Source organism: Pseudarthrobacter sp. CCNWLW207 (assembly GCF_037203945.1).
Classification (GTDB): domain Bacteria; phylum Actinomycetota; class Actinomycetes; order Actinomycetales; family Micrococcaceae; genus Arthrobacter.
Genome location: NZ_JBBCBS010000002.1, coordinates 396410 through 509230, shown reverse-complemented (window position 1 = coordinate 509230; position 112821 = coordinate 396410). Strand labels below are relative to the sequence as shown.

109 protein-coding genes and 1 tRNA gene (2 of these 110 only partly in view) are annotated in these 112821 nt (G+C 65.2%); 39 read left to right on the top strand and 71 right to left on the bottom strand.

The genetic code is table 11. The features are described from left to right. The 4 genes from V9L17_RS05430 to V9L17_RS05415 all read right to left on the bottom strand — a co-directional run. Nucleotides 1–347 carry the 5' portion of a GNAT family N-acetyltransferase gene (locus V9L17_RS05430; protein ID WP_337350740.1) on the bottom strand. It extends 232 nt beyond the left edge of the window, so the window shows 347 of its 579 coding nt (coding positions 1–347); its start codon is at nucleotides 345–347; its stop codon lies off the left edge, out of view. Continuing rightward, nucleotides 344–1726, bottom strand: coding sequence for a lysine N(6)-hydroxylase/L-ornithine N(5)-oxygenase family protein (locus tag V9L17_RS05425; RefSeq protein ID WP_337350739.1), 1383 nt, complete (start codon nucleotides 1724–1726; stop codon nucleotides 344–346). The genes V9L17_RS05430 and V9L17_RS05425 overlap by 4 nt, the downstream gene beginning before the upstream one ends. Next, on the bottom strand, nucleotides 1723–3354 hold the full coding sequence (locus tag V9L17_RS05420; protein ID WP_337350778.1) for a pyridoxal phosphate-dependent decarboxylase family protein: 1632 nt from the start codon (nucleotides 3352–3354) through the stop codon (nucleotides 1723–1725). The genes V9L17_RS05425 and V9L17_RS05420 overlap by 4 nt, the downstream gene beginning before the upstream one ends. Nucleotides 3355–3581: 227 nt before the next feature. Further along, on the bottom strand, nucleotides 3582–4121 hold the full coding sequence (locus tag V9L17_RS05415) for a hypothetical protein (protein ID WP_337350738.1): 540 nt from the start codon (nucleotides 4119–4121) through the stop codon (nucleotides 3582–3584). A 175-nt stretch (nucleotides 4122–4296) separates the two neighbouring features. Here V9L17_RS05415 and V9L17_RS05410 point away from each other — a divergent pair, with 175 nt between their 5' ends. Next, the gene (locus tag V9L17_RS05410) at nucleotides 4297–5049 is read left to right on the top strand and encodes a GAF and ANTAR domain-containing protein (protein WP_337350737.1); all 753 of its coding nucleotides are present in this window, start codon (nucleotides 4297–4299) and stop codon (nucleotides 5047–5049) included. Nucleotides 5050–5107: 58 nt separating this feature from the next. Here V9L17_RS05410 and V9L17_RS05405 read toward each other — a convergent pair whose 3' ends face one another. The 7 genes from V9L17_RS05405 to V9L17_RS05375 all read right to left on the bottom strand — a co-directional run bounded on the left by V9L17_RS05405 (nucleotide 5108) and on the right by V9L17_RS05375 (nucleotide 12326). Further along, complete coding sequence (locus tag V9L17_RS05405) at nucleotides 5108–5440, bottom strand: GNAT family N-acetyltransferase (RefSeq protein WP_337350736.1); 333 nt, start codon at nucleotides 5438–5440, stop codon at nucleotides 5108–5110. Next, entirely contained in the window at nucleotides 5437–6858 is a 1422-nt protein-coding gene (locus tag V9L17_RS05400) for an acyltransferase family protein (protein WP_443198004.1), read from the bottom strand. Before V9L17_RS05400 ends, V9L17_RS05405 begins: the two co-directional genes overlap by 4 nt. Nucleotides 6859–6946: 88 nt before the next feature. Then, nucleotides 6947–7351, bottom strand: coding sequence for a DUF1304 domain-containing protein (locus tag V9L17_RS05395; RefSeq protein ID WP_337350735.1), 405 nt, complete (start codon nucleotides 7349–7351; stop codon nucleotides 6947–6949). Nucleotides 7352–7409: 58 nt separating this feature from the next. Beyond that, nucleotides 7410–8261, bottom strand: a complete 852-nt coding sequence (locus V9L17_RS05390; RefSeq protein WP_337350734.1) for a class II fructose-bisphosphate aldolase — start codon at nucleotides 8259–8261, stop codon at nucleotides 7410–7412. Beyond that, nucleotides 8261–9727: a GntP family transporter gene (locus V9L17_RS05385; RefSeq protein WP_337345556.1), complete on the bottom strand. Its 1467-nt coding sequence runs from the start codon at nucleotides 9725–9727 to the stop codon at nucleotides 8261–8263. The genes V9L17_RS05390 and V9L17_RS05385 overlap by 1 nt, the downstream gene beginning before the upstream one ends. A 158-nt stretch (nucleotides 9728–9885) precedes the next feature. Then, nucleotides 9886–10785 (bottom strand): NAD(P)-dependent oxidoreductase, encoded by a 900-nt coding sequence (locus V9L17_RS05380; protein WP_337350733.1) that lies wholly within the window; start codon nucleotides 10783–10785, stop codon nucleotides 9886–9888. A gap of 56 nt (nucleotides 10786–10841) precedes the next feature. Then, nucleotides 10842–12326 (bottom strand): four-carbon acid sugar kinase family protein, encoded by a 1485-nt coding sequence (locus V9L17_RS05375; protein ID WP_337350732.1) that lies wholly within the window; start codon nucleotides 12324–12326, stop codon nucleotides 10842–10844. A 149-nt stretch (nucleotides 12327–12475) separates the two neighbouring features. On the opposite strand from V9L17_RS05375, the gene V9L17_RS05370 reads away from it, so the two are divergent. Then, a complete protein-coding gene (locus tag V9L17_RS05370) occupies nucleotides 12476–13186 on the top strand; it encodes a FadR/GntR family transcriptional regulator (protein ID WP_337350731.1) in 711 nt (236 codons plus the stop codon). 24 nt (nucleotides 13187–13210) lie between these two features. Here the strand turns inward: V9L17_RS05370 and V9L17_RS05365 are convergent, their stop codons facing one another. The 3 genes from V9L17_RS05365 to V9L17_RS05355 are packed head-to-tail and all read right to left on the bottom strand — an operon-like array spanning nucleotide 13211 to nucleotide 16742. Continuing rightward, nucleotides 13211–14230, bottom strand: a complete 1020-nt coding sequence (locus tag V9L17_RS05365) for a LacI family DNA-binding transcriptional regulator (RefSeq protein WP_337350730.1) — start codon at nucleotides 14228–14230, stop codon at nucleotides 13211–13213. Between the two features lie 17 nt (nucleotides 14231–14247). Next, on the bottom strand, nucleotides 14248–15828 hold the full coding sequence (locus tag V9L17_RS05360) for a glycoside hydrolase family 43 protein (protein ID WP_337350729.1): 1581 nt from the start codon (nucleotides 15826–15828) through the stop codon (nucleotides 14248–14250). Further along, nucleotides 15825–16742, bottom strand: a complete 918-nt coding sequence (locus tag V9L17_RS05355; protein ID WP_337350728.1) for a PmoA family protein — start codon at nucleotides 16740–16742, stop codon at nucleotides 15825–15827. The genes V9L17_RS05360 and V9L17_RS05355 overlap by 4 nt, the downstream gene beginning before the upstream one ends. A 307-nt stretch (nucleotides 16743–17049) precedes the next feature. Between V9L17_RS05355 and V9L17_RS05350 the strand changes: the two genes are divergently transcribed. From V9L17_RS05350 to V9L17_RS05325, 6 genes are all read left to right on the top strand, one after another. Then, complete coding sequence (locus V9L17_RS05350) at nucleotides 17050–18357, top strand: ABC transporter substrate-binding protein (protein ID WP_337345549.1); 1308 nt, start codon at nucleotides 17050–17052, stop codon at nucleotides 18355–18357. Nucleotides 18358–18404: 47 nt separating this feature from the next. Next, complete coding sequence (locus V9L17_RS05345) at nucleotides 18405–19358, top strand: carbohydrate ABC transporter permease (protein ID WP_337345548.1); 954 nt, start codon at nucleotides 18405–18407, stop codon at nucleotides 19356–19358. Between the two features lie 10 nt (nucleotides 19359–19368). Beyond that, entirely contained in the window at nucleotides 19369–20265 is an 897-nt protein-coding gene (locus tag V9L17_RS05340) for a carbohydrate ABC transporter permease (RefSeq protein ID WP_337345547.1), read from the top strand. A 95-nt stretch (nucleotides 20266–20360) separates the two neighbouring features. Then, complete coding sequence (locus tag V9L17_RS05335; RefSeq protein ID WP_337350727.1) at nucleotides 20361–22382, top strand: pectinesterase family protein; 2022 nt, start codon at nucleotides 20361–20363, stop codon at nucleotides 22380–22382. Next, entirely contained in the window at nucleotides 22351–23856 is a 1506-nt protein-coding gene (locus V9L17_RS05330; RefSeq protein ID WP_337350726.1) for a pectate lyase family protein, read from the top strand. The genes V9L17_RS05335 and V9L17_RS05330 overlap by 32 nt, the downstream gene beginning before the upstream one ends. An 83-nt stretch (nucleotides 23857–23939) precedes the next feature. Beyond that, nucleotides 23940–24152, top strand: coding sequence for a dodecin (locus V9L17_RS05325; RefSeq protein WP_066287620.1), 213 nt, complete (start codon nucleotides 23940–23942; stop codon nucleotides 24150–24152). An 85-nt stretch (nucleotides 24153–24237) separates the two neighbouring features. Here V9L17_RS05325 and V9L17_RS05320 read toward each other — a convergent pair whose 3' ends face one another. Together V9L17_RS05320 and V9L17_RS05315 are read right to left on the bottom strand one after the other, a co-directional pair. Next, complete coding sequence (locus tag V9L17_RS05320) at nucleotides 24238–24456, bottom strand: hypothetical protein (RefSeq protein WP_337345544.1); 219 nt, start codon at nucleotides 24454–24456, stop codon at nucleotides 24238–24240. A 139-nt stretch (nucleotides 24457–24595) separates the two neighbouring features. Beyond that, nucleotides 24596–25525: a helix-turn-helix domain-containing protein gene (locus V9L17_RS05315; protein ID WP_337345543.1), complete on the bottom strand. Its 930-nt coding sequence runs from the start codon at nucleotides 25523–25525 to the stop codon at nucleotides 24596–24598. A 183-nt stretch (nucleotides 25526–25708) separates the two neighbouring features. Between V9L17_RS05315 and V9L17_RS05310 the strand changes: the two genes are divergently transcribed. The 6 genes from V9L17_RS05310 (at nucleotide 25709) to V9L17_RS05285 (ending at nucleotide 30550) form a co-directional block, all read left to right on the top strand. Beyond that, nucleotides 25709–26530, top strand: a complete 822-nt coding sequence (locus V9L17_RS05310; protein WP_337350725.1) for an aldo/keto reductase — start codon at nucleotides 25709–25711, stop codon at nucleotides 26528–26530. A 26-nt stretch (nucleotides 26531–26556) separates the two neighbouring features. After that, entirely contained in the window at nucleotides 26557–27528 is a 972-nt protein-coding gene (locus tag V9L17_RS05305; protein ID WP_337350724.1) for an aldo/keto reductase, read from the top strand. Next, nucleotides 27522–28553, top strand: a complete 1032-nt coding sequence (locus tag V9L17_RS05300; protein ID WP_337350723.1) for an NAD-dependent epimerase/dehydratase family protein — start codon at nucleotides 27522–27524, stop codon at nucleotides 28551–28553. Before V9L17_RS05305 ends, V9L17_RS05300 begins: the two co-directional genes overlap by 7 nt. A 173-nt stretch (nucleotides 28554–28726) precedes the next feature. Beyond that, nucleotides 28727–29560: an aldo/keto reductase gene (locus V9L17_RS05295; protein WP_337345539.1), complete on the top strand. Its 834-nt coding sequence runs from the start codon at nucleotides 28727–28729 to the stop codon at nucleotides 29558–29560. 133 nt (nucleotides 29561–29693) lie between these two features. After that, entirely contained in the window at nucleotides 29694–29960 is a 267-nt protein-coding gene (locus tag V9L17_RS05290; RefSeq protein WP_337345538.1) for a GlsB/YeaQ/YmgE family stress response membrane protein, read from the top strand. A 110-nt stretch (nucleotides 29961–30070) separates the two neighbouring features. Then, a complete protein-coding gene (locus V9L17_RS05285) occupies nucleotides 30071–30550 on the top strand; it encodes a hypothetical protein (RefSeq protein ID WP_337350722.1) in 480 nt (159 codons plus the stop codon). 152 nt (nucleotides 30551–30702) lie between these two features. Here the strand turns inward: V9L17_RS05285 and V9L17_RS05280 are convergent, their stop codons facing one another. After that, the gene (locus V9L17_RS05280; protein WP_337350721.1) at nucleotides 30703–31350 is read right to left on the bottom strand and encodes a DM13 domain-containing protein; all 648 of its coding nucleotides are present in this window, start codon (nucleotides 31348–31350) and stop codon (nucleotides 30703–30705) included. A gap of 91 nt (nucleotides 31351–31441) precedes the next feature. Between V9L17_RS05280 and V9L17_RS05275 the strand changes: the two genes are divergently transcribed. Next, on the top strand, nucleotides 31442–31651 hold the full coding sequence (locus tag V9L17_RS05275) for a hypothetical protein (RefSeq protein ID WP_337350720.1): 210 nt from the start codon (nucleotides 31442–31444) through the stop codon (nucleotides 31649–31651). Nucleotides 31652–31912: 261 nt separating this feature from the next. Here V9L17_RS05275 and V9L17_RS05270 read toward each other — a convergent pair whose 3' ends face one another. After that, nucleotides 31913–32761 carry a putative protein N(5)-glutamine methyltransferase gene (locus V9L17_RS05270; RefSeq protein WP_337350719.1) on the bottom strand — a complete coding sequence of 283 codons (849 nt, stop codon included), beginning with the start codon at nucleotides 32759–32761 and terminating at the stop codon, nucleotides 31913–31915. Between the two features lie 195 nt (nucleotides 32762–32956). Here V9L17_RS05270 and V9L17_RS05265 point away from each other — a divergent pair, with 195 nt between their 5' ends. Next, nucleotides 32957–34003, top strand: a complete 1047-nt coding sequence (locus tag V9L17_RS05265) for a lactonase family protein (protein ID WP_337350718.1) — start codon at nucleotides 32957–32959, stop codon at nucleotides 34001–34003. Between the two features lie 285 nt (nucleotides 34004–34288). Continuing rightward, on the top strand, nucleotides 34289–37279 hold the full coding sequence (locus V9L17_RS05260) for an alpha-amylase family glycosyl hydrolase (RefSeq protein ID WP_443198009.1): 2991 nt from the start codon (nucleotides 34289–34291) through the stop codon (nucleotides 37277–37279). A 29-nt stretch (nucleotides 37280–37308) separates the two neighbouring features. On the opposite strand, the gene V9L17_RS05255 is transcribed toward V9L17_RS05260, so the two are convergent. Both V9L17_RS05255 and malQ read right to left on the bottom strand, forming a co-directional pair. Then, entirely contained in the window at nucleotides 37309–38217 is a 909-nt protein-coding gene (locus V9L17_RS05255; protein WP_337350716.1) for an SDR family oxidoreductase, read from the bottom strand. After that, complete coding sequence (gene malQ / locus V9L17_RS05250; protein WP_337350715.1) at nucleotides 38214–40472, bottom strand: 4-alpha-glucanotransferase; 2259 nt, start codon at nucleotides 40470–40472, stop codon at nucleotides 38214–38216. The genes V9L17_RS05255 and malQ overlap by 4 nt, the downstream gene beginning before the upstream one ends. Before the next feature lie 231 nt (nucleotides 40473–40703). Here malQ and V9L17_RS05245 point away from each other — a divergent pair, with 231 nt between their 5' ends. Next, nucleotides 40704–43352, top strand: coding sequence for a GH32 C-terminal domain-containing protein (locus V9L17_RS05245; protein ID WP_337350714.1), 2649 nt, complete (start codon nucleotides 40704–40706; stop codon nucleotides 43350–43352). Nucleotides 43353–43473: 121 nt separating this feature from the next. Here the strand turns inward: V9L17_RS05245 and V9L17_RS05240 are convergent, their stop codons facing one another. Further along, complete coding sequence (locus tag V9L17_RS05240; protein WP_337345530.1) at nucleotides 43474–43767, bottom strand: putative quinol monooxygenase; 294 nt, start codon at nucleotides 43765–43767, stop codon at nucleotides 43474–43476. A gap of 59 nt (nucleotides 43768–43826) precedes the next feature. Next, on the bottom strand, nucleotides 43827–44828 hold the full coding sequence (locus tag V9L17_RS05235) for a LacI family DNA-binding transcriptional regulator (RefSeq protein ID WP_337350776.1): 1002 nt from the start codon (nucleotides 44826–44828) through the stop codon (nucleotides 43827–43829). A gap of 164 nt (nucleotides 44829–44992) precedes the next feature. On the opposite strand from V9L17_RS05235, the gene V9L17_RS05230 reads away from it, so the two are divergent. The 5 genes from V9L17_RS05230 (at nucleotide 44993) to V9L17_RS05210 (ending at nucleotide 49356) form a co-directional block, all read left to right on the top strand. Further along, nucleotides 44993–46105 (top strand): substrate-binding domain-containing protein, encoded by a 1113-nt coding sequence (locus V9L17_RS05230; protein ID WP_337350713.1) that lies wholly within the window; start codon nucleotides 44993–44995, stop codon nucleotides 46103–46105. Between the two features lie 27 nt (nucleotides 46106–46132). Next, nucleotides 46133–47182 (top strand): ABC transporter permease, encoded by a 1050-nt coding sequence (locus tag V9L17_RS05225; RefSeq protein ID WP_337345528.1) that lies wholly within the window; start codon nucleotides 46133–46135, stop codon nucleotides 47180–47182. Beyond that, nucleotides 47179–47973: an ATP-binding cassette domain-containing protein gene (locus V9L17_RS05220; protein WP_337345527.1), complete on the top strand. Its 795-nt coding sequence runs from the start codon at nucleotides 47179–47181 to the stop codon at nucleotides 47971–47973. The genes V9L17_RS05225 and V9L17_RS05220 overlap by 4 nt, the downstream gene beginning before the upstream one ends. A 108-nt stretch (nucleotides 47974–48081) precedes the next feature. Continuing rightward, the gene (locus tag V9L17_RS05215) at nucleotides 48082–49080 is read left to right on the top strand and encodes a carbohydrate kinase family protein (protein WP_337350712.1); all 999 of its coding nucleotides are present in this window, start codon (nucleotides 48082–48084) and stop codon (nucleotides 49078–49080) included. A gap of 60 nt (nucleotides 49081–49140) precedes the next feature. Further along, the gene (locus tag V9L17_RS05210) at nucleotides 49141–49356 is read left to right on the top strand and encodes a transcriptional regulator (RefSeq protein WP_104174334.1); all 216 of its coding nucleotides are present in this window, start codon (nucleotides 49141–49143) and stop codon (nucleotides 49354–49356) included. Nucleotides 49357–49399: 43 nt separating this feature from the next. Here the strand turns inward: V9L17_RS05210 and V9L17_RS05205 are convergent, their stop codons facing one another. Continuing rightward, complete coding sequence (locus V9L17_RS05205) at nucleotides 49400–49564, bottom strand: hypothetical protein (RefSeq protein WP_337350711.1); 165 nt, start codon at nucleotides 49562–49564, stop codon at nucleotides 49400–49402. A gap of 76 nt (nucleotides 49565–49640) precedes the next feature. Continuing rightward, complete coding sequence (locus tag V9L17_RS05200) at nucleotides 49641–50393, bottom strand: GAF and ANTAR domain-containing protein (RefSeq protein WP_337345524.1); 753 nt, start codon at nucleotides 50391–50393, stop codon at nucleotides 49641–49643. 175 nt (nucleotides 50394–50568) lie between these two features. Here V9L17_RS05200 and V9L17_RS05195 point away from each other — a divergent pair, with 175 nt between their 5' ends. Beyond that, nucleotides 50569–51111, top strand: coding sequence for a MepB family protein (locus V9L17_RS05195; RefSeq protein WP_337350710.1), 543 nt, complete (start codon nucleotides 50569–50571; stop codon nucleotides 51109–51111). Continuing rightward, nucleotides 51095–51559, top strand: coding sequence for a transferase (locus tag V9L17_RS05190; RefSeq protein WP_337345522.1), 465 nt, complete (start codon nucleotides 51095–51097; stop codon nucleotides 51557–51559). The genes V9L17_RS05195 and V9L17_RS05190 overlap by 17 nt, the downstream gene beginning before the upstream one ends. A gap of 69 nt (nucleotides 51560–51628) precedes the next feature. On the opposite strand, the gene V9L17_RS05185 is transcribed toward V9L17_RS05190, so the two are convergent. The 16 genes from V9L17_RS05185 to arfA all read right to left on the bottom strand — a co-directional run bounded on the left by V9L17_RS05185 (nucleotide 51629) and on the right by arfA (nucleotide 65450). Continuing rightward, on the bottom strand, nucleotides 51629–51988 hold the full coding sequence (locus V9L17_RS05185) for a DUF1801 domain-containing protein (protein ID WP_337350709.1): 360 nt from the start codon (nucleotides 51986–51988) through the stop codon (nucleotides 51629–51631). A gap of 111 nt (nucleotides 51989–52099) precedes the next feature. Beyond that, nucleotides 52100–53068 (bottom strand): serine hydrolase domain-containing protein, encoded by a 969-nt coding sequence (locus V9L17_RS05180; protein ID WP_337350708.1) that lies wholly within the window; start codon nucleotides 53066–53068, stop codon nucleotides 52100–52102. A 10-nt stretch (nucleotides 53069–53078) separates the two neighbouring features. Continuing rightward, complete coding sequence (locus V9L17_RS05175) at nucleotides 53079–54131, bottom strand: HoxN/HupN/NixA family nickel/cobalt transporter (protein WP_337350707.1); 1053 nt, start codon at nucleotides 54129–54131, stop codon at nucleotides 53079–53081. After that, the gene (locus V9L17_RS05170; RefSeq protein WP_443198008.1) at nucleotides 54131–54961 is read right to left on the bottom strand and encodes an urease accessory protein UreD; all 831 of its coding nucleotides are present in this window, start codon (nucleotides 54959–54961) and stop codon (nucleotides 54131–54133) included. The genes V9L17_RS05175 and V9L17_RS05170 overlap by 1 nt, the downstream gene beginning before the upstream one ends. 146 nt (nucleotides 54962–55107) lie before the next feature. Further along, nucleotides 55108–55725 carry an urease accessory protein UreG gene (gene ureG / locus V9L17_RS05165; RefSeq protein WP_337350705.1) on the bottom strand — a complete coding sequence of 206 codons (618 nt, stop codon included), beginning with the start codon at nucleotides 55723–55725 and terminating at the stop codon, nucleotides 55108–55110. Nucleotides 55726–55737: 12 nt separating this feature from the next. Beyond that, entirely contained in the window at nucleotides 55738–56403 is a 666-nt protein-coding gene (locus tag V9L17_RS05160; RefSeq protein WP_337350704.1) for an urease accessory protein UreF, read from the bottom strand. A 147-nt stretch (nucleotides 56404–56550) separates the two neighbouring features. Further along, nucleotides 56551–57036 (bottom strand): urease accessory protein UreE, encoded by a 486-nt coding sequence (gene ureE / locus V9L17_RS05155; protein WP_337345516.1) that lies wholly within the window; start codon nucleotides 57034–57036, stop codon nucleotides 56551–56553. 23 nt (nucleotides 57037–57059) lie between these two features. Continuing rightward, nucleotides 57060–58790, bottom strand: a complete 1731-nt coding sequence (ureC, locus tag V9L17_RS05150) for an urease subunit alpha (protein ID WP_337345515.1) — start codon at nucleotides 58788–58790, stop codon at nucleotides 57060–57062. Continuing rightward, nucleotides 58787–59116 (bottom strand): urease subunit beta, encoded by a 330-nt coding sequence (locus tag V9L17_RS05145; RefSeq protein WP_337350703.1) that lies wholly within the window; start codon nucleotides 59114–59116, stop codon nucleotides 58787–58789. The genes ureC and V9L17_RS05145 overlap by 4 nt, the downstream gene beginning before the upstream one ends. An 11-nt stretch (nucleotides 59117–59127) precedes the next feature. Next, the gene (locus tag V9L17_RS05140; RefSeq protein WP_337345513.1) at nucleotides 59128–59430 is read right to left on the bottom strand and encodes an urease subunit gamma; all 303 of its coding nucleotides are present in this window, start codon (nucleotides 59428–59430) and stop codon (nucleotides 59128–59130) included. A gap of 126 nt (nucleotides 59431–59556) precedes the next feature. After that, complete coding sequence (locus V9L17_RS05135) at nucleotides 59557–60972, bottom strand: MFS transporter (RefSeq protein ID WP_337350702.1); 1416 nt, start codon at nucleotides 60970–60972, stop codon at nucleotides 59557–59559. A gap of 90 nt (nucleotides 60973–61062) precedes the next feature. Next, nucleotides 61063–61614 carry a cysteine hydrolase family protein gene (locus tag V9L17_RS05130; protein ID WP_337350701.1) on the bottom strand — a complete coding sequence of 184 codons (552 nt, stop codon included), beginning with the start codon at nucleotides 61612–61614 and terminating at the stop codon, nucleotides 61063–61065. Nucleotides 61615–61673: 59 nt separating this feature from the next. After that, on the bottom strand, nucleotides 61674–62111 hold the full coding sequence (locus V9L17_RS05125; RefSeq protein ID WP_337350700.1) for an SRPBCC family protein: 438 nt from the start codon (nucleotides 62109–62111) through the stop codon (nucleotides 61674–61676). 59 nt (nucleotides 62112–62170) lie between these two features. Beyond that, a complete protein-coding gene (locus V9L17_RS05120; RefSeq protein ID WP_337350699.1) occupies nucleotides 62171–63175 on the bottom strand; it encodes a LacI family DNA-binding transcriptional regulator in 1005 nt (334 codons plus the stop codon). A 113-nt stretch (nucleotides 63176–63288) separates the two neighbouring features. After that, a complete protein-coding gene (locus tag V9L17_RS05115; RefSeq protein ID WP_337350698.1) occupies nucleotides 63289–63864 on the bottom strand; it encodes an HhH-GPD-type base excision DNA repair protein in 576 nt (191 codons plus the stop codon). Between the two features lie 59 nt (nucleotides 63865–63923). Further along, a complete protein-coding gene (arfA, locus tag V9L17_RS05110; RefSeq protein WP_337350697.1) occupies nucleotides 63924–65450 on the bottom strand; it encodes an arabinosylfuranosidase ArfA in 1527 nt (508 codons plus the stop codon). A gap of 463 nt (nucleotides 65451–65913) precedes the next feature. On the opposite strand from arfA, the gene V9L17_RS05105 reads away from it, so the two are divergent. After that, entirely contained in the window at nucleotides 65914–66711 is a 798-nt protein-coding gene (locus V9L17_RS05105; protein ID WP_337350696.1) for a GAF and ANTAR domain-containing protein, read from the top strand. A gap of 97 nt (nucleotides 66712–66808) precedes the next feature. Here the strand turns inward: V9L17_RS05105 and araA are convergent, their stop codons facing one another. The 5 genes from araA to V9L17_RS05080 form a co-directional block, all read right to left on the bottom strand. Further along, nucleotides 66809–68329: an L-arabinose isomerase gene (gene araA / locus V9L17_RS05100; protein WP_337350695.1), complete on the bottom strand. Its 1521-nt coding sequence runs from the start codon at nucleotides 68327–68329 to the stop codon at nucleotides 66809–66811. 42 nt (nucleotides 68330–68371) lie between these two features. Continuing rightward, nucleotides 68372–69076 (bottom strand): L-ribulose-5-phosphate 4-epimerase, encoded by a 705-nt coding sequence (locus V9L17_RS05095; RefSeq protein WP_337350694.1) that lies wholly within the window; start codon nucleotides 69074–69076, stop codon nucleotides 68372–68374. Further along, nucleotides 69073–70815, bottom strand: coding sequence for a ribulokinase (gene araB / locus V9L17_RS05090; RefSeq protein WP_337350693.1), 1743 nt, complete (start codon nucleotides 70813–70815; stop codon nucleotides 69073–69075). Before araB ends, V9L17_RS05095 begins: the two co-directional genes overlap by 4 nt. Before the next feature lie 110 nt (nucleotides 70816–70925). Further along, entirely contained in the window at nucleotides 70926–71948 is a 1023-nt protein-coding gene (locus tag V9L17_RS05085; RefSeq protein WP_337350692.1) for a LacI family DNA-binding transcriptional regulator, read from the bottom strand. 215 nt (nucleotides 71949–72163) lie between these two features. Then, nucleotides 72164–72236, bottom strand: a tRNA-Lys gene (locus tag V9L17_RS05080). 224 nt (nucleotides 72237–72460) lie between these two features. Here V9L17_RS05080 and V9L17_RS05075 point away from each other — a divergent pair. The 3 genes from V9L17_RS05075 (at nucleotide 72461) to V9L17_RS05065 (ending at nucleotide 75023) form a co-directional block, all read left to right on the top strand. Further along, entirely contained in the window at nucleotides 72461–73120 is a 660-nt protein-coding gene (locus tag V9L17_RS05075) for a hypothetical protein (protein ID WP_337345501.1), read from the top strand. Between the two features lie 267 nt (nucleotides 73121–73387). Then, nucleotides 73388–74005, top strand: coding sequence for a DUF47 domain-containing protein (locus V9L17_RS05070; RefSeq protein WP_337345500.1), 618 nt, complete (start codon nucleotides 73388–73390; stop codon nucleotides 74003–74005). A gap of 1 nt (nucleotide 74006) precedes the next feature. Further along, a complete protein-coding gene (locus V9L17_RS05065; protein ID WP_337350691.1) occupies nucleotides 74007–75023 on the top strand; it encodes an inorganic phosphate transporter in 1017 nt (338 codons plus the stop codon). A gap of 191 nt (nucleotides 75024–75214) precedes the next feature. On the opposite strand, the gene pstB is transcribed toward V9L17_RS05065, so the two are convergent. From pstB to pstS, 4 genes are all read right to left on the bottom strand, one after another. Beyond that, nucleotides 75215–75994 carry a phosphate ABC transporter ATP-binding protein PstB gene (gene pstB / locus V9L17_RS05060; protein ID WP_337345498.1) on the bottom strand — a complete coding sequence of 260 codons (780 nt, stop codon included), beginning with the start codon at nucleotides 75992–75994 and terminating at the stop codon, nucleotides 75215–75217. A gap of 43 nt (nucleotides 75995–76037) precedes the next feature. Next, nucleotides 76038–77147 carry a phosphate ABC transporter permease PstA gene (gene pstA, locus V9L17_RS05055; RefSeq protein ID WP_337350690.1) on the bottom strand — a complete coding sequence of 370 codons (1110 nt, stop codon included), beginning with the start codon at nucleotides 77145–77147 and terminating at the stop codon, nucleotides 76038–76040. Beyond that, entirely contained in the window at nucleotides 77148–78080 is a 933-nt protein-coding gene (gene pstC, locus V9L17_RS05050) for a phosphate ABC transporter permease subunit PstC (protein WP_337350689.1), read from the bottom strand. 111 nt (nucleotides 78081–78191) lie between these two features. Beyond that, nucleotides 78192–79310 carry a phosphate ABC transporter substrate-binding protein PstS gene (pstS, locus tag V9L17_RS05045; protein WP_337350688.1) on the bottom strand — a complete coding sequence of 373 codons (1119 nt, stop codon included), beginning with the start codon at nucleotides 79308–79310 and terminating at the stop codon, nucleotides 78192–78194. Between the two features lie 233 nt (nucleotides 79311–79543). Here pstS and V9L17_RS05040 point away from each other — a divergent pair, with 233 nt between their 5' ends. Next, nucleotides 79544–80671 carry an FUSC family protein gene (locus V9L17_RS05040; protein ID WP_337345494.1) on the top strand — a complete coding sequence of 376 codons (1128 nt, stop codon included), beginning with the start codon at nucleotides 79544–79546 and terminating at the stop codon, nucleotides 80669–80671. On the opposite strand, the gene V9L17_RS05035 is transcribed toward V9L17_RS05040, so the two are convergent. From V9L17_RS05035 to V9L17_RS05010, 6 genes are read right to left on the bottom strand one after another with little or no spacing between them, the layout of a single operon-like run. Next, on the bottom strand, nucleotides 80668–81672 hold the full coding sequence (locus tag V9L17_RS05035; RefSeq protein ID WP_337350687.1) for a Gfo/Idh/MocA family protein: 1005 nt from the start codon (nucleotides 81670–81672) through the stop codon (nucleotides 80668–80670). The genes V9L17_RS05040 and V9L17_RS05035 overlap by 4 nt on opposite strands. Then, on the bottom strand, nucleotides 81656–82675 hold the full coding sequence (locus V9L17_RS05030) for a LacI family DNA-binding transcriptional regulator (RefSeq protein ID WP_337345492.1): 1020 nt from the start codon (nucleotides 82673–82675) through the stop codon (nucleotides 81656–81658). Before V9L17_RS05030 ends, V9L17_RS05035 begins: the two co-directional genes overlap by 17 nt. A 46-nt stretch (nucleotides 82676–82721) precedes the next feature. Continuing rightward, nucleotides 82722–84164, bottom strand: a complete 1443-nt coding sequence (locus V9L17_RS05025) for a GH1 family beta-glucosidase (RefSeq protein WP_337350686.1) — start codon at nucleotides 84162–84164, stop codon at nucleotides 82722–82724. Further along, complete coding sequence (locus V9L17_RS05020) at nucleotides 84164–85087, bottom strand: carbohydrate ABC transporter permease (protein WP_443198007.1); 924 nt, start codon at nucleotides 85085–85087, stop codon at nucleotides 84164–84166. The genes V9L17_RS05025 and V9L17_RS05020 overlap by 1 nt, the downstream gene beginning before the upstream one ends. A 5-nt stretch (nucleotides 85088–85092) precedes the next feature. Next, nucleotides 85093–86115, bottom strand: a complete 1023-nt coding sequence (locus tag V9L17_RS05015; RefSeq protein WP_337350684.1) for a carbohydrate ABC transporter permease — start codon at nucleotides 86113–86115, stop codon at nucleotides 85093–85095. A gap of 52 nt (nucleotides 86116–86167) precedes the next feature. Then, entirely contained in the window at nucleotides 86168–87427 is a 1260-nt protein-coding gene (locus V9L17_RS05010; RefSeq protein ID WP_376044548.1) for an ABC transporter substrate-binding protein, read from the bottom strand. Nucleotides 87428–87670: 243 nt separating this feature from the next. Between V9L17_RS05010 and radA the strand changes: the two genes are divergently transcribed. Beyond that, entirely contained in the window at nucleotides 87671–89044 is a 1374-nt protein-coding gene (gene radA, locus V9L17_RS05005) for a DNA repair protein RadA (RefSeq protein ID WP_337345487.1), read from the top strand. A 102-nt stretch (nucleotides 89045–89146) separates the two neighbouring features. After that, nucleotides 89147–90865, top strand: a complete 1719-nt coding sequence (locus V9L17_RS05000; RefSeq protein ID WP_337350683.1) for a sensor histidine kinase — start codon at nucleotides 89147–89149, stop codon at nucleotides 90863–90865. Here the strand turns inward: V9L17_RS05000 and V9L17_RS04995 are convergent. Then, complete coding sequence (locus V9L17_RS04995; RefSeq protein WP_337350682.1) at nucleotides 90852–92081, bottom strand: beta-ketoacyl-[acyl-carrier-protein] synthase family protein; 1230 nt, start codon at nucleotides 92079–92081, stop codon at nucleotides 90852–90854. The genes V9L17_RS05000 and V9L17_RS04995 overlap by 14 nt on opposite strands. 107 nt (nucleotides 92082–92188) lie before the next feature. After that, the gene (locus tag V9L17_RS04990) at nucleotides 92189–93802 is read right to left on the bottom strand and encodes a peptide chain release factor 3 (protein WP_337345484.1); all 1614 of its coding nucleotides are present in this window, start codon (nucleotides 93800–93802) and stop codon (nucleotides 92189–92191) included. Nucleotides 93803–94042: 240 nt separating this feature from the next. Here V9L17_RS04990 and V9L17_RS04985 point away from each other — a divergent pair, with 240 nt between their 5' ends. Beyond that, nucleotides 94043–94276, top strand: coding sequence for a hypothetical protein (locus V9L17_RS04985; RefSeq protein WP_337350681.1), 234 nt, complete (start codon nucleotides 94043–94045; stop codon nucleotides 94274–94276). A 1-nt stretch (nucleotide 94277) separates the two neighbouring features. Here the strand turns inward: V9L17_RS04985 and V9L17_RS04980 are convergent, their stop codons facing one another. Continuing rightward, nucleotides 94278–94751 carry a cupin domain-containing protein gene (locus V9L17_RS04980; protein ID WP_337350680.1) on the bottom strand — a complete coding sequence of 158 codons (474 nt, stop codon included), beginning with the start codon at nucleotides 94749–94751 and terminating at the stop codon, nucleotides 94278–94280. Between V9L17_RS04980 and V9L17_RS04975 the strand changes: the two genes are divergently transcribed. Together V9L17_RS04975 and disA are read left to right on the top strand one after the other, a co-directional pair. Further along, on the top strand, nucleotides 94716–95306 hold the full coding sequence (locus V9L17_RS04975; RefSeq protein WP_337350679.1) for a TOPRIM nucleotidyl transferase/hydrolase domain-containing protein: 591 nt from the start codon (nucleotides 94716–94718) through the stop codon (nucleotides 95304–95306). The two genes, V9L17_RS04980 and V9L17_RS04975, sit on opposite strands and share 36 nt — an antisense overlap. Before the next feature lie 254 nt (nucleotides 95307–95560). Further along, the gene (gene disA / locus V9L17_RS04970) at nucleotides 95561–96637 is read left to right on the top strand and encodes a DNA integrity scanning diadenylate cyclase DisA (RefSeq protein WP_337345480.1); all 1077 of its coding nucleotides are present in this window, start codon (nucleotides 95561–95563) and stop codon (nucleotides 96635–96637) included. A gap of 82 nt (nucleotides 96638–96719) precedes the next feature. Here the strand turns inward: disA and V9L17_RS04965 are convergent, their stop codons facing one another. After that, nucleotides 96720–97382: a hypothetical protein gene (locus tag V9L17_RS04965; RefSeq protein WP_337350678.1), complete on the bottom strand. Its 663-nt coding sequence runs from the start codon at nucleotides 97380–97382 to the stop codon at nucleotides 96720–96722. Nucleotides 97383–97588: 206 nt separating this feature from the next. Here V9L17_RS04965 and V9L17_RS04960 point away from each other — a divergent pair, with 206 nt between their 5' ends. The 4 genes from V9L17_RS04960 (at nucleotide 97589) to V9L17_RS04945 (ending at nucleotide 100017) form a co-directional block, all read left to right on the top strand. Further along, nucleotides 97589–98545, top strand: coding sequence for an A/G-specific adenine glycosylase (locus tag V9L17_RS04960; protein WP_337350677.1), 957 nt, complete (start codon nucleotides 97589–97591; stop codon nucleotides 98543–98545). Nucleotides 98546–98621: 76 nt separating this feature from the next. Beyond that, nucleotides 98622–99053: a DUF3592 domain-containing protein gene (locus tag V9L17_RS04955; protein WP_337350676.1), complete on the top strand. Its 432-nt coding sequence runs from the start codon at nucleotides 98622–98624 to the stop codon at nucleotides 99051–99053. Nucleotides 99054–99056: 3 nt separating this feature from the next. Continuing rightward, nucleotides 99057–99488 (top strand): DUF3592 domain-containing protein, encoded by a 432-nt coding sequence (locus tag V9L17_RS04950; RefSeq protein WP_337350675.1) that lies wholly within the window; start codon nucleotides 99057–99059, stop codon nucleotides 99486–99488. 37 nt (nucleotides 99489–99525) lie between these two features. Continuing rightward, on the top strand, nucleotides 99526–100017 hold the full coding sequence (locus V9L17_RS04945) for a hypothetical protein (protein ID WP_337350674.1): 492 nt from the start codon (nucleotides 99526–99528) through the stop codon (nucleotides 100015–100017). A 16-nt stretch (nucleotides 100018–100033) separates the two neighbouring features. Here the strand turns inward: V9L17_RS04945 and V9L17_RS04940 are convergent, their stop codons facing one another. The 12 genes from V9L17_RS04940 to lysS form a co-directional block, all read right to left on the bottom strand. Continuing rightward, nucleotides 100034–100312 (bottom strand): hypothetical protein, encoded by a 279-nt coding sequence (locus tag V9L17_RS04940; protein ID WP_337345475.1) that lies wholly within the window; start codon nucleotides 100310–100312, stop codon nucleotides 100034–100036. Between the two features lie 92 nt (nucleotides 100313–100404). Beyond that, nucleotides 100405–100590, bottom strand: a complete 186-nt coding sequence (locus V9L17_RS04935) for a hypothetical protein (RefSeq protein WP_337350673.1) — start codon at nucleotides 100588–100590, stop codon at nucleotides 100405–100407. A 66-nt stretch (nucleotides 100591–100656) separates the two neighbouring features. Further along, entirely contained in the window at nucleotides 100657–101355 is a 699-nt protein-coding gene (gene dhaM / locus V9L17_RS04930; RefSeq protein ID WP_337350672.1) for a dihydroxyacetone kinase phosphoryl donor subunit DhaM, read from the bottom strand. Beyond that, nucleotides 101352–101984, bottom strand: a complete 633-nt coding sequence (gene dhaL / locus V9L17_RS04925; protein WP_337345472.1) for a dihydroxyacetone kinase subunit DhaL — start codon at nucleotides 101982–101984, stop codon at nucleotides 101352–101354. The genes dhaM and dhaL overlap by 4 nt, the downstream gene beginning before the upstream one ends. Nucleotides 101985–101986: 2 nt before the next feature. Continuing rightward, nucleotides 101987–102988: a dihydroxyacetone kinase subunit DhaK gene (dhaK, locus tag V9L17_RS04920; RefSeq protein WP_337345471.1), complete on the bottom strand. Its 1002-nt coding sequence runs from the start codon at nucleotides 102986–102988 to the stop codon at nucleotides 101987–101989. 334 nt (nucleotides 102989–103322) lie between these two features. Then, the gene (locus V9L17_RS04915; protein WP_337350671.1) at nucleotides 103323–104744 is read right to left on the bottom strand and encodes an FAD-binding oxidoreductase; all 1422 of its coding nucleotides are present in this window, start codon (nucleotides 104742–104744) and stop codon (nucleotides 103323–103325) included. Between the two features lie 119 nt (nucleotides 104745–104863). Then, nucleotides 104864–105373 carry an amino-acid N-acetyltransferase gene (locus tag V9L17_RS04910; protein ID WP_337350670.1) on the bottom strand — a complete coding sequence of 170 codons (510 nt, stop codon included), beginning with the start codon at nucleotides 105371–105373 and terminating at the stop codon, nucleotides 104864–104866. 307 nt (nucleotides 105374–105680) lie between these two features. Then, complete coding sequence (locus V9L17_RS04905; RefSeq protein WP_337350669.1) at nucleotides 105681–107813, bottom strand: S9 family peptidase; 2133 nt, start codon at nucleotides 107811–107813, stop codon at nucleotides 105681–105683. Between the two features lie 170 nt (nucleotides 107814–107983). Then, entirely contained in the window at nucleotides 107984–110476 is a 2493-nt protein-coding gene (locus V9L17_RS04900; RefSeq protein ID WP_337345467.1) for an ATP-dependent Clp protease ATP-binding subunit, read from the bottom strand. A 356-nt stretch (nucleotides 110477–110832) separates the two neighbouring features. After that, nucleotides 110833–111162: a histone-like nucleoid-structuring protein Lsr2 gene (locus tag V9L17_RS04895; protein ID WP_337345466.1), complete on the bottom strand. Its 330-nt coding sequence runs from the start codon at nucleotides 111160–111162 to the stop codon at nucleotides 110833–110835. Between the two features lie 134 nt (nucleotides 111163–111296). Further along, the gene (locus V9L17_RS04890) at nucleotides 111297–111476 is read right to left on the bottom strand and encodes a hypothetical protein (protein ID WP_337345465.1); all 180 of its coding nucleotides are present in this window, start codon (nucleotides 111474–111476) and stop codon (nucleotides 111297–111299) included. Nucleotides 111477–111478: 2 nt separating this feature from the next. Then, a protein-coding gene (gene lysS / locus V9L17_RS04885; protein WP_337345464.1) for a lysine--tRNA ligase crosses the window boundary here: on the bottom strand, nucleotides 111479–112821 show its 3' portion. The gene runs 184 nt beyond the window's last position; 1343 of the gene's 1527 nt are visible here — the last part of the coding sequence; the start codon falls outside the window, past its right edge; the stop codon is at nucleotides 111479–111481.

Below are 112821 nucleotides of genomic sequence, written 5' to 3'. Positions count from 1 at the left end.
CGGTCCAGGACGGCGTCCATCACGGAGGCGGTATACCCCGGTGTGGGACCTCCCGACGGCGGCGCCACCAGTAGGTGCATGCCGATGTCGCCCTCCTGGACGGCATAGGCGGCGGCCAGGGGCGAGGACGACGGACGGTACTCCTCCATCAGGAACGCGGGAACACCGCCGTCGAGCCCCAGCAAGGCGTGGTGGTGCCCGCTGGACTGAATCTTCGAGTACTCCTCCACAACGCCCTCGACTGTGGAGGACAGCATCCCCCAGAACGATGCGTAGGGCTGGGTAACCCAGCTGTGCAGGAGGGGTGCATCGGCGACGGCGTCAACGCAGCGGAACGTGAATCTCATGCGGACACCCCTGCTCTGCCTGTTGCGGGCACGTCGGCCGGTTCGGGCAGGCTAGCCGGGGCGCCGAACTGCTGGAAAGCGATGCTGCGCTCCACCGGGTAGACCTCGCGGCCCGTCATTTCGCGCAGGATGCACGAGTTTCGGTAGGCGGCCATGCCCAGGTCCGGGGTAACAAAGCCGTGCGTGTGCAGCTCGGCATTTTGGACAAAGATTTCGCTGGGTTCGACGCCGGTGCTGTAGTTGCGTGCCACGGCGAACCGGCCGGCGGAGTCACGGGCGATCCGGTCCTGGATGCCGGAAAGGAAGCCCGGCTCCCTGTAGGTGTAGCCGGTGGCCAGGACCACGGCCTCGCTGTCCAACACGTACTCGGCGCCCTGTTCCTCGTGCCTGAGGTGCAACGTGTGGGCGCCGGCGGCCGGATCCCAAGCCGCACCCGTCAGCGATGAATGAGTCAGTAGCTGTGTGTCCACCATCCCGGAAAGGCTCTTGGTGTAGAGGAGGTCGTAGATGGCGTCGATCAGCTCGGAGTTGATGCCCTTGTACAGGTTCTTCTGGCTCTTGATGAGGCCGTCGCGCTGGCCCTGCGACAATCCGTGGAAATAATCCACATACTCCGGCGAAGTCATTTCCAGCGTGAGCTTGGTGTACTCCAGCGGGAAAAACCGCCCGGACCGGGTGACCCAGTTCAGCTGGTAGCCGTGGACATCGATCTCCTGCAGGAGCTCGTAGTAGATTTCCGCGGCGCTCTGGCCACTGCCCACGATGGTGATGCTGCGCCTGGCCTGCAGTTCACTCTTCCTCAACAGGTAGTCGGCGTTGTGGAGGACAAGTCCCCCGCCTTCCCTGGCCGCGGCTGAAACTATTCCGTCACAGGACGCCGGTACGTACGGCGAGGTGCCCGTGCCGAGCACCAGCCGCCGCGCCAGCAGCACCTCAGGCCCATCCGGACCTTGCACCGAAAGCCTGTACACGCCGCCGTCGTACGTTATATCCAGCACAGTCGTGCTAAAACGCACGGACCGCAGCTGGCCGGCCACCCACTGGCAGTACTGGTTGTACTCGGCGCGCAGAGGATAGAAGTTCTCGCGAATGTAGAACCGGTAAAGCCGCCCGGTCTGTTTGAGGAAGTTCAGGAAAGTATACGGCGAAGTGGGATCGGCCAGCGTTACCAGGTCCGCCATGAACGGCACCTGCAGGTGGGCCGGCTCCAGCATCATCCCCGGGTGCCAGTCGAAGGACTCGCGCTGTTCCAGGAAGACGCCGTCCAGCCCGTCCACCGGTTCGCTGAGGGCGGCGAGGCCAAGGTTGAAAGGTCCGACGCCGATGCCGGCGAAGTCGTAGATGCGCGGGTCAGTACGCGGGTTGTCAAGGGCGCTCATGCGGAAGCTCCCGCAGTGCTGGTGTTGGTGGCAGCGTTGGCCAACAGCTGCGCGCCCGTGCGGCGAAGCAGTTCGACGATCTCGCAGATATCCCCCAGGGTGGCCTCCGCGTTGAGGAGCGTGAACTTCAGGTAGTGCCTGCCGCCCACCTTGGTGCCGGCCACTACGGCCTGCCCTGAGGCGAAGACTGCCGCGCGAATGGCCGGATTGAGGGCATCAGCAGCATCCTCGGAGAGCCGCTCCCCTCCGACAGCACCAGCACCAGCGGGAGCGCCCGCGGGAGCGCCCGCCACCAGCGGCCGGTACCGGAAGACCAGCGTGCTGAGCTGCGGGTTGGCGGCGAGCTCAAAGTCGTCGTCGGCCGCCAAGACGGAGCCGACCCGGGCGGCGAGGTCGATCGCTTCGTCAAACAGGGCGCCGATCGCGTCCGCGCCCATGATGCGCAGGGTCAGCCAGAGCTTGAGCGCGTCAAACCGGCGCGTGGTCTGGATGCTCTTGTCCACCTGGTTGGGGATCTCGGCCAGGGCCGCGCTTTCCGGGTTCAGGTAGTCCGCGTAGTAGGTGACGTGCTGCAGCATGGTGCGGTCCCGGACGAGCAGGGCGCTGGAGCTGACCGGCTGGAAGAACGTCTTGTGGAAGTCCACGGTGACGGAATCGGCCAGGCGCGTCCCGTCCAGCAGGTGGCGGTAGCGGTTCGAGACCATCAGCCCGCCGCCATAGGCAGCATCAACGTGGAACCAGGCCCCGTAGGCGCGGGCCAGCGCGGCGAGTTCTGCGAGCGGATCCACGGCACCGAAATCAGTGGTCCCGGCGGTGGCCACTACCGCCATCGGCACCAGCCCGGCGTCGTGCGCTTCCGCCATGGCCTCGGCGAGGGCGGCGGGGTCCATCTTGTGGTCCGCGGCGCATGCGACGGAAGTGACGGCGTCGAACCCCAGGCCCAGCATCGACGCTGACTTCTGGATGCTGAAATGGCTGTCGGCAGACGTGAAAATACGCAGCTTCTCCAGTAGCGCGGGCAGCCGGAGCCCGGTGTTGGCCGGCTCCTGGCGCAGGCCGGCAACGGCGTGGTTGCGGGCGATCAGCAGGGCCTGCAGGTTGGACTGGCTGCCGCCGGAGGTAAACACGCCGTCGGCAGCAGCCCCCAGCTGCAGCCGCTCGGCCGTCCAGTCGATGAGCCTGCGCTCGATCATCGTGGCGCCAGCGCTCTGGTCCCAGGTGTCCATCGAGGAGTTCACCGCGGAAAGGATGGCTTCGCCTACTAGCGCCGGGATCACCACGGGACAGTTCAGGTGGGCAGCGTACTTGGCATCGTGGAAGTAGATGGCGTCCCGGAGGTAAACGGACTCCAGCTCCTCCAGGGCGGCGGCAGTGTCCGGGAGCGGCCGGTCCAGGTCGACGGCGCCGATGCGCGCTTCCATTTCGGCAGGTCCGACGCCGGTGAACGGCCGTGTGGTGCGGTCCAGTTTGGTGGCAACGGCATTGACACCCTGCAGTACCTGCGCCACGTAGCGCGTGGAGTTCCGCTTGTTGAACAGATGGTTGGTGGCAGCGAGGGCAAGCTCCACGCGGGAGCCGAAATCCTGTCCGGGCAGGGCGTGGCTCACCTGGTTCTCGTCCACGTACATCTCATCAACACGGGGCAGCAGCGGCACGGTGGTCATCCTTAAGTCGACGTTGGGGGTCTTTAGCAAGGTAAGCCTTACTTAGGCATGCCTTTTCGTCAAACTTTTGTGACCTATTTATCGAAACCGCACCAATCCAGGGACTTTCAGGATCCGGAGTGCGTCATTGACTGGCGGACCTTGGCCAACAGGGGCAAAATACTCCCCGCTCGAACTGGCGGGCACCTTGCTCAGAGGTGGACGTGAAGGGCCTTGCCTGCACGTTCGCGCGTGGAACGCTTGGCCGAGGCGGCGCGGGAGGGGCGCACCGGATGGGCGGGGTCCGTGGGCTGGTTGGGATGCTCCACCATGGCCGCCTTGGCGGCGTCACGCCGGGCCGCAGCGCTGTCGGCTGCGGAGTGGATGGGGCACACCGGCAGGTAGACCGGCTCCAGGAGTGTCAGGCGGAAGTCATCGGCCTCCTCGAGCGCCGCAGCCGCGGCGAGCCCCATCGCGTGATGAATGGCCGCATGCTGCCCTGACTTATGCGAGCCCGGACTGGCGATGTGGCGAAGGTGCGCCAGGACACCGGCATCCAGGTGGATGGCATGCCGCAGGTCCAGGGCTATCTCGGGGGCGGAAGCCAGGCGCTGCGCCCGGAGGAGCAGGTGAAGCAGTGCCGGAAAATTACTCTGTGTCAGGCAGCCGCCAACATCTACGCTGATGTTTCCCGGGTCCACATCAACGTGGACAACAATTCGAAGCTTGTGATGGGACAGTTTGTGGCTCATGGCGGTCTCCGCATAGGTGCCGGGGGCCGGCTGCATGGCCCACCATCGACTCTACAAAGATGTCGCGCAGGTCACAATATTGCGCCTCCCCATTACGGTGCGTCGGGTGGACAAGCCGTAGCCAACGCCCCAATAGCGTCGGTTCTTTAGTGCCGGACGGGGCCTAAACTGGACTATGGACCCATCAGCGCTGAAAGCGCTCCGTCACGGCGACGACGCCGTGGTGGAACAGCTCCAGAACATCGTCATCGACAGCAGGGACGTGAACGAATTCCTGCACGAACTGTGCGACTACGCGGCCCGCGCCATTTCGGAGTCCATGGAGCTTCCGGTGGTGTGCGCCGTGACGCTGAGCAGGCGGCACCGGACCACCACGGCTGCCTGGAGCGACCCTCGGGCCAAGGTGATGGACGAAATCCAGCACAACCATGGCGCCGGACCATGCCTCCATGCCATGAACGCCGGCATCACGGTCCTTGTCCCTGACACCCGGCATGACAAGCGCTGGCCGGAGTATGGCCAGGCCATCGCGCAGCTTGGCCAGCTCAGTGTGCTCGCCGTTCCGTTGACTCTGGACGGTGATTCCAAGGCTGCCCTGAATATTTTCGCCCCTGACGTGAACGCGTTCGGCTCAGCCGCCATCGAAGATGCCGAGCTCTTTGCCGCCCATGCCCAGAGCTCGCTCCGGCTTGCTGTCCGGGTTGCCGCCGGCCAACAGCTGGCGGCGGATCTCAGGGCGGCCATGGAGTCCCGGACGGCAATCGACCTCGCGGCCGGAATCATCATGGGACAGAACCGCTGTTCCCAGGAGGAGGCGATGGCCATTCTGGTCAGGGCTTCCAGCAGCCGCAACCAGAAGCTCCGCACCATAGCCGAGCAGTTGGTGGCGGCAGTCGCCCATGAGGCTCCGGTCACGCATTTCCACTAAGCGCAGGATCGGTCGGGCGCAAACTCAAGTACGCGCCGTGCCACCTGACGTCCCGTGGCTAAGCGTCCTCGGGCCAGTCGATGTATTGTTCGTAACCCTCATGCTGGCGGAGATAGCCGGCGATGAACGGGCAATGCGGGATGATCCGTTTGCCGGAGGCCACCACGTCATCCAGTGCGAAATGCGCCAGCACTTTGCCAAGCCCCTGGCCTTTGAACTCCTCTGCGGTCTCCGTGTGTGTGAAGTCAATGTGCCCTGGCCGGTCCCGGAAAAAGGACTGCACAGCTACCTTCCCGCCGACCCGCAGCTCATAGCAGTGGTGGGCGTCGTTCCGTGCAAGCGAAACGTCGGGGCTGAATTCGTCCTCGGTGGAAATCATGTTCTCCGTCATGGTTCGACACTGGCACTACTTGGCCCTGCTGGCAATGGCCCGCCCGGCTGCCCGCCGGACAACCCTCCGGACGACCCGTCGGACAATCCGTCCGACAACCCATCGGACAATCCGTCCGACAATCCGCCACGCTCCGCCGCACCGGCGGGCACCCGTTCCGGCATCCTGCCGAGCAGCAGCACGGCGAGCGCGAAGCACGCCGCTCCCCCGCCGAGGAGGCCCAGCGTGAGGCCGTTGAACGCGGCGTCGGCCACCGGAATGAAGACCACGACGGCGGCCGTCACCACCGCTGCGGCGGGCCGGCCGCGGGTGTGGACAGACGCCGTCGGACGTTCCTCAAGGCGGCCGAAGGCGCCCATGACCGGAAGCAGCAGGGTAACGACGCCCAGGAGTACCAGCGGCCGCGCCCACCACCACGCGGCGGTCCCCGCAGCCGGCTTGGGGAAGTCGGTAAGCAGGAGCAGGCCCGACATGGCCACAAGAAGGGGCAGGTGCCAGAGGTAGACGGTCATGGACCGGCGCCCGGCAACAGACACCAGGGCACGCACCCAGCGAACCCCTGCCACCCAGTGGAGCCCGGGACGGACCATCTCAAGGAAGGCAGCCTGGGCTACGCCCAGCAGGAGCAGGCAAAGGTTGGGTGGATTGAGGTTCACCAGCATGTTTCCGGAATAAAGCCCCAGTCCAGTGAGGACCCCCAGCACCAGGTTGGCCGCAACGATCAGGCCCACCAGGGAGGAACGGGACAGCTTGGCGAAGTGGCCGTCCGCCATCAGGAAGCCCAACTGCTGCACGGCGCACCACAGGAACACCAAGTTGGCATATGCCAGCGAAGGCAGGACGCCGCGGAAGCAATCAACCGCCACCACCAGGGCCGTCAGGCCAACCAGCGTCAGCCACGGCGCCCGGTCATGGAAGCGGGCCAGCAGGGGAATGTTCAGCTGTGCAGCCAGATAGGCGGCCAGGAACCACAGCGGCATGCCCGCGCCGGCGGTCATCAACTGGATCACCTGGGGGTCCACACCCAGGAGCAGTGCCGCCCAAAGCCCCAGGAACATGCAGGCCAACAACGCGGTCGCCGGCCGGACCAGGCGGAGCAGGCGGGACTGGGCGAACTCGAAGCCGGTGCCGCCCCGGGCCTTGAGCCGCCGCCAGGACTGCAGGCCGGTGGTCCCGCCCGTGACGAAGAACAGCGGCATCACCATGAAGATCCAGATGACGGGCACGAACCAGGTCTGCTCCCCGAGGGTGTTCTCGGTGGTGACGGTGCCGTCGCGGTGCAGGACCGGGCTGACCATCATGCAGTGGCCCACGACCACCAGGGCCAGGCAGAAGAAGCGGACGAGGTCGATGCCGAGGTCGCGCGTGTTCGCGGGCTCGTGTTGCGGGGATGCCCCCTGCTCCTTCACACCACTCACGTCCGGTCCTGAAACTCCCGAAGTTGCTACTACCTACATTCTGCGCCTGTATGGGTGGCTTGGCGGCTGATCGGCGCCTGGCGGCGCGTCAGGAAACCACGGCCAGCAGTCCCAGTACGACGGCGAGCAGCGGAGTGGCGCCCTGTATGGCGGCGGCACGGAGGTACTTTCTCCCGCTCAAGGCGAGCACCACGGCGGCCAGCAGCATGGATCCGCAGCAGCTGAAGACCAGGGTCCACCCCACTATGGACGGCGCCGACCCCTCGGCAGCGAAGGCTGCGCAGCCGATGCCGATGAACGCGCCGATGGCCAGGAACAGGTTATAGAAACCCTGGTTGTACGCGAGCGGCCTGGTGGTCTCGGCGTCCGCCTGGGACGCAAGCCCGAAGCGCTTCCAGGTGGCCGGTTTGGTCCAGGTGAAGGATTCCATGGTGAAGATGTAGACGTGCAGGGCTGCGGCGATGAACGCAAAAAGGAGGGAGGCCAGGATCATGGCATGATCCTAGCCTCCCGTTCCCTCAAAAGACGGCTGGAGCGCCCCGCAGGAACTCTCAGCGGCTGAGCATGCCCAGCGCCGACGTCGCGAACTCCCTGGCGGAGGAGTTCCAGTGGCCCAGCAGGCCCTGCAGGTTCTCGCCGTCGGCACGGTGCACCGGCAGCTGCTCCTGGAGCGTGGCCAGCACGCCGGTCCGGAGTTCGGTGTTGAAGTTCACCTTGCCCACGTTCATTGCGGCGGCCTTCACCAGCTCCCCTGCCGGAATGCCGGAGGCGCCGTGGAGCACCAGCGGGATGTGTGTCCGCACGGCGATGCCCTGGAGGACGTCCCAGCGCAGCTGCGGCTCGCCCTTGTACTTGCCATGGACGTTGCCCACGGCGACGGCCAGCAGTTGCGCGCCGGTCCGGGCCACAAAGTCCTCCACCTGGGCGGAGTCCGTCAGGCCAGCCACAGCCACGCCCGCTTCGTCCGCGCCGAAGGCCCGGTCCTCGTCGCCGGCCAGGCCACCGAGTTCGGCTTCGAGCACGACGTCGGCACCCACCAATGCGCGTGCCGCCCGGACCAGCGCAATGTTGTCCTCGTACGGAAGGGAGGAGCCGTCCGCGAGGACCGAATCCGCCCCCGCGGCGACGGCGTCGGCCATCACCGACAGGTCCGAGGCGTGGTCCAGTTGGACCGCCACCGGAACGGACGCACCATCAGCCAGGCCGCGGAGCGCGGTGATCAGGCGCAGGCCGTTGGACGTGCCCGCGGTCTTGGGGGCCACCAGCAGGATGACCCCGTGGCCCGCGTCTTCGGCCGCGCCCACAACAGCCAGGGCGGTAGTGAAGTCGTAGCAGGTGAACGCGGGAACAGCCGATCGCCGCTGCAGGGCGGAGGTGACCAGAAGGTCGAGTCGGGTGCGCATTAGACGCCCAGGCCTCCCACCAGGATCCAGGCCACGAAGGTCAGGAGGAAGCCTGCCAGGCCCAGGATGGTGGTGAGCACGGTCCAGGTCCGCAGGCCGTCGGAAACGGTGAGTCCGTAGTAACGCACTACGGTCCAGAAGCCGGCATCGGTCACGTGGGACAGGCCGAGCGAGCCGAAGCCGATGGCGATCACGATGACGGCGATCTGCGCCGGGGAGTAGCCGCCTTCCATCACGGCGGAGGTCAGCAGGCCGGTGGTGGTGACGATGGCGACGGTCGCCGAACCCTGGGCTGCGCGCAGGGCGAGGGAGATGACAAAGCCGAGCACGATGACCGGCAGGCCCAGGTGGTCAAGGGTCTGGGACAGCGCGGCGCCGATTCCGGAAGTGCGGAGGACTTCGCCGAAGACGCCGCCGGCGGCGACAACCATCAGGATGGAGGCGATGGGAGGCAGCGCGCCTTCGAAGATTTCGCCGGTCTCCTTCAGCGACCAGTTGCGGCGGACAGCCAGCAGGAAGAAGGACAGCGCAACAGCCACCAGGAGGGCGAAGAACGGGTTGCCGATGAAGGCCGCGAGGCCGTACCAGGAGTTGTCTTTGGGGATGGTGAGGGTACCCATGGTGCCGATCAGGATCTGCACGATCGGCGCGGCGATGAGGAAGATGATCAGGGCCGGGCGCGGCGGGGCGATGGCTGCGGCGCCGGGGCCATCGTGGCCAACCTTCACGAGGGAATCGGAACCGAACTCGTCCACCTGGGCTTTGACCGAAGGCAGCAGCTCGTAGTCCTTGCGGTTCATGATGCTGGCAACCCAGTAGGACAGGAAGCCGAGCGGGATGCAGATCAGCAGCGAGATGAGGGTAATGAGCCCGATGTCGGCCCCGAAGACACCGGCACCGGCGACGATGCCCGGGTGCGGAGGTACGGCCACATGGATGGCCAGCATGATGCCGGCCATCGGCAGGCCGAACTTGACGGGGTGGACGTTGGCGATCTTGGCGAAGGCGTAGACGATGGGGACCAGCACGATGATGCCCACCTCGAAGAACACGGGAATGGCCACCAGGAAGCCGACGGCGGTGAGGGCCACCGCCACACGCTTGGCACCCAGCTTCTCGGTGAAGTGCGAAGCCAGGGACTGGACACCGCCGGAGACCTCGATCATCCGGCCCAGGACCGCGCCGAGGGCGATCAGCAGGGCCACCTTGCCCATGGTGCCGCCCACGCCATTGGCCACAACGGTGAAGACGTCCTTGAGCGGGATCTGTGCGGCCACGGCCACCAGGATGCTCACGGTCAGCAGCGCCACGAAGGCCTGGATTTTGAAGCGGATGATCATCACGAGCAGGATGGCGATGCCAACGGCGGCGATGGTGAGGAGCAGCGGGGTGCCAAGCTCTACTGCCGGTTTGATAGCTGGGGCGTCAGCCGCCCGCAGTATCAGGGGGTTCATCAGGTGGTTCATGACGGTGTCTCCTTTGACGAGCCAGTCTTCCAGAAGACGGGCGATCAGGCGCTAATTATTTCTGTCGGGGGAACGCTGGGAGGTTCGACGACGGCGGAGGGGGGACCGCCGTCGTCGGGCTTGAGGGGAGGTACTTTGGCGGTTGTGAAGTTGGGTGCCTAGGCGGTGCGCTTGGTGGGCGCAACAACCTTGATGACGGCGGAGTCGTCGGAAGCGGCGAGGCCCTGGGCCTGGCCGAGAAGGTAGAGCTGTTCGGCAGCGGCGGCGACCGGCGCAGCCAGGCCGGCGGCGCGGGTGGCCTTGCCCACGATGCCCATGTCCTTGACGAAGATGTCCAGGCGGGACAGGACCTCGGCGCCTTCCTCGGTGTAGGCCTCCAGGATCCGGGGGCCGCGGTTGGAGAGCATAAAGGAACCTGCGGCGCCGGCTTCAAGGGCGGCGAGGGTCTTGGCCTGGTCCAGGCCGAGGGCGTCGGCGAGGGCCATGGCCTCCGCGGCGGCAGCGATGTGGACGCCGCAGAGGAGCTGGTTGACGGTCTTAAGGGCCTGTCCATCGCCGGGCTTGTCGCCCACCACGGTCAGGGTTGAGGCCAGGAGTTCCAAGGCCGGGGCGGCTTTTTCGCGGGCTTCCGGGGACGCGCCAACAACGATCAGCAGGTCGCCTTCGCCGGCACGCTTAGGGCCGCCGGACAGCGGTGCGTCCACCAGTTCCACACCGTATTCGGCCAGCTGCGCGACGGTGGCCGGGATGGCCTCGGTGCCGACGGTGCTGCCCAGGATCACGACGGCGCCCGGCTCCAACACCGAGGCCACACCGTTCTCGCCGAAGAGGACGTCATTGAGTTGTTCACCGTTGCGGACGGCCAGGAGCACGGCGTCGGCGCCCTTGGCAGCTTCGCGGGCGGTGGCGAATGTAGCGATGCCTGCTTCTTCGGCGAGCTTCAGGCGGGGTTCGGCGATGTCGAAGCCGTGGACGGTCAGCTGGGACGCGAGGCGCGTGGCCATGGGCAGTCCCATGGCTCCGAGGCCCAGGACGGTGACGGTGTAGTTGCTGGTCATGGTGTTCTCCGTTGAATGTGTGCGGTATCGGTGGAGCCGGCGGGCGTAAGCGGGGACTAGAAAGTGTTGCTGAGTTTGCGGGTGACGTCGGCGAGGGACTGGTCATCGCCCACGTTGCCGGCGAAGACGATGTACGGGATGCCCTTGGCGGGCCCATCCACCGGCTCCCAGAGGGAGACGATGCCCGGCAGCATGGGTCCGCGGACAATGGCGTGGCGGATTTCCAGGCCGTGGGCGGCAACGTCGGAGGACGTGATGCCGCCCTTGGCGATGACGAACCGCGGCGGGAAGGTCTTCAGGGTCCGGTTCACCACCGCGACGACGGCGGAAGACACCGTGCGTGCGATCCGGAGGCTTTCGGCCGGGCTGTCGGTTTTGATCAGCAGCCGGCTGGTGTGGACGATGACGTCGCCGGTGCGGAGTCCGTCCACGACTGCGTCCACCGTCTGGTCCAGGTAGGCGTCCGCGGCTGTTTCGGTTTCGGCGGCCAGCAGTTTCTCGACGTCGATCTCGAAGATGTGCGCGGCGCTGTGCTGCTCGGTGAGAGCCTTCAGCTGCCGGGTGGTGACCCCCACGTGGGAGCCAACAACGATCAGTCCGCCGGCGAGGGACGGGGTGTTGCCGGCGTAGGCTTCGGCGCCACTGAGCTCGGCGCGGATTTCCTGGCCGATCCGGGCACGGCCAAACGGCGGGCCGACGCGGTAAAGCAGCTTCTTGCCCCGCCGTTCGGCTTCGTCCAGGCCCAGGGACAGGGCGCGGAGGTCGTTTTCGGTAACAATGTCCGCCACGATCGGGGTGGAGTTGGTGGCGGGTTCAATGGCATCCGCGATGGCGTTCGCAGTGGCCCGCGGATCGGTGGAGGCGCGGATGATGTTCAGGTCCAGGACAATGACGGAATCTGCCGCAAAGCGTCCCTGCGACTTCTCCTCCACATACTTGGACATGTCCGAGTTGGCGAAGCCGAAAGTGGCATCCCTGGCAAATTCGGTCTCGGCTACCGGCGTGAGCTTGCCGGCGTCCTCCCCGGTGCCGCGCATGTAATGCACGCCGCCGATGGTCACGCGTCCGGCGTCGGGGAAGGCCGGGACGAGCACCACTCCGTCGGTGGCTTCTCCGCTGACCTTGGCCACGGTAGCGGCGATGACATCGGGTTCCAGCGGGTAGTGGCCGCGGAGGGTGGAGTCACTGCGGCTCACGAACCCTAGGCGGAGGCCGGAATCGTCCGACCCGGCGGCGGCGAGGGCATTGCGGACCACTTCCTCGTTCCGGGCTGCCGCTTCGGCTGGGTCCAGGCTGCGGGTATTGGTGAGGACGTAGACAGCGGCCTTGGCCTGTCCAAAGGCCCATACGAAGTCTTCGATTTCCCAGCGGGTCAGGACGGGCAGATCCGCAACCGACTGGGTCCCGGTGGGGTCGTCGTCGAGCACCACCAGCATGCGTGGAGATTCGGCGCTGGACGCAGCCACGGCGTCAGCCACCAGTGCTGCAGGGATCCGGACTTCGGCCGGATAGGCGGCCAGGACTTCTGCTTCAAGCGTCATGCTGCACTCCATTGTGGGTGAAATCGGTGGTGAGATAGATATTTGTAAGATGTCTGACATCTAACATTTAGGAATAGTGTGACACAGCACATTGGAGACGCGCAAGTAGACTTGTCAGACATATTTGCCACGGCCGAGCAGGGGAAAACATGGCACGGAAATCACTGGTGGACGTCGTAGCCGACGAGCTTCTGGACCGCATCATTGCAGGCGAGTTCCCACCTGGATCCAGCGTGCCCGGGGAGCTTGAACTTAGCGCCAAACACGAAGTCAGCCGGATGACCGTCCGCGAGGCCATGAAGACCCTCGAGGCCCAGCGGATCCTTAGCGTTGAGCGGGGCCGTGGGACGTTTGTGAACCCGCTGAACCGATGGGCTTCCCTGGAGGCAGTATTACGGGCGGCGTCGGAGGGCAAGAACGAGGCCGACGCGTCGGTCCAGCTCATCGAGCTCCGCAGGATGCTGGAGACGGGGGCCTGCGAGCTCGCTGCAGGCAGGATCGGCGATGCCGATATCCAGGCGCTTTACGGATGCGTGGCCGCCATGCGGGCAGCCAACCAGGCCAACGACCTCCCCGCGTTTGTCGAGGCGGACCTGGCGTTCCATGACCTGATACTGCACGCCTCCGAGAACGTTTTCGTGGCAGTGCTCTTCGAACCGTTGCACCGGGTCCTGGCGAAGCGTCGGGCCGAAACGTCTGCAGTGCCGGAGATCCAGGTCCACGCGATCGCCCACCACCAGAACATTGCAGAAGCCTTGGAGTCCCGGGACGCCTCCCGTGCCCGCCAAGCCATGGACGACCACATGCAGCAGACCCTCGATGACCTCAAGAACCTCGTGCTGGGCGCGCCCAGGGCTTAGAGATTAGGGAGTTTTGACGCTTGGCTATTTCGCCCGTGGCGCGGCAGTGGTGCCACGAACCACCAGTTCTGTAGCAACTTCCAGCGCAACCGGAGCCGCCGGCCCCTGCTGCTCGAGCTGTTCGGCAACGATGCCCACGGCCATGGACGCCAGCTGGGAGAGCGGCTGGCGGACGGTAGTCAGCGGCGGCGACATCAGGGCGGCCTGAGCGATGTCATCGAAGCCCACAATGCTGATATCCCCTGGAATCTTCAGGGAACGGCCAGCGGCGGCGTTCATGACCCCGAGCGCCTGGAGGTCGTTTGCGGCGAAGATCGCCGTGGGAGGCTCCGGCAGGTCCAGGAGATCCCCGCCGTGGCGGACGCCGGACTCAATACTGAAGTCGCCATCGCGCACCAGCTCGGGCAGGACGGGCAGCCCCGCCTCGTGGAGTGCGGCAGCGTACGCCGCATACCGTGCGCGGCTGTGTCCGGATCCGTGCCCGCGTCCGGTGATGATCCCGATGCGGCGGTGGCCCAGCTCCAGCAGGTGTCCCACCGCGGCGAGCGCTCCGGAGAACGACGCCGGGCTGACGCTGGGTATGGTGAGGCCCTCGGCGCCTTCGGGATCCACCGCCACCGCGGGAATGTTCAGGCTCCGCAGTGTGGTCACCAGCCGCGAGCCGCGCCGTGGAGCGAGCAGCACCACGCCGGCGAGCCGGTTGGCCGAAGATTCCCGCAGCTTCCGCCAGTTCTCGGCCGTGGCGTGCTCTGCCCGCGTATAGACAATGGAGTAGCCGAGCCGCGAGGCAGCGGCCTCGGCGCCCTCCATGATTTCCAGTACCCAGGGCGAGTCGAAGTTGTTAACCACCAACTGCAGCAGCCCCGGCTGATCCGCCGGGACGTTGCGTTTGGTGTAGTCGAGGTCCTCCAGGGCCTGGCGCACCTTTGCCCGCGTTGCCTCGGAAACGTGCGACCGGCCGTTGAGTACTTTCGACACGGTGGGCACCGAAACGCCTGCTGCTGCAGCCACATCTGCGATCTTGGGGCGCGGAGTGGCTGTCAACGGTGCGGTCCTTGCGATCATCTGGAAGCGGCGGCGGCATAATGCGGGGCGACTCTCCGGCGTGCCGGCGCAGCCTCCACCCGCACGGGTCCAACGATAACACTGCCCCTTTCCTGCGAGCCCAGCGGTGACGCGGCGAAAATGCCCAGTTCGGCGCCGATCCACTTGCCCTCCACCACGTCGAAGTTCCAGCCTTGGACTTCCCACGGCTTTCCCGGCCCGGTCCGCCAGGCAAAAGTGGAGCGAGGGGTGGCATCAGTGCGGATCTGGAGCTCGATCCGCGGGCCGTCCAGCGGTATCTGCCGGCTTGGCCGCTCCTCACACGGCCCTTCCCCGCCGGTGCCGCTACCCAGCACGTAACCGTCCGCGGTCCGTATGATTCCCAGCCAGGCATACTTCTGGCCCAGGACCACGACGCCGGCCCGGGTGCCGGCCGGGACGCCGTCCACTTCCAGCGTTGTGGTGAAGGTGGACGGGGTGCCCGGCAGGATTTGGCCGAGTACGTTGGGCAGTTCGCGCAGGTTCACGGGGTCGTTGGCCTGCGGGCGGAGGACCAACTGCCCTCCCCCGCCTTGGAACGACCACGACTCGCGCGGGTTCGCTTGCCAGTGCCACTGCGGCCCGAGCCACCGCGAGTCGAAGCCGTCGCTGGACGGAGGTGCCACGTCTTCCTGCGAGGTTCCCGCTGGATAGGGGTGGCTGGCCACCGGGGTTCCCGGTCCGCCGTCGTCCGCGGGAGTTCCCATCCAGGGCCAGCCGTCCGCGCCCCACCCCATGGGCTGGAGGTGGACCACCCGGCCGTAGGGGCCACGGTCCTGGAAGTGCAGGAACCAGTCCTGGCCCTCGGGGGTGGTGACCCAGGCGCCCTGGTGGGGACCGTTGACGTTCGTCTCGCCCTGCTCGAGCACCTTGCGCTCCTCGTACGGGCCGAACGGGGACCGGGAGCGGAAGACCGATTGCCAGCCCGTGGCTACGCCGCCGGCCGGCGCGAAGATCCAGTACCAGTCGCCGCGCTTGTAGAACTTCGGTCCTTCCAGGGTGGTGTAACCCGGGAGGTCGGCGCCGTTGATCACGTGGGTTCCATGGTCCAGGAGGCGGCTCGCATCCGCGGCCATCCGGTGGACGGTAAGCCGGTTCTTCACCCCGACGCGGCTGTGCGCCCAACCGTGGACCAGGTAGGCCTCACCGTCCTCGTCCCACAGCGGGCAGGGATCAATGATGCCGCGGCCAGCGTAGAGCAGGTGCGGGGCACTCCACGGCCCTTCTGCCTTTTCCGCGCTGAGGACAAAAATGCCGTGGTCCGGGTCCGGATAGAAGATCCAGAAGCGCCCATCGTGGTACCGGAGGGCCGGGGCCCATACGCCGCTGCCGTGGCGCACCAGGGAGTAGTGGCTCCCCTGGGGCAGTTCGGGGAGGGCATGGCCGGCATGCTCCCAGTCCACAAGGTTCCGGGACTTCAGCACGGGGAGCCCCGGCACCCTGTTGAAGCTCGACGCAATCAGGTAGTAGACGCCATCCACCTGAATGGCGTCGGGGTCAGGCCAGTCGCCGTTGAGGACGGGGTTGCTGTAGAGCGGGGTGGGACGCGGGGTAGTCATGATGTCCTGTCGGTTGCGCCGGGGCGGCTGAGTCGGGGGTGCTGGTGGAGGAGTTCCAGGGCGCGGGCGGGAGTTGTCACCGCTCCGTCGTGGATGACGGCGTGCAGGCCAAGCCTGAGGGGAGTTTCCGCGTCCACGTGTGCGGGTTCAGACCAAGCTGCGGCTGGTCCCGCCCCCAAGTAGCCCTCCGTCCGGATGAACCACGGAAGCTGGTGACCGGGGTCTTGCCCGAGCACAACGCTGACGGGTCCGCCCTCGAGCCGCATGGTGACCGACAGCCAGGGTGAGCGTGAGCCGTGCGCGGCGTCGGCGCCGGTGCCGGCGTCGGAAAGCACAACCGGGTCATCGCTGCCGCGGGGAAACCGCCAGAAGATGCCGCCATATCCGGCGCCTGCCCTGCCCTTGACGGCCGACGACGACACCGCCAGCCGCTCGACGCGCGCCGCCGGACGGATCACCGAGGACAGTGACAAGCTCCAGCTCCCGGGCTCCGGATGGGCAAACTGCTGGATGTGCCGCTCCTCGGCGGCGAGCTCGTCGCCTGACGCGGACTTCCACAACACGGCGCCGGACTCCCCTGCCTCGTCCGTTCCTGTGGATGAGCGCCAGTCGTGCGGGAACTGCGTTCCGTGGTTGGACAGGAGCACCGGCCCGCTGGCGGCCGTGAAGGTGGAGCCGCCCCAGAAATTGGTTCCGTTGACGTCGGAGAAGGCGACGGACAGGCCCAGGTGGTGTGGGTGATCGGCCGGTCCGGCTTCCGTGACGGTGGCGCCGCCAAGGGACAGCACCGGGTGGAGGTAGGGCCTGGGCGCACTGCCGGCGGGCAGCTGCAGTCCGGTGCAGTGGGTGACGAGCGGCGGGACCTGGTCCGAAGAACCGGGGGCCGCAGCTGACGGCGTGCTGTGGATAGCCAAGCGGACCTCCTGGTTGGGTGGCGTGTCCGGGATGTGTGGATCAGCATAGCTATGGCGGAAATATTCGGCAAGTAGTACAGAAAGTTTCTGTTGAAACGAAATCAATGACTTTCGAAATTGTGTTGACAGTCACAGCGTTTTCTTGCTAGAAATCGTTTACTCGAAAGTTTTTTGGGAGTTTCCACCGATATTCATCGGCAGATGGATGCCTTGAGCGCAAATCTGCCCCAGAAAGTTTCCCTGCTACCTGCATATTGTCCAGTGGCCGGAACAAGCCCGACATACCCCGCTAGAGAGGCGTCATTCGATGAAGAAGACCACGAGCACCCCTATCCCGCGCAGGATCATCCTGGGTGCAGCACTGACTGCTGCCGGCCTGGCCCTCAGCGGCTGCGGAGGGGCAACCTCCCCGTCCGCCGGCGGCGGCAACGTCGAGCTGAATTTCGTGTACTGGGGTGATTCCAACCGGGCCAAGATGACAGACGCGGCAATCAAGATCTTCGAAGAGAAGAACCCCGGCATCACGGTCAAGAGCGAATACCAGGACAGCGGCCCCTACGCGGACAAGCTGGCCACCCGCTTCGCCGGCGGCAATCCGCCTGACGTTCTGAACATGGCGAACCGGACCCTGTTGGAATACGCGCAACGCGGCACCCTGGCAGACCTGAAGTCGCTGCCCGAGATCAACCTCGAGAAGATTCCCCAGACCATCCAAAGCCGGGGTGAGGTGGACGGCAAACTGTACGGGTTGGCTACCGGCGTCAACCTCATCGGCATGGTGGTCAACAAGACCATCACCGACCAGGCAGGCGTGACCATCCCTGATGACAAAACCTGGAGCTGGGAGGACTATGCCGAGTTCGCTACCGAGGTGACCCAGAAGACCGGCGGGAAGATTTACGGAGCCGGTTACGATGTGGCCACCGAGACCGGCCCCATCCTCTTCGCCCGTCAGCGCGGCGAGGACTTCTACACCAAGGACAACAAGCTCGGCGTCAGCGAAGACACCATCCGCGAGTGGTTCCAGTACAGCGTGGACCTGCGCAAGGCCGGCGGCTACCCGCCTGCCGGATTCTTCGAACAAATCGGCGGGTCCCCGGCGCAGTCCTACCTGGCCAAGGGAACGGTGGCTTCGCAGATCATCCCCATCAACAACTTCCGTGGATACAACGAAGCCTCGGGCGGGAACCTTGTCCTGCTGCGGATGCCCGGCGAAACCACTGAGAAGCGCCGCGGCTACTCCGCCGATCCCAGCATGCTCTGGTCTGTGGCCGCAAAGTCAAAGCACCCGAAGGAAGCTGCCAAACTGCTGAACTTCCTGATCAATGACGTGGACGGCGCCGCCGAGACGCTGACCCAGCGCGGGGTGCCCATTAACCCCGAGGTAACAGAAGCCATCATGCCCAAGCTCGGTGCGGATGACACGAAGTTCGTGCAGATGGTGGCCGACATCCAGAAGGATGAACTGGCACCGGCCTATGTCTACCCCAAGGGCGCGAGCGTAGTGGCCGACACCCTCAAGCAGCTCGCCACCGAAGTTGAGTTCGGCCGCGTCACCCCGGCGGATGCAGCCAAGACGTTCCTTGAGAAAAGCAATGCCGCCATCAACAAGTAGCCGTCCAACGCTCAGATACCCAGCTAAGCAGATAGGAACCTGACGCCATGTCAGTGCTGACAAAGCAAGCCCCCGGTGCGGCCGCTTCACTCGCCGCACCGGGGCGCGGCAAGACAAAGCGCGGCCCCTCCCGGCGCACCAACCAGCGCTCGGGCTACCTCTTCCTGCTGCCGTGGTTCATCGGCATGCTGTTCACGATCATCCCGTTCTTCGCCTCGCTGTATCTGGCCTTTACGGACTACAACCTGTTCACGGAGCCAAACTTCGTGGGGTTGGCCAATTTCCAGGCCATGTTCGAGGATCCGCGGCTCCTTCAATCGCTGAAGGTGACGTTCATCTACACCTTCGTTTCCGTGCCGATCTCACTTGCCGTTGCCCTGCTTATCGCCCTGGTGCTGAACCGCGGACTCAGCGCCCTGCCGATCTACCGTTCCGTGTATTACCTGCCGTCCCTGCTGGGCGGCAGCGTGGCCATCGTGATGCTGTGGCGCTACATCTTCGGCAACGACGGCATCGTCAACAGCTTCCTGGGACTGTTCGGGATCCAGGGGCCGGCGTGGGTCACCGACCCTGAGTTCGCCCTGAGCACCCTGATCGTGCTGAACGTGTGGACGTTCGGTTCACCGATGGTGATCTTCCTGGCCGGCCTGCGGCAGGTCCCGTCCATGTACTACGAGGCGGCTTCCATCGACGGAGCCTCCCGATGGAAGCAATTCCGCAGCATTACCCTGCCGCTGATCAGCCCCATCATCTTCTTCAACCTCATCATGCAGCTCATCGGGTCCTTCCAGACCTTCACCCAGGGCTACGTGATGAGTGGCGGGACGGGAGGTCCGGCGGATTCAACGCTGTTCTACAACCTGTACCTGTACCAAAAGGGCTTCACCGAATTCGAGATGGGGTATGCCTCCGCCATGGCGTGGCTGCTGTTGATGATCATTGCGATTTTCACCGCCATCAACTTCATCGCGTCCAAGTTCTGGGTCTTCTACGACAATTAAGGCAACCGCAATGGCTCTCCTCGAATTACCCACCAAAAACAAGCAAAAGAAGGACGCGGCCCCGGAAGATGCCCTGACGGGCACTCCCGGTACCCGCTTCTCCCGCCACCTGATCCTGTGCCTGGTTGGCCTGGTGATGCTGTACCCGCTGCTGTGGCTGATCTCCAGTTCGTTCAAGCCCAGCAACGACATCTTCCGGCAGCTCGGACTGTGGCCCGAAAACTGGGACTTCAGCAACTATGAACAGGGCTGGACGGCATTGAACCAACCCTTCCACGTCTACCTGGTCAACTCCCTGATCGTGGTGGTGTTCTCCATCATTGGAAATATCTTCTCCTGCGCGCTGGCTGCCTACGCCTTCGCACGGATGGAGTTCACCGGACGCAAGCTCTTCTTTGCCCTGATGCTGGGAACCCTGATGCTGCCCGGCCACGTCCTCCTGGTGCCGCAGTACATCATCTTCTCCCAGCTCGGCTGGCTGGATACGTACTTGCCGCTGATCGTGCCGAACTTCATGGCCACCAACGCGTTCTTCATCTTCCTGATGGTCCAGTTTATGAAGGCACTGCCCAAAGAGCTCGACGACGCCGCCCAGATCGACGGCTGCGGCCCCTTCCGCACTTTCCTGCGGGTCATCATGCCGCTGTGCGTGCCGGCCATGGCCACCACCGCGATCTTCACCTTCATTTCCACGTGGAACGAGTTCTTCGGGCCGCTGCTCTACATCCAGAACCAGGACCTCTACACGGTGCCGCTTGCGCTGAGGGCCTTCATGGACTCGGAAGGCCAGAGCATGTGGGGCCCCATGTTCGCCATGTCCGTGGTGTCCATCGCCCCCATCATCGGCTTCTTCATCGCCGGCCAGAAGTACCTCATCAACGGCATCGCCACCACTGGGCTGAAGTAAGGCCCACAACGCTTCTCCGCGCGCATCACTGACTGAACAACCCTTACCGAAGTCCGGGCTGGAGGCTGCCCGGAAACAAAACAAAGGAGTTTTGCATGAGTTTGCGACGTCTCTTAGGCGCGGCCACCGCCGTCGTTATGCTGGGGAGCCTCACGGCATTTCCGGCCGCCCACGCCGGACCGGCCGAGGCGCGGCCGGGACCCCAGGCCGGAACCACGGCCAGCCCGATTTCTCCGGCCGAAGGGACCCCGGAAGCGATGTGGAAGCAGACCCCTGACGGCTTCGCTTCGCTCCCGGGCTATGGGCTGGCGGGAACCACCGGTGGCCAGTCCGGCCGTATCGTCACCGCCTCCACCGTCCAGGAACTCAAGGACTACGCGGCCGCCAGCGAACCGCTGGTGATCTTCATCCGCGGCACCCTCAGGGCCACGGACTACCTCAAGATTCCCGTCGCCGCCAACAAAAGCTTCATTGGGGTGGGCGCCGGAGCCGAAGTGGTGAACGCCGGCTTCAAGCTCATCAACGTCTCCAACGTGATCTTCCGGAACTTCACGGTCCGGGACGCCTACATTCCGGGCGACTGGGACGGCAAGAGCCCGGAGAACGACCGCGATGGAATCCAATTGGACACCACGCACCACGTCTGGGTTGACCACATGAAGTTCGAGCGCATGGGCGACGGCCTGATCGACACGCGCAAGGACTCCGACCTCATCACGTACTCCTGGAATGTCTTCGCGGACAACAACAAGGCCCTGGGCGTGGGCTGGACCGCCAACGCCGTGACCCGGATGACCATCCACCACAACTGGATCCGCAACACCACCCAACGCAACTTCAGCCTTGACAACACCGCGGCAGCCCACGTCTACAACAACTTCCTCCAGGACATCGGCCAGTACGGCATGATGGGCCGCAACGCAGCCAAGGTGGTCCTCGAAGGCAACAGCTTCACGGCCGTGCAGGATCCGGTAGTCGCCAAGGATCCCGCCACCGAAGTGGTGAACCGGGACAACGTCTTCAACGGCACGCGCGGCCGCAAGGACAACGTGGGTGCAGCCTTTGATCCCACCCAGTTCTACGCCTACCAGAAGGACGACGCCGCGCGCGTCCCGGAGATCGTTGCGGCCGGGGCAGGGCCGCTGGAGGAAAGCGCCCCGAACAGCACTACGGAGATCACGGTTGCGCTGGACGGAACCGGTGACTTCGGCAGCCTGCAGGCGGCGATCGGGTCCGTCCCCAGCGGCAGCAACCTGCCCCGCACCATCACAGTGAAACCCGGCACTTACCGGGAATCGGTGAATGTCTGGGCAGACCGTCCGAACCTCACCATCCAGGGCGCCACCGCCAACCCGGCCGACGTCGTCGTCACCTACGATCTCCCGGCCAACGGCGTGAAGTTCTTCGGTGGCACGTGGGGCGCCGGCGGCAGCGCCACGCTCAACGTCCTCGCCGAGGGCACAACGGTCCGGAACCTCACCGTTGAGAACGCCTACGACGAGGCCACCAACGGAGGAAGCCAGGCGCTTGCCGTCCGCAGCGTGGCGGACCGCGTCACCTTTGACGGCACCCGCTTCCTGGGTAACCAGGACACCTACCTCGCGGACACCACCGGCCGTGACGCCACCGCCCGTACGTACCTGAAGAACTGCTACATCGAAGGCGACGTCGACTTCATCTATGGACGGGGCACTGCCGTCCTGGACGGCTGCACCATCCACTCCCTTGACCGCGGCAGCGCCACCAACAACGGCTACATCGTTGCCCCCAGCACCAAGGACTCCAACCCCTACGGCATCCTGATCGTGGACAGCACCCTCACCTCCGACGCTGCTCCCGGAACCGTCAGCCTGGGCCGTCCCTGGTTTGCCAGCAGCGATCCGAACGCCCACCCGATGGCCGTGATCCACGATTCGGTCCTCGGCAGCCACATCGCCGTCCAGGGCTGGTCCGACATGAGCGGCCATTCCTGGACCGAGGGACGGTTCGCCGAATTCAACAACAGCGGACCGGGCGCCTACGTGAACGAGTTCCATCCCCAGCTCACGCCGGAGGATGCCCTCAAGTTCACCAAGGAAGCCTTCCTTGGTAACTGGACCCCGGCTGGACGTGGCTGAGATGGCTGAAGCACAAGAGCTGAATATCCGACGACGTACCCTCCTCACGGCGGGACTGACGGCAGGCACCCTGATGGCGTCCGGACTGCTCAGCCCGTCAGCGACGGCGGCGGACACCGGCGGGGTGGGTCCCGCCGTCGGCCCTGACGGTTTCGCCGAAGCCGGCCTGCCGGTCAACCACGCGCTCGGCGGCGGGGCCTGGTCCGATGCACCGCAGGGCTTCGCCGGAATCGCAGCGCACGGCCGCGCCGGCACCACCGGCGGGGCGGGTGGCAGGCTGGTCCACGCCAACACCCCGGACCAGCTCCGGGCCTTCGCCAAGAGCACTGAGCCGCTGATGGTGATCCTGCACAGCGAGCTGGTGTTCCCGCAATACGAGAAGCTGACGGTCACGGCCAACAAGTCCTTCCTCGGAGCCGGTGAAGGAGCGGCCGTGGTGAACGCCGGCTTCAAGCTCATCAGCGTCTCCAATGTGGTGTTCCGGAACTTCACTGTCCGGGACTCCTATATTCCGGGCGATTTTGTAGGGAAACGCCCGGACAACGACAGGGACGGGATCCAAATGGACACCTGTACCCACGTCTGGATTGACCACATGTATTTCGCCCGCCTGGGCGACGGCCTGGTGGATATCCGCAAGGACTGCGACAACATCACGCTGTCATGGAACGTCTTCGCGGACCACAACAAGGCCTTGGGGGAAGGCTGGACGCAGAACGTGGTCACCCGGCTGACGCTGCACCACAACTGGATCCGCAACACCCACCAACGCAACGCCAGCTTGGACAACACCGCGGCGTCCCACGTTTACAACAATTACCTGGAAGACATCTCCAGCTACGGAATGCTGGGACGGAACGCGGCCCTGCTGGTGGTGGAGGGCAACTACTTCCGGGATGTCCGGAATCCGCTTCACCACCAGGGCCCGGGCGGTGAGCTGGTGGCCCGGGACAATATCTTTGACGGGTGCACCGGTAACACTGGCAGCCAGCGCGGCGTTGCGTTCGATCCGGCTGCAGCATACGCCTACGAGCTCACGCCCACCACGGCGGTTCCCGCGTTGGTGCGCGCCTTTGGCGGACCCTTGGGCGGGACGGAACCCGCAGCAACGAAGGTCATCACGGTGGCCCTCGACGGCACTGGAGACTTTGCCAGCATCCGGGCTGCCGTGGGGGCGATCCCACCCAACAACCCGGGTCCCGTCACGGTGCTGCTCCAGCCCGGTACGTACCATGAGCCCTCGGTGATCTGGGGTGACCGGCGCAACGTCACGCTGGCCGGGGCTACGGGAAATGCCGCGGATGTGGTCCTGACCCACAGCGAAGGTGTCACCCTGGTGGTGGCAGCGGATGGTTCGACCGTGCGGGACCTGACCGTCACCTCCGACACCCCGCAGGACGGCAACGTCCTCCAGGCGACCGGAAGGAATGTCACCCTCGCCAACGTGGCTGTTCTCAACGGAACATCCGGCTAGGGTCTGGTCAACGTTCTTGAAGTCCTACTAGGCTTCGAGAACGGCCCGCAACCGGGAGTCGAAGGCGATCACGAGGAGCGAAGTTGTCCAACCACACGTACAGCATTTCTGAAATTGTCGGCACGTCAACCCAAGGCGTGGACGACGCCGTCCGGAACGGTATCGCCAAGGCGTCCCAGACCCTCCGCAACCTCGACTGGTTCGAGGTGAAGGAAATCCGCGGTCACCTCGAAGAGGGCAAGATCGCTGACTGGCAGGTCACCATCAAGCTCGGTTTCCGGCTGGAAGAACACTAAGTTCGGTCCACACTGGCTCGCAGTTAACGTCGCTGGAATGCACTTTGAAGACGTTAACTGCGAGTCAGTTGGGCTTTAACGGGAGCTAATTCGACGAGACCACGCCCATGGAGCGCCGCCGCCATACGGTGGGCACGCCGTCGAACGCGGGGAATACATGGCCTTCAAAGAAGGAAAGGACCGTGTGCGGGTCAGCTTCGGGGCTCCATAGTCCGGAAGCCGGGCAGTGTGAGCCTGTACTGGCTGTCCGGCCGTTGCTGGCGGCAGTGGCTTGGCGTTCCTTGAGCAGTGCGATGCGTTTCATCGTTGAGACCATCCTTGGTGGAGAAAAAGCTTGCTACTCCAGCCTAGGAACGCGGCAATCTGTTCCCAATGGGCTCCTGGCCAGAATCCAGTGCCGGGGCTGGCCAAAAGTACAGCCGCCAGCGGCAGCACACTGACTGTTACTCCCGGTTGTCGTGGACCGCGGGCGGCTCTTCGGCAGCAACCGTCCGCTGAGGCGCTGGCGCTGCGGCGGCGCCCGCGGGTGAATCCGCACCGGCATCCGCGCTCAGGCTCAGCAGCGCCAGGGCGTCCGACGACGGCGTCCCGGGCTTGGCGGAATAGACCCGCAGCATCTGGTCGGGATCGTCCGGGAGGGTCAGGTTTTCAAAGTTCAGTTCCAGGTCTCCGACGCCGGGATGATGGAGCCGGACGGTGCCCGCGGACCGTGTGGCGACACGGTGCCCTGCCCACCATTGGCGGAAATGCTCGCTGTGGACGGCAAGCTCGCCCACCAGCTGGTTGGCCTGGGCATCGTTGGGGTGCCGCCCCACGTCCACGCGGAGCGCACCGGCTGCTTCAGCCGCCACCGATTTCCAGTCACGAAAGAGCTCCCGGGCACCCGGATCGAGGATCAGCCAGCGCGTGAGGTTTCGCTCGTGCGCCGGAAGGGCCGGGAAATCCGTGAAGAGCAGGAAGGCCATCCGGTTACCGGCAAGGACGTCGGTCCGGCGGCCCAGCACCATCGCCGGGACATCGCCCACCGCCTCGAGGAGCTGGCGGAGTGCCGGTCGTACTGCCTGTGCCGGTCCTGGGGAACGCGTGCTGGCGGCGCAGTTTTCCAGGAGGTCCATCATGTGCGCGTGTTCGCCAGCGTCCAGCCGGAGGGCGCGGGCCACGGAATCAAGCACGGTCCGTGACGGGTGGATGTTCCTCCCCTGCTCCAGGCGGATGTAGTAGTCCGTACTGACGCCGGCAAGCCTCGCCACCTCCTCGCGGCGGAGGCCAGGAACGCGGCGCGCGCCGGTGGAACCTTCTGCCCCTGCATCTTCCGGGCTCAACCGGGACCGCATGGCTTTCAGGAATTTTCCGAACTCGGCGCTCTGACCCATGCACCCTATTCTGCACGGCCCCGGCAGGCACTTTCTACAACGAAGGTAGGACTGCCAGTCCTAGGAAAAACAGGGACAGGGTCAAGGGCTGACTATCAGGGGAAAAGTGCATAGGCTCAGGGGAGAGCCTTTCCGAAAGCGTTTTCTCATTTCCAGTTCGTGTTCATCAGCAAAGGAACCACCATGTCAGAGCTGAAACTTAACAACGGCGTCACCATCCCCCAGCTGGGCTTCGGGGTCTTCCAGGTTCCCCCGGAAGACACCCAGCGGATCGTCGAGGACGCGCTGGCGGCAGGCTACCGGCACATCGACACAGCAGCGGCCTACCGGAACGAGGCTGGAGTCGGCGCGGCCATCGCGGCCTCCGGCATCCCCCGCGAGGAACTGTTCATCACCACCAAACTGCGCAACGGCGAACAGGGCCGTGCCCAGGAAGCCTTCCAGCTCAGCCGCAAGGCACTGGGGCTGGACTATGTTGACCTGTACCTCATCCACTGGCCGGTCCCGTCGCAGGGGCTTTACGTCCAGGCATGGAAGGAGATGGAGCGGCTGTACGAGAACAAGCAGATCCGCGCCATCGGGGTTTCCAACTTCCTCTCCGAGCATCTGGACACCCTGCTGGAAGCCGCGGAAACCGTTCCTGCCGTCAACCAGATCGAGGTGCACCCCAGCTACCAGCAGGCCGAACTGGCCGCCAAGTGCCGCTCGCTGGGAATCGCCGTGGAGGCCTACAGCCCGCTGGGGCAAGGCAGTGACCTGAACGGGAACGCCGTCACCGCCGTCGCGCAGGCCCACAACGCCAGTCCCGCACAAGTGATCCTGGCCTGGCACCTCGCCGCCGGCACCATCGTCATCCCCAAGTCCGCTGATCCGACGCGGCTCCGCGAAAACTTCGCGGCCACGTCCCTCAAACTCAGCAACGACGAACTCGCCTCCATCACGGCACTGGAGTCCGGTGCGCGCATCGGTTCCGATCCCGCCGTCGCCGCCTTCACCCAGCTCTAACCCACCACACCCCAAAGGACCCCACAATGCAGTACACCCACCTTGGCCGCTCCGGCCTGAAGGTTTCCCGCCTCTGCCTGGGCACCATGAACTTCGGACCCCAGACCGAGGAAGCCGACGCGCACTCCATCATGGACTCGGCGCTGGACTCCGGCATCAACTTCTTCGACACCGCCAATGTCTACGGCGGCACAGGGCACCGCGGCTGGACCGAAGAGATCATCGGCCGCTGGTTCGCGCAGGGCGGCGAGCGCCGTGAACGGACCGTCCTGGCCACCAAGCTCTACGGCACCATGACGGACCGCCCCAACGAGTCCAAGCTCTCGGCGCTGAACATCCGGCGGGCGCTGGATGCGAGCCTGAAGCGCCTGCAGACGGACTACATCGACGTTTACCAGTTCCACCACATCGACCGGGACACGCCGTGGGACGAGATCTGGCAGGCCATTGAGGTTGCCGTCCAGCAGGGCAAGATCCTGTACTCCGGCAGCAGCAACTTCGCCGGCTGGCACATCGCCCAGGCACAGGAAGCTGCCCGCCGCCGAAACTACACAGGCCTGGTGAGCGAGCAGTCCATCTACAACCTCTTCCGCCGCGAGGTGGAGCTCGAGGTCATTCCGGCCGCGCAGCAGTACGGCCTGGGCCTTATCCCATGGTCACCGTTGCAGGGCGGCCTCCTGGGCGGTGTCCTGAAGAAGCAGGAACAGGGGGTCCGCCGCGCCGAGGGCCGGGCACTGGAAACCCTGAAGAAGCACCAGGACCAGATCCAGCAGTACGAGGACTTTGCCGATGACCTGGGCCACGCCCCCGGCGACATTGCCCTTGCCTGGCTGCTGCACCAGTCTGCCGTCACCGCCCCGATCGTTGGGCCGCGCACGCAGGAACAGCTCGACGCCGCCATCCGGGCTTTGGAGGTCACGCTCGACTCCGACGCCCTCAAACGGCTCGATGACATCTTCCCGGGGCACCGCACCGCCCCGGAAGACTACGCGTGGTGACCCCACTCGTACGGGAAGCCGACACTGTGGCGCCGAGGAGTATCCTCTTCATCGGCGGTACAGGAGTCATCAGCGCGGCGGCAGCAGAACGCGCCGTCGCGCTGGGGCACCGGCTGACCATCCTCAACCGCGGCCGCCAGACGGGCCGGCCGGTGCCGGACGGCGCCGAGGTCCTGCACGCGGACGTGCGTGACGCGTCAGCCGTTCGGGACGTGCTGGGCGGACGGGAGTTCGACGCCGTCGCGGACTTTATTGCCTTCACCCCGGACCAGGCGCGGGCCAGCATGGAACTGTTCCGCGGCCGGACCGGACAGTACGTGTTTATCAGCTCGGCGTCGGCTTACCAGAAGCCGCCCACCCGGCTGCCCATCCTGGAGTCCACTCCGCTGAAAAACCCGTTCTGGCAGTATTCGCGCGACAAGATCGCGTGCGAGGACCTCTTGTACGAGGCTTACCGCTCAGAGGACTTCCCGCTGACGGTGGTGCGGCCATCCCACACGTACGACCGCACCAAGATCGCCATGGTAGGCGGCTGGACGGACGTGCACCGGATGCGCGCCGGGCTGCCGGTGATGGTGCACGGAGACGGTACGTCACTGTGGACCCTCACCCACAGCCGCGACTTCGCCAAGGCCTTCGTGGGGCTGCTGGGCCGGCCCCAGGCCGTGGGCGAGAGCTACACCATCACTTCTGACGAATACCTGCCGTGGAACCAGATCTACGGACTGTTCGCCCGGGCGGCCGGTGTGGCCGAGCCTGAGCTGGTCCACGTGGCCTCGGAAACCATCGCCGCCCACAGCGCCGAGCTGGGGGCGAACCTGCTGGGCGACCGGTCCCATTCCGTGGTCTTCGACAACGCGAAGATCAAGTCCTTGGTCCCGGACTACGCCGCCACGATTCCGTTCGCGGATGGAGCTCGGGAGATTGTGGCCTGGTATGACGCGCACCCTGAGCTGCAGGCCGTTGACCAGCAGTTCATGGACCTGAGTGACCGGCTAACCGGCTGGGCCCGCGCCTCGGGGTGAGCGTGAGTGGGTGCGTCGAGCGCAACTTCTCCCCGCCGTACGGTCATTTCCCCTCGAATCGCGTGGGGGATTAGACCGCGGGGCGGGGAGAAGTCACTGGGCACGTCCTGGCGCCGGAAATATTCTCCGGGCATTCAAGGGCTAGGAAGGCCAAAGCAAGAGAGACTGTTGAAATGACACTTTCACCGCTCATCAAGCTCAATGACGGTTACAGCATCCCGCAGCTGGGGCTCGGCACCTGGCCGCTGGACGACGACCAGGTGGCTGCCGCCGTCGTCAGCGCCGTGGAAGCCGGGTACCGGCACATCGACACCGCCGTGAAATACGGCAACGAGGAAGGCGTGGGCAACGGTATCCGGGCCAGCGGGGTGGATCGAAGCGAAATCTTCGTCACCACCAAGCTGGACGGCCAGTTCCAAGGGCAGGACCGGGCCGTTGAAGGACTGGAGGGCTCCCTGCGGCGGATGAAGCTGGACTACGTGGATCTGCTGCTGATCCACTGGCCACTTCCTGCACGTGATGAGTACATTTCCACCTGGAAGACCTTCGAACGGCTGCAGGCTGAGGGAAAAGCCCGGTCCATCGGAGTCTCGAACTTCAAGCCCGCCCACTTGGAACGGCTGTTCGCCGAGACGGACGTTGTACCTGCGGTGAACCAGATCCAGCTCAGCCCTGCAATCACCCGCGTGGCCGAGCGGGAATTCCACGCCAGGCACGGGATTGTCACGGAATCCTACAGCCCGCTGGGCGGTTCCGGGGCTAGCCTCCTGGACGCCCCGTTACTCTCCCAACTGGGCGAAAAGTACGACAAAACACCCGGGCAGCTGGTGTTGCGATGGCATATTCAGAACGGACTTGTGGTCATTCCAAAATCGGGCGATCCGGGGCGGATGAGGGAGAACCTGGACGTGTTCGATTTCGCCTTGGATCCGCAGGATCTAGCGGAAATGAGCATCTTGGACGAAGGTCCTGGCGCGGGAAATGATTCGGACGTATCGGGGCACTAAAGGCCACCTGAGCAGCCCTTTCCCGAGCAGCGGGGTTGGCAAATCGATAGTAAGCATGATTACTATTGGGGCAGAAGGGTTAAGCGTCCCCGGGATCCGGGTACCTCCTTTATGAAGGAAGAGGAACGACAAAATGGGTTTTTTGGCATTTCTGATTCTCGGCCTTATTGCTGGTGCGATCGCTAAGGCGATCCTCCCGGGCAAGCAGGGTGGCGGCATTTTCATCACCTTGCTCCTGGGCGTCGTAGGAGCATTCCTCGGCGGCTGGCTGGGCGGCATGATTTTCGGCACCGGCCTGCAGGAGTTCTTCTCGCTGCAGACCTGGCTGCTGGCCATCGGCGGAGCGGTCATCGTGCTGCTCGTCTACGGCATGATCACCAAGCGCAGCGTCCGTAGCTAACTGCGGGCACCAGCCAGGAAACCGGCCTGGGGAGAACCTCCCCGGGCCGGTTTTCTTTCCCCCGGCCACTGGACCGGATTGAAAACCTTCTCACGGAGCAGGAGTTCATCGTGAAAAACAAACTTCTTTTGGGTGTTGGAATCGCCGCAGGCTACGTCCTGGGATCGCGGTCCGGCCGGGCGGCCTATGACAAGCTGAAGGCCCGCGCTGCGGCACTTTGGGACAGCAAGCCCGTCCAGGACAAGGTCGCGGCCGCCACGGAAGCCATCAAGGAAAAGGCTCCGGAAGTGGCAGACCAGCTGGGTGAAGCCGCCCGCCGCGCGGGCACGGTCATCGGGTCAGCCATGCATCACGACACAGCGTCCGGTAACGGCAAGGAAAAGGCGTCCGACGCCGACACCTCCGCAGCTGCCTCAGGCGCCGCCGACCACGTCCCGGCTCACAGCACGCACCCGGAAACCGTGAACCTGGGCACGTCCGATGTTGATTCGGACCCTGCCCTGAACGACTCCACGGGCCAGGACTGGTCTGACGAAGGCGGCGCCACCCCCGCGGGTGCGGCCACCAACGTGGATCCCAAGCGGGACTGATCCCGCGCTTCCGGACGAAAGGTTACGCCCGCGCCTGCTCCTTGCAGCAGGAGCAAGCAGGACCTGTGCTAAAACTGATTGACCTTGCTGGCCGTCGCGATCCTTGGGGGACGCGGCGGCCGGCGGCGTTTAGCGGCCTGGCGCCATCGGGTTCAGGTGACCAGCTCCGCAGCCCCGAATGAGACGCTGAACTGGACACACCACAGGTCAACTGCCGGGTACTTCGACAGGTCCACTTCAGCGGGAATCTGGTACACCTGATTGCCTTGGTTTCCTTTAATAAGGCCGAGGTCGTAATAGTCGGCCGAGCCGGCAGTAAACCACCCTGCGGTCCCCTCCACCACGTGCGCTGCGCTAAGCCAGACGTGCACATCCGGACCGTTGGACGTATCCAGGTTTTCCAGCGTCAGCACCCGTGCACCATCCGCCTGCTGGATGATCCGGACAGTTCCCGTGGTCGTGTGCTCATGGCTGATCAGAGTACCCATGGCAAGCTGCACGGGGCCTGCCGAAGTGGGTGTCGGCGTCGGGGTGGCTGTTGGGGCGGTGCCTGGCGTGGACGTTAGCGGCGTAGGCGGGGTTGGTTCAGCTTGGGCTGGAGCGCTGGCCACGATCGGGAGCTGTTCGTCCACCCTCACATCCACAAAGAGCAGCCACGGCTTGAACACCACAAGCCCAATCACCAGTCCTACTGCGGCAACGACCGCTGCGATGGTCCACGTGCGGCGTCGGGATGGGCTCCCGGTACCGCTCATTGGCTCCCGGGTCCCGGGCTTACCAGGCTCGATTTTTCCGCTCATGCATTCATCGTCCGCGCATCCGCAGCCCCGCGCAACGGAGCGGCCGCGCGGCCGCCGGGGAACATTTAGTGAAGACTCGCCAAAGGGCTGAATGAGTGCTGTGAAAATCTATGCACAGACGACTTCCGCGATCGTGCTGGTGTGGGCCTTGGCTGGTCTGCGCGGTACCGGTCAGCGCGGCTACCAAATAGCCATCCTTGTCGGCCTGGCCGCACTGGTGATGAACGTTGGGATCCTTCTGGCATCCTTGTCCGTCGGGACGGTTGTACCCGAGCCAGGCCCGGCAGTGAAAATTAGTTAGCGACTCACGGATACGGCGGCCGGCCAAGGGGCCTGGCCGGCCACCGCCTTTGCCGGGCCGGTCCCGACGCAGTCACACACCCGGCACCTCAGGGGGGCTGATATTGCGGGCGTGCCATCCGGGGCTGCACTCCCCACAACGACGCTAAGAGCGAATAGGACCATTAGGTGGCCCGTTTGCCAGATATGAGTGGGGCCGCCACAAAATTGTGAGCCATCCCGCCTTATCCGTGAGGACGGAACGGCTCAGCACGCCCAATACCTAGAGCGGCTGCCTGGCACAAGCGGCGAGGGCGGTGCCGATGACTACCGTGCCGTCGAGTTCCTCCGCATGGACAGTCCGCGCTGCAAACCCCGCAGCAGCCATGATCCCGGCAGTCCCCGCTGCCTGGGGCTCGCTCGTTTCAATCAGGAGGCGGCCCTCCGGCGCCAGCCACTGCGCAGCCTCCAATAGCACCCGTCGGTGGAGGTCCAATCCGTCGGCGCCGCCGTCGAGTGAGACGCGCGGCTCGAACTCCCGGGCTTCAGGTGGCATAGTCCGGAGCGCGCCCGTGGGAACATACGGAGCGTTTACGGCCAAGAGCTGCACGCGTCCGTGGAGCGTGGAAGGGAGCGCTGCGTACAGGTCGCCCTGGTGGATCAGCCCGCCTACCCTCGCGACGTTCCGGCGGCCGCACCGCACGGCGACCGGATCAATGTCCGCAGCGTGCAGTTCCACACCGGGGACCTGGGAAGCAATCGCGACGCCCACAGCCCCGGACCCGCAGCACAGATCCACCACAACTCCGGGCCAGGAGGCTGCCGGTGGCGTGGGGCTTTCCCGCAGGATGGCCACCGCCTCCGAAACAAGCAGCTCAGTGCGCCGGCGTGGCACAAAAACGCCCGGCTCAACGGCTATCCGAAGTCCGCAAAACTCGGCCCAGCCCAGGATGTATTCCAACGGCGATCCGGTAACGCGCCGATCCACCCACTCGGATAGTTCAGCGGGCCCGGACGCTTCGGACAGGAGCAGAAGCGCCTCATCTTCAGCGAAAACACAGCCGGCGGCGCGCAGCCGGGGCACAATATTGGCGAAGGTCAGAAGGTCAGAATGTAGTTCAGGAGCTGGCATGGGAACGCCTTTCGGTGAGCCGATGGGCACTCCGCGCGTCATCTAAACCTGGCGGTCCGGACGGCAGGGTGAGGGAGTACCCGAAACTGACGAAGCGGGAATCGGACTCACCTCCTTCTGCCTGGACTGGAAATTCCATGCTAACCGACGTCCCAATCCCGCTGCACGAGCCAAAATCTTGGCAGGATGGAACCCATGACTTCCTCGAAGCAGCAGACCCTGATCTGGACCGGCACCTACACCGCCGACGGCGGCGGCCGGGCAGAGGGCATCGGCGCCCTCGCTGCCCACCAGGACGGGACGCTCGAATGGAAGGGGACGGCGGTCAAGGCCGATTCGCCGTCGTTCATTGCCGTGCACCCCACGTTGCCGGTGGTCTACGCCGTTGCCGAGCAGCGCCAGATGGTGCAGGCCTTCCGCCGTAGCGGAGAGTTCGGCCTGGAACCCTTCGGTGATCCGCAGCCTGCCGGGGAGTCCACGTGCCACGTCGCAGTGGACCCACTGGGCCGCTTCCTCATCGCCGCATGCTGGGGCGACGGCCAGGTGCTGCTCTACGAACTGGATCACGACGGCGGGATGACCGGGCGGTTTCCGGCCGCGCCTTCGGTCGATCCCCATGGCAGCCTCACGCCGGGGCAACCCCGTCAGAGCCGCGCCCATGCCAGCCTGATCTTGGCCGATGGACGCGTCATGACCACGGACCTGGGACATGACAGCCTGCGCATCTGGCGGTACGAGCCCGGCGCCGGGCTGATCGCCGACCACGAAGTGGCCCTCCCCTTCGGCAGCGGCCCCCGCCACTTGGTGCAGCACCGCAGTGGAAGCGTCTTTGTGGTGTCTGAGTACTCCATCGAAGTCTTTGTGGTCAAGGCAGACGCCGGGACGTTTGAGCTGATCAACCGCGGTCCGGCAACTGCCGGCGGAAGCAGCGCGGAGGACTCTGCGGCAGAAATCTGCCTCGACCAGGACGGAAATCACGCTTATGTGGGCGTGCGGGGCTCCAACGTGATCGGCGTCCTGCGGGTCGGGGCGGACGGCACCGATCTGTCGCCGGTCAAGGACGTGGCCAGCGGCGGAAACTGGCCGCGGCACCACCTGGTCCGGGGACGCTGGCTGCATGTGGCCCACGAGCGGTCAGACAACATCGCCACGTTCGCCCTGGACCCTGCCACAGGGCTTCCCGGTCCCCTGATCCACAACCTGCAGACCCCGTCGCCCACCGCGTTGGTGCCTTCAAACTAGACCAAAAAGGGCATTCGCTAAACACTGGATTTATTCAGTGCAAGCGCTTACAGTTGTGACTTGGTTCACAGCCCGACTCCTGGCTGTCGGACCACCACCCTGTTATTGCGCCCCGCGCGAGCAGGGCCCTGCACAGCAACGCCGCTACCAGGAAGGTCTCCTGACGTGAATTCCCGCACCCCCAGAGGCTCCACCCCACGCCTCGAACCAGCCAGCCGAACCCGCAGTACTCCCCACGGCAAAACGCTCCCGCACACCACACCTTTCCGTGCTGCAGCCGGCCTTCTGGCCGCGGCCGTCGCCGTCGCAAGTGCGGTGCTCCCTGCCACCGCCGCGCCCGGTCCCAAAAATCCGGAGTCGTCGTCGGCCCGTCACTCACTCCGCGCACCGGTGACGGACGAAAACTTCTACTTCGTGATGGCCGACCGTTTCAGTAACGGGGATACGGCCAATGACGACGGCGGCCTGGGCACCGACCCCATGGTGTCCGGTTTCGACCCCACCAGGAAGGGCTTCTACAACGGCGGGGACCTGGCTGGCCTGCTGGACAAGATCGACTACATCCAGGGCCTGGGCACCACTTCCATCTGGCTGACCCCCAGCTTCAAGAACAAAGCAGTCCAGCCCGAGGACAAATCGGCCGGCTACCACGGCTACTGGGTCACCGACTTCACCCAGATCGATCCCCACCTGGGCACCAATGAAGAACTGCAGGCGCTGATCGACGAGGCGCACTCCCGGGGCATGAAAGTGTACTTCGACATCATCACCAACCACACGGCGGATGTCATCGGCTACGAGGACGGCGCCCGGCGTCCCTACGTCTCCAAAGACACTGAACCGTACAAGACGGCGGCGGGCACGGAATTCGACGACCGCGACTTCGCAGGCTCGGACGACTTCCCGGAACTCAGTGCAGGCACGTCCTTTCCCTATGTTCCCGTGCTGGACCCCGCGGAAGAAAACCTGAAAGTCCCCAACTGGCTGAACGATCCCACGCTGTACCACAACCGCGGAGACACCACCTTCGTGGGCGAAGACTCCTACTACGGCGACTTCTTCGGCCTGGACGACCTCTTCACGGAGCATCCGGCTGTGGTGGACGGCATGGAAGAGATCTACAAGACCTGGATCGGCGACTTCGGGGTGGACGGCTTCCGGATCGACACCATGAAGCACGTCAACAACGAATTCTGGCAGGAATTCGGCCCGGAAGTTCTCAACTACGCCAAGGCACAGGGCAAGGACGAGTTCTTTATGTTCGGCGAAGTCTTTGACACCACCAAGAGCTTTACTTCCCAGTTCACCACCCGCAACGAGATGCAGGCCGTGCTGGACTTCCCCTTCCAGGACGCCGCCAGGAACTTCGCGTCCAAGAGCCAGGACACGCGCGCCCTGGAGACCTTCTTCGCAGGCGATGACTGGTACACGGACGCCGATTCCAACGTCTACCAACTGCCCACCTTCCTGGGCAACCACGACATGGGCCGCATTGGCAGCTTCATCGCCGCGGACAACCCCGGAGCAACCGACACGGAGCAGGTAGCACGCGACCAACTGGCCCACGAGCTGATGTACTTCTCCCGCGGCAACCCGGTCATCTACTACGGCGACGAGCAGGGCTTCACCGGCCCGGGCGGGGACCAGGACGCCCGGCAGACGCTCTTTGCCAGCCAGGTTCCGGAGTACCTCGACGATGACCTGTTGGGCACCAACGCCACCCATGCGACCGACAACTTCAACACCGGCCACCCGCTCTATTCCAAGATCGGCCAGCTCGCGGCCCTGACCAAGGAACACCCGGCCCTGCGCGACGGCGCCCACCAGCACCGGTTGGCCTCGGACGGGCCCGGAATCTACGCCTTCTCCCGGACGGATGCGGAAGACCAGCGCGAATACGTGGTGGCCCTGAACAACAGTGAGCAGCCGCAGACGGCGGACGTCCCCACCTACATCGGCAAACGCAACTACACGAAGATCTACGGTGACGGCACCGCCGAGGTGAAAACCTCCGCGGACGGGAAGCTGACGGTCACTGTCCCGCCACTCTCCGCCGTGGTCTACCAGTCCTCGGGTCGCATTCCGCACTCCAAGGCAGCCCCCGCCGTCGAACTCCAGGAACCTGCCGCGGCACCCGCTGACAACGGCCGGATCAAGGTAACGGCCGACGTCGGCGGTACTTCGTTCTATGAGGTCACCTTCGAGGCGAAAACGGCGGGCGGCGACTGGGCCCCGATCGGCACGGATGACACGGCTCCCTACCAGGTGTTCCATGACGTAGCTGCCCTGGATGCCGGGACCCCGCTTGAGTACCGTGCCACCGTGCTGGACAACGGCGGCCACACGGCCACCAGCCAGTCCCGCACGGCCGCGGTCCCTGCTCCGATCCTGGCTATGCAGAAGCCCGTTGAAGGCAGCAGCGTGGAGGGTTCCGTGGAACTCAGCGCCACAGCCGATCCGGAAAAAGCCAGCCACGTGGTGTCCTTCGAGCGCAGCGTGTCCGGCGGCGACTGGACAGCTGTGGGCTCAGACGACTCATCACCTGTCTATTCAGTGACGGACGATGTTTCGAAGCTGGAAGACGGCACCCAGGTGCAGTACCGCGCCAGCATGACCGGGCCTGGTTTCAGTGTGGTCAGCGAACCGCGTTCCGTGGTGGTGGGTGAGGCCCCGCAGCCTGACTCGGTGACTGTTGCCGGGAACCTGAACCTGCAGATGGGCTGCGGCGAGTGGGATCCTGCCTGCCCGCAGGCCATGATGACCTTGGACCCGGCGGACAAAATCTGGCGGCTGACGGTTGACCTGCCAGCTGGCCAGTACGAATACAAGGCCGCGCTCAATGGTAACTGGGACGTGAACTACGGAGCTGGCGGCGTCCTCAACGGGGCCAACATTGTGCTGGACCACCCCGGTGGGCCGGTAACGTTCCGCTACGACAACAGCTCCCACATCCTCACCGCCGTCTACGCCGCACAACAGCCGGGCGCGGTGGCCATCGCGGGCAGCCTGGACACCGAACTCGGGTGCGCCGCCGACTGGGATCCTGCCTGCGACCAGGCCCAGTTGACGCTGGACCCGGCAACGCTGGTGTGGAAGCTGTCCGTGCCGGCCCTGCCGGCCGGTACATATGAGTTCAAGGCGGCGCTGGACCGTGACTGGGGCGTGAATTACGGGGCCGGCGGGGTGCCCAACGGCGGCAATATCTCCTACACGCACGACGGCGGCCCGGTCACCTTCCGGTACGACCACTTCACCCACCTGCTCACCGCGAGCTAGGCGGGTCACGGGCCTGGCTTGTCACGGGCCTAGGGGCGTACTTTTTGCCCCAGGCCCGTGACAAACCGCCGGATGGCGAGTTCGGCAGTGGGCGGCTCGCCGAAGAACTGCCGCTGAAGGGTGGTGTCCGCGACGTAACGGCCGGTCTGGAACCACGAGATCATGGCCGACAGGTCCTTGACCATGGGGCTGACCGGCCCCAGCAGGGTCCCCGCCGCCCGGACTACCCCCGCGGGGACGGAGCGGACTGTGAGGGCTTTGCCGGTGAGCCGCCCGGCGATGTCGGCAACGTCCTGCATCCCCACCGGCCTGTCCCAGCCGATGTCGATACGCCGGCCATCCAGGCCCGGAAGGTCAACCGCCTCCGCAAGATAGCCGGCGAGATCGGACGTGAGCACAAAGGTCAGCGGGACCTGGGGAGACCCCATCCACCTCAGCCGGCCCTTGCTGAAGGGGTCGCCGCCGAACCGCGTGACCTGGTCCAGGAAAGCGCCGGGACGGAGCGCCACAAACGGCACACCCAGTGCCTCCAGCCGGTCTTCCGTCAGCTTCTTGTGCCAGAAGTGTGGAACCTGCGGGGTCTGGTCGCAAGTGAGGATGCTGGTGAGCACGAAGCGCCGGACGCCCGTGCGGCTGGCGGCCTCCACCAGGTTGGTGTTGCCAACGGTGTCGGTTTTGGGGGTGTCGCCCTTGCGGTGCCGGGTGTAGCCCGCGGCCGAGGTGATCACAGCGTGGGCGCCCTCCATCGCCCGCAGCAGCGACCACGCGTCCAGCATGTCGCCCCGGGCGATCTCCACTCCGGCGGCTTCGAGCCGGGAGGCGTCCGATCCGGGACGCACCAGCGCCCGCACCGGCTTGCCGCGTTTGAGCAGCTCCGAGACAACCTGGCTCCCCAGCATGCCGGTACCACCCACTACAAGGACTGGTCCACCAGTCATGAGAGGGCCTCCGAGACAGCAGCCAGCAAGGCGTTGAACCGCGGGTTGGCGGGAAGGTCGTCGATGAACACCGGTTTTCCGTCCGGACCGCCCAGCGGGACCTGCCAGTTCGGGTACAGGGCTTCGGTGGTTCCGGGCTGGTTCTGCACCCGCCGCTCCCCTACTGCGTCCACGAGGGCAACGCCGAGCAGGACCGACGGCGACTGGGCCAGCAGGCGGTGCAGCGCCTCGATGGTGCGCTCCTCGGAGCCGTGGCCGCCCACTCCGCTGCCCGCTTCGCCGGCGCCGCCCCCTGCGCTTTCAGTACCTTCCGGCAGCAGTCCGCGTTCACGCAGCAGGCCCATCATCTTTTCCAGCGTGGCCGTGTGGTCGGCCAGTTCCTCAGCCTCGGAGCGTTCGAGCAGGCCCAGCCTGCTCCGCAGCGCCACATGGTGGCCGGCCAGGTAGCCGGCAGTGGGCGGCAGGTCGTGGGTGTTGACGCTGGCGAGGGCCTGCGTGCGGTACCTTTCGGGCGGCAGGGGGGAGTCGCCGTCGTTCTCAAACCACAGGATGGACGTGCCCAGAATGCCGCGGGCGGCAAGGTAGTCACGCACCCAGGGCTCAAACGTCCCGAGGTCCTCGCCGATCACCACGGCCCCGGCGCGCTGGGCTTCCAGGGCGAGGATGCCGATCAGTGCGTTGTGGTCGTACGTGACGTAGGCGCCGTCACGCGGCGAGTTGCCGGCCGGGACCCACCACAGCCGGAAAAGGCCCAGCACGTGGTCCACACGGATGCCGCCGGCGTGCCGAAGCACCGTAGTAAGCATGTCCCGGAAGGGTGCGTAGCCGGCCTCCGCCAGCCGTCCGGGATGCCACGGCGGCTGGTTCCAGTCCTGCCCCAACTGGTTGTACATGTCCGGCGGCGCACCCACGCTGATCCCGGGCGCCAGGACATCGCGCAGCGTCCAGGCGTCTGCGCTGCTCAGGTCGACGCCGACGGCGAGGTCGTGGACGACGCCCAGCCGCATCCCGGCCCGGCGAGCCGCCTGTTGCGCGTTCTCCAGCTGTTCATCGCAGATCCATTGCAGCCAGCGATGGAAGCCGATCCGGTCGGCCAGCTTTTCCCTCAGCGCCTCGGCTTCCGGAGATCCCAGCGCGCAGTCCGGGTCGGTCCAGAGGGGGTCGTCCGGCGCCAGGTCCTCGCGGATGGCGGACCACAGCGCGAAGTCGTCCAGGCCTTGGCCCGAGATTCGGCAGAATTCCTCGAACGCCGCCTGCCGCGCCGGGGCGCGCCGGGCGTGGTAAAGCAGCTCCAGGGCCTGGAGTTTGGCAGCGTACACGGCGTTTCGATCAAGCCGCTCAGCGTCCCTGTTCAGGCCGTGGACCTGCTCCTGAAGCCGGTCCACCGTGGCGCGCTTTCGCGGTTTCAGGTAGGCAAGCTCGGGGATATCCTCCACCCGGATGTAGAGCGGATTGAAGAACCGGCGCGTGGACGGAGAGTACGGCGAAGGCTGGACCGGCGGGACCGGCTCTGCGGCATGCAACGGATTGACCAGCACATAGTCCGCTCCGCGAGCACCGCTGAGCGTGGCCAGATCGGCCAAATCCGCGAAGTCGCCGATCCCCCAAGATCGTTTGGAGCGCACTGAATACAGCTGAGTCGCCAGGCCCCAGCCACGCCGCTCAAGCAAGGGCTCGGCTGTAGTGAGCCGCGCCGGAACCACCACCAGCGCACCCTGGGCCGTAACGCCGTCGGACTCTGCATGCAGCGTGTGCCAGCCCAGCGGCAGCCCTTCCGGGACTGCGAACGTTGCGCGCCCCGTAGGCACACCGTCCACCTCCCGCGGAGGCACCCAGATGTCCAGTTGGACGGCGTCCACTGGCTCGCCCGTTCCAGTCTCCAACTCCACGTGCAGGCGGGCAGTGGCTCCGTCCCGGACGTGGACGGCAACCTGCGCGGCTTCACCCTGTTGAACCACGACGGCGGGCGGCAGCATCCGGCGCCATGGCGCCAGTTCCGCCTCGGCCAGTGCTGCCTCAATCAGTTCGTCTGAATGCGCCGGCACCCCCAGCGCCGCCAGGACCTTGATCAGGGTCTCGGGCGCGACGCTGTGCGGCAGTCCGTCCCAGCCGTGGAACGACGTCCCTACGCCGTGTGCGTCCGCGAGCCGCTGCAGGAGGTGCTGATCCACCGGCCCGGGACCAGCCGCCTCACCGCCGCCGGGGGGACCCGGCGTTCCGGAGAATTGCGCGTACTGCTGGTCTGGAGCCTTCATGGATGTCCGCCTCGCCTGGTGTAATGGGCCCGAACTTACATTGATTCCTGCCACACGGGAGCCGAACAGCCCCCGCGCAAAACTGTTGTTCCGATTATTGCAGGGGCTGCCGCCGAGTGCTCCAACGCCGCTTCGAACCGTTGACTTGTCTGGTGGACATCCCCTACCGTTCCTGACACTGACAACGTTGTCTATTAACTAGGCACGCGCGATGAAGGGCAGCCCCTATCCATGCAGATCAATAAATCCCGGACGGTCCGTACCTGTTCGACACTTACCCTGGCAGGCCTCAGCCTCGCCGCAGCACTCGCCGGATCGGTTCCGGCCTGGGGCTCAGAAACGCCCCTCGGCGGCGAGCAGCACAGGCCCGCTTACCACTACACACCGCAACAGAACTGGATGAACGATCCCAACGGAATGGTCTTCCACAAGGGCGTCTACCACCTGTACTACCAGCACAACCCGTCGGGAAATACGTGGGGCAACATGTCCTGGGGGCATGCCACCTCCACCGACCTGACGCACTGGAAGGAACAGCCGCTGGCCATCGCCACCGATGACCAGCAGGACATCTTCTCCGGGAGCGTCGTGGTGGATAAGGACAACACCTCGGGGTTCGGAACCGCGGAGAACCCGCCGCTGGTGGCCGTCTATACCAGCGCCTACAAGCCGGGCTCGCCCCATGCAGGCCTGCAGGCGCAGTCGCTGGCCTACAGCGTTGACGACGGGCAGACGTGGACCAAGTACGACGCCAACCCGGTGCTGAACCGCAACTCGGCAAACTTCCGCGATCCCAAGGTCTTTTGGTACAGCACGCCAGATGGCGGCGGCTACTGGGTAATGGCCGCCGTCGAAGCCATGGAGCACAAGGTCCTGCTGTACAAATCCGGCAACCTCAAGGACTGGACACTCCTGAGCGAGTTCGGGCCTGCGAACGCCACGGGCGGGCTCTGGGAATGCCCGGACCTCTTCCCCCTGGCCGTGGACGGCGACCCCTCCAACATCAAATGGGTCATGGTGGTCAACATCAATCCCGGAGGCGTGGCTGGCGGATCGGCCGGGCAGTACTTTGTGGGTAATTTCGACGGCACCACCTTCACTTCCGAGACCACCAAGGGCAGCGACACGCTGCCCGCCGGGACTCCGCTGGCAGGGTTCAACAACGGCACCTACGATGGCTGGACGGTAGCCAATGAGCCCGGCAACTGGAAGAACGGCCCGTTCGGAGATGCACCCGCGGCCGGCTCGCTGCCGGGACAAAACACGGTAAGCGGCTTTGCCGGGGCGGGGCTGATCAACTCCTTCAACGACGGCGACTGGCCCCTCGGCACCGCCGAATCGCCTCAGTTCACCGTCGCCAGCGATTACCTGAATTTCCTCGTGGGCGGCGGCCAACACCCCCGCGTCTCGGACAAGCTGGACAACACCCCGCCGGCCGGCGACCTGCTGTTCGACGGCTTCGAGGTTCCGGACGGAACATCAATGGCCGACGCCGGGTGGTCCGGCACGGGCGACCTGGCACCGACTTTCCAACCCGCTACCTCCGGCGGCGACTTCTTTATAGGCGCCAAGCGGATCAACACGTTTGAGACTGGCGGCGCACCCGGTGACGACAGGCAGGGAACCATGACGTCGCCGTCGTTCACGCTCTCCCGGAACTTCATGAGCATGCTGGTGGGCGGCGGGCACCGGGCCGCAGGCTCCGGCCAGCAATTGGAGGTCCAGCTGCTGGTGGGCGGCAACGTGGTGCGCAGCCTGGCCGGGGATGATTCCGGCGCCCTGAACTGGAAGGGCTGGGATGTTGCGGAGTTCGCCGGACAGGAGGCCCAGCTGCGGGTCGTGGACCAGGCCACGGGCGGCTGGGGCCACCTGACGTTGGACCACGTGATGCTCACGGACCAGGCCGCAGTGCCGCGGTCCGACGAGACCACCGTAAACCTGGTGGTGGACGGCCAGGTGGTCCGGACAGCCACAGGCGCAAACAGCGAGGTCCTGGACTGGGCCTCGTGGAACGTCGCCGAATTCAAGGGCCGGCAGGCCAGCATCAGGGTGGTGGACAACAACCGGTTTGGCTGGGGCCACATCCTGGCAGATGAGTTCGTGGCGTCGGAGCAGGCAGCCACCCCTCGGATCCAGACGTACGACTGGCTGGACTACGGCCGGGACTACTACGCGTCGGTTTCCTTCGCCAACATGCCCCAGGACAAGCGCATCATGCTGGGCTGGATGAACAACTGGGATTACGCGCAGGCCATCCCTACGTCACCATGGCGCAGTGCCATGTCACTGCCCAGGGAAGTGGCGCTGACCCAGACTGCGGACGGGCCACGCCTCACCCAGAAGGCCGTCAAGCAGGTGGATGACCTTGCCTCCAAGCCAAGCTACGCCGAGAAGCGGGCCCGGGACATCACGCCTGGCACCACTGCGCTTCCCGCGGCCGCCTGGGGCCAGGTCCAGAGGATCGACGTTACCCTCGCACCGGGCACAGCGTCCCGTGCCGGAATCACCGTGCTGGGGAACGGCAACGCCGCCACGGTGATCGGCTACGACCGGACCACCGGCGAGGTGTACGTGGACCGGCAGAATTCGGGAGACACCGGCTTCCACCCACTGTTCACGTCGGTGGACTCTGCGCCCGTAACCCTGGACGCTGACGGCACCGTGACCCTCCGGGTGTACCTCGACAGGTCTTCGGTGGAGGTCTTCACCCAGGGCGGGCAGCGGACCATCACGGACCAGGTGTTCCCTGCGGCAGGCGCCAACCAAGTGGCGCTCTTTGCCGACGGCGGCACGGCGCAATTGAAATCGGTCACCGTGACACCGCTGGCGCAGTCGATGTTCAGCACTGTGGCGAAGCCGGTCAAGGACCGCCAGCAGTAGCCTGCGCCGTCCCGGCTCTCCAGTCCCGGGCTTGTTCGCAGTTCCTTGCCATAACGGTTCGGAGTTGCGGACAAGCCCGGGTTTTGGCGTCTATAGCGCGGGAAATAAGTGGCGCGGGTGGTCAGTGGACCGGCTGGAGCCAAGTCAGTACGGAGCCGTCCTCTTCGATCAAGTCCGCGAGCTCGCCATTGAACCGGGCGCCGTAATCTGCGCTGATGTGTTCCTGGAAGGCGGCGTCGTCCTCGTAGACCTCGAACACGAAGTACTCACGCGGATTTGTTTCCCGGGTATACGGCAGGAACAGCTGGTTCCCCGGTTCCCGCCGTACTTCCGCAGTCAACTGGCGCATCATCTCCGCCACCCGGTCTTCGCTGCCGGGCTTGACGGTGAATTCGGCGTAGAGCGTCTTTGTCATGGTTGTCCCCTCTGGATTTCTGGATTCTCTGGATCTGCTGATGATTGGGCCTGGTCGGTTCAGCCGGCGGGCGGCGGGAGCTCGCCGGAGCCGCGCTGGATGAGTTCGGACGGTACAACATAGGTCTGGGGCGGCTGCTCGTCGCCGTCGATGCGTGCCAGCAACCGCTGGGCGGCGAGCTTGCCGATCCGCTCCGGGTGCTGCGCAATGACGGTGATGCCTGGCTCCATCATGTCCGCCAGGGCGAAGTCGTCAAAGCCCACCAATGCCACGCTGCGGCTGGCGCCAAGTTCCTTCAGTGCGCGCATGACGCCGAACGTCACGAGGTTCTGGCTGGAGAAGATCGCCGTGGGAGGGTTCTCGGCGGTGAGGATCTCCAAAGCCGCCTGCCTGGCTGTTTCCTCGTTGTGGAGTCCTTCCCGAACTGGCATAGCGGCGGTGGGCAGCCCCGCCCGGCCCAGTTCCTCGATGAAGCCACGCCGGCGTTCCCGGGCGGTCTGAATGTCCGGACGGTCGCCCAGGTATGCCAGCTTCGTGTGGCCGTGGGCCATAAGGTGCGCAGCCGCCCGCGCCGCGCCGACGGCGTTGTCCGTCACCACGGCGTCGGCCTCTATGCCTACGGGCTCGCGGTCAATGAAGACCAAGGGCAGGTCCCTGGAGTGTTCCGGGATGGCATAGGCCTGGCTGCGGGCAATGGGGGTCAGTACAAGGCCATCGACGCGCCGGCCGAGGAAGGCCGCCACTAGCGACTTCTCCCGCTCAGGGTCATCGTCCAGGCTGGCCGCGAACACGGCGATGCCACGAGCCGCCAGCGTGTCTTCCATGGCGCGGTGGATCTCGCTGCTGAACGGGTTGGCCACGCTGGGCAGTAGCAGCCCCATGGAGAGTGTCTGGCGTCCGGCGCGCCGCAGGCTGCCCGCCGCCAAGTCCAACTGGTAGTTCAGCTGCTGCGAAGCGCCCAGAACCCGCTGCCTGGTGGCCTCGGAGACTCCCGGCTCATCGTTCATCACCCGCGAGACGGTCTTGATGCCCACTCCGGCCAGCGCGGCCACATGGCGCATCGTTGGCCGGTTCTTGGCTGGGTCTGCCGAATAACGATTCGACATCGTTGTCATGATTTCGTCCTTCATCATCGAATTTACCTTGACTCTACCGTGTGACGCTGATTACATGATGCCTGACATCGTTGTCAGGCACGGGATGTGCCACGAACCCAGGAGATTCAATGTTGACTTCCAAGACACCGCGCACCATCGCCCGCCGCCTGGTTGCCGCGGGAGCGGTCCTGACCCTCGGCACCCTGAGCCTCACCGCCTGCGGCGGAAATTCCCCAGCCACCTCTGGCACCGACTCCAGCGAAAAGGTGGGCGTGTCGCTGATCGTCAAGACCACGTCCAACCCGTTCTTCGTTTCCATGCAGGAAGGCGCGAAGAAGGCAGCGGAGGCAGACGGCGTTGACCTGAAGCTCGCCGCCGGCAAGGCCGACGGCGACGAAGACACCCAGATCCAGGCCATCGAAAACGCTATCTCCAAAGGCGACAAGGGAATCCTGATCACCCCCAACGGCCCGTCCGTGGTGGACGCCCTGAAGAAGGCCAAGGACGCCGGACTCTTTGTCATCGCCCTGGATACCCCGCCGGACCCCGCCGACGCCGCGGACATCACCTTTGCCACCGATAACTTTGCTGCCGGAGAGCTGATCGGCAAGTGGACCGCAACCCAGCTTGCCGGCAAGAAAGCCACCATCGCCCTCCTGGACCTGTTCGACGACAAGGTAGTTTCCGTTGACTACAACCGCGACCAGGGCTTCCTGACCGGACTCGGCATCGACACCGCGGACGCCAAGAAGAACGGTGACGAGGCCAAGACCGGCAAGTACACCGGCGGCAAGGGCGGCGAATACGAGATCGTTGGCAGCCAGGCATCCCAAGGTGCCGAAGACGGCGGCCGTACCGGCATGGAGACCCTCCTGTCCAAGAACCCCAACATCAACGTTGTCTACACCATCAATGAGCCTGCCGCAGCGGGCGCATATGAAGCCCTGAAGTCAGCCGGCAAGGAGAAGGACGTCCTGATTGTCTCCGTAGACGGCGGCTGCGCCGGGGTGGACAACGTGAAGTCCGGCGTCATCGGCGCCACCGCACAGCAGTACCCGGTCAAGATGGCCGAAATGGGCGTCAAAGCCATCGTCGAACTGGCCAAGACCGGCAAGAAGCCTGCCAACTCCGAGGGCCTGGACTTCTTCAACACCGGCGTTGAGCTGGTTACGGACAAGCCCGCAGACGGCGTCAAGAGCATCACCACGACCGAGGCCAGCGACATCTGCTGGGGCAAGTAAGAGGGCAGAACGATCTCAGGAGAAACCGTGACCCAGCAACAGACCGCCGGTCCGCCCGCCGCAGGGAAGCAGACGGACCTGGCAGAAGAATTCCTCGATCGGAGGACGCCGCTCAGCCGGATACGCAACATCCTGCACCGCTACCCCGCCGTCAGCCCCGCCCTCGTCCTGCTCATCGCCGTCGTTGTGTTCGGACTGCTCAATGACAGGTTCCTGCGGGTTGAGAACCTGTCCCTGATTACCCAGCAGGTCTCCGTCGTTGGCACCCTCGCCATCGCCCAGACGCTCATCATCCTCACCGCCGGCATCGATCTGTCCGTCGGAGCCGTCATGATCCTCTCTTCCATGGTCGTGGCCCAACTCGCCGTCAACAACGGACTGCCGGCACCCGTTGCTCTGCTCACAGGCCTGGTCGTCGGACTCGCAGCCGGCGCCCTGAACGGGTTCCTGGTCACCAGGTTCCGCCTCCCTCCGTTCATCGTCACGCTGGGCACGCTCAACATCTTCATCGCGCTGACGCTGCTCTACTCCAACGGAGCGACGGTTCGCGGCTCCGCAATGCCGGACCTGCTGACCTGGACAGGAAGCACCTTCCCGGTGGGCCCTGTGCGGATCTCCACCGGCGTCGTCGTGATGTTGCTTCTCTACATCGCCATCGCGTTCATCCTGGGCAAAACCGCCTGGGGCCGGCACGTCTACGCCGTCGGCGATGACAAAGAAGCCGCCCGCCTGGCCGGCATCGCGGTGAACAAAGTCCTCATGAGCGTTTACCTTGCCGCCGGGGCAGTGCTGGCCATCGGCGCCTGGATCCAGATCGGCCGCACCAACGCAGCCAGCCCCAACGCCGGCGTCGACCTGAACCTCGACTCCATCACCGCCGTCGTGATCGGTGGAACCAGCCTCTTCGGCGGGCGCGGTTCGGTGTGGGGAACCCTCCTGGGCGCGCTGATCGTCGGCGTCTTCCGCAACGGACTCTCCCTTGCGGGCCTGGACGTGCTGTACCAGACCCTCGCCGTGGGCGTTCTTATCATCCTCGCTGTGTCCATCGACCAGTGGATCCGAAAGGTGAAGTCATGACCGCGTCCCAGCTGGAATCCGCCGGCACCGAGGTCCGCCAGCCCATCCTGCAGGCCAGGAACCTCGTCAAGACCTTCGGCCGGGTGGTAGGCCTCGACGGCGTCAGCCTGGACCTCTACCCGGGCGAGGTCCTGGCGATCATCGGCGATAACGGCGCCGGCAAGTCCACCCTGATCAAATGCCTCACCGGGGCCGAGATTCCCGATTCGGGAGAGCTGATGGTGTCCGGCCAGCCGGTCCACTTTAAGCGCCCGCAGGACGCCCGCGCCCACGGGATCGAAACCGTCTACCAGAACCTCGCCGTCTCACCGGCGCTCGATGTTGCCTCCAACCTGTTCCTGGGCCGGGAGGAACGCGTGGCTGGTCCGCTCGGCAGCATCTTCCGCGTCCTGGACACCAAGGGCATGCGCCGCAAGGCGAAGGAGGAGCTGACCCGGCTGGGCATCTCCACGCTGCAGGACGTCACGGTACCCGTGGAGAACCTCTCCGGCGGCCAGCGCCAGGCCGTGGCGGTGGCACGGGCCGCAGCGTTCGGGTCCAAGGTGGTTGTGTTGGACGAGCCGACGGCGGCGCTCGGCGTCCGGGAGTCCAACCAGGTCCTGCAACTCGTCAGGGACCTCCGGGACCGGGGGCTGCCCGTCATCCTGATCAGCCACAACATGCCGCACGTGTTCGACGTGGCGGACCGGATCCACATCCAGCGGCTGGGCAAATGCGCAGCCACCATCACCCCGCAGTCCCACACCATGACCGATGCGGTGGCCATCATGACCGGCGCGGCCACCGCGTGATCCAGCACTAATCCCTTCATCACCCCATCCCATCCCCAACCCGATGGATCTCCACCTCCGTCCGCGGGCCTGCACCAGGCCCGCGGACGGCCCCATGAAAGGCTCCCCGTGCACAGCACCTCCCCCAGCCCCACGTCAGCAACTCCCCCCGCGGCGGCCCCTGACGTCATTGTCATCGGCGAAGCACTCGTTGACGTAGTCGCCTCCCCCACTGGCCCCATCGAACATCCGGGCGGCTCGCCGATGAACGTGGCCTATGGCCTGGGGCGCCTCGGAGTTTCCACGGCCTTGCTGACGTCACTGGGCCAGGATGCCCGCGGCGAGGCGATCGCGGCGCACCTGCAGCGCGCCGGCGTCGAACTCCTCCGGGGCTCATACAACGCCACGCGCACGGGGTCCGCCACGGCAACCATTGCCGCGGACGGCTCAGCCGAGTACGACTTCGACATCAGCTGGGACCTGCCGCGCATTGCCCCCGCCCACCTGCCCAAAGTGCTCCACACCGGATCCATCGCCACGTTCCTGGCACCGGGCGCGACGGCGGTGAGGGCACTTCTGGAACAGTCACATCGTGAGTGCCTGGTCACCTACGATCCAAACATCCGCCCCGCCCTGCTCGGCAGCCAGGCAGAAGCCCGGAACATCTTCGAAGACCTGGTTCCCCTGACAGACGTGGTCAAGCTCAGCGACGAGGACGCCGCCTGGCTTTACCCGGGAGTCAGCCTCGAGGCCGCCGCCGGACGGATCCTCACGTTGGGTGCCGGGCTGGCGGTGGTGACCCGCGGCGGGGAAGGGTCCCTGCTGGCGACCCCTGCCACCCAGCTCTTCATCCCCGCCATCCGGTCCAAAGTGGCTGACACCATCGGCGCCGGTGACTCATACATGGCGGCGCTGATCTACGGGCTCCTCTTCCGCCGGACCGAGGGCCTGGGACGGGACGTCCTGACCGCCATCGGGCAGACGGCCTCGAAGGCGGCAGCCATCACAGTGCGCCGACCGGGCGCGAATCCGCCCACAGCCGCCGAGCTGGCCGCGGACCTTCCGGAGTCCGACCTGGCCGCGCCCGTGCCGGGCGGCCATGAGAATCTCGTAGCCCAGAGCCGATAAGCCCCAAACGGCACGTCAACATATGTTGACGTGCCTCCATTCGTCAACTAAAGTTGACGAATGGAGGTGGAGCGAATGAAGACACTCGTTGCGTCAATGGACGGAAAAGGTCCTGCGGAAGCGCTGTATGCGGTCGCCGAGCTGCAGAAGGAAGTGGGAAGGACCGAGGCATCCCTGGTCCGCAAGGCTCGGCAGGCAGGACTGTCCTGGGAAGCAATTGCGCTGTGCCTGGGCGTGAGCAAGCAGGCGGTCCACCGGAAATACGGGAAACAGTAGACGCGGACCATCTGTTCAGGTTCTGTGTTTTCACCGGCTGGAACTAGTCGAAGCGGCTGGATGAGCTGCGGCCGGGGAACAGGAGCGCGCCGGCGTTGGCTATGACAATGAGCCCAATCCCGCACCACTGCGACGGGGCACGCAGCACAGTGAAGGGATCCGGCGGGCGGCTCACGAAGATCACCGCAGCAACCGGCAGGAACAGCATCGCGGCAACTGCGCCGGACCGTCTCCGACGGGCACCGATGTCCCGCGCACCCGTTGGGCTGGTGCAGGGAACGCAGCTATTCGTTGAAATGGGTGACGGCTCCGGGGTTTCCTGAGAGCGTCGCTACCACCTGGGATGCCACATCGTGGAGCTTGATGTTGCGGGTGTTCGAGGCTCGCAGGAGGACCTTGAATGCTGCGTGTTGGCTGCATTTGTGCTTGGCCATGATGGCTCCAGTGGCAAGATCGATGACCGTCCTGGACTCCATCGCGGCCTTCAGCTCGTCACGGGTGTCCTGCAGCCGCGCAAGCCTCAGCACCAGCCTCAGGCCCTTCGACGCCTGTTCGGCGAAGGCTTCAGCCCTGTCGATACATGGTCCGTCGAACGCCTTGGGCAAACGGCTGTAGAGATTCAGCACACCCCGGCTGGGACTCTCCAGCGTCAGGGGCACGGACAGGGCCGACAGGATGCCCTGCCCTGCCACCGCCCGGGTGTACTGGGGCCAGCGCTCCTCCAGCCGCAGGTCCGGAACGTGTACTGCTTCCTTGTGGTCGCTGGCCGAGACTCCCGGACCCTGCCCGCAGCTGCCCTCCGCCCGCACCATGTGGCGCGCGGGCGGATCGCTGCCGGCAGCAGTGCTGGATTTCCTGCTCCGCACCAGCCAAATCCCGCAGGATACTTCCTCGCCCCGAATGCTGAGCCGGCCGGCCGCATACGCGGCCAAGTCCCCCAGCACCTGCTCCACGCACGGATTTCCCAGAACCAGGTCCTGGAGGTGCAGAGCAACATCAGTGAAAACTTCGTTGTTTGAGACCTTTGCGGCTACCAATGTCCCCCCTGAACACAATGCAAGCCAAGCCAGCCTCAACGCTGCAGGCCGGCTACCGCCTCCGGTCATTGAAGCTTACTCCCGGCGCCTGTAGTGCGGAATAGCTGACGGCATGGTCCTGCCAGACCCCACAAGCCTTTCACCTGCATCGACACACTAAAGGTATGCTCCGGGGATGCCTCTGTCTCCGCATCTGCTGGCCATCATTTCCCACTATCGAACCCTTGGATTTGCCGTCTCGGAGCCAGAGGCTGACATCGAAGGCCGCGACTATGAGGCGCACACGTTCCACGTCGACGGACTCCTGGCGGCCTTCCGTGCTGCCAGGACAACCCCGAAGAAGGCAGGCCAGTTTGTCACGCTCTGGCAGCGGACGGCCCCCGACGGCGGCGGTCCCATCCGGTCTTTCGACGCCTCCGACGGAGTTGACCTGTTTGTGGTCGGTGTCAGCAGCGAAGACGGTTTCGGGCATTTCGCCTTTCCCCTGGACGCGCTGCTCGCCCGCGGCGTGGTGTCCACGGACTTCGTGGGCGGAAAGCGGGCCATGCGCGTGTACCCGCCAGGGTCGGCCCCCACGAACCGGACGGCGCAGGCCACCCAGCGCTGGCAGCTTGAGTTCTACTTCGGCGGGAATCCACCGGGTTTCCCCACCGTTAACTCTATGCACGGGAGAATGTCCCCGAGCCTTGGAGAAGGACGGCATGAGCAGGCAGATTGAATCAGTTGAGGACGACGCCGGGAGGGTCATCCGGTACCGGCGGCACGCCAACGGAGGGGGCTTTGTTGGCCCAGGGGCGTACGTCGCTGAAAGTGCGCGCCTGGGGTCCATGACCTACGTCGAGCCAGGAGCCCGGATCGGGTCAGGCTCACGGGTGGGCCACGGCAGCTGGATCGACCGCCAGGCACAGGTGGGCGAACGTACCGTCATCGGGGACGCCGTGCATGTGGGCCATGGAACGGTCATCGGCAACCGTGTCCACATCGGCAGCCACTCGCGCATCGGAGCCGGTGCCGTCATCGAACACGGCTCAAGCCTGCACGCTGACAGCAGGGTTCCCGACGGCGGCCACGTCGCCGCGGAGCCCCGGCGCAGGCCCCGTGCCGTGCCGGCAAAGCGCGGCGCCCAGCCACGGTCGCGGAAGGCCCAGAACCGGCAAGCCGCCTAAGCGGGTGCCCGTCCCGCCGTCGTCGTCTGTGCCTTTTCACCAGCGGTCCGCAGGCGCCGCGTCCGGGACCTAGGAATGGTCCCGGATCCAGCCCTCGATGACAGCTTCCAGCGCCGGCTTCTTGGCTTCGAAGTCGGCCGCATCAAGGAAGCGGGCCACGCGGGAGGTTTCCCCTTCACCTTCCAGAAGCCCCAGCGGGTCATTGATGGTTGCGCCCTGGTGGAACATCAGCGTGACGTTCTTCCTCGCCTTGGGGAAAAACGAAGCAATGTTGCCCTTGTACATAAAGGTCGGCGCCTGCCACTTCACGGCTTCGCTTAGCTCAGGCGACAGGTCCATGATGAACTCACGGACCCTGGCCACCAGATCGCGTTGGGGGTTGGCATAGTTCGCCAGCCAGGTGTCTACCTCTGGATTGCGGTTGGACATGATCCGGCCTTCCGGGATGCGGTGGCTGTGCCTCGGGTTTCCACGGTGCCGCTGACTGTGATCATCCCCCCAGTCTAGGAACCTGCCGGGCACCACACAGCCCCTGGGATCTTACGGCTGCGTGAGTTGCGCCAGGATTCTGAAGCCGTGGCGGTCCAGCGAGCCGGTGGTGGCCGAGAGCAGCACAGCTGCGGAGCCGGCTTCGCGATCCAGGCCGATCCAGGAGCTGAAACCGCCGGTGCCCCCGTTATGCCACGTCACCGTCCTGCCTTTGGCTTCCAGTGTCATCCAGGCAGCACCAATGCGTGCCGCCGGCCCTGCAAAGGTGGCCACAGGTTCCAGGGCCGCGAGGCCAGGTGCGGATCCATCCAGCAGGGCCCGCGCGAGGGCAGCCATGTCCGTGATGGTGGAGCGGATGCCACCGGCCGGGCCGAGCGCTTCGCCCAGCCAGGGATCCTGGCGGCGGCCCTTCCGGTTGGTACCGGTGAGGGCCTGGGGACCCAGCTCGCTTTCCGTCGCGGGTACATACGTGGCAGTGAGTCCCAGCGGATTGCTCAGGCGTTCGGCAACCAACTCCTTGAAGGTCAGCCCTGCCCCGGCGGCCACGGCGTGGCCGAGCAGTTCAAATCCGAGGTTTGAGTACCGCGGGCGGAGCGATTTCAGCCGAACCGTGCGCGCCTGGGCCAGCAACTCCGCCAAGTCTTCGCCGTAGGGGTTACGGCCGTGCCGCCAGAGGGCGTACGAACGCTTCCACATATCGGCGTAACGGGGCAGCCGAGGCAAGCCTGATGAATGCGTACTGATGGATGCGAGGGTGAGTTGCCCGGCCGGGCAGTCGCCCAGGGGCAGCAACTCCGCCAAGGTACTGGATGGCAGAACTTCGCCGCGGCCACAAGCATCCGTGTAGAGGAGCCCGGTGATCGCCTTGGAAATGGAGCCAATTTCGAAGTCCGCCTCAGGCTGGACTCCGGTGACCGTGGTGGTGGTCTCCCCCCGGAGAACGGTGGCAATGGCAAGCCGGGGATGCGAGCGCCGCAGTTCGCCCAGTAACCCGTCCATCTGACCGGCATCAAGATCCATGGCGCCTACGTTACCCAGTCCGCCCTGCAGTGCTGTCCCGCCGAGGGAGGGACGCCGCTCCCCACACCACCAGGAGCAGGGCAACCAGCAGGAGCCCGGCGTCACCGAGGTCGATGGCGCCCAGCGAGCTGGTCAGCGGATCTTCCAGCCCGAACGCTGCGTTGACGAAGCCTCCCAGCGTGATGACTGCGACAAAGAGTGCAGAGAGCGCGGAGATGCCGGTCACCGCAGCGTTGAAGCCGAGCTTCCGCTGCGGGTCGTCCAGGGCCGCGCGGTACATCCGCATCATCGCCACGCCATTGAGCGAATCGCAGAGCGTCATGGCGGCGGTGAATGCGACGGGCAGGGCGATCAGGGCGAGCGGAGAAACGCCGGCCAGCGAGGCCGCCGTCGTCATCACCAGCAGGCCGATGGTGGTGGCGGTGTCAAAGCCAAGCCCAAACAGGAATCCGATCACGTAGATGTTCCGCGGCCGGCGCACGCGGGACAGCGGCCTGGCCAGGAGTCGCGCCACCAGGCCCTTCGCTTCCAGGTCCTCGACGGCGATACCGCCCCCGGCCCGTGCGCCCCGGTAGGCCCGGGCCGCCCGGACGAATGCGGAGCCGTTGAAGATCCCCATCGCGAGCAGGAACAGGCCGGACACCCCGTTGCCGATCAGGCCCAGCACCAGGTTGCCGGCGGAACCTTCCTCCATGAACTGCCCCACCATGGTGGCGCCGGCCACCACCAGGACGCCGGCCAGGATCACCACCGAGCTGTGGCCCAGGCTGAACGCGAAGCCCACACTGACCGGGTCCTGACGCTGCGCCACGAACTTGCGGGTGGAGTTGTCGATCGCAGCTAGGTGGTCCCAATCGTAACTGTGCTTGACGCCCGCCAGGTACGCGGTCAGCACCAGGCCCAGGGCAAGCGGCTGGCCGCCTCCCGCTGTCCCTGTGAACAGAAGTACGACGGCGGCAATGTGCAGGGCGGCCACCGCACCAAAGGTGAACAACAGCCGGGTCCGCAGCGGCAGGGTGTCGCGCTCGCGGTACATGACGGCGAACTGGGTCAGGGCGGTCATCAGTACTTCCTCAGGTTCAGGGGCGCCTGCCCATACCAGCGTTCCCGTAGCAGCGCCGTGCAGGCGCCGAGCAGGCCGTTGAGCTCCTCCGTGCTGTTCGAGAGTGAGCGCAGCACCAGTCCGGTGGTCCCGGCCAAAGAGCGGGTCAGGGAGATGCCGGTGTGCGCCTGGTGCTCTGCGCTGACAGCGTGGAGCTCATCGGCGAGCGCCTGGTCAACACGCGGGTCCACCACCACCAGCGAGCCGAGATGGCTGAAGCCCTCCATAAAGCCCAGCCCCGTGACGTCACCGGCGGGCGGCCGGATCAGGAGGTTGTCGAGGGCCAGCAGCTGCCCGCGATCCCTGGTTTCCACGCGGATTTCATTACGCAGCCGCAGCTCCTCGTAGCGGAAGGACGCCCCGTCCGGCGACCAGCCAGGCGTGATCACCTCAGCCATCACCAGGCTCGACGACGGCCGCACCGTGATGTGCGTGTTCTGCCGGTAGCTGGCCTCCCGGTAGGCGATCAGCTGGTCAGGCGTCAGCTCCAGCCGGGCCCCCTCCCCCAGCCGCAGGGTCATCCGCTGCTCGGCAAAAGACCCCGGAGTCCGATAAATCTTCGTCGCCGACTGCGTAGTCAACAACAAATCAGCCCCATCCCCCACTTCTACGTCGATGAGGAACAAATCAGCCCCAAGATAAGCCCCGCCAGGATTCACCACGACGTAGCAAACCTGCCCAGACTCATCAAGGTAATGCGGCCTCAAGACTCTCAAGGCGCCTTGATGAAACTGGTGCGAGGCCACCGACCGCCCCTGCCGAACGGTGACTTGCAGTTCAAGCGCACCCATCGGCGACTTTAGCGCTGAGGCGGCGAGGCCGGGTTTGGGGGCCGCGGCGTGGTGGGCACCGCGAAGCGGGCACGGCCCCAAATCCGGCGAAGCCGCCGGACCCAGCCCGGCCGGCGAGGTGACTACCTGAGCTGCCGCCGTCGTGCTCATTGAGCGAGGTCGAGCATCAGGACATCGCGCCGCACCCATTCGATGACGGCGTCGAGCCCTTCGTCGGTTTTCAGGTTGGTGAAGCAGAACGGCTTGTTACCGCGGAATTCCTTGGAATCCCTCTCCATGACGGACAAGTCGGCGCCGACGTGGGGGGCGAGGTCGGTTTTGTTGATGATGAAGAGATCGGACTTGATCATGCCTTGGCCGGCTTTGCGGGGGATCTTTTCGCCTTGGGCCACGTCGATGATGTAGATCGAGAAGTCCACCAGTTCGGGGCTGAAGGTGGCCGAGAGGTTGTCGCCGCCGGATTCGACGAAGATGACCTGCAGGTCGGGGTGGCGGGCTTTGAGTTCCTCGATGGCGGCGGTGTTCATGGAGGTGTCTTCGCGGATGGCGGTATGTGGGCAGCCGCCGGTTTCGACGCCGATGATCCGGTCCTCGGGCAGGATGCCGTTGGCCGCCAGGATTTTGGCATCCTCGATGGTGTAGATGTCGTTGGTGATGGCGGCCATGGAAATTTCGCGGCTCATATGCCGGGTGAGCCGCTCCACGAGCTGGGTTTTGCCGGCTCCCACCGGGCCGCCGATGCCGATTTTGATGGGTTCAGTCATTGTGTCCTCCTGCTAGCTCATGAACATTCGGGCGCGTTGCCGCTCGTGCCGCATCTGTGAAATTTCCAGTCCGGGGCTGAGGGCCCCGAAGTCGTCCGGCGTCAGGAGGGCGACGCGTTCGACGGCGGCAGCGACGTCGTCGGCCGCTGTCCGCAGCAGCCGCTGGCCGGCGTTCTGCCCCAGCGGGATGGCCCGGACGGCGTTTTGAGTCAGTGATGTGACGGCGGCGAAAAGGTAAGCGCTGAGCGACTCTCCGAGCGGCACCCCCAGGGAGTGTGCGACGACGGCGAACGCCAGCGGCTGATGCCCGGCGGCCCGGCCAGTGGTCACCAGGTCCCGGTACAGCGCGAGTGAAGGGGACGGGAACACCTCAGCCCCGATCTCCAACAACCGCCCACCCATCTTCAAGCTCGCCTCCCGAACCTGCCGAGGCAGTAAAGAAGCAGACAAGAGCTCATCCAACTCCTCAACATCAGCCCCCTCATAAAAGAACCGGATGGCCAACCCATCCGAGTACGTCAACTGCTGCCCGATAAACGCACGGAGCCACACGCCAAAAGACCCCTCATCAAAAATGACCCCAGCGTCGACGTAAGTCTCAAACCCAAGAGAGTGTGCGAAGGCCCCCGTAGGAAGCGCAGAGTCAGTAAGCTGCTGCAGCCCAAGCTGGTAACTCATGGCAAGCACCTCGACGAGAGGTGACCTTTCGGATCGGCGGAGACGGGAGATAGGGGCCGCGGCGTGGTGGGCACCGCGAAGCGGGCACGGCCCCTATCTCCCGTCGAAGCCCCCGAGGCGATCGAACCTGCCGCGTCTGCGGCGATGCTAGTGCGAGTGCTCAGCATGGCGAAAAGGCACAGGCATGACGCGCTCCTGGCGGGTAAAGGGCACGCCGACGTGGCGAAGGTAGTCCTCGACGGTGTGGTCATAGGCGCACACCATGACGTCAGCCCCGTACTCGGAGGTCGAGTCAAAGAACTGGGCCTGGAGGTGACGGTTGCCCAGGGAGTGTGCCACGACGCCCATTTCGTGGATGGTCCGCGGGCTCACCACGAGCACGTCGGTGGGGAGCACGGACACTACGATCATGTTCGTTTCGGCAACGTGGAGGATGTCGCCGTCGCGAAGGTCACCGGAGCCGGAGGGCAGCCGGATGCCGATTTCCTTGCCGTGGTCGGTAGTAACGCGCTGGATGCGCTTGACCAGCTGCGCGCTGGGCAGCACTACTTTCTCGCGGTGCAGCCCAATGTAGGCGGCCAGGTCCGCGGTGGGCAGCTCGTGGAGGTTGCCGAGGACTTTTTCGATGATCACGTAGGGCTCCGGTGGTGGGGAAGTTAGAAGAGGAAGTAGCGCTGGGCCATGGGCAGGACGTCGGAGGGCTCGCAGGTGACGTCCTCGCCGTCGACGGTCACCTGGTAAGTCTCAGGGTCCACCTGGATGTCGGGAGTGGCGCCGTTGTACTTGAGGTCAGCCTTGGTCAGGGAGCGGATGCCGGAGACGGGCCGGATGACTTTCTGCAGGCCCAGTTCTTCGGGGACCCCGGCGTCGATGGCTGCCTGCGACAGGAACGTGATGGAGGACTGCTGCACCGCTTTGCCGAACGCGGCGAACATGGGGCGCATGGTCCGTGGCTGCGGGGTGGGGATGGAGGCGTTGGCGTCGCCCATGAGCGCGTAGGCGATCTGGCCGCCTTTGAGCACGAGTTCGGGTTTGACGCCGAAGAAGGCCGGGTCCCAGAGCACCAGGTCAGCGAACTTGCCCTCCTCCACCGATCCGATGGACTCGGCCATGCCTTGGGCGATGGCAGCATTGATGGTGTATTTCGCCACGTAGCGCTTGAGCCGGAAGTTGTCGCTGCCCGCAGTGCCGTGCGTGCCGCCGTCGGGATCGTTCAAAACGCCGCGCTGCTTCTTCATCTTGTCCGCCACCTGCCAGGTGCGGGTAATTACCTCCCCCACGCGGCCCATGGCCTGGGAGTCGGAGGACGTGATGGAGAAGATGCCCAGGTCCTGCAGGACGTCCTCGGCAGCGATGGTTTCGGCGCGGATGCGGGAATCGGCGAAGGCCACGTCCTCGGGGATGTCCGGGTTGAGGTGGTGGCAGACCATGAGCATGTCCAGGTGCTCTTCGATGGTGTTCCGTGTGTACGGCAGCGTGGGGTTGGTGGACGCCGGCAGGACGTTGGGCAGCCCGGCGATCCGGATGATGTCCGGCGCGTGCCCGCCACCGGCGCCTTCCGTGTGGAAGGTGTGGATGACGCGGCCGTCGATGGCGCGGATGGTGTCCTCCACGAAGCCGCACTCGTTGAGCGTGTCGGTGTGGATGGCCACCTGGACGTCGTATTCGTCGGCCACCTTGAGCGAGTTGTCGATCGAGGAGGTGGTGGAGCCCCAGTCTTCGTGGACCTTGAGCCCGATGGCACCGGCGCGGATCTGCTCGGCGAGGGGTTCGACGGCGGACGCATGGCCCTTTCCGAGCAAGCCGATGTTGACGGGCAGCCCCTCTGCGGCCTGCAGCATGCGCTGGATGTGCCATTTGCCGGGGGTGACGGTGGTGGCTTTGGTGCCTTCGGCCGGGCCAGTGCCACCACCCACCATGGTGGTCACGCCGCTGGTGAGGGCGGTGGGGACCTGGTCCGGGGAGATGAAGTGGATGTGGGTGTCGATGCCGCCGGCCGTGAGGATTTTTCGTTCCCCGGCGATGATTTCGGTGCTGGGGCCGATGACGATGTCCACTCCGTCGGTGATCTGGGGGTTGCCTGCCTTGCCGATCTTAAAGATATGGCCGTCCCGAAGCGCAACGTCAGCCTTGTAGATGCCCGTGTAGTCGAGGATGACGGCGTTGGTGATGACAGTGTCCGGAACGTCTTCACTCCGCACCACTTGGCCGTTCTGGCCCATGCCGTCGCGGATCACTTTGCCGCCGCCGAACACCACTTCCTCGCCGTAGACCGTAAGGTCCTTCTCGATTTCAAGGAACAATTCGGTGTCCGCCAGCCGGATGGCGTCGCCCGTCGTCGGGCCGTACAGGTCCGCGTACTGCCGGCGGGGAAGGTCGAAGCTCATTTGGAACCTGCTTCCGGAGCTACCAGCGGACCGTTGACCGCGTTGCTCAGGCCGTAGACGTGGCGGCTGCCTGCGAGTTCAATCAACCGCACGGTCCTGCTGTCCCCCGGTTCGAAGCGTGCAGCCGTCCCGGCGGGGATGTCCAGCCTGCGCCCATAGGCAGCCTGCCTGTCGAAGGTGAGCGCAGCGTTCGCTTCGGCAAAATGGAAGTGCGAGCCCACCTGCACGGGCCGGTCACCGGTGTTGGTGACGACGACGTCGATCGCCTCCCGTCCGGCGTTCACCGTTACCGGTTCGGACCGAAGGTTGTATTCGCCTGGAATCATGGCCGCCTGCCTTATCGGATCGGATCGTGGACGGTGACGAGCTTGGTGCCGTCAGGGAACGTGGCTTCGATCTGGACGTCGTGGATCATTTCCGGGACGCCTTCCATCACGTCTTCCCGGGTGATGATTGTGGTGCCGTAGCTCATCAGGTCCGCCACTGTGCGGCCATCACGGGCGCCTTCGATGAGTTCGTAACTAATGATGGCAACGGCTTCGGGGTAGTTGAGCTTAAGTCCTCGGGCCTGCCGCCGCCGGGCAAGATCGGCGGCCACCACGATCATGAGCTTTTCCTGCTCACGGGGCATCAGATGCATCAGGTTCCCTTCTGGTGCCGGGCACGGTCCTACGTTTATAGACCCGGAGGATCATGCAAGCCAGCTTCTCCGACGCATCGCCTCCGTGGCGGATTTCCTGATTAGCGTAGGCCGGTTAGGTTTCCGTCAGATTTCCGGCGTCCTGCTCTCCGCCATCCCCGGTTCCTCAGCAGCAGCCTGCGCATAGGACGCCGAGACCCGGCGGTAAACGGGGGTCAGGAAGGCCAGCAGCGCGGCCGCGATCATGATGATCCCAGCTACCAGGAACACCAGGGCGATGCCACGGGAGGTGCCCTCGCCCAGCAGCGGGGCCAACTCGGCGGCGCCCTCAGCGGACCGGGCGTACGGGATAATCCAGACCTGGGCGATCGGGGCGATGAGGAACGCGGTGATTGGCGCCGCAGCGGACTCAAAGGCCATGGCGAATCCGAACACCCGGCCTTGCCGCTGCAGAGGCACCACTTGCTGGATGACGGTCTGCTCCGCGGCCTCCACGAAAGGTATCAGGACCAGGTACAGCCAAATGCCCGCAATGTAGAGCCACGCCCACTCCCGCAGCGTGAAGACGGCGCCGAGGACACCCATGACGACCACGGCGATGAGCATGGTGCGCAAGGGGTTGGCCCCGAGTCCAAACTTGCCGATCAGCGCTCCGCCGATGAGGAACCCAGTGGAGGCCACAGCAAAGAACGTGCCCCACAGCTCCACGGAGAACATTTCCAGGCCGTAGGGATCCATCAACGCCATGTAGACGCCGCCGATGAAGTTGTTGAACGTGGAGAACAGGATCAGCGCGAACAGACCGGAGACCGCCAGTACGGCGGCGAGGGAGCCGCGCAGGTCGAAACCGCCGTGGGCATCCGTGGCCGCCGGCCGCACTTCCTCGGGCATGCGCAGCATGAGCAAGTGCGCGAATGCCAGCGCCGTGAGCACGAGGGCCACCACGACCGTCCAGCCCATCCCCAGCAGCCCGACCGAAAGCCCGGAGAGCACGGAGGTGACAATGAGCATGAGTCCCTGCACCATGCCCACCAGCCCGTTGGCATTGGCCCGCCGATCCGGCTCGATGAGAATGGTGACCGTGGTGGACAGGGCGATGTTGCGCATGTTTTCCACCACCGCACCGGTCAGGATGATCACGGCGAAGATCCAGAACCACGGCTGAGTCAGGTCCAGCATCGAACGGGCGGGTGTCAGCAGGAACATCACCCCGGAGAGCACGAACATCACCAGGGTGAAGCCGGCGGCGAAGCGCATCACGGCCAGTTTGCGGTAGCGGTCCACGAACGTGCCGAAGCTGATGCTGGAAACAGCGATCAGCAGCATGTAGGCGCCTCCGATGACCCCAGTGGCGATCACGTTGCGCGTCTCCAGGTACACCCAAAAAGTCAGGGCGAACCACAGGTAGCTGGTGGTGATGTTGGCGAGGGCAGTGTTCACCAGGATCCCTGCGAACGTGCGGGACCGCTGTGCCGGGGTGCGCAATGACGTGTCGATGGCGTCCGGATCGGCCAGTTGCCTGGCCGGTTCCTGCTCGGTCATGCGTCCCAGTGTACTGACAACCACCCGGCACGGACATGGCAGGAGACCAGTGAGGGGCACCGCCTGGAGACGGCTAGCGGCGCACGCCTCCTAGTCCCCGATCCGGCGCAGGATCTCCGCATTGGACTGCACCCGTTGGCGGTACTCATCCGAGAGGATGCGCAGCATGTCAGTGGCGGCCCGGGTGTTCTCTGATCCCGTGGCATCTTCGGCGTACGTGACGCGGATGTTCCGGGCGAAGGCGTCCGCCCCCGTCTGCGCGATGCAGTTGTGGGTTGACACTCCGGCCAGAACTACCTCGTCCACGCCCCAGTTCCGGAGCCGGGAGAGGAGGTCCGTGCCGATAAACGCGCTGTCGCGGGTCTTCACCAGCTGCGGCAGGCCGTCAATCGCCAGCCCGGGCACGAACCGGGCCTGTTCACTGCCGCGGAAGATGAACCCCTGGTCGTCGTCGAGCATGTTCAGTGACCATGTGGATTTGTCCTGCTCGTGTTCGGTGCCGACCAGCAGGGCCTTGTGTCCGTTGGATGCGAAGGCTTCCACGAGTTCGTTGCAGGCCGCCACCACGTCTTTTTGTTGGGCGGCGAGCGCCGGGTCTTCAAAGTAGGCGTTCTGCATATCGATTACCAGCAGAGCAATCATCGATCCACCCTTTCGGCTCCGGAAGAGGTGCTGCCAAGGTTACCCGAGAGAACGAACCCTCAGCGCGCTTCCAGCAGCGCCTTCAGCCGGGCCAGATCCTTGCGCATGGCGCGGCGCATCATGGGTGCCATGACCAGGCCAGCCAGCCGGGAGAAGCCAGCCGGGCTGCCCGTGTTGCGCAGCGTCATGCGGGTGGCACCCGGGCCGGTGTCCTGCCAGGTATAGGTGGTCTGCATGGGGAACGGACCCTGGGCTGTGCGCATCGTCAGCGAGGCTCCAGGGTTCAGCTCCGTGAATTCGTAGGTGTACTCGAGAGTGCGCCCCAGGAACTCGGCCACGAAGGCCAGCCGGGAGCCTACACCCAGGGGCGGCGCCGTTTCCCAGTGCACGGACTTGATGTTGCTGTACCACTCCGGCGCATTCGTCGGATCCGCCGCGTACCCGGCCACCTCCGCGCGCGGCCTATTGATCACTGTTTCAGTCCGGACGTCAATCATGGTTTTCCCTTTCGCGCCGGTCAGGCTACGGTGCCGGTCAGGCTACGGTGCCGGTCAGGCTACGGTGCGGATTCCCGGACTTTCAGCACAAAGCCGGCTTCGATATGCACTCCGGAATCCGCCGTTTCCAGCCCTTCGATCCGGTCAATCAGAAGTCCGATGGACCGCTCGGCAATCTCATCCATGCCCGGCGACACCGTAGTGAGCGACGGCGACGCGAAGCGTGCCTCGTCGATGTCATCAAAGCCCGCAACGGCAACATCCTCCGGGACCCCCACACCGCGGACCAGCAGTTCATGCATGGCGCCGAGCGCCATGGCATCGTTAAGCCCGAACACCGCGTCAAAGGAAACACCGCGATCCAGCAAGCCGGCAACGGCCGCCGCCCCCGCATCGCGCCGCCACTCGCCGGGCGCCACCAGCGCAGGGTCAAAGCCCACGCCGGCAGCTTCCAAAGCTTTGCGGTAACCACGCAGGCGCAGGCCCGCGCCCCCGCCCGATTCCTCCGGATGGGCACCCATCACCGCAATCCGACGGCGGCCTGCCGCCAGCAGGTGGGCCGTGACCGCCTGCGCAGCTTCCGCGTTCTTCATCGTGACAAGGTCCAGGCGGGGATCCATGATGTGCTCCCCCAGCAGCACCACCGGTTTCTTGCCGCGGAAGGAGGCAACGGCGTCGGCATCCATCGCCAGCGGCGTAAAGAGCAGGCCGTCGGTCAGTTGGCGGAAGGCCCCCTGCAGGGCCGTCCGCTCGTTTTCGGCCGCGGCTCCGGACTGCTCTATCAGTACCCGGTAGCCTCGACGGGAGGCCACGGTCATCAGCCGGGACGCCAGTTCCGCGTAGTACGGCGCGGACAAGTCCGACACGACCAGGCCCAGCATGCGCGTCTTGCCCGAGCGGAGGCTCCGCGCGGTCAAGTTTGCCTCGTAGCCGAGTTCCGCGATGGCATCGTGGACCCGTTGCTTAGTGGCCGGCCGGATGAACTCATAGTCGTTGAGCACATTCGATACCGTTTTCAGCGATACACCCGCGGCGCGCGCAACGTCGTTCATGGTGACTGCCATCGGTGCTTCATTCTCCTTGCGATCTGTTTCCGTACATCGTTGCAGATATTGCCGCAACCGGAACAACCCGCCGTCGTCAGGGTATCCGCCGTTTGACCGGCCAGGGGGAGGGATCAGCCTTTGGCAGCCTTGGCAGCAGCTTTTGCCGCCTGCTTCGAGGCCCGCACCTTGGCGAGCGAGTCAGGGTCCACGATGTCCGCGACGGAGAGGAACGCGTCCTCCTGGCCGTAGTGGCCGGCGGCTTCACGCCAGCCGGGAGCTTGCAGTCCGCGTTGCTTGCCCAGGAGCGCCAGGAAGATTTTTGCCTTCTGCTCCCCAAAGCCCGGTAATTCCTGAAGCCGGCGCAGGACTTCCTTGCCATCGGGCTCACCCTTGGTCCAGATCAGCGTGGCATCACCGTCCCAGTCGCGCTGCACGGTCTCCGCGAGGGCCTGGACGCGCCCCGCCATGGAGCCGGGGAACCGGTGCACTGCCGGCCGCTCTTTGAACACCTCCACAAAGGCCTGCGGTTCATAGGCCGCAACGGCGGCCGGTGCGATCGAACCGATGCGGGCCCGGATCTTTTCCGGGCCCGCAAAGGCGGATTCCATGGTCACCTGCTGGTCCAGAAGCATGCCGGTCAGGAGCGCAAACGCGTCGTCGCTCAGGAGTTTGTCGGCAGCCGGGTCACCGGTGATGTGAAGTTCCATGGCCCTTATCTTTCCACCAACCCACCGCCCCCGTCATGGCCGGGAGAAGGCTTCCGGCTCTAGGGCTCCAGCGCCACGCGGATCATGGACCAGGACACTGCGGGAAGTTCCGCTGTGAGCCGCCCGCCGTCGGCCTTGACGCTGACGTTCTCGACGGGCAGGACCGACGTCGAATCATCTGCGGTGGCCTGCCAGTACGGGTCCTTGTTGGCGTAAGTGACCGCTTCAATGACCTTGACGTTGCCCAGTCCGGCGACGGCGACGTCCAGGGTGAGTGCGTCCGTTGCCGAGCGGTTCACGGCGAAGACCACTGCCTCACCCTTGTCGGCGTCGAACGTTGCCACGGCGGACAACGCAGTGAAGCCCGTCGTCTTGCCGCCGCTGACCAGCGGAGATTCGACGGCGACCTGCAGCACAGTGCCGACGGCGTGGCGGGAGGTCAGTGCGAACGGGTGGAAGGTGGTCTGCTTCCACGCCCGGCCGCCCGGTTCGGTCATGATGGGCGCGATGACGTTGACCAGCTGCGCCAGACTCGCTGAGTGCACACGGTCCGTATTGCGCAGCAGCGTAATCAGCAGGTCCCCGACGACGACGGCGTCCGCCACCGTGTAGACGTCCTCCAGCAGGACGGGAGCCACCGGCCAGTCCTGGCCGCTCGGGGACTTGGACTCGCCGCGGCTCATGTGCCACACGTTCCATTCGTCGAAGGAGATATTGACCTGCTTGTCGGACTTCTTGACCGACTTCACGTGGTCGATGTGGGCCACGATGTCGCGGATGAAGGAGTCCATCTTGTGTCCGGCGGCGAGGTGTTCCTGCAAGTCGCCGAAGTCCTCGAAGTACTGGTGCGCGGAGATCAGGTCAACGAGTTCGTAGGTCTCGGTCAGAACCACCCGCTCCCACTCGCCGAAGGTGGGCATGGTGGGTCCGGAGCTGCCGCAGGCCACCAGTTCCAGGTCCGGATCGATCATGCGCATGCCGCGGGCAGTGTCTGCCGCGAGCCGGCCGTATTCGAGGGCGTTCTTGTGGCCGATCTGCCACGGTCCGTCCATCTCGTTGCCGAGGCACCACATCTTGATGCCGTAGCCGTTCTCCGCGCCGTTGGCTTTGCGCTGGTCCGAGAACGCAGTGCCGCCGTCGATATTGCAGTATTCGAGTAGGTCCAACGCTTCCTGCGTGCCACGGGTGCCAAGGTTAACGGCCATCATGGTTTCGACGCCGGCTTTGGCGGACCACCTGGCGAACTCGTCCACGCCCACGAGGTTGGGGTCCGTGGAGTGCCAGGCGAGGTCAAGCCGTGCAGGGCGCTGTTCCACCGGGCCCACCCCGTCTTCCCACCGGTAACCGGACACGAAGTTTCCGCCGGGGTAGCGGACGGTGGAGACGCCCAGCTCGCGGGTCAAGTCCAGGACGTCCGTCCGGAAACCGTCTTCATCCGCTTTGGGGTGCTGCGGCTCAAAGATCCCGGTATAGACGCAGCGGCCCAGGTGCTCCACGAACGCACCGAAGGTACGACGGCGGACGGGCCCTACGGTGAAGGACGGGTCGACGGTGACCTTAGCTGCGGCTGACTCTGATGTGCCCACGAAAACTTCCTCGTTTCTGATTCTTCTACAACGTTATAGAAATCAATTGTTAGCGTTGACAGCGGGGTGAGTCAAGGTCTGTTCGGAGATTGGTTCCGGCCAAAGGCGTAGAAAACCCGAGGCTGGGCAACAACGCACGCAGAGACCAAATGTGAGTACTCAGTCGCAAAACCAAGTAATACCTAATCTGAAAAACGAGTACCGATTACCGTTCTCTCAGCTGTCGTCGAGAACTACTTTCGACTGAGAGAAGGAACGTGAATTGCTCACTTGGGGGTGTGAGAAAGGATGCGGGCAGGACCCGAATGCTGCGACTTCCCGGCCCTCATGACCGGGGCACCAAGCGGGGCCGGCGACGAGGAGGTCTTTGAGACCAAGGCCTCTCCCCCAGCCGTCGCCGGCCCTCTGTTCGCGCAATCTGCCCCTGCCAGCGCCACCGCGCCCGGGACCCGCTGACACAGCCATGACGAATCCGTCTCCGCCTTCTCCGTCCCCCAGCGATGGAGGGCAATCATCCCGCGGTGCCTTCGACGTCCCGGAAATTGACGGCCTGCGTGAAGGTCTCTTGCTCGATCTCGTGACGGGTGCCCAAAGCCTCACGGAATCGCTGGACACGCTGGCCAGGATGGCCGGCGCAACTCTCAGCCAGGCCACGGGTGGCGCTGTGGAATGCGCTGTTGTGCTGCACCACGGCAAGCACACCACCCTTGCGGGCACAGTCGACCATGCCCGCGAGCTGGCTTCGCTAGAACTGGAACTCGGAGAGGGGCCGCTGACGGATGCGCTGGCTACAGGGCTTCCTGTAGCCGCAAACCACATGTCAGCTGATTTCCGCTGGCCCCAATACAGGCGCTACCTGAGGTCCGCCGGCTATAAGAGCATGATGGCGGTGCGGCTGCAACTGGACGACGGCGCGCAGTCCGCCCTCGTGTTTTTTGCCGCCAGAACGGCCGCATTTCCACAGGCTGTGGTTGCCGCCGCCCTCGGCTTTGCGGACCTCGCATCCCGGAGCCTCAGGCTGGTCACGGAGCTCAGGGAAGCCCAGTCATCCGCAGCCGATCTCCGCTCAGCCCTGGAGAGCCGGACCTCCATCGACATCGCCTGCGGCGTCATCATGGCGCAGAACAGATGTTCCTATCGTGAGGCTTTCGGCATCATCTCCAATGCTTCAAGCCACCGGAACATCAAACTCCGCAAGGTGGCCGAGGACATTCTGGACAAACTCCCGGATGGCGCGCCCCGAACCCACTTCGACCAGTAGGTGGGCGCCGGGTGTTGGCGATATAGAAGGCCATTAACTGAAATCAGGGCGCGGTGTTCGCGCCCTGACCTCAATCAACCCTGCGAACTACAGGGGCTTAGATTCCGCCAGCCAACTTGTAATAGGCAGCATTCCAGTTCAGGTCCTTCTTGAACTGGCGGATGGTGGTGTCCTCGTCGATGGTGAGGAGTTCGGTTTTGGCGATCTCGGCGAAGTCCTCAAACACATCCATGCCGACGGCGGTGCTGAGCACGGTGTGGTGCGCGGCGCCGGCGGTGAGCCACGCGGCGGCACTCGTGGCGAAGTCGGGCTTCGGCTGCCACAGGGCGCGGGCGACGGGGAGGTTGGGCAGCGGCTGGTCCAGGGGTACGACGTCCACGGCGTTGGCCACGAGGCGGAAGCGGTCCCGCATGTCCGAAAGGGCAACCACCACGCCTGGGGAGGCGTCGGCGTCGAACACCAGGCGGACCGGGTCTTCGCGGCCGCCGATACCCAGCGGGTGGATCTCCAGGGTCGGCTTTCCAGCCGTCAGGGACGGGCAGACCTCCAGCATGTGCGCGCCCAGGATCTTCTCCGAGCCGGGCTCAAGGTGGTAGGTGTAGTCCTCCATCAGGGAGGCCCCACCGGGCAGGCCGGCGCCCATCACTTTGGCCGCCCGGACCAGGATGGCGGTCTTCCAGTCGCCCTCGGCACCGAAGCCGTAGCCATCGGCCATGAGCCGCTGCACGGCAAGGCCCGGGAGCTGGCGGAGCGCGCCGAGGTCCTCGAAGGAGGTGGTGAAGGCGGCGGATCCATTGGCTTCGAGGAAGCTGCGCAGGCCCAGTTCGATGCGGGCGCCGTAGCGGAGGGAGTCGTGGCGGGCCGCGCCTGCGCGGAGCTCCGGAACCACGTCGTAGAGGTCCTCGTACTCCGCTACCAAGGTGTCGACGTCGGCCTCCGCGGCGCCGTGCACGGCCTCGGCGAGTTCGTTGACGGACCAGGTGTTGACCGAGACGCCGAAGCGCAGCTCGGCCTCGGTCTTGTCACCCTCGGTGACGGCGACGTTGCGCATGTTGTCGCCGAAGCGGGTGAGCTTCAGGGTGCGGACGGCGGCCCAGCCGGCGGCGGCGCGCTGCCATACGCCCACCTGGCGGGCCACCTCCGGGTTGGAGACGTGCCCCACTACGGTCTTGCGGGCGATGCCCAGGCGGGACTGGATATAGCCGAACTCGCGGTCGCCGTGGGCGGCCTGGTTGAGGTTCATGAAGTCGAAGTCGATGTCCGCCCAGGGCAGGTCACGGTTGGCCTGGGTATGCAGGTGCAGGAGCGGCTTGCGCAGCAGGTCCAGGCCCTGGATCCACATCTTGGCCGGGGAAAAGGTGTGCATCCAGGCGGTGACGCCGATGACGGCATCGTCCGAGTTGGCTTCCAGCGCGGTGCGGCGGATCGCATCCGAGTCGGTCAGGACCGGCTTCCAGACGATCTTGACCGGGACAGCAGAGGAGGCGTTGAGCTGGTTGGCGATCTCCTGGGACTGGGCGGCCACCTGCTTGAGGACATCCTCGCCGTAGAGGTGCTGGCTGCCGGTGAGGAACCAGACCTCGAAGCCGTCAAGGGAAGTGTTTGCTGCGGTGCTCATGGGTTCTCCTGCGAAGTAAGTTCGGTGGGCTGACGGGCAGCGTTACTGGCCGTAGACGTTCTGGTAGCGGGCGTAAAGGGAGTCGATATGGCCCTGGTCGATCGGGATCGGCTCGCCCAGCTGGCGCGAAATGTGCACGGTGCGTGCTACTTCCTCACACATCACGGCAGCCTTCACTGCGGAGCGGGCATCCTTGCCGATGGTGAAGGGGCCGTGGTTCTGCATCAGCACGGCGGGCGAATTGGAGTTCTTCAGCGTCTCCACGATGCCTTGGCCAATCGAGTCGTCGCCGATCAGTGCGAACGGGCCCACCGGAATGGAGCCGCCGAATTCGTCGCCCATCATGGTCAGCACGCACGGGATCGATTCGCCCCGGGCGGCCCAGGCCGTGGCGTACGTGGAGTGCGTGTGCACCACGCCGCCGACGTCGGGCATGTTCCGGTAGACGTAGGCGTGCGCCGCGGTGTCCGACGACGGCGACAGCGGCGGGTTGCCCCACTCACCGTCCGCATCGCCATCCACTGGCACCCCGTGGAGGTCGGTGACCACCATCTGCTCGGGCGTCAGGTCATCGTAGGAAACGCCGGAAGGTTTGATGACCAGCAGATCTCGGCCGGGAACTCGGGCCGAGACGTTGCCGGCGGTCCACACCACCAGTTCGTAGCGGGTGAGCTCGGCGTGCAGGGCGCAAACTTCCGCCCGGATCCGGGCAATGGTTTCCAGCGTGTTAGCGGTTGCGTTGCTCATGCGGTGGCTCCAACGGTGGCGGGGGTGGCGGCTGCTGTGCCAGCACTGGACGCTTTGGCGGAGCGGCGCGCGATGGCCTTGAGCCGGTGCATCACGTCATTGGCGCCGCGGCCGAAGTAGTCGTGGAGGGCGCGGTATTCGACGAACAGTTCCTCGTAGGCGGCAACGTTTTCCGGGATCGGAGTGTAAACCTCCCCGGGCTCGGAGCCCATGGCTGCCGCAGCCTCGCGGATGTCGGCGAACTTTCCGGCCGCGACGGCTGCGTGGATGGCCGAGCCCAGTGCCGGACCCTGGGTTGAGCCGATGGTGGAGAGCTGCAGCCCGGTGATGTCCGCGTAGATCTGCATCAGGAGCTTGTTCTTCAGGAGGCCGCCGGCCACGATGAATTCCTTCACCGGCACCCCGGAATCGCGGAAGGCGTCCACAATGGTGCGCGTACCGAAGGCCGTTGCTTCGAGCAGGGCACGGTAGGTATCTTCTGGCTTCGTGGCCAGGGTCTGGCCCACCACCACGCCGGAGAGCTCGTGGTCCACCAGCACCGAGCGGTTGCCGGAGTGCCAGTCCAAGGCGATCAGGCCGTGCTCGCCGATCCCCTGGCGGGAGGCGAGTTCGGTGAGGTATTCGTGGATGCCCAGGTTCTTTTCGGCTGCGGCCTGGTGGTATTCCGGCGGGACGCCGTTCTTGGTGAACCAGCCGAAGATGTCGCCTACACCGGACTGTCCGGCCTCGTAGCCCCACAGCCCGTCGACGATTCCGCCGTCCACCACGCCGCACATGCCGGGCACCTCGTGCAGTTCGGTGCCGTTCATGACATGGCAGGTGGAAGTGCCCATGATGGCCACCAGCTGGCCCGGATCCACCGCCCGGGCAGCCGGGGCGGTGACGTGCGCGTCCACGTTGCCCACCGCGACGGCGATGCCCTCTGGCAGGCCCGTCCACTCGGCTGCCTCTGCCGTGAGGTAGCCCGCGGCATCGCCGAGACGGCCGATCGTGTGTTCGAGTTTGGCGCTGACGAAGTCCTTGAACGCCGGGTTCAGCGCGGCCAGGAAGTCCTCGGACGGGTAGCGGCCGTCCTGGTAGATGCCCTTGTAGCCGGCAGTGCAGGCGTTGCGTACGTACTGCCCGCAAAGCTGCCAGACGATCCAGTCGGCTGCTTCGACCCAGTGGTCCATGGCGGCGTAGGCTTCCGGGTCCTCTTCCAGCAGCTGCAGGCCTTTGGCGAATTCCCACTCGGAGGAGATGAGCCCGCCGTAGCGGGGAAGCCACGATTCGCCGCGTTCCGCGGCTAGGTCATTGATCCGGTCAGCCTGCGGCTGCGCGGCGTGGTGGCGCCACAGCTTCACGTAGGCGTGGGGCCGGTTGGCGAAGCCTTCCAGCTCGTTCAACGGGGTCCCGTCCGCCTTCACCGGCACCATGGTGCAGGCAGTGAAGTCAGTGGCAATGCCGACGACGGCCGCCGGGTCGATCCCTGCGGCAGCGATCGCTGCTGGAACTGCGTTGCGGAGGACGTCACGGTAGTCGTTGGGAACCTGGAGAGCCCATTCACCAGGCAGCCGTGCGGCGGCTGCACCTGCCACATCCGCCGGCAGCGCATCGGTGACTACCGCGTGCGGGTAGTCAAAAACCCCGCTGCCGAGTTCCTTGCCATCCCTGACCCGGACCACCACCGCGCGTCCGGAGAGCGTCCCGTAGTCCACGCCAATGACGTAGTTGTCTGTGCCGTCTACTGTGACGTCCATAAAAAGTTCCTCCAATGAGCTGCCGCCACCTCGCGGCCTGCTGTCAATTGTGAGCGCTAACAACATTGAAGTCAAGAGTCCGAAATAGCTCAACGACTACGGCAGCAGGACTACGGGGCCGGGGCGGGTCCTGACGTGCTGGCCCGAAGGACCAGTTGGGGGGTGACAACGGTGGAACTCACGGCGGCACCAGCCTCGATCTCCTTCAGCATGATGTCCATGCAGCGCCTGCCGAGCTCCTCAAAGTCCTGGCGCACGGTGGTGAGCGGCGGAGTGAAGTACCCCGACTCCGGCTGGTCGTCGAACCCAACCACGGAGACGTCGTCGGGAACGCGGACCCCGGCCTCGTTGAACGCCCGAAGCAGTCCCAGCGCCATCTGGTCGTTGCCCACAAAGAGCGCCGTGGCGGTGCGCTTCGCTGCGAGCCGGCGGCCGATCTCGTAACCACTGCCAGCGCTCCAGTCTCCTTCGACCAGCAGATCATGCGGGAGCCCGGCCTCCTCGAGGGCTGCCCGCCAGCCGTCGGCGCGGAGGGCGCCGTCGATCCAGTCCGCAGGACCCGCCACATGACCAATCCTGCGGTGCCCCAGCTCGATGAGATGCCCGACGGCGAGTTCGGCGCCGCGTCTCTGGTCCACCATGGCGCCACTCACCGCGTCGTTGCCCAGGGATCCGACGGCAACCACGGGCACTCCGGGGTTGAATTCCTCAAGGATCTGCAGGGTTTCGGAGTGCGGCACCAGCACTGCGATACCGTCAACCGATTGGTCCGTGAAGTGCCGCAAGGCGTCGAAAATGGCGTCGCGGCTGACGGAGCGGAGTGCGGCGATGCTGACGAAGTACCCGGCATCCCGCGCGGCCTGTTCGACTCCCAGCAGCGTGTTGGCCGGCCCGTACTGGGAGAGTTCGCTGCCCAGCACGCCGATGGTCTGCGAGCGCCGGGTCACCAGGCTGCGCGCCGCAGTGTTCCGGCGGTAGCCCAGCTCCGCAATGGCAGCCTCCACTTTTTCCCGGGTGGCCTTGCTGACGTTCGGGTGGTTGTTGATGACGCGTGAGACCGTCTGGTGGGAGACACCCGCGAGCTCGGCCACGTCTTCAAGGCGCGGCAGTCGCCCGTTGCTGCTTTTTGACATGTACCCATTGTGCCCGTTGCCATGCGCCAGCGGTCGAACCCTGATCGAGTACTGGATGTCCGGCCTTGCCGCCCCGTCCTAAGCTTGTCCGCAGATCCGGGCCTTGAAGGGCGGGAACGGCAACAGGGTAGGAAAGCCGGGATTCACGGCAAAGAAAAAGTCCCCGGCAGCCTGTTTCCAGGATGCCGGGGACTTGCCACTCTTCGGTGAAAGAGTGGGCCCTGTGGGGCTCGAACCCACGACCCACGGATTAAAAGTCCGATGCTCTACCAACTGAGCTAAAGGCCCCAACTGACCGTCAAAAGAGCCGATCAGCCCAGTCCATTTCTGGACGTTAATACTGTACCCCAGACCGGGGGCTGATCCGGCACGCAGGTGCGCGCCGCCGTCGTACGCCGACACTGCCGTTTCCCGCCGTGCTTTTCCGGCACTGGTTTCCAGCTCCCCGACGGGGCCCGCATCCCTTCCGGGACGCACTCGATTCCCTTTGGGCACAGGAGTAGCGTGGGGGCATGAGCGAGCAAACAGGACCCAGTCACTACGGCGGAGCCAACCGGCATCACAAGCCCAAGCCTTTCGCCCCCATCGACTTTGAGCCGTTTGCCGGGGGGCCAGATCCGGCACGCGTCTCCGAGGCTGCACACCTCGCGGCGCAGGCTCTGGTGCGCCACGGACGCGACAGCGACGACCCCGTGATCACCGAACGGCTGGTCAAGCTGACCGACGAACAAGGATTGGAAGCCATCGCGGAGATGTGGGCCGAAAGCCCGGCCCGGTCCCTGCCCGGCGCCCTCTGGCGGCTGTACGCCCTGCGCGCGGCCACCGTCCAGGACCCGGAGAGGATTTCGGTCTACTTCCGTGCCGGCAAGGACACCGCGCAGGTGTCCAACGTGGTGGCCGGCGCCGCCGAGCCGCCCGGTGCGGATGAAATGCGGACCATGGCTGATGCCATCCTCTCGGGGGCGTTCGACGGCGAGTTCGACGTCGCGCTGGAACGCTCGGCCGCGTTCTGCCGGGTAGTGGCGCTCGGCCAAGCGACCATCGCCGACGGTGCCGAGCACGGCAACGAGGCCCACGCGAGCAAGCTCACGCGCAACTCCCACCAATTGGTGAAGACAGCCGAGGACCTCGAACATGCGGCGAACGCCTGGCGCCTGGGCGAGCTGGACTGACCCCAGAAGGCCGAATCTGTCAATGTTGACTTGGGCGATCCAACGTAGTTCACTGAAACTGGTGTCGAACCGCGAAACCCCCGGGCTTCAACATTTAGCCGCCTAGAGCGGCCTACCGCCGAGAGGCGTATCCGGTTCGGCACCATTTTTATGCCATTTTTTCAGCGCCCCGTAACCGCCCGGTAGAGTAATGGTCAGTTGCGGGCTGCGGTCAAGTCACAAAGCCGGCTTCCCCATCCCAGTACATTTCCCGGAGACGGTACCCACGTGAAGCTGCGCCTTTTTCCCCAGGAGCCCGCCGGGCTGAACCTCCTTTCAGAGATGGCACGCCAGATCGTACTGGCCACCGCCACGCTCGCCGAGATCCTGGGCGTCCCCGCAGCCGAGCACGGCAAACTCGTGGAGGATATGCACAACCACGAGGCCAAGTCCGCCGAACTGCATTTCGCCCTGCTCACCCACATGCGCACCAGTTTCGTGAACCCCCTCCCCCGGGAGGACATGTACGCGCTGTCCCGCTACCTCAACGAGGCCATCGAGAAGCTCGACGCCGCCGCGGAACTGGTGGCCCTGTACAAGCTGGAGCGCCTCCCCAAGCGGGCTGCGGACCAGTTGGAAATCATCAGCCGCCAGGCCGAGCTGACGGTGGACGCCATGCGCCGGCTGAACAACCTTGATGACCTGGAGGACTACTGGATCGAAATACTGCGGCTGGCCAAGCGTGCCGAACGCACTCACCGCGTCTGGGTGGCGGACATGATTTCAGACATGAAGTGGGCTCAGTATTCCCGCAACCGGGACATCGCCAACCAGCTCGTTGAAGTCACCAAGGACATGCGGCGCATCGCCACCCAGGTGGGCAGCATCATCGTCAAGGAATCCTGAGGTGACCGCAGCCATCTTCGCCGCGGTGGTGCTGCTGACTGCGGCGTTTGCTTTCCTCAACGGCTTCCGCGACGTCTCCAACTCCGTGGCACTCACTGTCCGCACACGGGCACTCACTCCCAGCGTCGCCGTCCTGCTGGCGGCCTTCTTCAACTTCCTCGGCGCCTTGCTCAGTGCAAGCCTGGCAGTGGCCGTGAGCCAGCACTGGATCACGCTCCCCGGCGGCGCCAACGGGCTCAGCATCCTGGTTGCCGGGCTGGCGAGCGCCTGCGGCTGGGGCATCCTGATGTGGTGGCGTGGAATACCGTCCTCCTCCACGCATGCGCTCGTGGGCGGACTCGCCGGTGCCGGCCTGGCCAGCCTTGCAGTGGGCGGCGGCGCGGTGGGCGGCGTGGACCAGTCGCTCCTTTTCCAGGTGGTCCTGCCACTGCTGCTCTCCCCGCTGGTTGCCTACAGTGGAGCCTTCCTCCTAGTCTACCCGGCCACCTGGGCGGCACGCTACGCCCAGCCCAACGTCATCAACACCCGCTTCCGCCGCAGCCAAGCCATCGCGGCCGGCGCCGTCGCCTTTGGCCACGGCCTGCAGGACGGGCAGCGCGTCAGCGCAGTCCTCCTGCTCGCCCTGCTGGCCAGCGGCTATGCCGACGGCGGCACCATCCCCGTGTGGGTGGCACTCCTTTCCGCCGTGATGATCTCAGCGGGAACACTCTTCGGCGGCTGGCGCATCTCCCACACCATCGGCTACAAAATCACGCGGATTGACCCGCTACGGGGTTCCGTGGCGCAGATCTTCAGTGCAGCGATCCTGTTTGTGGGGGCCATCGGGCTGCACTGGCCTGTGTCCACCACGCACACCGTGACTGCTGGCGTGCTGGGAGCCGGCGAGAACCAGCACTTCTCCGTCACCAACCGGAAACTGGTGATCCGGATCCTCGCGCTGTGGGTGCTGACGCCGGCTGCGACGGCTGCCGGGGCCTTTATCCTGGCGCTGGCGCTGTCACCGCTGGCTGACTCCTAGGTCCTTAGACGCCGCCCCGATTGCAAAGAAGCCCCGGACCAGTTGTGGTCCGTGGCTTCCTGCATATGGCATCGATTGCTCCGTGGCCGCCCTTTTGGGGCGTCAAAAGGGCGCTACTGGAGCAATCGATGGTGGGCCCACAGCCGCAGGGGTCCCCGGGCGAGCTTGCGAACCTGGGGAGCGGCTGGCGACTACCCGAAGCGGCCGGAGACGTAGTCTTCCGTGGCCTTCACCGTGGGATTGCTGAAGATCGTGTGGGTGTTGCCGAATTCGATCAGCTTGCCCGGCTTGCCCGTCCCTGCAATGTTGAAGAACGCCGTCTTGTCCGAGACGCGTGCGGCCTGCTGCATGTTGTGGGTCACGATCACCACGGTGTACTGGTCCTTGAGCTCGTTGATGAGGTCCTCAATGGCCAGGGTGGAGATCGGGTCCAGGGCGGAGCACGGCTCATCCATGAGGATCACCTGCGGCTCCACGGCAATGGCGCGGGCGATGCACAGGCGCTGCTGCTGGCCGCCGGAGAGGCCGGAGCCCGGCTTCTCCAGCCGGTCCTTGACCTCGTTCCAGAGGTTGGCGCCCTGCAGTGAGCGTTCCACCAGGGCATCGGCCTCGCCCTTGGAGATCTTCTGGTTGTTCAGCTTCACGCCGGCCAGCACGTTGTCGCGGATGGACATGGTGGGGAACGGGTTGGGCCGCTGGAACACCATGCCGATCTGGGAGCGCACGGTCACGGGGTCGACACCGGGGCCGTAGAGGTTGTCCCCATCGAGAAGGACTTCGCCTTCCACCCGGGCGCCCGGGAGGACCTCGTGCATGCGGTTCAGGGTCCGCAGGAACGTAGACTTTCCGCAGCCCGAGGGGCCGATGAACGCCGTGACGGACTTGGCTTCGATGTTGATGCTGACGTCTTCCACGGCGAGAAAATTGCCGTAGTAGACGTTCAGGTCCTTGACGTCGATGCGCTTAGACATGGTGTTCCTTCACTTGCTGGGGTACGGAATAAGTTTATGCGGCCTAGCGGCCGGTCTTGGGGGCGAACACCCTGGCTATGAGCCGGGCGCCGAGGTTCAGCAGCATCACCAGGAGGATCAGCACCAGGGCCGCGCCCCAGGCCCGCTGCGAGGACGGGTCCGGGTTGGCCGGTGAGGTGGGGTTCAGGATCTGGGTGTAAATGAACGTGGGCAGCGAGGCCATCCAGCCGCCGAACACGTTGCCATTGATGCTCGTGGCGAAGCCGGCGGTGACCAGGATGGGTGCCGTCTCACCGATGACGCGGGCGATGGCAAGGGTGACGCCGGATGCGATGCCGGAGATCGCCGTCGGAATGACCACCTTGAGGATGGTGCGCGACTTGCGCACGCCCAGGGCGTAGGCCGCTTCGCGCAGCTCGTTGGGCACGATCTTCAGCATTTCCTCGCTGGATCGCACCACCACGGGAATCATCAGGACGGAAAGCGCGACGGCGGCCACGGCACCGGTCTTAGTGCCCGGCCCCACCACGGCGAAGAAGAACGCCGCAGCGAAGAGGCCCGCAACGATGGACGGGATACCGGTCATCACGTCCACGAAGAAAGTGATGGCCCGGGCCAGCCGGCCGTCGTTGCCGTACTCCACCAGGTAGATCGCGGTGAGCAGGCCAACAGGCACGGAGATGATGGTGGCCAAAATGGTGATCTGCACGGTGCCCAGCAGCGCGTGGTAGATGCCGCCCAGCACTGGAGCGCCTTCTTCGACGGCCCGGTTGTCATATACGCCGGTGACGCCGTTCATGGAGCTGCCGAGGAACCCGGGCGTGATGATGCCGGGGATGCCGTTGGCCAGTACGGTCCAGATGACGGAAATCAGGGGCAACAGGGCGATCAGGAACGAGCCCACCACCAGGCACGTGGCCAGTTTGTCCTTCGCCTTGCGGGATCCTTCGACGGCAGCGCTCCAGCCCACCAGGCCGGCGGCGAACAGGATGGCTGAGACGATGCCCCAGCCGAAGGCGTTGAAGCCGATCAGGGCGAGGATGGCGGCACCGGCCACCAGGGCAAGGGCCAGCACCACGTAGGGCGCGTACTTCGGCAGCTGGCCTTTGGTGAGCGCTGAGCGCTTACGGACCGGGGTAACGGTGGAGGTCATTTAGTTGGCTCCCGAGAATTCTTTGTGCCGGGTGATGATCCAGCGGGCGATCATGTTCACGCCCAGGGTGATCACGAACAGGACCAGGCCTGCGGCGATGAGGGTGCTGACCTTGAGCCCGCTGGCTTCGGGGAAGTTCAGGGCGATCTCGGCTGCGATGGTCTGGTTGCCGGACTGGATCAGGCTCGCGGTCAGGGCGCCGGAGGAAAGGACCAGGGCAACGGCCATGGTTTCGCCGAGGGCGCGGCCCAGGCCCAGCATGATGGCACTGATGATCCCGGGGCGGGCAAAGGGCAGCACGGCCATCTTGATCATTTCCCAGCGCGTCGCGCCCAGGGCCAATGCCGCTTCCTCGTGGAGCTTGGGGGTCTGCAGGAAGATCTCGCGGCTCAGGGACGTGATGATGGGCAGGACCATGACGGACAGCACGATGCCGGCGGTGAGGATGGTCTTGCCGGTGGCGGACGCCGGCCCCTGGAAGATGGGCAGCCAGCCCATGTTGTCCGCGAGCCAGTTGTAGGCCGGTGAGATTTCCTTGGCCAGGAAGGCAGCGCCCCAGGCACCGTAGACCACGGAGGGGATGGCAGCCAGCAGGTCGATGACGTAGCCCAGCCCGGAGGCCAGCCGGCGCGGTGCGAAGTGTGAGATGAACAGTGCCACGCCGATGGAGATGGGAGTGGCGATCACCAGCGCGATGGAAGCGGCGATCAGGGTGCCAATCACGATGGGCCAGATGTAGGAAAAGAATCCCTCTCCGCCCTGGATCTCGGCGGCCGGTGCGGTGAGCGCAGGGATTGCCTGCACCACAAGGAACAGCGCAACGCCGAACAGGACGGCAAGGATCAGGCACCCTGCGGCCAGGGTTGCTCCGGAAAAGATCTTGTCCCCGGCGCGGCCTGCGCCCTGGGAGCTTTTCAGGGAGGTGACGGTCATTCCCGACCCTTCGGTTGAGGTGGTGCTTGGGAAGCGTAAAGCGATGGGGTTACAAAGCCGAGTACCCCGCCCCGCCTCTCGGCGTGGCGGGGAACTCGGTCAGGGCAGGTGCTAGGACTTGACCTTGATGCTTTCAATGGCCTTCGTGGCCTTCTCGGCGAGGGCCGAAGAGAGCGGCGCGGACTTGGCGGAATCGGCGGCAGCCTGCTGACCCTCCTCAGAGACAACATAGTTCTCGAAAGCCTTGACCAGGTCTACAGTTTCCTGCTTGTCATAGGTGGAGCAGACAACGTGGAAGGAAACCAGGACGATCGGGTAGGCGCCTTCGATGCTGGTCTTGCGGTCCAGCTTGATGGACAGATCGTTGGCCGAGCGGCCTTCGACGGCCTTGCCAGCGTCAACTGCCTTGGCGGCGGCGTCGGCGGAGATCTTGGTGAAGGACTCGCCAACCTTGATCTGGGCAACACCGAGCTTGCCGCTGACGGCAGAGTCATCCGCGTAGGTCACGGCGCCCGGGGTGTCGGTAACGGTCTTGACCACGCCGGAGGTGCCCTTGGCGTTCTCGCCCTGCAGGGTTGCCGGCCAGATGCCAGCGGCCTTGTCAGTCCAGACCTCGGGAGCAGCTGCTGCCAGGTAGTCCGTGAAGTTGGTGGTGGTGCCGGAGTCGTCAGAGCGGTTCACCGGGGTGACCTTCAGGTCCGGGAGGCTGACGCCTTCGTTCAGGGCCGCGATGGCGGGGTCGTTCCAAGTGGCGATTTCGCCACGGAAGATCTTGGCCACCGTGGCAGCGTCGAGCTTGAGTTCGGTGATGCCCGGGAGGTTGAAGGCAATGGCGATCGGAGAAATGTAGACCGGGATGTTCAGCGCGCCGTCCGGGCCGCAGATGGTCTTGGAGGATGCGTATTCCTCATCCTTCAGGTAGGCGTCCGAACCGCCGAACTGGGCCGAACCGTCCAGGAGTGCCTTGCGGCCTGCGCCGGAACCGTCCGGGGAGTACTGCACAGTTGCGCCCTGGTTGGCAGCAGCAAATGCGGTCTTCCAGGCATCCATGGCTGCGCCTTGCGCCGAGGAGCCGATACCGGTGAGCGTGCCGGTGACCTTGGGGCCGGCGGACTGGCTGCCAGCGGGCGCTGCGCCCGTGACCTGGTCTGAACCGCAGGCGGTGAGCGCGAGTGCGCCGGCTGCAATAACAGCGATAGCCGCGTGGCGGCCGAAGCGGAGAGCCTTCACTAGATGTACCCCTTCCAGGGTTATTCAGTTGCGGGCAGGGCCGGAGACGCCCTGCAGCGCGATGCGTACGTTCTGTACCTTCATTGAAGTTATGGGCCGCAGGTAACGGGATGGGCTGTCCAAAGTGAACGGGAAATTAACGACGGCGGGATATTGGCTTACATGTGCAGCGTCACCATTGCGCAGATCACATGTCCGGCCGTAGTGCACCGCCGGTGAATAGACTTGAACGCATGGCCATTTCTGCGGGACTCTCAGCAAGCGGGCGATTCCTGCGCGGCCGCATCCGCACCGGCCTGATCCGTAGCCGCAACTCACTGTTCCCCGCTATTCAGATGACCGGCTGTGCCGTGGGGGCCTATGCGTTCGCCGAGTACGTGCTGGGGCACTCTGGTCCGCTGTTCGCGGCGACATCTTCGCTGATCGCGTTGGGCTTCTCCCGGGAGCCACGGCTGCGCAGGGTGGTGGAGGTGGGGCTGGGCTGCACCATCGGCATTGCGGTGGGTGATCTGCTCCTGCACTGGCTGGGGGGCGAAATCTGGGTTGCCGCCGTCGTACTCCTTGTCTCCATCCTGCTGGCACGCTTCCTGGACAGCGGCAACATCTTCACGACGCAACTGGGCCTGCAATCGCTGCTGGTGGTGCTGCTGCCGGCGCCGGCCGGCGGGCCGTTCACGCGCAGCATCGACGCCATCATCGGCGGTCTGTTCGCGCTGCTGGTGACCATCCTTGTGCCCAAGGATCCGCGCCGGGAGCCCCGCAAGGATGTCCAAAACCTCCTCCACGAACTGGCGGAAGTGTTGCGGGAATGCGCCACCGCGCTGACGAACAGCGACTCCACCCAGGCCTGGCATGCGCTGATCCGGGGCCGGAACTGCCAGCCGCTGGTGGACGCGATGCGCCATTCCCTGCGCGCTTCAGGGGAGGTGGCCACGCTTTCGCCCGCTTACCGCCGCCACCGCGACGAGCTGGACCGGCTGAAGCAGTCACTGGACTTCATCGATCTCGCCCTGCGTAACAGCCGCGTTTTTGCGCGCCGGCTGACCAGCGCCATTAACCACGCCGCACTCTCGGATGAGGCCACTGACAACATCGCCGGGGTACTGCAGGACACCGCTGCCGCTATTGATGAGCTGTCGCTCGGCCTGGCGGAAACGCACGACGGCGCCCGCCGCGCCCACCTGCGCACCGCCCGGCAGGACCTGAGCGAGATCGCCCTGCGCCTGCACCCGAAACTTCTGGAAGTGCAGCGGCTGGAGGGCGAGACCGTGGTCATGTTGTTCCGGCCGCTGATGGTGGACCTGCTGGAGGCTACGGGGATGGATTCACGCGAAGCACGGGACGTCCTGCCAGGGCTTTAGCGGTCGTTGGCGTAGTGCACGCCCAACTGGTCCCTGACATTGTCCAGAAGCCCCATGATCCGCACGCTTTCGTCCCAAGGCATCAGGGGACTCTCCAGAAGACCCGCTCGAATGCACCGGGCAGCTTCCCTCAGCTCGTGGATGAAGCCTTCAGCCTCCTCCGGGAACTCCTCGACGTGGACCACGCCGTCCGCGCCTTGGTATTCGACCCTGCGCGGGCGGTAGAGGGGTGAACCGGTGCGTAGCCAGCCCTGCGTGCCACTGATGGTGACGGTGCCGGGGCTGCTGGACTGCAACGAGGAAACCAGTTGGGCAGTGGCGCCGTCCGGGTACTCAAGGGTCACCGTGTTCTGGAGGTCTATCCCGTCATGGTTCAGCAAGCCCGCCGCGGTGACCTTCGTGGGAAATCCGAGCACGCTGACGGCCCACGTCAGCGGATAGACAGTGAGGTCCAGGAGGGCGCCACCGCCGGCCGCCGGATCAAAAAGCCGGCTGTTTGGGTCATAGGTGGCCGCGAAACCCAGATCGGCCTGAACCCACCGGACAGCGCCGATTTCCTTGCCCCGGACCACTTCCAGGGCCCGCAGGGTCGCCGGCAGGAACCGGGTCCACACTGCCTCCATCAAGAACAGTTTCCGCTCCCCCGCCAGCTGTGCCAGATCGCGGGCTTCCCTGGCGTTTACCGTGAGGGGCTTCTCGCACAGGACGTGTTTTCCGGCTTCCAGCGCAGCTTTGGCAACCTCAAAGTGTTGGGCGTGCGGCGTGGCGATGTAGACCACATCCACCAAAGGATCGCCGAAGAGCAGATCGTAACCTTTGCCGGCAGGCCCGTCATGGTAGTTGGCCGCGAAGCCGTACTGCCCGGCGAACTCCTTCGCAGCGGCCGGGCTGCGCGAGCTCACTGCATGCAGGACAGTGTTTTCCAGGAGGGCGAGGTCGCGGGTGACGCGGTGGGCGATCCGTCCGGTGGCCACCACGCCCCAGCTAAGAGGCCGAATCACGAATCACCAGCGACGTAGGGATCTGGGTAACCCGGTCCGTGGGCTTCCCTTCGATCAGGTCGACCAGGATCTCGGCCATCTTCTTGCCCATTTCGATGATGGGGTGATGCACGGTTGTCAGTTGCGGGTTCACGGATGTGGCAAATGAGTCGTCGTCGAACCCCACTACCGCAACGTCGTCGGGAATCCGTATCCCGCGCTCCTGGAGGACGGTGTAGGCCCCGGCAGCCATCTGGTCGTTGGCCACGAAGAGTCCGTCGATGGGTTTGCCGCGTTCAAGGAGCCGGCGCATGGCCTTGGCGCCGGAAGCGAGGGTGAAATCGCCATATTCCGCCAGGGAGTCGTCCAGGCCGGACGCCTCCAGGGCCTTCCTCCAGCCGTTGATCCGGTCGACGCCGGGCGGCATGTCCTGCGGTCCGGCGATCGTAGCGATATGCGAACGTCCGCCCTGGATCAGCAGGCGGGTAGCACCTTCGGCGGCTGCCTCATTGTTCACGTCCACGTAGTAGCTTCCGCCCTCGCCCAGCGGCCTGCCCGCGAACACCATGGGGATGTGGTCGCTGACGTGTGCCCAGGAGCGGTCCCCCGCATGGTGGGAGACCACCAGCGCACCCGCAACATTGCCGCCGAGCAGGAAAGCCCGGGTCTTTTCCGGCTTCGCTTCGGAGGCAATGACCATGTTGAGGGTGTAGTCGGTGTCTGCGAGATACAACGCCACGCCTTGGACCACGGAGGCGAAGAACGGGTCGGCGAAGACCTTGGACGTGGACTCCGGCACGATCAGGGTCACTGAGTTGGGTTTCCGGCTGGCAAGGGACCGGGCCGCGCGGTTGGGCGTGTAGTTCACGGCGAGGATGGCTTGGCGGACCTTCGCGGCAATGTCCTCGTCCACGCTGGGCACGTCATTGACCACGCGCGAGACCGTAGCGCGGGACACGCCCGCCAGCGCAGCCACCATTTCCAGGGTGGGCGCCGGCCGGCTTCCGCGTTGATCTTGCTTCACTTCTTCGCTCCGTGAGGTTAAGCGGGCTTCCGCCCGGGACTCCAGTTTAGGCAGGCAATGACGCGGGCAGCCGTGCGACGTTCCGTTTTGCGGCAGCGATCAACCGGGCATAGGCCAGGCCGCTGTCCTTGACGGTGCGCTCAAAGGTTCCGTAATCCACACGGACTATCCCGAAGCGCTTGCCGTACCCCCAGGACCACTCGAAGTTGTCCAACAGCGACCAAACGAAGTAGCCGCGGACGTCGGCACCCTGGTCCATCGCCTCTCCTACGGCGGCTATGTGGTCAAGGATGAAGCCGGTTCGCTCCGCGTCGTGAACGCCGCCGTCCGGGCTTACGGTGTCCTCGTAGGCGGCACCGTTTTCGGTGATGTACAGCGGCGGCAGGGTGGGGTATTCCTCACCGAGGCGGACCAGGAGTTTCCGCAGTCCATCCGGGTTCACTTCCCAGTTCATCGCAGTCCGCGGAAGGCCGCGGCTGGGAAAGGCGATGTCCTCGGACCCCACCCACGGCGAAGCAGCGACGCGTTCGGCCCCGCCGGAGTGGCCATCGCTTCCCGCATCATCAGCATGCCCGCTGATGAGGTCATCGTGGTAATGGTTGACTCCGAGGAACTCCAGCGGCGCACTAATGGCTTCCAGGTCCCCGGGAAGGATAAGGTCCGGCAGGCCGAACGGCGCCAGGTCATTCAAGGTGTCTTCCGGGTAGCTTCCGCGCAGGATGGGGTCGAGGAAGATCCGGTTCTGCAACGAATCGAAGCGCCGGGCTGCGTCCAAGTCGATGGCGTCCTGCGGGTCCCGCGGAATGGAGTTGCTTAGGTTAAGCGTGATCCCGAGGTTCTGGGCGCCGCGTTGCCGCAGGGCATTGACGGCGAGGCCGTGGGCAAGGTGCTGATGGTGCACGGCCGATATTGCAGCGCGCGGTTCCTGGCGCCCGGGGGCGTGGACCCCCGAAGCGTAGCCCAGCAGCGAGGAGCAGAAGGGCTCGTTGAAAGTGGTCCAGTGCTGGACCCGGTCGCCGAGCGCCGTGTAGACGTCGTTGGCGTAGTCGACGAACCGGTAGGCCGTGTCCCTGTTTGCCCAGCCACCCGTCTCCTCCAGGGCTTGTGGCAGATCCCAGTGGTACAGGGTCAGCCATGGCAGGATCCCGGCCTCCAGCAGTTCGTCCACCAGCCGGGAGTAGAAATCCAGGCCCTCCTGGTTGACGGCCTTGTCTCCCGGCCGCACCCGCGCCCAACTGGTGGAAAAGCGGTAGGAGTCCAACCCCAGTTCCTTCATGAGCTGAACGTCCTGCGGCATCCGGTGGTAGTGGTCAACGGCGTGTTCCAGGGTGTCGCCCTGGGCGATGGCACCGGGGATCCGCGCAAAGTGGTCCCACACGGAGTCCTCCTTGCCGCCTTGGTGGCTGGCCCCCTCAATCTGGGCCGCCGCCGTCGCGGATCCCCAGATGAATCCTTCCGGCCACTGCCGTGAGTACGTCGAATGTGGCATTAGCCCTTCACTGCTCCTTGCATGATTCCTGAAATAAGTTGTTTTCCTGCCAGCACAAACAGCACCAGCAGCGGCAGGGTGGCCAGAACCGCGCCTGCCAGGACCACGGAGTAGTCCACGTAACGGGCAGATTGCAGTTGGCTGAGTGCGGTCTGCAGCGTGGGGTTGCCGGCGTCTAGCACCAGGAGCGGCCAGAGGAAGTCCGTCCAGGCCGTCATAAAGGTGAACAGGCCCAGGATGGCCATGGCCGGGCGGGCCGCCGGGATGGCCACGTGCCAAAACGTGGAGATCATGTTGGCCCCGTCCATGCGGGCCGATTCGATGAGCTCATCCGGGATGACGTCCACCAGGTATTGCCGCATGAAAAAGACACCAAAAGCAGTAACCAGGGTGGGCACAACGACGGCGCCGATCTCGCCGGTCCAGCCAAGGGTCCGCATGACCATAAAGAGCGGGATGATGCCCAGTTGCGTGGGGATGGCCATGGTGGCAACGACCATCAGCATGAGCCCGTTCCGGCCGCGAAACCGCAGCTTGGCGAAGGCGTAGCCGGCGAGGGTGGAAAAGCCGACCACCGAAATGGTGATGATTCCCGAAATCAGGACACTGTTTCCGAGTGCCAGCCAGAAGGGAACGGTGTCGAAGACTTCGCCCACGTTTGTCCAGAAGTTCCCGCCGGGCAGCAGCGGCGGCCAGGCTTCTCCCAGGGCTTCGTTGGACCTGCTGCCGATCACTACGGACCACCACAGCGGGTAGGCGGACGAGAGCAGGAAGGCCAGCAGCAGCCCGTAGCTGAGGAAGCCGGGGCGTTCGCCGGTGCCGAAAATGCGTTTGCGCAGGATGGCCGGCCTCGCCGGCGCGGAGCCCGGCGAAGAGGCGCTGCCGGAAGCGGGCCTCGCAGATCCGGGTTTTGCGTGGTCCATGATGGTCATTGGGTAGTCCTTTCAGCACGCTTCCGGGCGGCAGTTGTCCTCCGGGCGGCTCGGGATGGCCTGGCGGCATCCGCTGTGGCGATCCGGCGTGAGATCAAGTAGTTGACCAGGCCGAACAGGACGATGATCAGGAAGAGCAGCCAGGCGATGGTTGAGGCTTTCCCAAAGTTCTGGCGCTGGAAGGCCATCTCCCACAGGTACAGGACGGTGGTCTGGAACTGGCGCTGTGACCCGCCGGCGGTGGCCGGATCGAACAACCTGGGCTCGGTGAAAATCTGGAGGCCTCCGATGGTTGCCGTAATGACCACGAAGACCATGGTGGGCCTGATGCTGGGCAGTGTGATGCTGAAGAACCGGCGGACGGCACCTGCACCATCGAGGGCGGCAGATTCGTACAGGTCCCGCGGGACGGCCTGCATCGCGGCCAGCAGGATCAGGGCGTTGTAGCCTGTCCAGCGCCAGTTGACCATGGTGGCGATGGCGATGTGGCTGGGGATGGTCTCGTTTTTCCACATCACCGGGTCAAGGCCGAAGTTCCCCAGGATGTTGTTGATCAGGCCGTACTGCTCGCCGAACATGTTGGTGAAGATCATGGCCACCGCTACTGGCGTCACGATGTAGGGCAGCAGGATGCTCATGCGCCAAAAAGTCTTGGCCCGGAGGTTCTGGTCCAGCACCGCAGCCAGGAAAAGGGCCACGGCCAGTTGCGGGACTGAGGAGAGCAGGAAGATGCTCACCGTGTTGAAGAGGGAATTCCAGAAGAAGCGGTCCTGCAGGACCTCAGCGAAGTTCTCCAGCCCCACGAACTGCCCCTGCCCTTTGAGCAGGTGCCAGTCGAAGAGGCTGACAAAAAACGTGTAGACCAGCGGGAAGAGTCCTACGAGGGCGAACAGGATAAAGAACGGCGCAACGTAGAAGTAGGGCGAGGCTTTGACGTCGAAGATACTCAGTCGCTGTTTGAAGGTGGGTTTGGATTTGACTGCGGCCGGCTTGGCGGATCGGTTCAAGGTGGTTGTCATGGGGTCTCGCGCTTCATCGGGGGGCCTCCCAGCCGGGAGGCCCCACAGCGGGTTAGTTGTTGACGACCAGGTCGTTGAGGAGGCGCAGGGCTTCAGTCCAGGCCTTGTCCGCGTCAGCGGTTCCGGCGTCGAGGCTCTTCAGCGCCGGACCGAACACGTTTTCCTGGATGACAGAATCGTCCGGGCCCTTGAACTGGGCTACGACGCCCTTGGCCCGGTTTGCCAGGATGGCGCCCGTGGGGGCGTTGTTGAAGAGCACGTTGGGTGTGGCGTCCTGGACCAGCTTTTCCTGGGCCTTGAGCGTGCTGGGGAAGTTGTTGGCGGCGGCGGACTGCTTGACCTGCTGCTCGGGGGCGGTGAGCCAAGCGGCCAGCTTGGCGGCCTCTGCAGGGTGTTCCGAGGTCTTGGGCACGGAGAGGAAGGCACCGCCCCAGTTGGAGGCACCACCTGGGAAAACATCTGCGAAGTCCCAGCCGCTGTCGGCGCCGCCGCCTGCGGATTCGAGTTGGCCCTTGATGGTACCGAGCATCCAGCCGGGGCAGACGAAGGTGGCGAAGGACCCGTCAACGAAGGCCTTCCCGTTTCCCCAGTCCCACTGGGTTTGGTTGGCCGAGAGTCCTGCCGCAGTTCCGGCCGCCAGCATCTCGAATTTGTCCTTCATTTCCGCGTTGCCGTCGATGTTGAGCTCGCCGTCCTTGGTGTAGTAGCCCTCCTCCATCTGGTTCACCATGGAGTTCCAGACGAAGCCGGACTGGTCATACCAGGCCTTGCCGGTGGCTTCCTTGTACTGCTTCCCGAGTTCGAAGTACTTTTCCCAGGTGGCGTCCTGTCCGCCGAAGAGCTTCGCCACGGATTCGCGGTCGCTGGGCAGGCCTGCTGCTTCAAAGAGCTTGCCGTTGTAGCAGAGTCCCTGCGGTCCGATGTCAGTGCCGTAGCCAATAACGCGGCCCTCGGGGTCAGTGCCCTGCTTGTATTTCCAGTCCACCCAGTTGGCCTTGATGTCCGCGGCGCCGTGTTCGTTGAGGTCCACGAATTGGTCGGAGACCTCCATGATGGAGCCCAGCCAGCCCTCCTCGATGGCCACTACGTCGCTGAGCCCGGATCCTGCCGCCAGTTTGGTGAAGGCATCGGTGCGGGCATTTGACCCGCGGTCAATGTTCGTGGCCTTGATCTTTACTCCGGGATTCGCCTGCTCGTACTCGCCATAGAGGTCGTTGTAGCCGAAGGTTCCAAATGTCGTGACCGTCAGTTCAACAGTCTTCTCCGAACTGCCCGCCTGGTCTGCACTGCTTCCGCAGCCTGTGGCGATCATGGCCAGGGCTGCTGCTCCCGCTATCGCGGCAGCGGTATTTCGTCGTGAGAATTTCACGGTCACTCCTTTGTGGGGGAATTGCCTTGGGGCTGAGAGAGCGCTCTCTTGCAAGTTCCATAACTCTAAAGGTGGTGCGGATCACTGTCAAGAGAGCGCTCTCTGAGAGCGTCTGATCCCGTATTTTCGGGAGCGCTCACGTGCCGCTGCCCAGCGATGTCTGCCCCCGCAGTTAGGGTGGAACCCATGGCTACAAAGACTTCCCGGGCATCCAAAGCGCCTGCCTATAAGTGCGCGGAATGCGGCTGGACCACGGTCAAGTGGGTGGGCCGCTGCGGCGAGTGCCAGGCGTGGGGCACCGTTGAGGAAACGGGCGCGGCCGTCGCGCGCACGACGGCGGCAACAACAGTCCTCGAGCCCGCCCGCCGGATTGCCGAGGTAGACGCCACCACCGCAGCGTTCCTGCCCACCGGCGTGGATGAACTGGACCGCGTGCTGGGCGGCGGCCTGGTCCCGGGCGCCGTCATCCTGCTGGCTGGCGAGCCGGGCGTCGGAAAGTCAACCCTGCTGCTGGACGTCGCCGCGAAATTTGCTCGAACCGCCCAGGACGTCCTCTATGTCACCGGTGAAGAATCCGCTGCCCAGGTAAAGCTCCGCGCTGAGCGGATCGACGCCGTCGCGGACTCCCTCTATCTGTCCGCCGAGACAGACTTGGGGCAGGCACTTGGCCAAGTGGAGAAAATCGAGCCACGGCTGCTGATTGTGGACTCGGTGCAGACCCTCAGCAGCGCGGACGTTGATGGCAGCGCCGGCGGAGTTTCCCAGGTGCGGGAGGTCGCCGCCTCCATCATCGCCGCGGCCAAGCGGCGCAACATGACCACGCTGCTCGTAGGCCACGTGACCAAGGACGGTTCCATCGCCGGACCGCGGCTGCTGGAGCACTTGGTGGACGTGGTGTGCCAGTTCGAAGGCGAGCGCCATTCAAGGCTCCGGCTGCTTCGGGCAGTCAAGAACCGGTACGGTCCCACCGACGACGTCGGCTGCTTTGACCTTAACGAGGACGGCATCCAGGGCCTGGCTGATCCCAGCGGACTCTTTGTCAGCCGCACCAAGGAGCCCGTGTCCGGCACCTGCATCACGGTGACCATGGAGGGCAGGCGCCCGTTGCTGGCCGAGGTCCAGTCGCTGCTTGCCGAAAGCCCCAACTCGCAGCCCCGCCGGGCCACCAGCGGCCTGGACAGCTCGCGCGTGTCCATGCTCCTGGCCGTGCTGCAGCAGCGCGCGGGGTGCCTCCTGCACAAGGACGACTCCTACGTAGCCACTGTGGGCGGCGTGAAGCTCAGCGAACCCGCCACAGACCTCGCCGTAGCCTTGGCCGTTGCCTCGGCCAAGGCCAGGAAACCGCTGCCCATCCGGCTGATCGCCTTCGGCGAGGTGGGCCTGGCGGGCGAGGTCCGGCCCGTCCCTGGTATCAACCAGCGCATCCAGGAGGCCCACCGCCTGGGCTTCACGCACGCCGTCGTCCCGGCCAGCCACAACGGCCCGGGACCAGTGCCGGCTGGCTTCTCCGTGCGGGAGGTGGAGCACCTGACCGAGGCTCTGAGCCTGCTGATCGGATAAGAAGCACCGGTAATAACTGCGCCCCGGGCGGGCAAGGCGCTAGGCTGACGAAACGACCTTCAGGCAGCCGGAGGTCTCACCGCTGCGCCTTGGGGGGTCGGAGTGACTAATCGAATACAAAAAAGCATTCCCGCGCCCGAGGAACCCGCGGAAGGCAGCCGTCTCGCTGGGCGGATAGACGAGATCTTCGGAGGTCTTGGCGTCCGGGGCCGGGTGGTGATGAGCCAGCTTCCACTCACTGTCACCGTGGTGCTCGTTGTTGTTGCCGCCGGGTTTTTCAGCCCGCCCACTCTCATGGACGAACGCTTCAGGCTGGCCTTGCTGGCGCATGCGGCAATCTTCGCGGCCTGCGTGGCAATTCCGTGGGGCAGGCTGCCCGCCAGTGCGTCAACGGTCATTCCAGTCCTGGACTGCCTTGCGATCGGCTTTACACGTGAAGCCGGAGGGCCCAGCTTTAGCGTATTAAGCCTGCTGCTGGTCTTCCCCGTGATTTGGCTGTCGGTGAGCCGGCAACGCGGAAGGGTTGTCCTGGCCGTCTTGGGAGCCTCCCTAAGCACTGTCGTCCCTGCCGCAGTCCTGGGCTCAGTGCCCACGCAAGGATCAATGATCCGGACCATTTTCCTGCCACTCGTGATGACCGCAATCGCCGTGTCCGCGCATATCGTCGCCGGGACGCTCCATCGCCAGCGCAAAGCCTTGCTAAAGAAAGACCTCGCCCTGGCGGAGACACTCGCCGAGAGCGTGGACCGACAACGGCTCCTGGACGCCGTCCTTGGCGCTGTGGGAGTGGGGGTCTGGGTGGTTGACCAAGAAGGAAACAATGTGCTGACCAACCGGGCTATCCGCGCTGATCCCGCACTTGCCCGCCTGGCCGAGTCTGATCCGCGGGCCCGTGTGCTGCAAGGCGACCGGGCCACCCCGGTGGCGCCGGGGATGCTTCCGGTCGCCCGGGTTACCCGGGGCGAAATGTTCACAGATGAACTGCTGTGGGCCGGCGACGAAGAGGAACAACGCGCGTATTCCGTGAGCGCACATGCCATCCGGGCCAAGGGCGGCCTCAGCGGCGGGGGCGTCATTACGCTCGTTGACGTGACTGCCCTGATCACCGCCTTGGCAGCCAAGGACGAATTCGTCGGCACCGTTTCCCATGAACTGCGAACGCCACTCACGTCCATCCTCGGCTACCTGGAACTCGTCCTGGATGAGCCCGGCCACGAAGGGATTGAGGCGGAACTTCAGGTGGTCTACCGCAATGCGACCCACCTCCTGGGCCTTGTGAACGATCTGATTGCCGTGGCGTCTGAAAGTGTGGACCTCTCCCTCCAGGAGGCCGATCTCGCCCAACTCCTTGCCGACGTCGTCGAGTACACCGCCCCCCAGGCAGCCAACAGGGGGTTGGAGCTGGTGCTTGACGCCGAGCAACCACTGACGGCCAAGATGGACACCGCCCGCATCCGCCAGGTGGTGGGCAACCTGCTCTCAAACGCGATCAAATACTCCCCTGATGGCGGCCGTATCACCGCCCGCGCTTACAGGGCCGGACCGGAGATCATCTGCTCCATCACGGACCCAGGGATCGGCATGAGCGCCGAAGACCAGGAGCAGGCCTTCACCAAGTTCTTCCGTTCCTCGCGTTCGCGTGAAACGGCCATCCCAGGCGCCGGCTTGGGGCTCCCCATCAGCAAGACCATCATCGAAGGCCACGGCGGTTCCCTGAGCCTCACCAGTGCCCCGGGCGCGGGAACGACGGCGACGTTTGTCCTGCCGTGCAGCCTGACCAGTGCCCCCGGCCCTGAGGCTGAGGTGTTCAGTTCCCCTTAATTACCAGCGCAACACTGTGTCCACCGAAGCCGAAGGCGTTCACCAAACCGGCCGGAGCGGAGCCAGGCTCCAGCGTGTGGGCCTTGCCCGTCACGATATTGAGGTCCACTTCAGGATCCAGTGCCTCTACATTCAGCGTTCCGGGAAGTTGCCCGGTCTGCAGGGCCTGGACCACTACGACGGCGGCCAAGGCCCCGGCCCCGCCCAGGAGGTGGCCGGTGTGGCCCTTGGTGGAGGTCACGGGCACGTCGGCACCAAATATGGCTGTGATCGCCTGCGCTTCCAGCCGGTCTCCCACAGGGGTGGAGGTGGCATGGGCATGGACAAAGCCGATGTCAGCGGCGTCCATCCCGGCCGAGGCCAGGGCTTTCTGCATGACCCTGCGTTGCATCGCCGGGTCGGCGGCCACGATGTCGTTCGCGTCAGAGGTCACCGCTCCGCCGGCGACCTCTGCCAGGACGGCGGCACCACGCGCCCGGGCGTGGGCCTCGCTCTCCAGCACCACGATCCCCGCGCCCTCGGCAAGCACAAAACCGTCACGGCCGCCGTCGAACGGGCGCGACGCCCGCTGGGGTTCGCCGTTGCGCGTGGAGAGCGCGCGGATTTGCGAGAACCCGGTGATAACGAGGTCGTTCACCGAGGCGTCCACGCCCCCGGCAATGACGACGTCGGCCGCTCCCGAACGGATCATTTCGGCACCCTGGACAATAGCTTCGGCGCCGGACGCGCAGGCACTGACAGGTGTGCGGGCTCCGCCGCGTGCACCGAGGTCGATGGACACCCAGGCGGCGGGGCCGTTGACCATCAGCCGGGTCAGGGTGTGCGGCGATACCCGGCGCGGGCCGCCGCTGGCCAGCGCCCTGTCCTGCTCAATCGTGGAACCGAGGCCGCCATAGGCTGAGCCGATCACCACGGCGAACCGCTCTGGGTCGACGTCGGGTGCTCCCGCCTGCTGCCAGGCTTCCCGTGCGGCCACCAAGGCAAACTGTCCGCACCGGTCCATCCGCTTGAGCTCGCGGGTGGTCAGGTGCTCGGACAGGTCGGCGGTGACCTGGCCGGCGATCCGCACGGGCAACTGCCCGGCCCACTCCTGATCCAGCGGGGCGATCCCGGAACGGCCGGCAAGCAACGCTTCCCAGGTCTGCCCAACGTTGGAGCCCAAAGGGTTGATGGTGCCGGCGCCCGTGATGAGCGCGCGTGGTTGGACTGCAGACATCTGGGTACCTGGCTTTCTTAGTTCGGGAGCGGCTGCCGTTGTTCCGGGCAGCCCGGATCTCCCGATGGGTATTCGGCTCCGTTCAGTCGACGGATTGGAGGGAACGGTTACTTGGCGGGGTTGTGCGTTCCGATCGGGATCAGCGTCAGGTCCGGGTGGTTCTTCTCGATCCGGCGCAGGGCCCAGACGTCGTTGAACAAGGCGAGGTATTCGCCGTCGGACCGCAAAAGCACCTCCGCGCCCGGTACGTTGGCCAGCGCCGGCATGGCATCCGCCGTCGAAATTCTGGCTATGGAGTAGGGCAGGCGTTCCAGCCGCATGGGGGCACTGAAGTCGTGCGCCATGCGGTCCTCCACCACTTCGAACTGCATGGGCCCGACGGCGGCAAGCACCGGCGCCTGGTCGCCGCGGAGGTCGGAGCGGAGCAGCTGGATAACGCCCTCGTGCTCAAGCTGCTCGATGCCGCGGCGGAACTGCTTGAACTTGCTGGGGTCCTTGGACCGGGCCACCTGGAAGTGTTCCGGGGCGAACAGCGGGATGGCCGGGTACTCCACCGCGTCCTCCAGGAACAGGCTGTCGCCGACTCGCAGCGAGGATGCGTTGACCAGGCCCACGACGTCGCCGGGGTAAGCCTCGTCGATGACCTCGCGTTCGCGGCCGAATACCTGCTGGGCGTACTTTGTGGCGAACGACTTCCCCGTGCGGGTCTGGGTGACCACCATGCCGCGCTCAAAGACGCCGGAGCACACACGGATAAAAGCGACGTGGTCGCGGTGGGCCTTGTTCATGCCGGCCTGGACCTTGAAGACAAAACCGGAGAACGGGGACTCGACGGCGCGCGGGCTGCCGTCAACGTCCGGCCGGGGCGCCGCGGGCGGGGCGAAATCCACCAGGGCATCCAGGAGTTCCTTGACGCCGAAGTTCAGGGCGGCGGAGCTGAACAGGATGGGTGTGGCGGTGCCTGCGTGGAAGGCGTCGACGTCGAACTCGAGGTTGGAGTCGATCACCAGGCCGGCTTCGTCCACGGCGTCCGTCCAGTTGCTTCCTTGGCTCTCGGCAGCTTCCTCCGGCGTGAAGTATTCCGTCAGGGCGATGTTGGCACCTGCGTTGTTGCGCTGGAAGCGGGCGAACCGGTCATTGCGGAGGTCCCACACGCCGCGGAAGTCTCCGGAGATGCCCACGGCCCAGGTCAGCGGCATGGGCTGGAGGCCGGTCCGCTCGGTGATCTCGTCCATCAGCGCCAGGGCGTCAAGGCCTGGCCGGTCCCATTTGTTAATGACGGTGATGATGGGCAGGTTGCGTGCCTTGCAGACCTCGAACAGCTTCATGGTCTGCGTTTCCAGGCCCTTGGCGGCATCCACCAGCATCACTGCGCAGTCGACGGCGGCCAGCACGCGGTAGGTGTCCTCGGAGAAGTCCGCGTGGCCGGGAGTGTCCAGCAGGTTGATGACGGTGTCGCGGTAGGAGAACTGGAGCGCAGCGGAGCTGATGGAGATGCCGCGGTCCTTTTCCATCTGCATCCAGTCCGAGACCGTTTCCTTGCGGTTGGCCTTGCCGCTGGAGGCACCGGCGGTGCCGATCACCTTCGCATGCAGCGCAAGCGCTTCCGTGAGCGTTGACTTTCCGGCGTCAGGGTGCGAAATGACGGCAAACGTCCGACGCCGGGCCGCCTGTTTGTGAATCTCGTGGACCCGGGCGGGGCTAAGGACATCTTGGGACACGGTGCTACTTTCGCTGCGGTGGGGATAGCCCTTGGCGCTTGACGGGACTTCGCTGGACGGGGAAAGGGGATGGCTGAGCGCCAAGTTCCAAGTTTATCGCAGCAGCAGCCCGGCTCCGAAGGTGGCCGCTTAACGCCCCCGAAACCAGCAGTTCAAGACGGCGAAATCCCGTCAGGCTAGCTTGGCCGCATGAGAACTTGGAGCGCGTCCCTGCCATCCGCCGGCCGGAGCTGAATCGCCGTGACCGTTTCACCATTCCCCGGCAACGGCCTGTTCTTCGATCCGCTGGCCGGTCCGGCTGCTCCGTCGGCACGGATGCAGGCCGCCGGCCCGGAAGTTAACGGCAAACGCGGCGCAGGCGGGAAGTCCCGTCGCCAGGCGCCGCACGTTGACGACGAAAGGGCCCTCCGGGCGGCATCGCTGCGCAAAGTCAGCCGCGACCTTGAGCATCTCCTGCGCCAGCGGGGACACTGAATCACATAGTGGGATCTGGCTCTGGACGAACAATAACGAGCATCCTGCAGCCTCTGCCGCTTGCATACGGTCCGTGGGCCATGCCCGGTGGGCGGCATGCGTACATGCCGGCTGTGAAGGTTTTCCCGAGCGTCAGATCAGTGAGTTCGCCTGAGAGAATCATGACCTCTTCCCAGTAGTCATGGACGATCACGCCGCCGGCCGTTGTATCGGCGCCAGGATCATAGCGTTGGAGCAAAGTTGAATCTCCCCTGAGTGGGTCCGCGGCGAGTATTTGCTCCCAAATTCCGCGTTCGGCGTCACCGTTGACCTTCCGCCAGCCAACCGAGGGTTCGTGGAACTCCAGTTCCGGTTTATTCACTGCAACTCCTTTGGGCCGCTGGTGATAAATGTATACATATAGTATGCGAGGGCTGGAGATGACGTGAATGTGTGCTGCATGGCGCGCGGCTGCACCGCTATTCGCGTTTGCCATACTGGATCTATGCAGGCGACGACGACGGTGTTGGTCGAGGGCGAGAGTGACCGGATGGCGGTCGAGGCGCTGGCCGTTCGCGCTGGCCATGACCTGTCGGCCGAGCGTGTAACCGTTGTGCCCATGGGCGGCGCCACCAGCATCGCCCACTTCCTCGACCGTTACGGCCCGGCTGGTGCAGGCCACCGGCTACTCGGACTGTGTGATGCGGGCGAGTCACGAATTGTCGCCCGCGCGCTCGCCCGGGCGGGTATCGGGTCCGATTCGCTGGCCGAGCTTGGGTTCCATGTCTGCTACGCCGACCTGGAGGACGAACTCATCCGATGCCTTGGGGTCGATGCCGTGCTCGGCGTCATCGCGGACCAGGGCGAGCTCGCATCGTTCCGGATCCTCCAACGCCAGCCAGCACAGCGGGATCGGCCGATATCGGCACAGTTGCGCCGGTTCTTCGGAGGGCGCAGCGGTAACAAGCTCCGCTACGCCGGACTACTCGTCGACGCTTTGCCAGCCGGGCAGGCTCCCCCACCGCTCGCCAACCTCGTGGCATCATTCTGATGTGAACGACGGCCCTGAATCCGCCATGCACCCAAACGGGCCCTAAGTGCACTCCCAGCCAGCCGCCGTCGGACGCCTTTCGGGGCATTTTCCGACACCCCCTAATGGGGCACTTTAGGGCTTGCCCGTGCGGTTGTTACCCGTTCTTACCTCTATCATTGAGCTTGCGGGAAACTGCGTACTTTTTGCTCCGCCGGCGGAGTCCATAACCGGCGTACCTGCGGGCGGCAGCCCGCACCTTTGAAGGGAACACTATGGCTCGGAGCCCCGAAGAATCGCTCAAGGCGACTCTGGGCAGAGTGGCTCCAGGCACGCCACTGCGTGATGGACTCGAACGCATCCTCCGCGGACGCACCGGCGCACTCATTGTTTTAGGCTCGGACCGGACCATCGACTCCATCTGCTCCGGCGGGTTCGACATCGGCATCGACTTCTCCCCCACCCGCCTGCGCGAACTGGCAAAAATGGACGGTGCCATCATCTGCGACAAGGACGCCGGGAACATCCTGCGCGCCGCCGTCCAGCTGGTCCCGGATTCAAGCATTGAAACGCAGGAATCGGGCACCCGGCACCGCACAGCGGAACGTGTGGCCATCCAGACCGGTGTCCCCGTCATCTCCGTCAGCCAATCCATGCAGATCATCGCACTGTACGTGAACGGCCTTCGCCACGTGCTGGAGGGATCCGAGAAAGTCCTGGCCCGCGCCAACCAGGCCCTCGCCACCCTGGAGCGCTACCGTTCGCGGTTGGACCAGGTCACCAGTTCGCTGTCTGCCCTGGAAATCGAAGCCATGGTGACCGTGCGCGATGTCGCCGTTACCCTCCAGCGCCAGGAGATGGTCCGCCGGATCTCCGAGGAAATCTCGCAGTACGTCCTGGAGCTCGGCGAGGACGGCCGGCTGCTGTCCCTCCAGCTCGATGAGCTCACGGTAGGCCGCGGTCCCGGCAGCGATGTCATCATCCGTGATTACGCCAGCCCGGATGCATCAGCCGACGACATTGAAAAAGCTGTCAGCGCCCTGGTGAACCTCGGGCCCACCGAGCTGATCGACCTCGGCAAGATCTCAGGAATCGTCGGTTTCGCCGGCGGCGAGGCCAACCTGGACGCCGTAGTTCAGCCGCGCGGTTACCGGCTGCTTTCCGGCCTCAAGGCAGTCCCCAAGGCTGTTGCCGACCGCCTCGTGGACCACTTCGGAGGCCTGCAATTCCTGATGGCTGCCACGATCGATGACCTGATGACGGTGGACGGCATCGGCGACCAGCGCGCCCGAACCGTTCGCGAAGGCCTGAGCCGGATGGCCGAAGCCAGCCTGTTGGACCGCTTCCTCTAAATCCATCGATTGTCCCCACCGGCACCCTTGCCTCGCAAGCTCGGCCAGGGAACCCTGCCGGCGTGGGCCCATCGGGTGAAGGTCAGCTGAGCTGGAAAACTGCTTTCGGGCTTGCCCTGGAGCCGAGTTTGGCCGTGAAGATGTAGTAGGCCCCGCCGGCTCCCGGCTTGGCCTCGATGGGTTGGCAGCCTTCCAACGTCCGGTTCCGTGCCCACGGAAAGTTCGCCGTTTCGCTGGCACCCGGCGCGATGGTCTTCACCAGGTCCTCGCTCTTGGCCTGGCAGTCCCGGGACGAGAAGATTCTGTCCGCGCCGCTTGTCACCAGGAACTCCATCTGGGACGTGCCGATATTCACTTCGCAGGGCATCGTGCCGCCATTTGTCACCTTGAGGGTGAGCAGCGGGTTCTCGTCCGGGCCGTAGGCTGCCTTGTCGGTGGACGCCGAAACGGTCACCAGGTTCTGGTTGCAGCCGGGAGTTGCGGTAGGCGTGCTGGTGGGGTTTGCCGACGGCACAGCCTCAGTGGGGCTGGCGGTGGGATCGCCAGTGGAGGAAACCTGGCTGGAACTGCTGCTGAATGCCCCAGCCGCCGCGAAGCCTCCAAACACCATGGCAGCTACCATCAGCAGGGCGGCTCCCACGAACAGTCGACGCCGCCGGTACACGGCGGGGCTCGGCTTCCGTCCGGTGCGGGAACCGGATGCGGAAGCCTTGCTACGTGATGTTGAAGTGCCTTGCCTACCCATCCTTCTAGGCTAGAGAACCGGCCGGGCTCCGCCGCCCCACCACGCCGCGCACCCCGCCAACGCTATGGTCACGGATTGGTTCCGGGCTGGGTTTCCGGCCGTTTCGGCGCCCCGCTTGGCATCCCAAACCGGGGATCCACTACAGTGTTGGGATCGACGCCACAACCCTCGCCCCAGCACCTTGGACTGCAACTTCGCCTGCAAACTTGAAGCAGCCGTCCGCCCGCGGCTCCAGCCTCGTCCACCTGCACAGCGGGATCAACAACTGGTTCGCCGAGACTGCCCGCGACCTCCCGTGGCGGGAACCTGCCTGCTCGCCGTGGGGCGTGCTGGTCAGCGAAATCATGCTGCAGCAGACGCCGGTGGTCCGCGTGCTGCCGGTGTGGCGGGAATGGCTGGAACGTTGGCCCACTCCCGGAGACCTGGCCTCCGAACCGGCAGGGGAAGCAGTCCGGCACTGGGGAAGGTTGGGTTATCCCCGCCGGGCCCTTCGACTGCACGCGGCGGCCGTTGCCATCGGACGCGATCACGGCGGCCAGGTCCCGGGCACCTACGCCGAGCTCCTGGATCTCCCCGGCGTGGGCAGTTACACGGCTGCCGCGGTGGCGGCGTTCGCATTCGGCCGCCGGGAAACCGTGGTGGACACCAACATCCGCCGCGTCCATGCCCGGCTTATGTCCGGCGTCGCGCTTCCCTCCCCATCCCTGACGTCCGCGGAGATGCGGCTCGCGGCGGAACTGCTGCCGGACGACGCCGACACGTCCGTGCGCTGGAATGCTGCGGTGATGGAACTCGGCGCGCTGGTGTGCACGGCTCGTGCACCGAAATGCGCCGTGTGTCCCGTGCGGGACTCGTGTGCGTGGCTGGCGGCAGGCGAGCCGCCGCCGTCGTACGTTCCGAAAGGCCAGGCGTGGCACGGCACCGACCGCCAGGTCCGGGGAGCCGTGATGGCCGTGCTGCGCGTCGCTGACCGGCCGGTCCCGCCAGAGATGTTTCAGCAGGAACCGGCGGACCTCGGTTTCGCGCCCGCCGGAATAGGCGTGCCGCTGGCCGCGCTGCACAGGCTCAACTCGGCCCCGGAACAGCTGGAACGCGCGCTGGCGGGGCTCCTCGGCGACGGCCTCGCCGAGCTGCACCAGGGCGGCTACCGGCTGCCTGCCTGAGCCATTCCAGCCATTGACAACGGCCCGTCCCTTCAGGGGTGGCATACTTCTTGGTGACCGGAACCGGGGGAATTCCATGAAGATCGTGCTTTACATCATTTGGGCGCTGTTTGTGGTGGGCGTTGTTTTTGCCTTTGTCCACACGCTGCGCAAGGCCAAGCGCCACGAGAACCTGATCACCAGCTGGCCCAAGGCGCAGGCAACGGTGACCGGCAACGTCGCGGGGTGGACACATGGCGGAGGCGGCTCAACGCGGAACAGGCGCTTCTACCCCACCTACCAGTTCGCTGACCCCAACGGAACCCTGCATGCCGGCGAATCCGAGGTTTCGTACGTAAACCAGCAGGTGCCCGGATCGCTGCTCGAAGTGGCGTACAACCCGGCAAATCCCAACCAGTCGTTCCAGGTGGCGTACGAATCAAAAAAGGTGATGGGCTGCCTGATGCCGTTCTTCGCACTCTTCGCCCTGGGCTCGTTCTGGTTTATCGGCATCTTTCCGGTGGGCTGACCCATGGATTTCCTGAAGCTGCTTTTTGTTGTCCTGCCGGGACTTTTCCTGGTGCTCGGCCTGATCCTGGCGGGCCTGTCCCTCTCAGCATCGTTGCGACGGCGACGCTCCATGACGGGGTGGGTGCACACGTCCGCCACCGTCACGGGCAACCTCCACGGCGCTGACGGCCCGGCCAGCAACGGCCGGGACCGGTTCGCCCCGTCCTACGAATTCGCGGACACACGCGGCCAGCGGTGGCTGGGGCAGTCCGACATCTACAGCCGCGACCAGGCGATCATCGGCACCACGATCCCGGTGGCCTACAACCCGGCAAACCCGGCCGAATCCACGCTGCCGGTCTTCGTTATTGCCAAAGGCCGAATGGCAACAGGTCTCATTCTGGTGACCTTCGGCGTGCTGGCCATAACGATGTTTGCGTCACTTTCCTGGTAGCCGTGCGGGCATCCGCCCGCCGGTTCTACCCTGAAGTATGAGCAAGTCCGGGGTACTTCTGGCACTGATAACGACGACGGCGCTCACCTCTGGCTGCTACTACTTCCCTTACGAAACACCGTGTCCGGCGATCGCACAGGCGTCTGTTGTGTCGGTTACCGTTGCTGCCCCCTACGTGCCCCAGGTGGGCACCCTGCGGCTGAAGGCGTGCCAGGACGGTGTGTGCACCGAGAATACCCTCGAGCTGCACCAGGGCAGCGTTTCCATTGATCAAGGCTGCAGTCCGGACGGCGTCTGCTCTGCAACGGCTTCCCCCGACGGGACCATGATCGGCATGCTGTTCCTGGACTCCCTGACCGAATCGCCCATGGCGGTGACGGCCACCGGAACCTCCCCGGACGGCTCGGCGCTGCCCGTGCGGACACTGGACTTCCGTCCCCGCGGCGAATTCCCCTACGGCGAGCAGTGCGGACGGTTCATAACGGCATCAGTAGTGCTCGACGCCAAGGGGCTGCGGCAGGCACCCTGACGCCAGGTAGGTCCGCTTAAGGCTGGGCGGGGTCGGCTGCCCCCGCGTGCGGAACCTGCGGAGCTGTCCCGAACAGCCATGCCGACACGTCGCTTCGCAGGACAAGATGGGGACCGCCGGTTTCGCTCACGCTGCCGGTGGGAACGTAGTAGCCGCGGCCGGCACCGGCACCACCGGCGGCCCGGTCAAGGGCTTCCACGAGCGGCCTGGTCAGATGGCCCTGGGGCCCAAGCCCGCGCAGCCCGTCCAGTTCTTCAGGGGTTAGCCTGCCAAGAATTTCAGCAATATTGGCCATGATGGATCCCTTCGAGCAGAGAGTGCCTGAAGGGACAATCTAGGGCACCACCGTTAACGGCGCGTGAACGCGAAGTGGCACCTTAGCGCCCGTCAGAACAGGGTGGCCTGGCCCAGCAAGCCGCCCGTGGAGCCGTCAGCGTCCGGGCCGGCCAGGTCCGCCGATGCCCGCCACTCAAAGCCGAGTTCCGCGAAGAGCTCCTCGATGGATGTCTGTCCGTCCAGCACCACCAGCGGGCAATTGTCATCCAAGTCGAGCCGTTCCATGGCATCGAGCATATTCGCAGGCTATGACAGGACGGAGCGAACACACCGGGGACAGCCCAAACAGGACGGCAGGGACTCCTATGGTTCCCCGAATCCAGCCTGGACCAGCCCGCCAACGTAGTTGACTGCCCGCTCGGCGTCAACGCCCCAGGCTTCCACATGCAGCACCGAACCCTTGCCGGCGGCAAGCGTCATCAGAGCAGTCATCGAGGTCCCGTCCAGGCCATTGACGGTCACGCGCGCGTCCAGGGACGAGAGCCCCCCGGCGATCTTGGCCGCCGGGCGCGCATGCATGCCCGCCTGGTTGATGAGCTCAAAGTCGCCAGTAAACTCCGGCCCTGCCCCTGTCACTGAGCCCTCTTCGACAGCACTGAAGGAGGACGACGGCGGAACCCCCTGCGTGGAGCCGTACACCCCTTCCGCCGCACGCTTGACGGCGTGTACGTCCGCCCCGCCCTGCGCTGCCACGGCTGCAGCCACCAGCCCTTCCACCAGAGGGGCGTCGGCCAGCAGTACACCGTCCGGGTGCCCCGCAAACTCCAACGCGGATTCTGCTGTCATGACGGCCGATCCCAGATCGGTCAGGACCACCACACCATCCCCGCCTGAAGCTTGCTCCAAGGCGGCCATGACCCTCTCCAGGCTGGTGCCGATCCGGCCGTCCGGGGTGCCCCCGGCGGACACTATCGAAACATCAGGTGCCATCTGCGCGGCAAGTTCCGCGGCGCCGTCGGCTATTTTTTCACTATGGGAGACCACAACCAGGGCCACGCTCACGCCGCGGCCCCGACTGCCGCGCGCAGGATCAGGGCACTGGAGGCGGCCCCCGGGTCACGGTGGCCGGCGCTCCGCTCCCCCAGGTAACTGGCGCGTCCCTTGCGGGCAACCATGGGATCCGTGGCGACGGCACCCGCTTCAGCAGCCTCGGCGGCAGCCACCAGTACCTCGAGGACCGTGCCGGCACCGCCTGCTGCCGCAAGAAGGGCCGCTTCAGCAGCCGGCGTCCACGCATCAACCATGGTCTTGTCGCCCGGCTCGGCCTTGCCCCTGGCCACAATCCCGTCCCTGGCCGCTACCAGGGCCCCTGCGAAGGCCGCGGGTTCCACCTCTAGCGAATCGCCCAGGGATGCCGCGGCCCGGAGGAAGGCGGTTCCATACAGGGGACCGGCGGCGCCTCCCACCTTGGACATCAACGTCATGGCCGTCAACTTCAGTGCTGCCCCAGGCGTTGCCGGGGGGACCTCGGCGAGTTTGTCCAGCACGGCCTGGAAGCCGCGGTCCATGTTTTCGCCGTGGTCCGAATCCCCGATGGCACGGTCCAGTTCAATGAGCCACGCCCGGTGTTCCGCCATGGCCTGGGCGCAGAGTGTCAGCCACTTCACGGCCCAATTCGCATCGAGAACCATTGCTACACTCCCCAGCGCAAGGCGGCCGTGTGGACCGGGGCGTCCCACAGTCCGGTCAACTCATCGTCGAGCCGTAGGACGGAAATGGAGCAGCCCTGCATGTCCAGGGCGGTGACGTAGTTCCCCACCAGCGAGCGTTCCACGGTGGCGCCTTTGTTCGCGATCACCCGGGCGGCGCGCCGGAACACAATGTAGAGCTCGCTCAGCGGCGTCCCGCCCATTCCGTTGACGAACAAGAGCACTTTGTCGCCAGCGGCGATGCCGAGGTCGCTGAGCACGGGTTCCAGCAGCCTGTCAGTAATGGCGTCCGCGCTTTCCAAAGGGATTTTGTGCCGGCCGGGTTCGCCGTGGATCCCGATGCCGATCTCGATCTGGTTCTCACCGAGATCGAAACTGGGTGAGCCTGCATGCGGCACCGTGCATGCAGCCAGAGCTACGCCCATAGTGCGGACGTTGCTGTTTACGCGGTCACCGATGGCGGCCACGGCGTCCAGGTTGTCGCCCCGCTCAGCAGCGGCACCGGCGATTTTCTCCACGAGCACCGTTCCGCCCACACCCCGCCGCCCAGCCGTATACAGCGAGTCCTCCACGGCAACGTCATCATTGACCAGGACCGTGCGGACCTGCACCCCTTCGGCCTCGGCCAATTCGGCGGCCATTTCGAAGTTCAGCACGTCACCGGTGTAGTTCTTCACGATATGGACGACGCCGGCACCTGAGTCCGCTGCCTGGGTCGCCGGAAGGATCTGGTCCGGCGTCGGAGAGGTGAACACCGCCCCAGGCACGGCGGCGTCGAGCATTCCCCGCCCCACAAAGCCGGCGTGAAGCGGTTCGTGGCCGCTTCCGCCGCCGGACACCAGCCCCACTTTGCCGGCCACCGGCGCGTCCTTGCGGATGATGAACCGGGGCTCTGCACTGACGGTGACAAGGTCCGCATGGGCCATGCCGAAGCCGTCCACTGACTCGTCCACAAAAGCGCGGGGATCGTTGATGAGTTTTTTCACGGGGCTCCCGGGCGGTCAGTCTTCCTGGAGGATGTCACTTTGACCCTACTACCGCCACCCGCACTCCGGTAGTTCCCGCCCTTGCGGCCAGCGTCTGCCTGCTAGCCTCTGCCCGTCAGCCTCTGCCGCTAGCCTTGCCCGCGGGTTGCCCGCGTTGGCCGCGCGTGGCCGGAAACGACGAAAGGGACAGCCCCCAATGACTGTCCCTTTGCGCACGTGCCCCCAAACACAGGCCATCCATAGTTTATCCATCAATTCGACTAAAGCAAGGAAAAGTCCTGGTATGACGCAGCCCCGCCATCCGAACGGACGGCGGGGCTGGCGGCTCAACGAGTCAGGCCACCGCGGTGTGGACTACCCTTGCCGCGGGCAGGATGGCGTGGCCATGACGGAAGAGGTTCTTCGGATCCAGCTCCGCCTTCGCTTCGCCGAGCCGGACCCGGGCAGCCTCCGGCCAAGCGCTGGCCGCCAACTCGGGCGCAGCGAGGTGTCCGTGCAGGTTGACAGCGGTGCCTCCCGTTCCGAACGGCTCAAGCGCCAAACGTGCGGCGGTGATGGCGGCCGGAACCAGGTGGGCAATCTGCGGTGCCATGATCCCCACCGCGAAGAACGAGAGTGCGGCATCGCGCCCGCCCACGCAGTCGCCGTCGGGATCGGCTCCGTTGAGTGGAACGGCCAGCGCGCCGCCCATCAGCCGGATCTCCGCCAGCAGGAGCGGAGCGGTGCTGTCCGGCCCGGCCAGCTGAAGCAATGCTTCCGCCAGACCGTCGCTGAGTTCCCTAAGCAGCATTCCACCTTCGTGGACGGGCACCGGATGCTCCGGATCGGCGTGGATCTCATCCACCCGTAAGTAGGGAAGCGGACCGACGCCGTCTACGAGGACGGGAGCGGCCGCGCGCATCGGAGCGAGCAGCCGCCCTCCTTCCTCCGCAGTGCCCTGCCAGGCAAACCGCAGGTGCATCACAAACTTGCCACGCAGGAAGCCCGGCACTTCCTCCATGTCCGGCAAGCGCAGAAAGGCCAGCGACGCCGAGGCCTCCGCCGGCAGCGACCCGCTCCAGTGACGGAAGGCCGCGAGCACTTCACGGGCGTGCCTACCCTCGTAGAAGATGCCGCCCGCGAACAGCTCGCCGGCCGGGAACAGCGAAAACTCCATCGCCGTGACGATGCCGAAGTTGCCCTTGCCGCCGCGAAGCAGCCCGAACAGCCGCGGATCGCTGTGGGCATCCACCCTGCGCAGCACGCCGTCGGGGGTGACAAGGTCGAACGCAAGCACGTGGTCCGACGCGAAGCCGTACTTCCGTCCCAGTAGTGGAATGCCGCCACCGAGGGTATAGCCAACAACGCCGACGTCGGTGGTGGAGCCGTGCAGGCCCATCAGCCCATACGGGGCCGCAGCCCTGAGGACGTCCCGCCAGCGCACGCCGGCGCCCACCCGGGCGGTCTGCTCTTCGGGATCTATGGATAGTTCCAGCATGAGCCGGGTGCTGATCAGCAGGCCCCCGGTAATGGCATTCGCGGCTCCGTGGCCAGTGGACTGGACCGAGATGGACATGTCGCGGGCGGCGGCCCACCTGACTGCGGCAACGACGTCGTCGGCGTTGACCGCACTCAGCACCAAGTCCGGAGTGTGGCGGGTGGCGAGGTTAAAGGCTGCGACTTCCGCGTCATAGTGGGCGTCGCCGGGGGCATATACGAGCCCGCGGACCAGAAGCTGAAGCTCGGTTTTTTCCGTGTGGGAGGAGAGGATGTGCATGAGGTGCTTTCGATAGTCGGGGTTTGCTCCCCAGCAAGTTCACCTAGTTTATCCATCGAATCGATCAACGAAAAGACTTCAAAAATCATCCATAATTTCCGGCCCTGGCCAGCCGAGTGTCAGAGGAACTTGATCATCCGCGTGTTGCCCAAAGTGTTGGGCTTTACCCGCGCCAGATCAAGGAACTCGGCCACACCTTCGTCATGGGAGCGGAGTAGTTCGGAGTAGACCACTGGGTCCACCGCGGTCTGGTCCTCCATCACTTCGAAACCGTGGCGCTTGAAGAAGTCCACCTCGAAGGTGAGGCAGAAAACGCGGGCAACACCCAGCGCGCGGGCCTCCTCCAGGAGGCTCTCCACCAACACGTGGCCCACACCCTTGCCGCGCCAGGCATCGGACGCGGCAAGAGTGCGCACCTCGGCCAGGTCTTCCCACATAACGTGCAGAGCGCCGCAGCCGATGACGTCGCCGTCGTCCGATTCTGCGATCCGGAACTCCTGCAGGCTCTCGTAGTAGGCCACCGTCTCCTTGGCCATGAGGATCCGCTGCTCCGCCAGCGGCGCCACCAGCCTCTTGATGGCGGCCACATCGCCGGTGCGGGCAGGACGGATATGAAAGGAGTCAGTCACAGGCTCAATCCTACGAGGCGCGTGTACGGTCCGCGGGACAGCGCCGTCCCAAGAACGGCACCACCCCCCAGACACATGCCGGCGCCTGCGCCTTCGTCGCTCTGACGGCGCCTACACAAGTCCCTGGCGGCCTGCGCCTCGTGCGTCAGTCGCCGTGACGTCCGGCATTGAGGTGAAGGAGGCTGGGACATTTCTGTAGCTTGCGTCAGAGCGACGAAGGAGCAGCAAGCGGGAAATGTCCCAGCTTCCGAGCCGGAAGTAACCAGAGCCGGAAGTAACCAGAGCCGGAGGTAACCAGAACCGGAGGCTAGAGACCAAGCTCCGCAGGCACCGGAACGTCCTTGCCCAGCACGTTCTTGGCGAGGAAGCTCTCCACGACGCCGTACCAGACCTTGGCATGCTGCGGCTGCAGGATCCAGTGGTTCTCGTCCGGGAAGTAGAGGAAACGGTGCGGGGTCTGGCCGTCCTCGTCCGCGGCCAGCCTGGACTTGGAGAGGAGTTCGTACCAGAGCCGCAGGCCCTCGCCGATGGGCACACGGTAGTCCTTGTCGCCATGAATCACCAGCATGGGGGTGCTGATTTTTTCGACATGGAGGTGCGGCGAGTTCTCCAGGGCCATCTCCGCGGTCATTTCCTTGAGCCAGTACTGCGAGGCATCCGTGGTGGGGCCGAACTGGTCCAGGGCCCACAGGCTGGCGTGCGTGACGATCGCCTTGAACCGGTCCGTCTGGCCTGCCACCCAGTTGGCCATGTAGCCGCCGAAGGACCCGCCCATGGCCGCGGTGCGGCTTTCATCGATGTCCGGGCGCTGCACGGCAGTGTCGGTGACAGCCATCAGGTCCGTGAACGGGGCCTTGCCCCACTCGCCCCAGCCCCTCTGAATGTGCGCCTGCCCATAGCCCGTGGATAAGGCCGGATCGGGCAGCAGAACCGCGTACCCCTTCGCTGTGAGCAGCCAGGGGTTCCACCGCCACGTCCAGGCGTTCCAGGACCCCAGCGGCCCGCCGTGAATCCACAGCAGCATGGGCGCAGGCGACTCAGCCGACGCGCCGTCGGGCAGCGCCAGGTACGCCGGCACTCGCGTACCGTCCCCGGCTGTGGCAGCCAGCCGCTCCAGCCGGCCGGCGCGCTTTGGCCGTTCTGCCGGGGCCGGCAGCCTGGCAGTCTCCCCCGTTTCCAGGTTGATTCGTACGGCCTCCGGTGGGAACTCATAGGAGCTTCGCAAGGCATATGCAGTGCGCCCGCCGGGAGAAACCACGACGTCGGTGTACGCCGCCGCATCCTGGGTCACCCGGGTGACGCTCACTTCCGCGGCAGACGCCGGAACGCTAATCCGGAAAACGGGCGACGCGCCGTCGTCGTCCGCGGTGACCAGGAGGGCGGACCCGTCGGGGAGCCACGCTGCCGGCTTTGCCCAGCGGTCCCAGTCGGGGACCAGCGGGGTGAGGCCGGCGTTGTTGCCGTTTGACTCGTGGGCGTTGCCTGAAACGTCCAGCAGATGCAACTTGACCTGTGGGGCCTCGTGCGGGGTGGTGTCGCTTTCGCTGACCACCACCAGTGTGTTCCCGTCGGGGCTGACCGGGCCGGGGAAGTAGCTCATGCCCGCCTGGTCCAGGAGTACCTTCTGGCTTGCGGTGGCCACGTCCACGGCGACCAGGACCGAGCGGCTGTCCGCCTTGGCCAGCGGCCGGGTGTAGCTCGTGTAGATGGTCCGGCCATCCGGACTGACCACAGTCTCGGCCTCACGGAGCCGCGGACCGGCGTCCGGGGTCAGGTTTCGGAGCTGCAGCGGCGCCGTCGCATCAACAGTGGACGGCCTGCCAGGTTCCTTGTCCTCGCCCGGTTCCACGGCGAAAATCCGCGGCTGCCCCGGCCCCAGGTCGGCGTCCCAGTATCGGACCGGGTATTCGCTGTGAAGGATGGCCGCGACCTTGTTGTCCTTGCGGGATTTGCGCCGGTCGGCGTCGTTCTCCTCGTCCGTTGACCCGGCCAGGATCTCTGCCGTGACAAAGGTGGCGTCCGCGTTCCGGGCGGCCATGACAGAACCAACCCCGCCGGGGCGCGAGAGAACCACGCGGGCTTCCCCGCCGTCGGCCGGCAAAAGCCACAGTGCGTTGACGGGATCTGCGTCGGGGCTGTCCGGGTCCGGGCGCGCGGAGGTGAAGTAGACGTCGCCGTTGGCCGCGAAGGCGGCCCCGGCCTCGCCCTTGGCGCTGCGGGTGATGCGCCGGGCATGCCTCTCCCCGGAGGGATCCAGCTCCCACAGGGCCGTAGCGAATTCGGTGCCCTTGCCGTTGAGCGTGGAAACGGTGGTGACCAGCCTCCGGCCGTCCGGGCTCAGGGACAAACCGCTGACGCGCGGAATGGCCAGGTAATGGTCGAGGTCGTGGAATGGGGTTTCAGGTTGCTCGCCCGGGATCGCCGGGTTTTCAGTTTCCATGCCCCGATTCAACCCGACTGTGCCCCGCATCACAAACCCCAATGGTCGACACACGACGCCGCAGCTCGATGTCGCTCACTCAAGCCAGCGGTCCCCTGAGTAGATGGAGAGGGGAAAGCGAAAGGCCCCGCCTGCTCCTTTTCGGGAGCGGGCGGGGCCTTGGCTTGTTGCTAGGCGCTCGGAGCGATTTCCGGGATGCGCGGCTTGGCGTTGCCAGCGAAGGTGAACTTGGCGTCGTCTCCTTCGCCGTCCACATCCACTACTACGATGTCGCCGGCGTGGATTTCGCCGAACAGGATCTTCTCGGAGAGCTGGTCCTCGATCTCGCGCTGGATGGTGCGGCGCAGCGGCCGGGCACCCATGGCGGGATCGTAACCACGGGTGGCGAGGAGCACCTTGGCGGCCGGCGTGAGCTCGATGCCCATGTCCTTGTCCTTGAGGCGCTTCTCCAAGCGTGCCACGAACATGTCCACGATCTCGATGATCTCGTCCTGGGTCAGCTGCGGGAAGACCACGACGTCGTCAACACGGTTGAGGAACTCGGGACGGAAGTGCTGCTTGAGCTCCTCCGTGACGCGGGCCCGCATCCGGTTGTAACCGGTCTGCGTATCCGTGCCCGACTGGAAGCCGGTGGCAACGCTCTTCGAAATATCCCGCGTTCCGAGGTTCGTGGTCATGATGATCACGGTGTTCTTGAAGTCCACTACACGGCCCTGGGAGTCGGTCAGGCGGCCGTCTTCCAAGATTTGCAGGAGGGAGTTGAAGAGGTCCGCGTGGGCCTTTTCCACTTCGTCGAACAGGACCACGGAGAATGGACGGCGGCGAACCTTCTCGGTCAGCTGGCCACCTTCCTCGTAGCCCACGTAGCCCGGAGGTGCACCGAAAAGGCGCGAAACCGTGTGCTTCTCGGAGTACTCGGACATGTCCAGCGTGATAAGGGCGTCCTCTTCACCGAACAGGAACTCGGCGAGAGCCTTGGCCAGTTCGGTCTTGCCGACGCCAGTAGGACCGGCGAAGATGAAGGAGCCGCCCGGACGCTTGGGGTCCTTCAGGCCTGCACGTGTGCGGCGGATCGCCTGGGACAGGGACCGGATGGCCTCGTTCTGGCCAACAACGCGCTTGTGCAGTTCCTCTTCCATCTTCAGCAGGCGCGAGGACTCTTCCTCGGTCAGCTTGAAGACCGGAATGCCCGTGGAGTTGGCCAACACCTCGGCAATGAGATCCTCATCCACCTCGGAGATGTCATCCATACCGCCGGACTTCCAGTGGCGTTCCTTCTCAGAGCGCTCCGTAATAAGCTTCTGCTCCTTGTCGCGGAGCGCGGCAGCACCTTCGAAGTCCTGCGCGTCGATCGCGGACTCCTTCTCCATCTTGAGCTTGGCAATCCGCTCGTCCATGGCCTTCAGCTCCGGCGGGGCTGTCATCCGGCGGATGCGCAGCCGGGCGCCGGCCTCGTCGATCAGGTCAATGGCCTTGTCCGGCAGGAAGCGGTCCGAGATGTAGCGTTCAGCGAGGCTGGCAGCGGAGGCCAGGGCGCCGTCGGTGATGGTCACGCGGTGGTGCGCCTCGTAGCGGTCACGCAGGCCCTTGAGGATCTCGATTGCGTGCGCAACTGAGGGCTCCTTGACCTGGATCGGCTGGAAGCGGCGCTCCAGGGCGGCGTCCTTCTCGATGTGCTTGCGGTACTCGTCCAGCGTGGTGGCGCCGATGGTCTGCAGTTCACCGCGGGCCAGCATGGGCTTGAGGATGGACGCAGCATCGATGGCACCCTCGGCGGCACCGGCACCCACGAGGGTGTGGATCTCGTCGATGAAAAGGATGATGTCGCCGCGGGTGCGGATTTCCTTGAGCACCTTCTTCAGGCGCTCTTCGAAGTCGCCGCGGTACCGGGAGCCTGCCACCAGGGACCCGAGGTCCAGGGTGTACAGCTGCTTGTCCTTGATGGTCTCCGGGACGTCGCCGCGGACGATCGCCTGGGCAAGGCCTTCGACGACGGCGGTCTTGCCAACACCGGGCTCGCCGATCAGAACGGGGTTGTTCTTGGTACGGCGCGAAAGGACCTGCATCACGCGTTCCATTTCGGATTCACGTCCGATGACCGGGTCCAGCTTGTTCTCGCGGGCAGCCTGGGTCAGGTTGCGGCCGAACTGGTCCAGGACCACCGAACCGGCCGGCGTGCCTTCGGGCTGGCCCGCGCCAACGCCGGCGCCGGTGGTTTCCTTGCCCTGGTAGCCGGAGAGGAGCTGGATGACCTGCTGGCGGACCCGGTTGAGGTCTGCGCCGAGCTTCACCAGCACCTGGGCTGCCACGCCCTCACCCTCACGGATGAGTCCCAGCAGGATGTGCTCCGTGCCGATGTAATTGTGGCCCAGCTGCAAAGCCTCCCGCAGGGAGAGTTCCAGCACCTTCTTGGCGCGGGGGGTGAAGGGGATGTGGCCGGATGGGGCCTGCTGGCCCTGCCCGATAATCTCCTGCACCTGCTCGCGCACGCCGTCGAGCGAAATGCTCAAGGACTCAAGAGCCTTGGCGGCAACGCCCTCACCTTCATGGATCAGACCCAAGAGGATGTGTTCGGTACCAATGTAATTGTGGTTCAGCATGCGTGCCTCTTCTTGGGCAAGCACAACTACGCGACGGGCACGGTCCGTAAATCGCTCAAACATTTCGCCACACTCCTAGCTACGACGTACTTTGATGCTACGTGGCCGACCCAGACTTGTGGAGCGTGTTCGCCACAGGGGAAACCGGGGCCGGCGCGGGAATATCCCGCAGGTGCTTCCGCCAGGACATGACAGCGCCCGGCCGTCCGGCCCACTGCCACCTCCGAAGGTCCGCTGGGCGCGCCGGATCGTTCGCCGGAAATGCCCTTCGCGATTGACCCGAAGTGAAGTCGGCGTCTTTTCCATCCAACTGTTTCCACTCGACTGAAGCGGGCTTGCTAATAGTCATTTGGCACAAAAAACCCTGCCTCCACCCAAGGGTGAAGACAGGGCCTATTACGCCGCCAGGAGGCAAGGTTCTAGGAATTTGCCTTTTGGTAGGCTTCTTGGATTTCAGCCTGAATTCGACCCCGGCTGTTAACCGTGTAGCCGTTGTCCCGTGCCCACTGCCGGATTTGGGCGGAGTCATTGCTTCGGGCGCCAGAAACTGCCTTCGTGCGGGTGGCACGGCCGGCGGATGTCTTGCGCCCTGCGGCAATAAACCGCTCCAGGGACGAACGGAGCTCGGCCGCGTTGGCCGAGGACAGATCAATTTCGTAGCTGACCCCATCGAGGCCAAAACGGACATTCTCGTCCGCGGATCCCCCATCCAGATCATCTACGAGGATGATGTTTACTTTCTGTGCCATTAATAGTCTTCCTCTTGGAAAGGTTCGGGTTTTCAGAAAAGCAGGATGTTCCTGATAAAAGTATGACCCTCATTATGGCAACGCGTCAAAGCGTGAAATGGTTCCTGGGGATATTCCCAGAAAGTTCTGTCGTTTTATTTATTCGCGTCGGTATCAGGCGCGTCCAATGGCCCCGACGCACGGCTTTCCGCCTCCGCCTGGGCTTTAGCCTCGGCCTGCCGCTCGGCTTTGTCGGCATTGAAAATCGACTTCATGGCAAACCAGAAAAGCAAGCCCACCACAAGCGAGGGCAGAAGCACGGCGACGTATTCCACGGTCAGTGACCCTCGGGCTTCAGGAGCGGGAAAAGAATGGTTTCTCGGATACCGGCACCAGTGAACAGCATGACCAGCCGGTCGATGCCCAGCCCGATGCCGCCCATGGGAGGCGCACCGTATTCGAGCGCCCTGAGGAAGTCCTCGTCCAGCTGCATGGCCTCGACGTCGCCCGCAGCAGCGTGCCGGGACTGCTCGGTGAGCCGTTCGCGCTGGATGACGGGGTCGATCAGCTCAGAGAAGGCCGTGCCGCGTTCCATGCCGCCGATGATGAGGTCCCAAGCCTCGATGAGGCGGCCGTCCTCACGGTGCGGACGGGCCAGCGGCTGCGCGGACGGCGGGTAGTCGTACACAAACGTCGGGTTCAGGAGCGTGGGCTCCACGATCTCACCAAACAGCTCCACGGCCAGTTTCTCGGCGTCCCACTTCGGGTCCACCTTCACCTCATGCTTTTGCGCAATATCGCGCAGCACCTCAAGCGAAGTGTCCGGGGTGACTTCCTGGCCAACGGCGTCGGACAGCCCGGGGTAGACAGAGACCCAGGCCCAGTCGCCGTCGAGGTTGATTTCCCCGGCCTCGGTCTGGAGGGTGCGGCCGGCGCCCACGGCGTCTGCGGCGTCGAGGATGATCTCCTTGATGCGCTGCGCCATGACGAACTGGTCAGCCCAGGCCTCGTAGCACTCGAGCGTGGTGAATTCGGGGCTGTGTGTGGAGTCCACACCCTCGTTGCGGAAGACGCGGCCCATGTCGTACACGCGGTCGATGCCGCCCACCACGGCGCGCTTGAGGTAGAGCTCGGTGGCGATCCGGAGCGTCATCTTCTGGTCGAACGCGTTCATGTGCGTCTCGAATGGACGTGCCAGGGCGCCGCCGTGGACCAGCTGCAGGATGGGGGTTTCCACTTCCACGTAGTTGTGGCGGTGGAGGCTTTCGCGGATGGAGCGGGTGATGGCGGCGCGGGTGTAGACCATTTCCCGGGCTTCGTCGCGGACCATCAGGTCCACGTAGCGCTGGCGGACGCGGGTCTCCTCGTTCAGTTCCGCGTGCAGGACCGGCAGCGGCCGGAGCGCCTTGGACGCCATGGACCAGGACTCGGCCATGACGGACAGCTCGCCGCGGCGTGAGGAAATCACCTCGCCCTTGATGAACACGTGGTCGCCCAGGTCCACCAGGGCTTTCCAGTCAGCGAGCGCTTCCTCGCCCACATTGGCCAGGCTAAGCATGGCCTGGAGGCGGGTGCCCTTGCCGTCAACGCCGCCTTCTTGCAGCGTGGCGAAGCAGAGCTTTCCGGTGTTGCGCACAAAAACCACGCGGCCGGTGACGCCCACAACGTCGCCGGTGGTGT

Bases quoted from the DNA above. Each gene is read 5' to 3' on its own strand.
- V9L17_RS05425 (WP_337350739.1), bottom strand. From the start codon at position 1,726: ATGAGCGCCCTTGACAACCCGCGTACTGACCCGCGCATCTACGACTTC.
- V9L17_RS05420 (WP_337350778.1), bottom strand. From the start codon at position 3,354: ATGTACGTGGACGAGAACCAGGTGAGCCACGCCCTGCCCGGACAGGAT.
- V9L17_RS05415 (WP_337350738.1), bottom strand. From the start codon at position 4,121: ATGAGCCACAAACTGTCCCATCACAAGCTTCGAATTGTTGTCCACGTT.
- V9L17_RS05410 (WP_337350737.1), top strand. From the start codon at position 4,297: ATGGACCCATCAGCGCTGAAAGCGCTCCGTCACGGCGACGACGCCGTG.
- V9L17_RS05405 (WP_337350736.1), bottom strand. From the start codon at position 5,440: ATGACGGAGAACATGATTTCCACCGAGGACGAATTCAGCCCCGACGTT.
- V9L17_RS05395 (WP_337350735.1), bottom strand. From the start codon at position 7,351: ATGATCCTGGCCTCCCTCCTTTTTGCGTTCATCGCCGCAGCCCTGCAC.
- V9L17_RS05390 (WP_337350734.1), bottom strand. From the start codon at position 8,261: ATGCGCACCCGACTCGACCTTCTGGTCACCTCCGCCCTGCAGCGGCGA.
- V9L17_RS05385 (WP_337345556.1), bottom strand. From the start codon at position 9,727: ATGAACCACCTGATGAACCCCCTGATACTGCGGGCGGCTGACGCCCCA.
- V9L17_RS05380 (WP_337350733.1), bottom strand. From the start codon at position 10,785: ATGACCAGCAACTACACCGTCACCGTCCTGGGCCTCGGAGCCATGGGA.
- V9L17_RS05375 (WP_337350732.1), bottom strand. From the start codon at position 12,326: ATGACGCTTGAAGCAGAAGTCCTGGCCGCCTATCCGGCCGAAGTCCGG.
- V9L17_RS05370 (WP_337350731.1), top strand. From the start codon at position 12,476: ATGGCACGGAAATCACTGGTGGACGTCGTAGCCGACGAGCTTCTGGAC.
- V9L17_RS05360 (WP_337350729.1), bottom strand. From the start codon at position 15,828: ATGACTACCCCGCGTCCCACCCCGCTCTACAGCAACCCCGTCCTCAAC.
- V9L17_RS05350 (WP_337345549.1), top strand. From the start codon at position 17,050: ATGAAGAAGACCACGAGCACCCCTATCCCGCGCAGGATCATCCTGGGT.
- V9L17_RS05345 (WP_337345548.1), top strand. From the start codon at position 18,405: ATGTCAGTGCTGACAAAGCAAGCCCCCGGTGCGGCCGCTTCACTCGCC.
- V9L17_RS05340 (WP_337345547.1), top strand. From the start codon at position 19,369: ATGGCTCTCCTCGAATTACCCACCAAAAACAAGCAAAAGAAGGACGCG.
- V9L17_RS05335 (WP_337350727.1), top strand. From the start codon at position 20,361: ATGAGTTTGCGACGTCTCTTAGGCGCGGCCACCGCCGTCGTTATGCTG.
- V9L17_RS05320 (WP_337345544.1), bottom strand. From the start codon at position 24,456: ATGAAACGCATCGCACTGCTCAAGGAACGCCAAGCCACTGCCGCCAGC.
- V9L17_RS05315 (WP_337345543.1), bottom strand. From the start codon at position 25,525: ATGGGTCAGAGCGCCGAGTTCGGAAAATTCCTGAAAGCCATGCGGTCC.
- V9L17_RS05310 (WP_337350725.1), top strand. From the start codon at position 25,709: ATGTCAGAGCTGAAACTTAACAACGGCGTCACCATCCCCCAGCTGGGC.
- V9L17_RS05305 (WP_337350724.1), top strand. From the start codon at position 26,557: ATGCAGTACACCCACCTTGGCCGCTCCGGCCTGAAGGTTTCCCGCCTC.
- V9L17_RS05295 (WP_337345539.1), top strand. From the start codon at position 28,727: ATGACACTTTCACCGCTCATCAAGCTCAATGACGGTTACAGCATCCCG.
- V9L17_RS05290 (WP_337345538.1), top strand. From the start codon at position 29,694: ATGGGTTTTTTGGCATTTCTGATTCTCGGCCTTATTGCTGGTGCGATC.
- V9L17_RS05280 (WP_337350721.1), bottom strand. From the start codon at position 31,350: ATGAGCGGAAAAATCGAGCCTGGTAAGCCCGGGACCCGGGAGCCAATG.
- V9L17_RS05275 (WP_337350720.1), top strand. From the start codon at position 31,442: ATGAGTGCTGTGAAAATCTATGCACAGACGACTTCCGCGATCGTGCTG.
- V9L17_RS05270 (WP_337350719.1), bottom strand. From the start codon at position 32,761: ATGCCAGCTCCTGAACTACATTCTGACCTTCTGACCTTCGCCAATATT.
- V9L17_RS05265 (WP_337350718.1), top strand. From the start codon at position 32,957: ATGACTTCCTCGAAGCAGCAGACCCTGATCTGGACCGGCACCTACACC.
- V9L17_RS05255 (WP_337350716.1), bottom strand. From the start codon at position 38,217: ATGACTGGTGGACCAGTCCTTGTAGTGGGTGGTACCGGCATGCTGGGG.
- malQ (WP_337350715.1), bottom strand. From the start codon at position 40,472: ATGAAGGCTCCAGACCAGCAGTACGCGCAATTCTCCGGAACGCCGGGT.
- V9L17_RS05245 (WP_337350714.1), top strand. From the start codon at position 40,704: ATGCAGATCAATAAATCCCGGACGGTCCGTACCTGTTCGACACTTACC.
- V9L17_RS05240 (WP_337345530.1), bottom strand. From the start codon at position 43,767: ATGACAAAGACGCTCTACGCCGAATTCACCGTCAAGCCCGGCAGCGAA.
- V9L17_RS05235 (WP_337350776.1), bottom strand. From the start codon at position 44,828: ATGCGCCATGTGGCCGCGCTGGCCGGAGTGGGCATCAAGACCGTCTCG.
- V9L17_RS05230 (WP_337350713.1), top strand. From the start codon at position 44,993: ATGTTGACTTCCAAGACACCGCGCACCATCGCCCGCCGCCTGGTTGCC.
- V9L17_RS05220 (WP_337345527.1), top strand. From the start codon at position 47,179: ATGACCGCGTCCCAGCTGGAATCCGCCGGCACCGAGGTCCGCCAGCCC.
- V9L17_RS05210 (WP_104174334.1), top strand. From the start codon at position 49,141: ATGGAGGTGGAGCGAATGAAGACACTCGTTGCGTCAATGGACGGAAAA.
- V9L17_RS05205 (WP_337350711.1), bottom strand. From the start codon at position 49,564: ATGCTGTTCCTGCCGGTTGCTGCGGTGATCTTCGTGAGCCGCCCGCCG.
- V9L17_RS05195 (WP_337350710.1), top strand. From the start codon at position 50,569: ATGCCTCTGTCTCCGCATCTGCTGGCCATCATTTCCCACTATCGAACC.
- V9L17_RS05190 (WP_337345522.1), top strand. From the start codon at position 51,095: ATGAGCAGGCAGATTGAATCAGTTGAGGACGACGCCGGGAGGGTCATC.
- V9L17_RS05185 (WP_337350709.1), bottom strand. From the start codon at position 51,988: ATGTCCAACCGCAATCCAGAGGTAGACACCTGGCTGGCGAACTATGCC.
- V9L17_RS05180 (WP_337350708.1), bottom strand. From the start codon at position 53,068: ATGGATCTTGATGCCGGTCAGATGGACGGGTTACTGGGCGAACTGCGG.
- V9L17_RS05175 (WP_337350707.1), bottom strand. From the start codon at position 54,131: ATGACCGCCCTGACCCAGTTCGCCGTCATGTACCGCGAGCGCGACACC.
- V9L17_RS05170 (WP_443198008.1), bottom strand. From the start codon at position 54,961: ATGGGTGCGCTTGAACTGCAAGTCACCGTTCGGCAGGGGCGGTCGGTG.
- ureG (WP_337350705.1), bottom strand. From the start codon at position 55,725: ATGACTGAACCCATCAAAATCGGCATCGGCGGCCCGGTGGGAGCCGGC.
- V9L17_RS05160 (WP_337350704.1), bottom strand. From the start codon at position 56,403: ATGAGTTACCAGCTTGGGCTGCAGCAGCTTACTGACTCTGCGCTTCCT.
- ureC (WP_337345515.1), bottom strand. From the start codon at position 58,790: ATGAGCTTCGACCTTCCCCGCCGGCAGTACGCGGACCTGTACGGCCCG.
- V9L17_RS05145 (WP_337350703.1), bottom strand. From the start codon at position 59,116: ATGATTCCAGGCGAATACAACCTTCGGTCCGAACCGGTAACGGTGAAC.
- V9L17_RS05140 (WP_337345513.1), bottom strand. From the start codon at position 59,430: ATGCATCTGATGCCCCGTGAGCAGGAAAAGCTCATGATCGTGGTGGCC.
- V9L17_RS05135 (WP_337350702.1), bottom strand. From the start codon at position 60,972: ATGACCGAGCAGGAACCGGCCAGGCAACTGGCCGATCCGGACGCCATC.
- V9L17_RS05130 (WP_337350701.1), bottom strand. From the start codon at position 61,614: ATGATTGCTCTGCTGGTAATCGATATGCAGAACGCCTACTTTGAAGAC.
- V9L17_RS05125 (WP_337350700.1), bottom strand. From the start codon at position 62,111: ATGATTGACGTCCGGACTGAAACAGTGATCAATAGGCCGCGCGCGGAG.
- V9L17_RS05120 (WP_337350699.1), bottom strand. From the start codon at position 63,175: ATGGCAGTCACCATGAACGACGTTGCGCGCGCCGCGGGTGTATCGCTG.
- V9L17_RS05115 (WP_337350698.1), bottom strand. From the start codon at position 63,864: ATGGAACTTCACATCACCGGTGACCCGGCTGCCGACAAACTCCTGAGC.
- V9L17_RS05105 (WP_337350696.1), top strand. From the start codon at position 65,914: ATGACGAATCCGTCTCCGCCTTCTCCGTCCCCCAGCGATGGAGGGCAA.
- araA (WP_337350695.1), bottom strand. From the start codon at position 68,329: ATGAGCACCGCAGCAAACACTTCCCTTGACGGCTTCGAGGTCTGGTTC.
- V9L17_RS05095 (WP_337350694.1), bottom strand. From the start codon at position 69,076: ATGAGCAACGCAACCGCTAACACGCTGGAAACCATTGCCCGGATCCGG.
- araB (WP_337350693.1), bottom strand. From the start codon at position 70,815: ATGGACGTCACAGTAGACGGCACAGACAACTACGTCATTGGCGTGGAC.
- V9L17_RS05085 (WP_337350692.1), bottom strand. From the start codon at position 71,948: ATGTCAAAAAGCAGCAACGGGCGACTGCCGCGCCTTGAAGACGTGGCC.
- V9L17_RS05075 (WP_337345501.1), top strand. From the start codon at position 72,461: ATGAGCGAGCAAACAGGACCCAGTCACTACGGCGGAGCCAACCGGCAT.
- pstB (WP_337345498.1), bottom strand. From the start codon at position 75,994: ATGTCTAAGCGCATCGACGTCAAGGACCTGAACGTCTACTACGGCAAT.
- pstA (WP_337350690.1), bottom strand. From the start codon at position 77,147: ATGACCTCCACCGTTACCCCGGTCCGTAAGCGCTCAGCGCTCACCAAA.
- pstC (WP_337350689.1), bottom strand. From the start codon at position 78,080: ATGACCGTCACCTCCCTGAAAAGCTCCCAGGGCGCAGGCCGCGCCGGG.
- V9L17_RS05040 (WP_337345494.1), top strand. From the start codon at position 79,544: ATGGCCATTTCTGCGGGACTCTCAGCAAGCGGGCGATTCCTGCGCGGC.
- V9L17_RS05025 (WP_337350686.1), bottom strand. From the start codon at position 84,164: ATGCCACATTCGACGTACTCACGGCAGTGGCCGGAAGGATTCATCTGG.
- V9L17_RS05020 (WP_443198007.1), bottom strand. From the start codon at position 85,087: ATGGACCACGCAAAACCCGGATCTGCGAGGCCCGCTTCCGGCAGCGCC.
- V9L17_RS05015 (WP_337350684.1), bottom strand. From the start codon at position 86,115: ATGACAACCACCTTGAACCGATCCGCCAAGCCGGCCGCAGTCAAATCC.
- V9L17_RS05010 (WP_376044548.1), bottom strand. From the start codon at position 87,427: ATGATCGCCACAGGCTGCGGAAGCAGTGCAGACCAGGCGGGCAGTTCG.
- radA (WP_337345487.1), top strand. From the start codon at position 87,671: ATGGCTACAAAGACTTCCCGGGCATCCAAAGCGCCTGCCTATAAGTGC.
- V9L17_RS04995 (WP_337350682.1), bottom strand. From the start codon at position 92,081: ATGTCTGCAGTCCAACCACGCGCGCTCATCACGGGCGCCGGCACCATC.
- V9L17_RS04975 (WP_337350679.1), top strand. From the start codon at position 94,716: ATGGCGCGCGGCTGCACCGCTATTCGCGTTTGCCATACTGGATCTATG.
- V9L17_RS04980 (WP_337350680.1), bottom strand. From the start codon at position 94,751: ATGGCAAACGCGAATAGCGGTGCAGCCGCGCGCCATGCAGCACACATT.
- disA (WP_337345480.1), top strand. From the start codon at position 95,561: ATGGCTCGGAGCCCCGAAGAATCGCTCAAGGCGACTCTGGGCAGAGTG.
- V9L17_RS04965 (WP_337350678.1), bottom strand. From the start codon at position 97,382: ATGGGTAGGCAAGGCACTTCAACATCACGTAGCAAGGCTTCCGCATCC.
- V9L17_RS04955 (WP_337350676.1), top strand. From the start codon at position 98,622: ATGAAGATCGTGCTTTACATCATTTGGGCGCTGTTTGTGGTGGGCGTT.
- V9L17_RS04950 (WP_337350675.1), top strand. From the start codon at position 99,057: ATGGATTTCCTGAAGCTGCTTTTTGTTGTCCTGCCGGGACTTTTCCTG.
- V9L17_RS04945 (WP_337350674.1), top strand. From the start codon at position 99,526: ATGAGCAAGTCCGGGGTACTTCTGGCACTGATAACGACGACGGCGCTC.
- V9L17_RS04940 (WP_337345475.1), bottom strand. From the start codon at position 100,312: ATGGCCAATATTGCTGAAATTCTTGGCAGGCTAACCCCTGAAGAACTG.
- V9L17_RS04935 (WP_337350673.1), bottom strand. From the start codon at position 100,590: ATGCTCGATGCCATGGAACGGCTCGACTTGGATGACAATTGCCCGCTG.
- dhaL (WP_337345472.1), bottom strand. From the start codon at position 101,984: ATGGTTCTCGATGCGAATTGGGCCGTGAAGTGGCTGACACTCTGCGCC.
- V9L17_RS04915 (WP_337350671.1), bottom strand. From the start codon at position 104,744: ATGCACATCCTCTCCTCCCACACGGAAAAAACCGAGCTTCAGCTTCTG.
- V9L17_RS04905 (WP_337350669.1), bottom strand. From the start codon at position 107,813: ATGGAAACTGAAAACCCGGCGATCCCGGGCGAGCAACCTGAAACCCCA.
- V9L17_RS04900 (WP_337345467.1), bottom strand. From the start codon at position 110,476: ATGTTTGAGCGATTTACGGACCGTGCCCGTCGCGTAGTTGTGCTTGCC.
- V9L17_RS04895 (WP_337345466.1), bottom strand. From the start codon at position 111,162: ATGGCACAGAAAGTAAACATCATCCTCGTAGATGATCTGGATGGGGGA.